The sequence below is a fragment of the Methylorubrum sp. B1-46 genome, from assembly GCF_021117295.1.
GTDB lineage: Bacteria > Pseudomonadota > Alphaproteobacteria > Rhizobiales > Beijerinckiaceae > Methylobacterium.
This window is the reverse complement of record NZ_CP088247.1, coordinates 2,240,101-2,353,783: the sequence shown is the minus strand read 5'-3', so window position 1 is coordinate 2,353,783 and position 113,683 is coordinate 2,240,101. Positions and strand designations below refer to the sequence as shown.

Genomic DNA, 113,683 nt, shown 5'->3' with positions numbered 1-113,683 from the left:
CCGCGTCAGCAGATCCTCGGTCATGAGGCGGCGCATTTCGGCCTCGGCGCGCAGCGACTGGTCGCGATAGCGGCGCAGTTCGTGGCCCGCCACCTCGTCGCGCTCGCGCACGGCCCAGGCATAGCCGTAGGAGGCCGGCTGCTCGCCAGAGCCCAGCGGGTTCTCGACCCGCCACGCGGCGCAGTACTCAGCGAGATCGCGCTCGGCGGCGCGGCCCTGGTTGCGCACGCTGTCGGCGGCCTCGCGGGCAGAGGCGCGCGCCTGCGAGGCCAGCGCGGCGAGCGCCTTGGTGTCGAGTGCGGCCCGTTCGGCCCGCGCCGCAGCGATGCCGGCGACCGTGCCCGGCATGTCGGCCGGCACCGTGCCGGTGAGGCGGATGCGCACCGTGTCGCCGGTGGTCCAACGCCGGAGCGCGGTGCGGTAGGCCAGGAAGGCGGCGCGCGCCGCCTCCTTGCCCTGCGCGACTCGCGCCTTCAGGCCGGCTTCCTCGGCGAGCAGAGCGTCACGCTTGGGCTCCAGAACCTGCACCAGTTCGGTGAGATAGGCGGAGCGCTCCTTCTGAAGCTCCTTCAGTTCCGCCTCGATCACGCCGGCATCGGCGCGGGCGACCGTTTCCTGCTCGGTGGCGAGGCTGCGGCGGCGGCCCTCGATGGCGTCGGCTTCGGCGCGCAGGGCCTCCAGATCGACCGGCGCCTCGGCGAGGCGGCTGCGCAGCAGGCTCGCGATGCGGGCAGCCTCTCGCATCACGGTTGCCTCGGCGCGCAAGGTCCTCGCTTCTTCCCGCGCCTCGTCGAGGCGGCGGCGGGTCTCGGCGGTGGGCCCGCGCTGGCCGCGGGTCATCATCAGCGGCACCGGGCGCACCACCGAATAGGCCATGCCCGAGGTCGAGCGTCCGCTCGGCGCCACCGCCCGGCTCATGTTGCGCAGCGCCGCGTCGTCGGGGGCGAGGTCGTAGCCGCCGAGCCGTGCGGCGAGGAAGGCCTCGGCGTGGTCGCTGTCGGTCTCGATCAGCCCCATAGGACCGTCATCGAAACGCCGCGCGGCGCGCCGGGCCGTGTCGGTGGTCTTCACCAACAGGCAGCGGAAAAATTGATTCTTTCGCGACTCGAGCAGGGCGAAGGCGCGGTCGAGGCGGTCGGGCTCGACCACCAGGGCCTCGCGGGCGCGCCCCAAGAGACCTTCCAGCGCCGGGCCCCATTTCGGATCGACGATCTCGGCGAGTTCGCAGATCGGCGCCGCCTCGATGCCGAGCCGGCCCAGTTCCTCGCGGAACGCCTCCGTATCGGAGGACAGGCGCGCGGCCGAGGAGCGCCCGGCATTCACCTGCGTGTCGAGGCCGCGAACCTCGTTCTCGCGCTCGCGGGCCTTGAGGGCGAGGTCTTCCGCTTCGTCTTCCAGGGCACTCGCGATGTCGGGCATCTGCGCGAGACCGTCCAGCAGCCCCTTCAACGGCCCGTCGACCCGTAGGATGTCCTCCGGCGGCGCCTCGCGCCTGAGCCCGGAGCGGGCGCAGGCCTCGACGATGCGCGCGGCCTGAAGATCGATCCGGCGCAAGGGTCCGCTGATCGCGCTGAGGCGCCCGGCATCCTGCACGAGGCCGACGATGGCGGCGAGCCGGTTGGTCAGGTCGCGCCGATCGCGGGCGGCCATGGCGAGGCCGGCATGCGAGGCGGCGAGCCGCGCCTCCGCCGCGCTGCCGACGATCAGCGCCTTGCGGGCGGCGATCTCGGTGTCGATCTCGCGCACGAAGCCCTGGCTCGTCGCCACGCTCTCGCGGGCGATGCGCAGGCGCTCCGACGTCTCGGCAAGGACGCGGCGGGCATCCGCGTGGTCGAGGATGCGGCGGCGCAGATCGGCGCTGCCGGCGCGCATCTCGTCGAGCGCGGCCGTGAGGCTCGCCCGCGCCCAGGATTCGTAGCGCTCGCAGATGCGCGAGAGGTGGGCGAGGCGCTTCTCCAACTCCTCGATCGTCTCCAGGAGCCGCCGCCAGGTCTCGATCGACTGGCGGATGCGGGCGACATCGAGCGGCTCGGCCTCCAGGACGAAGCTGCGCACGAAGGCGCTGGTGTCGAAGATCGGCTTGAAGGCCACCGCGTTGGAGAAGGTGCGCAGGAACTGTCGCGGATCGGGGGTTGCCGCTCCCTCGCGCAGAGTGGCGAGCACGGCCGCGGTGAAGCGCTCGCCGGAGGTGCGGAATTCTTCGAAACTGTCGGCCCGGCGGCGCAGGTCCGCGGCGACCTCGGCCCAGGGGGCGACGAAGCTGCCCTCGCTCGTCTCCCGCACGTAATCGGCGATCTCGAAGCGGTGGCCGATCGCAACGAAGCGGGAGAGCGTCTCTTCCTTCGGCTCCTCCGAGCGGGCCGCCAGCGCCAGCCCGACGGTGACGACGCGCCCGCTCTGCGGGTTTTCAAAGACGAGCGCGATGATCGTCTCGCAGGCCTCCCGCGTCGGGCGCCCGCCCTCGGCCGGATCGCTGATCCAGCCGAGGCAGTAGTCGCGCACCGTGCGGGCAGAGCGGCCCGAGGCGGAGGCGTTGAGCGCGAGCCGGCTCGCATTGTTGCCGGCCAGAACGGTTCCGACCGCGTCAAAGATCGTCGACTTACCCGCCCCCGTGGGACCGACGAGCGCCGCCGCGCCCCGGATCCGGATCTGCTCGCGCCGGATGAGGTACCAATTCGAGATCGCGATGTCGGTGAGACGGTACACCGGCCCTGCCGCCTGTCTCCGAGAGTGAATGATGGAGAGCGCAATGGACGCTGCGTCCGGCCCACGCAAGGGCCGGGTCGCCCGAGGCCGCGAGGCGCTCTCGATCGGCACAACCCAGGGCCGCTCGAACCGCCGGATACGCGCCGCCCGAACGGCCGACCGCGAAGAACCAACAATCACTGAGCCGTGATTTGACGAGTAGACACCAATGCGAGACCAGAGCCGGATATTCCCGAGCCGTACTCGACGCGCCGGACAACTGTCACGGATTCAATTCAACGACAGGTTTATGAAAGATGTTCGATTACTGTATTTTGACGGCCACCTACGTACTTTGACACGCAACGAGGCCGCTGAATTCGAGATAAACACCGCGCGATCCGTGCCATACGACAACACGCGCTCTACGTCCGCCCAGACCATCAATTGTTGACATGCCCGCCCGCCGTCCCCGCCCGAGTCACGGGATCCTGTTTGTCGTTGCGTCCCTTGTCCTATGGGGCACGGCATCGTGGCTGGCCGGCACCATCATTTGGGTATGACGTTGGTTCAGATGTCTTTTTTGTAGGCGATATAGCCTCCGAAAACGTAGCCTCCCTGCAATGCGAAGAGGGAAGCAGCGATCATCAGCAGATCCGCCACGGCAAAATGGTTGCTGTGAAAGTGGTAGACGACCCGTATGACGATAACAATGAAACTCGCGACCGCAAGCACTCCCCAGCGATAGAACAAGCCGATCAGCATACCGGCGATGATAAGCAATAAAATCGCTAGCACGGGATCATGATCCTATTCTGCCGGCGTGGCGCCAAGCAGCCTTTTCACAGAGATCTTTCCCAGGGGTACCGCCTCATTGACCTGCGCGCAAAGGCGCAGGTGGCGTAAAACTAGGCTGATTTTGCATGTTCCTATTTATCGGACGGCACCGTTAACGAAACGGTTAGCCTGTCAGCGAGGCCAACCGGCAGGCAGACAGCACCCGTCAGCACCATCGTCTTTGGCGAACGTCGAGCGCCCATGCGACGACATTCGTACGGCGGTCCCTGTCCCGCAGGCTGGCCCGGGATTGCTCCGCAACGCGGCGGCGGCCCTTGCTGCAATTTAGTTGACTCAGTCAACTTTTGAGACGACGCTGGTGTCCATGGATGACACCATCGCCGCGTTTCGCCGCTTCAACCAATTCTTTACCGAGCTGGTCGGCGCGCTTGACGATCAATTCCTCGGCTGCGACGTGACGCTGCCGGAAGCGCGCCTGCTGTTCGAGATCGCGATGCACGATCCGACGGAAGAGCCCGCGACCGCGCGCGCCATGCAGGCCAGGCTCGGGATGGATGCGGGCTTCGTCAGCCGGATCCTCGCCCGCTTCGAAGAGCGGGGCTGGATCACCCGTGCCCGCGGCACGGATGCGCGCGCGCGGCCGATCCATCTGACCGAGGCCGGACGCAGCGCGTTCGAACTCGTCGACGAACGGCAACGGACGGCCATCGTCGGTCTCGTTGGCGGGCTCGATCCGGTCCAGCGGGCAGATTTGGCGGAAGCCATGGCGCGGGTGCGCCTCTTGTTGCGGCCCGAGACGAGTCCGGGCTTCGTGATCCGCCCGTTCCGCACCGGCGATATGGGCCTGATCACGGCCCGCCAGTCGATGCTCTACGCCCAGAGCCACGGCTGGGGCCGCGGCCTGGAAATCGTCGAGGGCGAGGCCACCACCGCATTCCTGCGGAGCTTCAAGCCGGGGCGCGAGCAGTGCTGGGTGGCCGAGATCGACGGCGTGATGGCGGGCTCCGTCTTCCTTACTGACGAGGGCGAGGACGTCGCGCGGCTGCGCCTCCTCTACGTCGAGCCCTTCGCCCGATGCCGTGGCATCGGTGACACGCTGGTCCAGACCTGTATCGGCTTCGCTCGCGAGACGGGCTATGCCCGCCTGACGCTGTGGACCCATACCGTTCTGGAGGGCGCACGGCGCATCTATGCCCGTCACGGCTTCCACCGCATCGACACCGCGACTCACACCGCCTTCGGTACGCCGATCCAAGGCGAGACCTGGATGCTGGATCTGCATGATCCGGTGGAGGCACCGGCACAGCCGGCACAGGCGGTGTGACGGGGGTCCCCCCGCCACGGTGGGATCGCTTCATGGAATGCCGGCTCGGGGCGGCCTTCCGGCGAGCGCCGCTCAGCCGCTAAAGTTCCGCGCGAGCCATGTCCCGGCAGCGGCGAGATCGGCTTGGGACAAGCCGTGACCCGCCGGGTTGACGGTGTGGGTCACCGACGCGCCGGCCTGCCCGAGACTCGCGGCGAGCCGCTCGGCATTGTCGGCGGGCACGATCGGGTCAAGGGCACCCGATAGCAGCAGCACCGGACGACCGGCAAGGTCGACCGCCGGGCTCTCGGCGAGGGGTACCATCGCCCGCAGCAGAACCGCACCCGCCAGCACCTCCGGATGCAGCAGCAGGGTCGCGGCGGCGATATTCGCCCCGTTCGAGAAGCCGACCGCCACGGGCGCCGCGAGCCCGTAGGCGTCGCGCGCCTGCGCCACGAAGGCGGCGAGGTCGCCGGCCCGGCGACGGACATCCGCCTCGTCGAACACGCCCTCCGCGAGGCGGCGGAAGAAGCGCGGCATGCCGTTCTCCAGAACCGGCCCGCGCGGCGAGAGCAGCGCGGAGCCGGGCGAGAGCGCGCGGCCAAGAGGAAGCAGGTCGGTCTCGTCGCCGCCCGTGCCGTGCAGCAGCAGGAGCGGCGGGGCATTCGCGTCGGTGCCGGGCTCGAAGCGGTGGACGAAGTCGAAGGTGACGCCGTTCGTCATGGCTGTCTCCGTTCATTCCGGGGAGGGCGCGACCGCCCGGAACGATCCGGGCGGTCGCGGGGTGAGGTTCAGGCGACCTTCGGCAGCACCGCCTCGATCCGCCCGCGATGCGGCTCGAGGAAGGGCGGCAGCTTCAGCGCGGTCCCGAGTTCCGCCGCCGGCTCGTCGATGGCGAAGCCGGGGACGTCGGTCGCGATCTCGAACAGCACGCCGCCGGGCTCGCGGAAGTAGACCGAGCGAAAGTACTGCCGGTCGCGCTGCTCGGTGACGGACAGGCCGTGCCGCTCGCTCAGCCGCTCCGTCATCGCCGCCTGGGCCGCGTCATCGGCGGCGCGGAAGGCGATGTGGTGGACCGAGCCCGCCCCCTGCCGTCCGGGCAGAAAGTCGCCGACCGCCCGGAGCGTCACGAACCCGCCCAAGGCCGCCCCGCTCGTCAGCCGGATCTGGCTGCCCTCGCGGGCCGCCTCCTCGAATCCGAGCACGTCGGTGAGGATCGCGGCGGTCGCCTCCGCCTCGCGCAGCAGCAGGGTGGTGCCGTGGAAGCCGCGGATCGCCGCGTCCGGCGCGATGTCGTCCGCGATCCAGGCCGGCTCGGCCTCCGCCCCCTCGACGCCGACGAGGGCCAGCGGCATCCCGTCGGGATCGCGGAAGCGCAGCACCGTCTCGCCGAAGACGCTCACCGGCGCCTCGTGGGCGACGTTGAGCGCAACGAAGCGGTGCGCCCAGATGCCGATGGCGGCCCGCGGCACGCGGAAGGCCGTCTCCGAGACCTGCCCGATCCCGACCCGGCCGGGGGCGGCCTGGGCGATCGGGAAGAAGGTCAGGATCGTGCCGGGCGCGCCCGCTTCGTCGCCGAAATAGAGGTGGTAGGTGCCGGGATCGTCGAAGTTGACGGTCTTCTTCACCAGCCGCAGGCCGAGCACGCGGGTGTAGAAGTCGATGGTGCGGGCGGTGTCGCTCGCGAACGCCGTGACGTGATGGATGCCGTGTGCGCTCATGATGCAGGTCTCCTGTCGAGGGGATCGCCGCGGGAGCCACTCGGGCCAGGCTGCGATCGGTGTGAGACCAATCTGGCCCTTGCGCCGTCCGATGAAAACGGAAACGATTGAAACGTATCGTTTCCGGATTTGAACCATGGCAAAGCTCCCCGATTTCGAGGCCTGGGCCGTCTTCGCGGTGGTGGCTGATGCCCTCTCCTTCGCACGCGCGGCCGAGGAACTCGGGCTGTCGAAGGCCACGGTCTCGAAGGCGGTGGCACGGCTCGAGACCCGGCTCGGCGCACGGCTGTTCCACCGCACCTCCCGCCGCCTCGCCCTGACCGAGGCCGGGCGGCTCGCGCGGGAGGACGCGGCGGGGCTCCTCGCGGCCGGCGAGGCGGCGGAGGCCCGCGCGCTGGACGCCAACGGCGTGCCGCGGGGGCGGGTGCGGCTCGCCGCCCCGATGTCGTTCGGTGTCGCCCATCTCGCGCCGGTGCTGCCGGAATTTCTGGCCGCGCATGCGCAAGTCTCGGTCGATCTGCACCTGTCGGACGCGGTGGTCGATCTCGTCGGCGGCGGGTTCGATCTGGGCCTGCGCATCGCCGCACTGCCCGATTCCTCGCTCCGGGTGCGGCGGCTCTGCGGCGTGCGCCGCTCGCTCGTGGCGACGCCGGCCTATCTCGAACGGCACGGGGCCCCGCAGCATCCGGAGGATCTGCAGGGCCGCGCCTGCCTCGGCTACGCCTACCTGCCGACGCCGGACCGCTGGCCCTTCACCAACGCCGCCGGCGAGACGGCCACCATCGTCCCCGAGGGGCCGCTCCGGGCCAACAATGCCAACGCCCTGGCGCCGGCTCTGCGCGCCGGACTTGGGCTCGCGGTACAGCCGGACTTCACCATCTGGGAGGATCTGAAGTCGGGTCGCCTCGAGCGGGTGATGCCGGACTGGCAGCCGCCGCCCATCGCCCTCAACCTCGTGATGCCGCCCGGCCTGCCGCGGCCGGCGCGGGTTTCGGCGCTGATCACCTTTCTGGAGCGAGCGTTTTCGACCGCCCCCTGGGCGCAGCCCGAGGGTCAGCTCCCCCTCGCCTCCCCGGCCGAGGCCCAGGCGCGGACCTGATCCATCCAGGCATCCGGCGACAGCACGGTGATGCCCGGCATCACCATCAGCGGCGTCACGCGCTCGGCGCGGTCGCGCTCGCCCAGCCGCAGGGCCCCCTTGCGGGCGAACAGGCGCAGGATCTCGATCAGCCGCGCCTCGTCCGGCGGCTCGGTGCGAGCGGCAGAGCGGATCGCGTCGGCGATGTCGTCGGTGGTGCATTCCACCGTGCCGTCGGTGGAGACGCGGTGGTCGCGCAGGCCCTCCTCGTAGGCGAGCCGCAGCGCCAACAGCACCAGCGTCTCGTCCTTGCGCAGGCGCTCGCCCTGCGCGTCGTGGCGCACGCCATCGGGCGGCAGGGCCAAGAACACCATCTGGTCGCGGTGGGCGACCTCGAAGCGGTAGCCGAGGCAGGCGAAGTAGTCGCGGAAGAACGGCGCGTAGTGCCGGGCGAGCTCGTAGGAGCGGCCGATGCCGGTGGTCGCGGCGTAGATGCACTGGCTCTTCAGCATCACCTGAAGCGCGCGGATCAGCTCCTCCTCGCTCGGCGCGGAACTGCCGGGCGGCGGCATCTCCTCACCGTCGAGGATAGCGCGGAAGGGTTCGAGCATCGCTTCTGTCCGATCAGCCTGCTTTGCCGGCTCTACGTCGCACGGCCGGGGCCGGGACGCGCTCGATGAGGAAGTCCGGGCAATCGAGCCAGCCGTTGGAGACGCGGCCCTCGATCCGGGCGACGCGGTAGCGCTCACGCAGCACGCCGTCGAACAGCACGTCGATCTCGCGCAGGCGTTGGAACACGACGAAGGCATCGACGTCGTCGATCGGGATGTTCGAGCCGCGCAGGGACTTCACCTGAGAGAGCCGCGCGTCGAGATAGGCGACGATGCGCTCCGGTGTCACCGTGATGCGGCGGCGGAACGCGTCCTTGGCGGCGATGAAGGCCTCGATCGCCGGATCGATGTCGATCTCGGGCAGCGGTTCGTACTCGATGAGCCGGCGCGGCATGCGCGGATTGGTGAGCTGCGGCGGGCCGATCGGTGGGCGCAACAGCGAGACCTGCGGCAGGGGCAGGCCGGCCAAGGTGTCCACGACCAAGTCGTCCTCGCCCGCGCCGACCGCGCGAAGTGCCGCCGCCGCCCGCTCGATCCGGGCGGAATCGCGCGGATCGCGGTAGCGCAAAGCCGCCGAGATGCGCCGCTCCAGCCGCGTCACGACCTCGGCGACCGCATCGAGATGCGGGTCGAGCCCTTCGAAGATCGAGAGGATCTCGACGAGATCGGTGCGCACCATCCGCTCGGCGGCCGTGATGTCGGCGGCGCGGCCCTCGCGCAGGTTGCCGTCGGCGAGCGCCCTGAGCGTCAGCGGATCGCGCAAGGCGCGGCCCGCCTCCCGTACGATGCCGGAGCGGAAGCGGAACGGATTGAAGCGGGTGTGCAGCGTCCGGTAGTCGGAGACGAGGTGGCGCTCGACGAACTCCTCGAAATAGAGCCGGAACGCGGCGCTGAGGTCGGGCTCGCGCAGGATGCGCTCTTCGAGTTTGCGCATGGCGCCGGCCAGCCCGCGCAGATGGCCGAGGAAGGTGCGCGAGGCCTTGGCCGCGTTGCGCAGGGCCTCGGAGCGTTCGGCCGGGCTGGCGATGGCGCTTTCTAGCGCGCTCAGGACTTCGAGCACCGCGCCGCCGTAGGAGCGGGTCTCGCCGCGCTCGATCCGGGCCAGTTCCTCGATCAGCAAGCGCGCATCGGGATCGAAATCGACCACCGGCACGTAGCGCTCGCGCCGCTCCACCAGCCAGCCGGCTTCGATCAGCCGCCGGAACACCGCCGAGCGCCGCTCGATCGGATCGACGGGGGTGGCCTCGTCGTCGGCGATTTCGGCCTGGCTCCAGCCGACGGAGAAGTCGCCGATGGCGGCCAACAGCTCGCTCTTGCGCAGGGGCTCGGCGGCGTCGCCGAACACGCGGGCGTGCAGGTGCAGCAGCAGAGCCGCGTTGAAGGCGCGGCTCGGCGAGGCGAGCGGTCGAAAGAGGTCGTCGGCGAGATGGGTGAACAGCATGACGGGACGGGCGCGACCACAACCCGCTCGGGCGCCGACGGTCAATGCTCGCGCCGCACTATCCCAGGGCAATCGCTTGAAGCGATTTCCCTGGTTTGTTGGCATGCCTCAGTCGCCGGCGCCCGCCTCCGCGGGCTTAAGCTTTCGCTCCGCTCGATGCTTTTCAGGACGGAAGTCCTGGAAAAGCCCGCTCCGCACGGCGCTCTTCGCGCCGCGAAGCCGCCAAAACGACTTCGAGCGATTGCCCTGCCCTCTATCTCTGCATGCATCGACCGGGGCAAGCGGCCGTTGTCTCGATGGCCTTCACCCATGGGAATCGCCGGATGCGCATCGAAACCGTCTTCCTGTTCGACCTCGACGGCACCCTGGTCGACAGCGTCTACCAACACGTGCTCGCCTGGAAAGAGGCGCTCGACGCGAAGGGGATCCCGCTCTCGGTCTGGCGCATCCACCGCAAGATCGGGATGAGCGGTGGGCTGTTCACCAACCAGCTCCTGCGCGAGACCGGACTCGAGATCGATCCTGAGCGGATCGACCGGCTGCGACGGCTGCACGCGGAAGCCTATGGCCGGCTCTCGAAGGGTGTGGTGCCGCTGCCGGGCGCCAAGGACCTGCTCGCAACGCTCAGCGAGAACCGCATCCCCTGGGCCATCGCCACGAGCGGCCGGATGGAGACGGCGGGCCACAACCTCGTCGCGCTCGGTGTCGATCCGGCCCAGGTGCCGGTGGTCACCCGCGACCTCGTGAAATACGCCAAGCCCGATCCCGACCTATTCCTCGCCGCCGCCGAGCGGCTGAACGCGCCGATCGAGCACGCGGTGATTGTCGGGGATTCGATTTGGGACATGCTGGCGGCCCGACGCTGCCGTGGACTCGGGGTCGGCCTGCTCTCGGGCGGATACGGGACGGAGGAGCTGGAACGCTCGGGGGCCGTCAGGGTCTACGACGACCCGGCCATGCTTCTGCAGCACCTCGATGAGGTCGGCGGCCGCCGCTGAGCGCGCCCGGCGCGATACGGCCAAGCTCAGACGGAAGCCCGGCTCCGCGAAACCCGAGGCGAGAACCAGTGGACCGATCCTGACAATTGGATGAACGGTCGCGTGCAACTTCATTCATGCGACAAAACGTAATGTGAGCTTCGTCACATCGAGAGTGAACCGAATCCAGACCGCGCTCGTTAGGGTGCCAATGGATCGGCGATCCACCTCTTCCGGAGAGACTTGATGAAGAAGCTTGCGATTCTGTCGGCCGTGGCTGTTCTCGGCGTCGGCGCCCTGTCCTCGACCGATGCCGAGGCCCGGTGGCGCGGTCGCGGCGGCGGTGGCGCGATCGCGGCCGGCGTGATCGGTGGCCTTGCGGCTGGCGCGCTCGTGGGTGCGGCCGCCTCGAACAGCTACGGCTACGGCGGTTACGGCTATGCCCGTCCGGCCTACGGTTACGGCGGCTACGGATATGGCCGGCCTGCCTACAGCTACGATTACGGCTATGCCCGTCCGGCCTACGGCTATCGCAGCGTCGGCTACTATGACGGCGGCTACTATGCCCCGCGTCGTGCCTATGGCGGCTATTCCTGGGGCGGCCCGGCCTATGATTACGGCTACGGCTGGTAAGTCGACCCGCCGTCACTTCCAAGCGTGACGGCCACGGCCGCGCCCCACCGGGCGCGGCCGTTTCGCGTTCAGGAGGCGGAGGCGGCGTCGCGGGCGGCGATGGTCTCGGACCAGACAACGGCGCGGCGGGCCATGCCGATATGCTGGCGCTCGTACATCCGGCCCTCGACCTTGATCGCCGCGCGCTTGGCGTTCTCCGGCAGGTTGAAAGCCTCGATCACGAGACGCGCGCGGCGCACCTCCTCCTCCGTGGGGGCGAAGGAGGTGTTGGCGGGCTCGAGTTGGTTCGGGTGAATCAGCGTCTTGCCGTCGAAGCCGAGGTCGCGCGCCTGCCGGCACTCCTCGCGGCAGCCTTCGGGATCGGCGATGTCGTTCCACACGCCGTCGAGGATGATCAGCCCCTCGGCGCGCGCCGCGGCAAGAGTTAGCATCATCCACGGCAGCATCGGCACGCGCCCGCGCACAAGCTGCGCCCAGGTGTCCTTGGCCAGATCGTTGGTGCCGAGCACGAAGCCGGTCAGCCGGTTGCGGCGGTCGCGGCGCGCCTTGGCGATCTCGTGGATGTTGAGGATCGCCGCCGGGGTTTCGATCATCGCCCACACCGCGATGGATTCGGGCGCGTCGAGCGCTTCCAGCGCGTCGGCCACGCTCTCCAGCACCGCCGGCGACGAGACCTTGGGCATCAGGATCACGTCGGGCTTGGCCTGGATCGCCGCACGCAGATCCCCGTCGCCCCAGGGTGTCTGCGGCGCGTTCACCCGGATCACGAGTTCGCGATGGCCGTAGCCACCGCTCTTCACCGCGGCGCAGACCTGATCGCGCGCCAGCTCCTTCTCTTCCATCGAGACGGCATCCTCCAGATCGAGGATCAGCGAATCGGCGGGCAGCGTCTTCGCCTTCTCGAGGGCGCGCTGGTTCGATCCCGGCATGTAGAGAACGCTGCGGCGCAACCGCAAATCGGACATGTCTCGTCTCCTCCTGGGGGCGGGTCAGGAACGCCGCGCGCCACTTCCACCCTCGTTTGCACCCTTATTTGAATGCATAATACGAAGGATCCCGATCGGTTGGAAGCGGCCGGAAGCGGGGCTACTTAACCGCGAGTGCCCGGTGACCGCCAGAGGGCACACCCCATCCCGACTTTTGGAGAGTTTCAGATGCCCTTGATGCGTTTCGACCTGATCGAGGGCCGCAGCGACGCCGAGTTGAAGGCCCTGCTCGACGCCGCGCACGAGGCGATGCTCGAAGCCTTCCAAGTGCCGCCCGGCGACCGCTACCAGATCGTGACCGAGCACAAACCCTCGCGGATGATCGTGGAGGATACCGGCCTCGACATCCCCCGCACGCGCAACGTGGTGGTGGTTCAGATGATCACCCGGCCGCGCGGGCGCGAGAAGAAGGAGCTGTTCTACCGGCTGCTGACGGAGAAGCTGCAGGCCGCCTGCGGCATCGCGCCGGCCGACGTGATGGTCTCGACGGTGGAGAACACCGACGAGGATTGGTCGTTCGGACACGGCCGGGCGCAGTTCCTCACCGGGGAATTGTAAGACTCGGCCGTCCGCCCTCTGCCACCAGCCAGTCGATGAAGGCGGTGAGCGCGGGAGACTTGTCGGCGTCGAAGGGCGTCAGGGCGAAGTAGGCGGCCCGCTCGACCCGGATCTCCGGAAACGGCACCGCGAGCCGGTTTGCGGCGACCATCCGGTCGAGGATCGGGAACGGCCCGATGCCGAGGCCGGTGCCGTCCTCCACGGCTTGGAGGGTCACGAAGAAATGGTCGAACACCCGGCGGCGCACGCCGCCGGGCAAGGCGACGCCGGCCGCAGCGAGCCAGTCGCTCCAGTCCCCTGGCCGTGTCTCGGTGCCGAGGAGCACGTGGCCCCCGAGATCGCGCAGAGTCGCCAGCGGCTTGTTCCGCGTCGCCAGCGGCTTGTTCCACAACAGGGCGGGGCTCGCCACCAGGGTATCCGCTTCCGTCAGGAACGGCACCGCGCGGTGCTGCGGCCACGGATCGGGGCCGCGCCGGACCGCAAGGTCGAACCCGCCGCGCAGCGCGTCCTGCAGGGTCGTCGTGGTGGTGACCCGGACCTCCGTGTCGGGTCGAGCTGCGTGGAAGTCGTCGAGGCGCGGGATCAGCCAGCGCATGGCGAAGGTCGCAGGTGCGCTGACCCGCAGGACGCGTGGCGCTTGGGGCCGCCCGCAGGCCTCGGCCGCCGCGGTCAGCCGGTCAAACGACAGGCTGACCTCTTCCGCGAAGACGCGGGCAGCCGGGGTTGCTACCATCCGCCGCCCGACCCGCACGAACAGCCGCTGCCCGAGCCACGCCTCCAGCGCAGCGACCTGACGGCTGACCGCCCCATGCGTCAGCCCGAGTTCGAGACCGGCCTGGGCGTAGCTGCCGGCTCGAGCCGCGACCTCGAACACCTGCAACGCGTGGAGCGGCGGCAGCCGACGCATCCCCTCCTCCGTCCGTGAGGAAACCGCACAAAACCCGTGCGACAAGCAGCTCTGATCCCGCAAAAATCACGGGTTTAAGGTCTACGCGCAAGCGTCCGAAGGGGCGTCAGAGGGGATTGTCCGTGTGAACCAGGCCGTTCGACTCGACCGATCGATGGAGGGCGCCGGCCGCGACCTCAAGCGGCGAAGCCTCGGCGGAGCGTGCCTCGCCCACGCGCTGCACGACGGCTACACCGATCTGCTCTACGTGATGCTGCCGGTCTGGCAGGCGGAGTTCGGCCTCGGCTATGCCGGGCTCGCCGTCCTGCGCAGCCTCTACTACGCCACGATGGGCGGCCTGCAGGTGCCCGCCGACCGGTTGTCGGCACGGTGGCCGATCCGCGTCAGCCTCACCGTCTCGACCCTGGTCGCCGCTGCCGGCTTCTGCGTGATGGGTTTGAGCGGCGGTCTCACAGGGCTCTGCGCCGGGCTGGTGCTTGCCGGGATCGGGGCCAGCATTCAGCATCCCCGCGCCTCGCTCCTCGTCGCCCAGGCCTATGGCAGCGCGGCACGCGGGCCGCTGGGGATCTATAATTTCGCCGGCGATCTCGGGAAGGCGCTCTTTCCGGTCGCGGTGGCGCTGCTGCTCGGCGTGCTGGCCTGGCGGTCGGTCACCGGACTGATGGCAGCGGTCGGTCTCGCCGCGTCCTTGGCGCTCGTCCTCGTCCTGCCGCGGGGCGCGCTCGCCGCGCCCCCGGCGCGCGCCGGCCGGACCCGTGGCAGGGGGCGAGGCTTTACCCTCCTGATGACGGTCGGCGCCCTCGATACCGCCACGCGGATGGGCACCCTGCTGTTCCTGCCCTTTCTCTTGGAAGCCAAGGGCGGCACGGGCGCGACGACCGGGCTCGCGCTGGCCCTGGTCTTTTCCGGCGGCGCCTTCGGCAAGGCCGTGTGCGGCTGGCTCGGCGAGCGCCTGGGCGTCGTGCCCTGCGTCGTCGCGACCGAGACAGCCACCGCCGGGCTGGTCGCCGCGCTCCTCGTCCTGCCGCTCGGGCCGGCCCTGGTCGTGCTGCCGCTCGTCGGCCTGGTCCTCAACGGCACCTCCTCGGTGCTCTACGGGACGGTGCCGGATCTTGCGCCGCGCGGCGATGTCGGCCGGGCGTTTGCCCTGTTCTACACCGCGGTGATCGGCTCGGGCGGGCTGGCGCCGATCGCCTACGGGGCGCTGGGCGATCGGGCCGGCTCGGGCTTCGGCCTGCTGGCCGCCGCCGCCACGGCGCTGACCATCGTGCCGCTGGTACTCGGCTTGCGCCGGCCGCTCGCCCGGATCGAGCGGGAGAATGCGCAAGAACAAGCGCGACTTTGAGCGCCGATTTTCTTTGTAAGGCCAAGGTCCAACCAAATCACACGACCGATTCAGGTCAACCTTTCGTCATGATCGAAGGCCAAGGGCGTCCCCGAACTGCTTTTCGAAGGGACGAACCGGATGCGAAAGACCTGTCTCGGCGCCTGTGCCGGCCTCGCGTTGCTCGCCGGTCTCTCCGGACCGGCGCAGGCTGAGAACCGGACCGCGATGAGTGTCGGCGCCGGGGCTGTCGCCGGCGCGCTCGTGGCCGGGCCGGTCGGTGCGGTGGTGGGTGCGGTGGCCGGCGGCGTCATCGGCTCGAACAGCGCCACGCGTCCCCGCTCCGCCCGCAAGCGCCGCGCCGCCTTGCGCCGGTCGGCCCGTGCCCCCCGCCGCGCCGCCATGGCCGAGCCGGCACCCGCCCGCGCCGAAGCGCCCCGCGTCATGAATACGGGCGGCACCGGCCGCGCCGCGCCGGTCCGCTCGGGATGGCAGGATCCGCGCTGAGCCGAAACCGGATCAACGAGGCTATGGCTTGAGCGACTGTCGCTTCCAAGCCACAGCCACGGAAATGCGCAAGCGTGACCGGTCCGGTGCCATTTTCATGACGCGATGCGGCGCGCAGGATCAACCTCGTGCAATCGTCCGAGAGCGAGGAAGCGATGGCTGATCCGAGCGCCGACCCGAACCGAACGGACCGACTGCAGACGGTGTCCCGCCTCGAGCGGCCCACCGTCAGTCGGGTGACCAAGGGGGTCGCCTCTGCCATCGGCAAGCGCCTCTCCGTCGACAAGGACGGCGCCCTGCCCGATCGCCTCGCCTTTCTCGTGGATCGTCTCCAGGCCGGACCTCTCGGCCGCACCTCCCTCAAGCATCGTCGAGTTGCCTGAATGTCCAAGTTCGAACGCGCCCTCAACGACGCCACCGTGGTTCCCTTCCCCGCGGCTGCCACCGAGGCGGTTGCCGACGAGAACGTCGCCTCGATCATCGAGGTGCTCCAAGATCAGCTCAAGCTCGCCCGCGAGGGCAAGCTGCGCTCGGTCGCGGTGGTCTCCGTGTCGAACGACGGCAGCGCCATCGGCACACAATGGTCCTGCGCCCACGGCGACGTGGCCAGCCTGATCGGCAAGCTCACCGTGCTGTCCCACGACATGATGGCCGCGCGGAACTGAGTCTTTCCGGAGCGATCCCGAAAAACAAAGGGCGGCGCTCGCAGCGCCGCCCTTTGTTTGAGCCGATTGCTCGTTGGTGTTCGTCCGAACCCTCGTGCCGCGAGCGTCTTCGGACGATCCATCTGACGTTAGCCCAACAAGAGGGCCCGCAGGTCGCCGCCTGCGGGCCCTCAGTCGTATCCTGGCGGTGCGGTTGCAGAGAAAGCAGCCCCGCACCGAAAGCAGGAGCGATCCGGCGATCGTAGGGATGGCCGGACCGCGAAAAACCTCAGGCCAGCCCGAGCTTCTGCGCCAGACCGATGCGCTGGAGCTTGCCGGTCGCGCCCTTGGGGATCTCGTCGAGGATCAGGATCTTGGCCGGCACCTTGAAGGCGGCCAGACGCTCGGAGGCGAAGGCGCGAATCTCCTTCTCCACCGCCTCGGCATCCTCGCGCAGCACGATCGCGGCGGCGACATCCTCGCCGAGCTTGTCGTGCGGCACCGCGAAGGTGACGCATTGCGACACCGCCGGGTGGTCCATCAGGACCTCGTCCACCTCGCGCGGCGAGATCTTCTCGCCGCCGCGGTTGATGATCTCCTTCAGCCGCCCGGTGATCGAGAGGTAGCCCTCGGGCGACAGGACGCCCTGGTCGCCGGTGCGGAACCAACCCTGCCGGGTGAAGGCCTCGGCATTGGCCTTCTCGTTGTTCTCGTAGCCCTTCATCACGTTGTCGCCACGGATGACGATCTCGCCGGTCTCGCCCGCGGGCAGCGGCTCGCCGTCGATATCGACCACCGCGATTTCGGGGCCGGCCGCGAGGCCGACCGAGCCCGCATAGTGGGGCTTGGGCGGCAGCGGGTTCGAGGCCATCTGGTGCGCGGCCTCCGTCATGCCGTAGGCCTCGATGACGGGAGCGCCGAAGGTCTCTTCCAGCTCCTTCATCACCTGCGGCGGCAGGGAGGAGGACGAGGAGCGGATGAAGCGCAGCGGGTTGCGCGCGATGATCTCTTTGTTGCGCGCGGCCCGGCCCAGGATCGCCTGATGCATGGTCGGCACGCCGGTGTACCAAGTGGGGTTCACCTCATCCATCCAGCCGAAGAACTTCAGCGCATTGAAGCCCGGCGTGCAGGAGACCTGCCCGCCCACCGAGAGCGGGGCGAGGATGCCGGCGATCAGGCCGTGGATGTGGAACAGCGGCATGATGTTGAGGCCGCGATCCTCCGCCGTGAAGGCGAGCGCGGTGCGGATGTTGCGGGCCGAGGCACAGACATTGCCCTGGGTCAGCGGCACGATCTTCGGCCGCGAGGTGGTGCCGGAGGTGTGCAGCACCAGCGCGATCTCGTCCGAGCTCGCCGGTCCGCCCTTCTCGGCCGGTGCAGCGCTGTCATCGGCGAAGTGCAGCGTGAAGCTGCCCGCGCCCTCCTCCGGGGTCGGCCGCAGGCGGGCCACCGCCACGCCGAGCTTCTCCGCGACGGCGACCGCGGGCGAGTCCGAGCCTTCGGCCACCAGCAGCAGCTTGGCGCCGAGGTCGCTCATGTAGAACTCGAATTCGTCGGCCTTGTAGCTCGGGTTGAGCGGGGCCGAGGTGGTGCCGGCAGCCACCGCGATGAAGGCGGCGGCCATCTCCGGGCCGTTCGGCAGCACGATCGCCACCCGATCGCCGCGGCCGATGCCGCGGGCGTTGAGGTCAGCGACCGTCCGCTCGGTCAGCGCGCGCAGCGCCTGGAACGTCAGCGGCACGCCGCCGGGGCTCGACAGGGCGGGGGCCGCATCGGCGCCGGCCTGGATCAGCTCGTGAAGAGTCGTCGCGGCCACGCTGGCCTCCTTGGAGTCGGTGGGGGGAAGGGCGGAAGTCTCGGGCAGGAGCATCGTCACGCTCCCTGGATCGCGAGGCGGCCGTTCGCGCGCTCCAGGCTCTGAGCCAGGAGCCGCATCAGGGCGAAGACGGTGTCGATATGCGGGGTCGGCGTGCCGGTGAGGCGGCCGAGCTCGATCACCGAGCCGACGAGCGCCTCCAGCTCGATCGGGCGGCCAGCCTCGACGTCCTGCAGCATCGAGGTCTTGTGCGGGCCGACCTTCTCGGCGCCGGCGATGCGCTTGTCGATGCCGAGGCGGAAGGTGACGCCGAGCTTGTTCGCGATCACTTCCGCCTCGCGCATCATCTCGGCGGCGATCGCCCGCGTGTCGGGGAAGCGGCAGATGTCCTCCAGCGTCGCGTGCGTCAGCGCGGAGATCGGGTTGAAGCTGAGATTGCCCCACAGCTTGAGCCAGATCTCGGCGCGGATGTCGCTGGTGACCGGCGCGCGGAAGCCCGCCTTGGCCAGCCGCTGGGAGAGGGCTAGCACCCGCTCCGACTTCGAGCCGTCGAGTTCGCCCAAACCGAAGCGGTTGCCCTCGATCACCTTCACGGTGCCGGGATCGGTGAGCACGGTCGCCGGATACACCACCGAGCCGATGACGTGCTTCGGATCGAGATGGTCGGCGATCAGCCCGCCGGGATCGGCGCTTTCCAGCCGCGTGCCGGCATATTCGCCGCCATGGCCGCCCATGAAGTACCACCACGGGATGCCGTTCTGCATCGTCACCACGACGGTGTCGGGGCCGATCAGGTGCTTGAGATCGGCGGCGATGGGGCCGACCTGATGCGCCTTCACGGTCAGCAGCACGACCTCGTGCACGCCCGCCTCCTGCATGGAGCGGGTCGCCTTGACGGACTTCGAGTGGATCTCGGTGCCGTCCTCCTCGATCAGGCGCATGCCGTCCGACTTGATCGCGTCCGCGTTCGAGCGGGCGATGAAGGTCACGTCCTCGCCGGCCTCCGCCAGCCTGACTCCGAGATATCCGCCGATGGCGCCGGCGCCGACGATCGCGATGCTCATGTCTCTCACCCGTGCTGCCGTTACCGCTCCGCCGGCCAAGCCTTGAATCTTCGTTTCCTAGAACGCCGATCCGGCCGTTTTCGTCCGTTTGCGGAGACCACTTTTGCTGAAGCTTCGCCTACTCGAAACGATTGCTGAGCGTTCCGATACCCTCGATCACAACCTCGACCGTGGCGCCCTTGGGGATCGGCCCCGACCCGACCGAGGTACCGCAGGCGATCACGTCGCCCGGCTCCAGTGTCAGCCCCTGCGAGAGCTGCGCCACGAGCCGGGCGACCGGGATCAGCATATCGCTGATCGGGAAATTCTGCCGCTCGCGCCCATTGACCAGGGTCCGCACGGTCAGCGCCTCCGGATCGAGCCCGGTGGCGATGACGGGCCCGAACGGGCCGAAACCGTCGAGGCCCTTGGCGCGGGTCCACTGCGTGAAGCTCGCATCCGCCTTGAGGATCGCGGCAGAGGTGACGTCGTTCACGCAGGTGAAGCCGAACACATGGTCGGCGGCCTCGTCCTCGGTGACATCGCGAGCGGTCTTGCCGATCACGATGCCGAGTTCGCCCTCGTAGAGCCCCCGTCCCGCCGCCTCCGGCACCGCCACCACCGCACCCGAGGGCCGGAACGTGTTGGCGGGCTTGATCAGGAACAGCGGCGCCTCGGGCCGGGACAGGCCCTGCTTCTCCATCAGTGCCCCGAAATTGTTCCACAGGGCGATCATCTTCGAGGGACGGCAGGGCAGGCCGACGCTCACCTCGGCGAGCGCCAGCACCTGCCCCGTCGGTCCGTTCTCGCCGAACAGGTCGCCCTCGCAAACCTCGATCCGTTCGCCGTCGAGCCGGCCGAAGCCGGACTCGTTGTTGTGGGTGAAGCCGATCCAGCGGGTCACGGGCTCGCTCCTCACTGGTTGCGGGCGACGAAGCGGGCACGCATCGGCTTCAGCACGAAGAGCGCGAGGAAGCCGGCGACGAAGGCCATCCCGGAGGCGAGGTAGAACACGTTCTGCCAGGAGCCGGTCGCGGTCTGGATCGCCAGGAAGGCGGGCAGCATCAGCGAGGCCGTGCCCTTGGCGGTGTAGAGCAGGCCGGCATTGGCGGTGGCGTTCTTGTCGCCGTAGGTGTCGGCGCAGGTCGAGGGGAACAGCGAGTAGATCTCGCCCCAGGCGAAGAACACGAGGCCGGTGAGCAGCACGAAGGCCATCGGCGAATGGGCGAACATGCCGAGCGCCAGGATACCCGCGCCCTCGACCATGAAGGCAAGGAACATGGTGTTCTCACGCCCGATCCGGTCGGAGATCCAGCCGAAGACCGGCCGGGTCACGCCATTGAGCACCCGGTCGATGGTGAGCGCGAAGGTGAGCGCCGGCAGGGTCAGGCCCATCAGCGAGACGGGAATCGAGTCGACCTGGAAGTCCTTGGCGATGGGGGCGAGCGAGGCGGTCGCCATCAGGCCGCCCGCGGCCATCATCACGAACATCGCGTACATCAGCCAGAAGACCGGGGTGCGCACCATCTCGGCGGAGGAATACTGGCGGCGGCTCGTGGCGTTGGGGGAGACGCGGCCGGCGAGCATCCGCTCCTTGTAGGCGGCACTCGGCGAGGAGAGCAGCAGGGCGGCAACCATGACCACGATGCCCTGGCCGAGGCCGAAGGCGAGGAAGGTCTGCTCGTAGCCGCTGTCGCGGATCATCGCGGCGATCGGGATGACGGTGAGGGCCGAGCCCGCACCGAAGCCCGCGGCGGTGAGGCCGGCGGCGAGGCCACGGCGATCGGGGAACCACTTAAGGGCGTTGCCGACGCAGGTGCCGTAGACCGCGCCCGCACCGATGCCGCTGATGGCGGCGGCCAGATACAGGAACCACAGCGAGTCCGCGACCGAGTTCATCGCCCAGCCGACGGCGCAGAGCACGCCGCCGAACAGGGTGACGACCTTCGGGCCGTACTTGTCGACGAACCAGCCCTCGATCGGAACGAGCCAGGTCTCGGTCAGCACGAAGATCGTGAAAGCGACCTGGATCGCCGGCTTGCCCCACCCGTACTTGTCGTTGATCGGATTGACGAACAGCGTCCAGCCATACTGCAAGTTGGCGATCATCGACATGCACAGCACACCGAGGATGAGCTGTCCCCAGCGCCCACCGAAGGGCGTGTCGGCACGTGATGTCGAATAGGCACCGGTAGAGGGCAATGGATCGGCGGCTTGAACGGCCATGGAGCGTCCCTGATCTCGACTTTTCTTTTGGCGGACCGGGACGGCTGCCCGGCTTACCCGTAGTGGAATTTTGGATACCGCATACGTAACCCCTCGTGACCCGAGCGCTGACAGGAAAATATTTGGCCGTTGCGCAGATATTTTTTGAACGTTCCCGCAGAATGAATGCATTTTGTGGGGCGTGTGCGGGGCGGCACGCCTTATCATAGGAGTGGAACCAAGCGCCGGGGGGATCCGTTCAGCTTGCCGAGAGCGCCGCGAGACGGCGCTAAACCAACGAACGGAGAGACGCGATGAGCAGCACGACCGACAAGATCAAGGGCGCCGCCAACGAGGTCGCCGGCAACGTGAAGCAGGGCGTCGGCAACCTGACCGGCAACGAGAAGCTGCAGGCCGAGGGCAAGGCGCAGGAAGTCGAGGGCAAGACCCAGCGCACCGTTGGCGAGGCCAAGGAAGGCGTGAAGAACGCCGCCGATGCGGTGAAGAGCAAGCTCTAAGAGCCGCCTGCGCCGGCCTTTCCCAGCAGGATCCGACGGCCGGAGCCGCACCCGACCGGGTGCGGCTTCTTCATTTCGGTCGACGGCCGCGAGCGGCTTGGCACAACCCATTTGATCAGAGGAAATTCATCATGAACAGGGACCAGTTCGAGGGCGGACTGCGCAACCTCAAGGGTCGTGGCCGCACCGCGCTCGGCGCCGTGGCGGGCCGCGCCCGCCCGCAGGTCGAAGGCGCCTACGAGCAGGTCGCGGGTGTGGCGCAGGCGGCCTATGGCCGGACCCGCGACCGGGCCGAGGATCTCTACGAGGATGGCTACCGCCTCGCCGACGAGGCCGTCTCCCGCGGTCGGCATCTTCGCGATGAGACCCTGGAGCGCGGGCGCCAACTGCACGAGGAGGCCCGCGGCCGAGGGCGCCACCTCCGGCACGAGGCGCGTCAGCGCGGCCGCGAACTCGCCATGCGGGCCGACGCGAATCGTGGCACGACGCTGGCCCTGGTCGCTGCGGCGGCCTTCGGTCTCGGCTGGCTCCTCAGCCGCCGCTGAGGCCGGCGCGCCGCGCGGCCTCCTTCGCCGCTTCCTTGGCCTCGTAGAGGGCACGGTCGGCCCTTGCCAGCAGGGCTTCGACCGTGTCGTTCGGACCATCCGCGTGGGCGAGGCCGAGGCTGGCGCTCACCCGCACCGTTCCGGCGTCGAGGACAATGGGGGCGGCAATGGCCTGCCCGAGGATCTCACGAAGGGTCCCACGAGGCGGCCCGGATGAAGCGGTCGCGCCGTCCGGGACGATCACGACGAATTCATCGCCTCCGGGGCGTGCCGCGAACAGGCCGTGCGCGGCCGCCATCTCGCCGAGCCGGCGGCCGATCTCCGTCAGGACCCGGTCGCCCGCGGCATGGCCGAGGCGATCGTTGACCGGTTTGAAGCCGTCGAGATCGAGGCTGATCACGCCCGGTCGCTGCCCGGCGGCCAGCCGCCCGGCGAGATGCTCGCGCAAATACATCCGGTTCGGCAGGCCCGTAAGGTCGTCGTGCCGGGCGATGTGGCGCAGCCGCTCGTTCGCCGCCTCTCGCTCGGTGACGTCCCGATCGATGCCGCGGTAGCCGCGCAACGCACCGTCAGGGCCGAGCAGCGGCACGCCGCTCGTCTCCAGCACCACGAGGCTGCCGTCCTTGCGCAGGTTGCGGTTGAGAAGCTGGGCGAAAGGCCGGCGCTCGGCGGCAATGGCGGCGAAGATTCGCCCGACCCGCTCGGCTTCGTCGGGGGGCATGAAGTCGAAGGGTGTGCGTCCCACCACTTCCTCCGGCTCGCGACCGAGCAGGGCGACGCATTGGCGCGAGGCGTAGGTGTAGCGCCCCTGCGCATCCACCTCCCAGATCCAATCCGAGTTCTGCTCCAGCATCTCTCGCAGATGAGTCAGTTCCCGGCGGATCGCCTCGGCCGAGTCGTCCTCCGTCGCGCCCAGCATGGACGACATCGCAGCGGACCGGTTCGGAGGAAGAGTATTCACGGGCTTCGGCAATGCAATCAGGACAATCCGGCAACCCTTGAGCCATCTTGACTAACGAGCGGTTGATACGGTTTCCGCTCCATCAAAGCCGGAACGGTCTCAGAATGCCTGCGGACGGCGTCCGCGATCCGGCATGTCCACTCGCAACAACGGAGATGCCAGCATGCCGGCGCGATCCTGGCTCGATCTTACGACGGCGGAGATCCGCGCCCGCGACATGGGCCGATCCATCGCCGTGCTTCCGGTCGCCGCGGTGGAGCAGCATGGGCCGCACCTGCCGCTCGGCACCGACACGATGATCGCGGAAGGGTATCTGCAGCGGGTGGCGCGGCTGGTACCGGAGGCGCTCGACGTGCTGCTCCTGCCGGTGCAGGCGATCGGCAAGTCGGACGAGCACGATTCCTTTCCCGGCACCCTGTCCCTGACCGCCGCGACCGCGCTTGCCGCCTGGACCGAGATCGGCGCCAGCCTGCACCGGTCGGGCTGCGGGAAGCTCGTGATCGTCTCCTCGCATGGCGGCAACAGCGCACTCATCGACCTCGTAGCGGGCGCGCTGCGCGGGCGCTTCGGCATGGTCGCGGTGACGACCTCGTGGAGCCGCCTCGGCCTGCCTGAGGGGCTGTTTCCGGAAGACGAGATCCGCCACGGCATCCATGCCGGCGGCCTCGAAACCGCGCTGATGTTCGCGCTGCGGCCCGACCTCGTGCGGCGGGACCGCATCGCGCATTTCGAGCCCCGCACGGTGGCGATGGCCCGTGATTTCTCGCTCCTGCGCGCGGGGCGCCCGGCGGCATTCGCCTGGAAGACGGAAGACCTTCACCCCGCCGGCGCCCTGGGCGACGCCCGACTCGGCACGGCCGAGGCCGGCGAGGCCGCGCTCGACCACGGGGCGCGCACCTTCGTCCGGCTGCTGGAGGAGGTGGACCGATTCTCGCTGTAGCGAACCGTCGGGGGGGATGGACGCGGGCGCCGCTAGGGTAACAACCTGGAGCATCGGCCCCGCAAGGTGCCGCCGGCTTTCGGAAGCTCACGATGCTCTCACCCCGCCGCAGCTCGGTCGCGACGGCGAGGAGCGGAAGGACCTCGCCGCGGCTGCCGACGGTGACGATGAAGACGCGCGCCCGCCTCACACTTGGCCCGCGCGTCACCGGCGGCGGGGCGCGTCCGGATCAGAGAGGAAGGGCAGCCTCACATTCGCGGCCCGTGGCGGGGGCGAGCACCTGCTCGCGCAGCCGCCGCGGGCCCAGGGTCATCGCGAAGAAATCGTAGGCGCCGGGCCGCTCGTTCGCGAGGAGGAACTGGAAATGCATCCGGAACGGGCGGAAGCGCACCCGCCGGTAGGTCTCCGGACACAGAAGGTCGCGGAAGCGCGCCGAGCGCACGAGAGGATTGGCGACCGGCTGCCCGCACAGGCGGAGCTTGAGATCGTTCAGCGGGTTGAAACCTGGGAAGTTCATCCAGTCCTGCGGCGCGTGAAAATCGCACCAGACGATGCGCCGATCCGTGACGAGGCGCGCGATCTCTCCCCGCAGGCGGGCGGCTGCCGGCTGCATCGCCACAAGCGGCAGCCCGGATCCCAGCGTCGCCAGCGACAGGCTGGCGCCCGACGAGCCGATCGAGGCGTCGCGGGCGAGCACCCGGGCGGCGACCTCCGCCGCGGTCAGCCCGCCGGAGGAATGGCCGACGATCATCACCTCGTCGGTCGGCTGGCCGGCCTCGTCCCGCGCCGCGACGGAGGACAGGACGTGCTCGGCAAAGGCATCGAGGCGACGCTCGTAATCCGGCCGCCGGCCCTGGCCGTGCTGCCAGTTGAACACCCAATCGTTCAGGAGCTGCCAGAAGAAGACGCGGTTTAGGAAGGCCTCGATGGTCTTGATCCAGACGAGGCCCGCGATCACGCCCAGCGGCAGCGAGACCCAGAGCGGCAGACCGAGGCTGTGGCCGAACCAATCGCCCAGATGCGCGTGCACCGTCACCGCGATGGCGACGGACAGCGCGGCGAGGAGGATCACCATCACGAACGGGTAGAGGATGACGTTCCCATACTTCCAGCTCAACCGGTAGAAGCGGAAGAGCAGGCCGCTCAGGATGGTCTGCAGCGTGCCCGCGACGAGAAGCGCGACGCTGAGGAAGCGGGAGCGGGCGAAGTCGCGCGCGACGATATCGTCCCATAGGAGCACGTCGTAGCGGGTCTCGGCCCCGTCGCCCTGCTCCGGCGCGCTCACGGTCCAGCTCTGAACAAGCCCGTCCTGGCTCAGCTCGGCGCGGGAGATCTCCCGCCGGCCGCCGCCGAAGCGCTTGGTGTAGCGGGTCCACTCCCGCACGAACAGCAATCGATAGCGCGTCCGCGCCTCGGGATCGTAACCGGGAATATAGAAGACGATGCGGCGGCGCACCGGTTCGAGCCGCGCCTCCTGCAGATCCGGCGGCGTGAAACTCAAGGAGTTGCGCATACGCCCGAATGCCCCCATCCGGATGACTGCTCTCGCGCCGGTGCGGCGCAGGTCCGTTACTCGCGCAGAGAGACTTAAACTTATCTCAAATGCACTATCATTCGTTACAGTTTCATGAGCTGTGAAAGGCAACAGAGATTTTGCGCACAAGCCCGCTTCGCGCCGCTGCGCAACGAGTGAAGAGTTCGAGGGAATCTCGGGCAGGCGGGTCATCGCCGATCGCGATGGGATGAACCCTTCTGGTCGATTGCGGTGTTCGAACAGGAGCCCGATGGTGCCGGTTGCGGGACTCGAACTCGCGACCTACCGCTTACAAGGCGGTTGCTCTACCAACTGAGCTAAACCGGCAGCGTACAACCCGCTATCAGCCTGCCTCGGACGACGCAAGCGCATCCAAGTCCATGCTCGTCGCGCCGACAAACCATAAGCCGTATATTGTGCACAACTGATCTTCGCCTCAACGGCCGATTTCAAGCATTCGGGCTTGGCCGGCACGCGGTCATTCGAACCTAATCCGGTTAACCGCCCGGCGCGCGCAGCAATAGGCCGGACGTCGGCGGCTGCCCCTTCGTGCACAAAGGGATTGGAAACGGATTTTGTCAGGCCGCCTCCGGATGCTTCTGGACCTTCCCTCGTCCCTCTTTCGGCAGCGCAAGCCGCCGTGCGGACCGATGCCGCGTGAGATGAGGATCGAGATGTGCCGCGGGCTCCGGGTGGCCGAACAGGTAGCCCTGCATGTCGAGCCCGCGTTCCTTGGCGAGCAGCCGGCGCTGGTCCTCCGTCTCGACGCCCTCCGCCGTCACCGCGAGGCCGAGGCTGCGCGAAAGGCCGATGATCGCGCGCACGATCGCCGCCGATTGCGGATCATGCCCAAGCCCTCGGACAAAGCTCCGATCGATCTTGAGGCGCGTGAGCGGGAAAGTGTGGACGAAGCTCAGCGACGAGTAGCCGGTGCCGAAATCGTCGAGCGCGATCATCACACCGAGCACCCGCAATCGCCGGAGCAGGCTGAGGGCCAGTTCGCGGTTCTGAAGCACCGCCGTCTCTGTGATCTCGATCTCCAGCCGATGCGGCGGCAGACCGCTCTCGGCCAGCGCCCGCTCGACCGCGTCGATGAACTGAGCGCTGCGCAGTTGGGTCGCCGAGACGTTGACGGCCACGGTGAGATGGGCGGGCCAAGCCATCGCCTCACGGCACGCCTCGGCCAGGATCCAGGCGCCGATCTCTGGCATCAGGCCCGCCTCCTCGGCCGCCGGCACGAAGTCCGCAGGCGACGTCGCCACCCCGTCCGGCCGTCGCCAGCGCAGCAGGGCCTCGAAGCCGATGGTGGCACCGGTGCGGGCGCGCACGATCGGCTGATAATGCAGGACGAATTCGCGCCGCTCCAGGGCGCGGTTCAGGTCGGCCTCGAGCATCGAGCGCGCCGCAGCTTTGTCCCCCATCGCCGGGTCGTAGAAGCTGTAACGGTTCCGACCCTCCTTCTTGGCCTCGTAGAGGGCGAGGTCGGCGTTGCGCAGGAGGATGTCGGGATCGCGCCCGGCCAGCGGCGCGACGGCGATGCCGATGCTGGCGCCGATCCGAATCGGCAGCCGTTTGACCCCGTAGGGCTGATTGAGGGCGTCGAGGATCGTCCGCGCCATCTCCGCCACCCGCTGAGGGTCGGCCGGACTGAGGACCAGCGCGAACTCGTCGCCTCCGAGGCGCGCGATCACGTCTTGCGGACGCACCGTCAGCCGCAGGCGCCGGGCGGCCTCCTGAAGAATCTGATCGCCGACGGCGTGGCCGAACGTGTCGTTGATCGGCTTGAAGCGATCGAGATCGATGTAGAGGACGGCGCAATCCTCCCAGCGCGCCGAGGCGAGGGTTTCGGTGAGGGCCTGACGGAGCGCCGCACGGTTGGCGAGATCCGTCAGGGGATCGTGCTGGGCCAGATGCTGGATCTGTGTCTCGAACCGGCGCCGCTCGGTCACGTCGACGAAGGTCGAGACCCACCCGCCGGAGGCCGGTCGCCGCGTCGTCACCGACAAGACCTGTTCCCCATGCACGATCTCGGAGATTTCGGGCCTGTTGAGGTCCAGGTCGCGACGCAGATGATCCTGCAGGAAGCGGAGAGAGGCCGCCTCGCTGAGCGTTTCGGCCAGGACGCCTCCGATCGACGCGCCGACCAGCGGCTCGCCGCTCGGCACCGCGAGGATCTCGTGCATTCGCTCGTTGGCGAGCACCACGCGCCCGTCGTCATCGATGAGGCACAGGCCCTGAGCCATGTTGGACATGGCGAGGTCGAGGTTGCCGAGGGCCGAGTCGAGCTTGAGGGCGTTCACCTGCCGCTCGGTGCAATCGCGGGTGATCTTGGCAAAGCCAATGAATCGGCCCTCGTCGTCGTGGATCGCATCGATGACGACATGCGCCCAGAAGCGGGAGTCGTCCTTGCGCCGGCGCCAGCCCTCCGCCTCGAACCGGCCTTCCTGCCGCGCCGTCCTGAGGCCGTGCTCGGGCAATCCTGCGGCCCGATCTTCCGGACTATAGAAGCAGGCAAAATTGAGCCCCACGATCTCCTCGGCCGTGTAGCCCTTTGTGCGTTGCGCCCCCGCATTCCAATTCGCGATCGTGCCGTCCGGAGTCAGCATATAGATCGCGTAATCCGTCACCCCCCGAACCAGCAGGCGGTACATGAGGTCGGCATCGTCGCGGCAGCTCGGCATTATCGAATTCTTGCGGTGCGCTTCGCGGCCAAGGAAAAGCTACAAAGGTTAAATGTTGTTGCGCTGCGCGCCTGATCCTCATGCGACAGCCACCGACACGGCGCAGGATCATCCGCTATGAAGTTGCAATTTTCGAACGGCGACAACTCTGTCATCGCGTGAATTGCCCTGCCCAAGGCATCCTTTCCAGCGATCCATCACGATAGTGTGAAGTTCGCCGCACGCGAGGATCAAGCAATCCGCTCGGACGACGTGACCAATACGCTTCGACCGGGCCGCTCTCGCCCCTCCGTCGCGAATTGAGTTCTTCTCAGTTCCGTGGCGGTTGCCGTTTGGGTGAAGCAGACGCCGGGCACAGCCCACGGCCAACACGATCCCCGACTCGCTTCGTTGACTTGCGTGTGACACCGGTCAGACGCGAACCGTTTCCCGTGTTCGCCAAAGCGATCCAAGCGGGCGAGAGCCTCTCACATCCTCTCCGGGGGTGATCACCGGCTCTCAGACGACGACGATGCCCAAGCAAAAGGATAGAGCCTCATCTTGGATCCGATAGCGAGGACGATGCTCCGGCGATGCAAAGCCCCTTCACCCTTGATGCGGACGGCCTCGTTCTCGCCGTGCGGCTGACGCCGCGGGCGGGCCGCACTGGACTCGACGGCGTGCGGATGGAGGCGGATGGACGTCCCATCCTGTCCCTGCGCGTGGCGGCACCGCCCGTGGAGGGCGCTGCCAACGCCGCCCTCACCACCTTCGTCGCCAAGAGCCTCGGGCTGCGCAAGGCCGAGGTGACACTCGTCTCCGGCGAGACGTCCCGCACCAAGCGGCTGCATCTCTCGGGCGATCCGCAGGCTCTCGCCGCGCGAGTAGGGGCTTGGCTCGCCGGAGAACCGAAGACGCGGTGAGGATGCCGAGTTCGGCGCAGAGGGGGGTGTCTCAGGCGGCCTTGAGCCGCTCGACGATGGCGACCGCCTCGGCAAAGGCCGCTTCGGCATCGAGTTCGGTGGTGTCGAGCACCACCGCATCCTCGGCGGCTTTCAGGGGGGCGGCGGCGCGGCTCGAATCACGGGCGTCGCGTGCGCGGATATCGGCAAGGATCGCGGCGAGCGTCGTCTCCTCGCCGCGTCCGAGCAGCTCGCGATGGCGGCGTCGGGCCCGCTCTTCGGGGGCGGCGATGATGAACAGCTTCACCCGCGCCTCCGGACAGACCACGGTACCGATGTCACGCCCGTCGAGCACGGCGCCTTCCCCGCCCTCGGCGAAGCGCCGCTGCCAGGACAGCAGGGCGGCGCGCACCTCCGGCACCGAGGAAACCCGCGAGGCCGCCTCGCCCATGGCCCGCTCTCGCAGGCGCGGGTCGGAGAGGCGCTCGGCCGACAGGGCCGAAGCCGCTCGCGCCGCCGCCGCGGTGTCGTCGAGATCGGCGCCTTCGTCGATCAGGGTCAGCGCCACCGCGCGGTAGAGCAGGCCGGTATCGAGATGCGGCAGCCCGTAATGCAGGGCGAGCCGCTTGGCGAGCGTGCCCTTGCCCGAGGCGGCCGGGCCGTCGATGGCGATGACGAGGGGCGCTTCGTCCCGCTGCACGGCGATGTCGTCCGGGATCATGCGGCGGCCCCGTCCTCGATCCGGGCGCCGAGCGCCAGCATGGTCGGGCGGAAGCTCGGGAAGCTCGTGGCGATCATCGCGCCGTCGTCCACGGTGACGGGGCTCTCGGCGGCAAGCCCCATGACGAGGAAGGCCATGGCGATGCGGTGATCGAGATGCGTCGCCACCGTGCCGCCGCCCGCGGGCGGCGCGCCGTTGCCGGTGACGATCAGGTCGTCCCCCTCGATCGCGTGGGTGACGCTGTTGGCGGCAAGCCCCGCGGCGACCGCCGCGAGCCGGTCGGATTCCTTGACCCGCAATTCGTGCAATCCGTTCATCCGGGTCGTGCCCTCGGCGAAGGCCGCGGCGACGGCGAGGATCGGGTACTCATCGATCATCGAGGGCGCCCGCTCGGCCGGCACGTCGACGCCGCGCAGGCGGCTCGCGCGCACCCGAAGGTCGGCCACCGTCTCGCCGCCCTCCTCGCGCTCGGCGAGACGCTCGATGTCGGCGCCCATCTCGATCAGCGTGGTGATGAGGCCGGTGCGCAGCGGGTTCATCATCACGCCGCGCAAGGTCACCTCGGAGCCCGGCACGATCAGCGCCGCCACCAGAGGGAAGGCGGCCGAGGACGGATCGGCCGGCACCACCACGTCGGTGCCGCGCAGGGTCGGCTGGCCGGTCAGCGTCACGGTGCGGCCGTGACCGCCCTCGCCGTAAGGCGCCACGGACACCTCGGCGCCGAACAGACGCAGCATCCGCTCGGTATGGTCGCGGGAGGCGGCCCGCTCGACGACGGTGGTGGTGCCCGGCGCGTTGAGGGCGGCGAGCAGCACCGCCGACTTGATCTGCGCCGAGGCGACCGGCAGCTCGTAGCGGATCGGGATCGCCTCGCGCGGTCCCCTGAGCGTCAGCGGCACGCGCCCGCCCTCGGCCTCGGACACGACCTGCGCACCCATCTTCAGGATCGGATCGAGGATGCGCCGCATTGGCCGCTTGCGGAGGCTGGCATCGCCGTCGAAGGTCGCGGTAACGGGCTGTCCGCCGACCACGCCCATCATCAGCCGCGACCCGGTGCCGGCATTGCCGAAATCGAGCACGCCGGCCGGATCCTGCATCCCGCCGATGCCGACGCCGACGATCCGCCAACGCCCCTCGCCCTCGCGGGTGATCTGAGCGCCCAACGCCCTCGCGGCGGCGGTGGTGCGCAGCACGTCGTCGCCCTCCAAGAGCCCCTCGACCCGCGTCTCGCCGATGGCGAGCAGGCCCAGGATCATCGCCCGGTGGGAGATCGACTTGTCGCCCGGCGGCTTCAGCGCCCCGTTGAGGGGGCCTCCGGGATGCGCGGTGACGGGCTGCGGTTCGGAATCGTGCGACACGGGGATCTTACGTCTGACTCGATCGCTGCGCTGAGGCGTATCGGCTCCCACCGGGTGCCGAGGCCGCCCGCCGGACAGGCCCGGCGCGACGGGCGCCCGTTAGCATGAGGACCGGTCCACGTCATCCGAAAGCCGGTCGCGGACGTGGGTGCCCCCCTTGAGAGACATGCGGAATGGCTCGCCCGTTCGTCTCAGCACCCGACCGCGATCGACGTTGCATGATGATGCAAGATCAGACGAAACCCGGCGGTAACCCGCATATCTGTAAGCAACCGAGCCTGTCGCGCGGTTGTCTCAACCGCATGACTTGCTTCCGTTGATCCGATCCTGTGTGGATCGGAGCGCCAGATCGGCTCGGATCCGTCATCCAGCTCTCGACAAACCACAACATAGGTTTATGTTGGCGGCCATGCAGCCCGTGATCCAGTGCCTTCGCAAGGTCGATCATGCATTCGCCGTCGCCGATTCGACGGCCGGGGAACGCGTCCTTGATGCGTTGAACGAGCTGGAAAGCGCCTATCGGCGGCCCAGCGAGCGCATCGTCGCTCTCGAAGCTGTGCTGCACGAGTTCGACCGCCCTGGCCGGGTAGACGGAACGCCCTTCAGCCGCCTCCTGCGCCTCGCCGTCGAGCGGCGGCAGAACAAGTGGTCACGCCACGCCTGACGCGGGCTCTCACGCCGTTCACGCGCCATCTGCAGGAGCACCCTGGCGGAGCGGCGCGCGCGGGATGCGCCGCGGTGAGCGACATGCCGTTTGACATGGGCGGAGGCTGCGACTAACGGGGCCGCTCTCCCGGACCCTTTCCCCCTATTCGTCCCCAGAGGTTTGCAGCCGTGGCTAGACCGGAACTCGGCGTCAAACGCCAGTGCATGAATTGCGGTGCCAAGTTCTACGATCTCGACCGTGATCCGGCGACCTGCCCGAAATGCGGAACGATCTACCAAGTCGCGACTTCCCGCGTCGCCCCGCCCGTCGCCAGCCGCTCGACGGATGACGACGAGGACGAGGAGGAGAAGGGCGGCCCGGAGATCGTCTCCCTCGATGAGGCCGAGGCCAGCGAGGACGATACCGATATCAACGTCGACGACGACGAGGGCGGCGACGACTCCAGCGGGGGTGCGGACGACGACACCTTCCTGGAGGAAGAGGACGGCGACGACGACGTCTCCGACCTGATCGACAACGACTCGGACGGCGACGAAGAGGGCTGACGCCTCCCCCCTGGCGGCTGAGCGAACCCGTTCAGCCGCCGAAGCGCTCGGTGCGGACCACGCCCGGCTTCACCCCGGCCTCCACCAGCAGGTCGGCCACGGTGCCGACGAAGCCGTTGCCGCCGCAGACGAAGGCGTGGCGCGGCATGCCGAGGCACTCGATCGCCGTACCGATCATGACGCGGTCGACGCGCCGCCCCGCGGTCGCCCCCTCGCGGGTGAGAAGCAGAGTCAGATCGAAGCCGGTCTCGTCGCGGGAGCGGGCGGCGAGCTCCACCCGCGCAATGGCTTCGGCGGCCTTGCGGGCCGAGTAGATCAGCAGCATCGGCACGTCGGGGGCGCGCAGAGCCCGCTCGCGCACCATGGCCAGCAACGGCACGACGCCGGAGCCGCCGCCGATCAGCAGAACCGGGCCGCCATCCTCCGCCCCCCAGGTGAAGGCGCCGAGCGGCCCGCGCAGCTCGATCGCGTCGCCGACCTCGGCCACCGCGTCGAAGAAGCCCGAGACCTCGCCCGCCTCCAGCCCCTCGATCATCAGTTCGAGGCCGGCGGGATCGCCCGGTGCCGAGGCGATGGAGTAGCTGCGCTGCGCTTGGTAGCCGTCGGGTGCGGTGAGGCGCACATCGACATGCTGACCGGCCCGGTGCGGCCGGTCGAGGGGATCGAAGCGGAAGCTCTTCACCCGCGGCGTCACGGGCGTGATCGCCCGGATCGTCGCGGCCCGCCAGGATGACGGTGCGGGCGAAGGTGGGGACGCAACGCCGTTCACGTTGGCCATCCTCTCAATCGCCGCTGAAACGCTGCTCACGCCAGGGATCGCCGTACATGTGGTAGCCCCGCAGCTCCCAGAATCCGGCCTCGTCCTTCTCGGTGAAGCGCAAGCCCTTCACCCACTTGGCGCTTTTCCAGAAGTAGAGATGCGGCACGAGCAGGCGCGCCGGGCCGCCATGATCGGGCGGAATCGGCTTGCCGTCGTAGAGCGTCGCCACCATCGCCTTGCCGCCGGTGAGATCCGCAACCGGCACATTCGTCGTGTAGTCGTCGTGGCTCTCCGCCAGGAGAAAGCCCGTCGGTGCCGCAAGGCCGGCCGCCGCGAGGATGTCGTCGAAGCTCACGCCCTCCCAGGCGGTGTCGAACTTGGACCACTTGGTCACGCAGTGGATGTCGCCGCTCCAGCGGGTGCGGGGCAGTTGCGCGAACTCGTCCCAGCTCCAGCTCGCCAGCGGCCGCGAGCCCTGGCGCAGGGTGAAGCGCCAGCCCTCTGTCGCAACACGCGGCGTCGGCCCGAGCTGGAGCACGGGAAAGTCGTCGGTGAGGTACTGGCCCGGCGGGAGCCGCTCGCGGATCGCCGCGGCAGGGGGCCGCCCGGTAAAGCCTCGCGTCGCCATCACGCTCCTCCGCCGTCTCGCCTTCGTCTCGCCTGCCGGAGGCCGTGCGCCCCCTCGCATCCGGCAGAAGTCCCAGGGGCGGCAACGAGGCTTGGCCCGAAAGCGTTCCGCCAAGCCTCGCTCGTCCGCGAGGTCGTCGCGTGAGTTGTCAGGCGGGCCGGGACAGGTCGGAACGGGGAAGCCGCAGGATGCGCGGCCGCCAGATGCCGAGCACGACGTTGAGGATTGCAACGGCGAGGATCACCCACAACGTGTTGCGCTCGGCCGCGAGCGCACCCGTAAGGGTGGCCGGATCGATCTCGCCTCGGAGCGCGGCGGCGCTGCGGCGTGCCTCCTCCTGTATCGGCCCCTGGATGCCGACGAAGCCGCCCTCGAACACCAGCACGCCGGTGGCGAGCTTGACCCAGGCCCAGCCGGCCTCGCGGAAGCCCGGATGCAGCGCGACCGCCAACAGCCCGGCCACCAGTGTCAGGGCGAGGGAGGGCAGGAAGATCCACGTCGCGACCGCTTCCATCGCCCCGCGCATCAGGGCGTAACCGGCCAGTGAATCCGGCGGCGGGGTGTGGCTCAGGAGGACGACGAGGCAGGCCATCGCGCCCATCAGCCCGACCGCCCCCATCGTGTGGAGGAACTTCAGTAGGCGTCGCATGTCGGTGCGCCCCGCCGTGGCAACCCTCGGTGGAGTGTAAACGCAACAGAGCCGGCAAAGCGAGGCCGGTCCGATCGCCCCGTCCGTCCTGGCGCCTCATGTTTCGGTGATGAAGGCTGGAGAGCCGCTCTGAGCGAGCGCTGCGCGAGCCTGCTCAACCGACATCGCTCTGAACGCGAGAAAAAATCGGCCCAGTCCGCCACTCGCTTGGTGCCCCTCGACGGTACAGAGGAAGCGAGCCAGCGCCGCGGTTCCGAGACCGGCACAGCGGACGAACAATGTCATGCGCCGGAGATCGGCGGACTCGTGGGCCGCGATGACATGAGCGGCGGGCAGACCGGCCAAATGGGCGAGGGCGAGGAGGGCTTCCGGGATGCGGCCGTTGCTCAACCAGTGCTGAATGTCGCTCTCGTCGAGGCCGATTTTGATGCGCAGGGCAACGGCCGCTTCGGCCCTCGCGTAGTTCCGAACCTGTTGCTGACCTTTGTTCATGCGCGACCGCGCCTGTTCGTAACGTCGCTCGCGCAGTACCGCCGCCCGGCGCCGCGGATCGAGATCCGTACGGCGCTCCAATCCCTCTGCCAAAACCTCTTCAACCTCGATGCGCGTGGCCAGCAGCAGCAGGGTCCTGTCCGAAAGCTGCGCCCCCGTATTGGCAAGCAGCAGGCCGAGAACGGTCTCGTCCCCTCGGGCCGCGACGGCGTCGCAGACCGACGCGCTCAGCTGTGCCCGTCCCGCGATGGCGGCCAGATGTTCCTGGCCGCGGCTTTGCGCAAGATGAAGCAGGGCCGCATCGGGAATTGCGATTCGACTGCGCAAGATCGGTCCGGCGACCGGACCGGCCTGATCGGCCGCGAGCTGCCGCACGAGGCCGGGCGGCGCTTCTGTCAGGGCGCCGACATGTTCCGCCACCGCCTGCCGCGCCTCGGGTCCCGCACCGCCGATGAGGCGTCCGAACACCTCATCGAAGGTTTCGAGATGGGTGTTCGAGAGCACCGAGGACATGCCGACGAGCAGCTCGGTCACCCCCAAGAGCATCCGCTGATGGTGGGATGTGTCGGCCGTCTCCAGGATTTGGTCGATCGTATCGACGAGGTCGGCAAGGCTGCTCAAGGGAGAACCGTTCTTCGATAGGCGATGCCTAGAGCCGTATCCGACCTGACTGCATCAGGCCGGCGGCTCCAAGCTTCTGTCTTGGCGCGCTTTCTTCCGACGAGCCGGCATCCACTTCGTCGGAAGACGCTCTGGAACTCGCGCAGGGTTCAACCTCACGCTGCGCGTTGCGCCGGACGTGATGCCGTTGCGTCGTGCACAGGTTGATGGACGGCATTCACCGGTTCGCGCCCGGGATGTTGAGGCCAAGGCCGGACAGGAGGGGCGGGCGCCCTCGACGCGGTATCCCAGGCACGGTGCGACCCGTCTCAGCGGAGACGGGCCGCCCACGCGCGTTCAGGCGGATGGCAATCGGGAGCGTGATCTCGGGGGACATGCTGAATGCTGATCGCGCGAGGCGCCGGTCGTGCCGACAGTGCGATCATCAAAGGGCAGCGGGCTTTCCCGCCACCTAAATCCCAAAGTGCAGAACGATCATCCAGGTCACAAAAGGTCTCAAATAATGTAATATTTATCTCAAAGAACGAAAACAGGCATTTATATCTCAATTAACACGCTCAATGCCTCATCGGGGCGCGTGTCGCCACGATAACAACCTCTCGCAATCGAGCTGGCCATTCGCTCCGTCCATCACCTTCGCACGGATCTCCCGCCGCACGATCGCGTCCTGATCGACACATCTCCGACTCCTCGACCATTGGGATCTACCAGTCGGACGACGCCAGAACGGGTCTTTCGGCCAGCCCCATCCGACTTCGAACCATTGACGAGACAGCGCCAGCTGAAGCGGTCTCAGCTCCAACTTAGACTTGGAATAAATTGTTGTTTCTCAGCAACGACTGATCTTATCGCGATACCTTAACACAAAATATGCGCGCGTATGCTTGCCGCCCTCGCATTGTCATACGTAAACGCGCCGAACCGGCTCCGTGGAGCCCGCTCTCGAATCGGAACGGTCATGAGCAGCGTAGCGCAAGGGAGACAGCATCCCGTCACACCGGGATCGGCTGCGCTCATCGCAGGCTCACGTGCCCTGCTTGGCCTTGCTCTATCCTGGCCCGTCGCAGTTCATGCGCAGACCGTCCCCCCGGAGGGTGCCGAGGCCGTGCTGTCCGAACTTTCTGTCACGGGCAGCGGCGAGCGGGCGGGCGGGCCCGTCGTCGGCTATCGCGCCACGCGCTCGGCGACCGCGACGCGCACCGACACGGCGCTTCGCGACACGCCGCAATCGATCCAGGTCGTGCCGCGCGAGGTTCTGGTCGATCAACAGAGCGTCCGCCTCACCGACGCGCTCACCAATGTCAGCAACGTCCAGCCCGGCGGCACCATCCAGGGGCGCTCCGACACCTACATCCTGCGCGGCTTCCGCACCCAGACCTACGCCATCGACGGCCTCGTGCTGAACCCGGCCAACGCCTTCCAGCCGACGCAGCGTGATCTCGCCAACGTCGAGCGGGTGGAGGTGCTGAAAGGTCCGGCCTCCGTGCTCTACGGCCAGGGCGATCCCGGCGGCCTGATCAACATCGTCACGCGCCAGCCGACCCTCGTCCCGTCCGCCGACCTCACCGTCCAGGGCGGCTCCTTCGCCTTCCGGCGGGTCCAAGGGTCGGTCTCGGGCGCGATTCCGAGCGTCGAGGGTCTCGCCGCCCGCTTCAGCTTCGGCACACAGAACGAAGCCACGTTCCGCAATTTCGGCGGTCCGGAAAACTCCCGGCACTTCTTCGCGCCGGCCTTCGTCTGGACCCCCGATCCATCGACCCGCGTCTATCTCAACGCCGAATTCACCCGTCAGCACAGCCAGTACGACGAGGGCCTGATCGCCTTCCGCGGCCGGGTGCCGCTCGACAACGTCCGCCGCTTCTACGGCGAGCCGTGGTCGCGCTATTATGGCGAAGCGAACTCGATCACCTTGATCGCCGAGCACGACGTCAACGAGAACCTGACCCTGCGGCAGGCGGTCAACGGCCAGTGGGGCGCGTTCAATCTCCTCGCGACCCGGGCGACGGGCGTGAACGCCGCCGGCACCACGGTGACGCGGCGCCTCACCGAGGGCGATTCGATCTACCACTCCATCGACAGCCGGACCGAGGCGGTCGGCCGCTTCATCGATCCATTCGGCTTCCGCCACACGGCACTGGCCGGTTTCGAAATCGTCGACGGCTACCGCCACCCCTACACGACGCAAGGAGCCGCGACCTCGGTCTCCTTCCTCAACCCGATCCGGGGCTCGGTGCCGCAGGTCGGTACGCTGACGCTGCAGAACGACCTACGGCAGAAGCTCAGCCTGTTCGGCGCCTACCTGCAGGACCAGATCGAGTTCTTTCCCGGCCTGCAGCTCGTGCTCGGCGTGCGGTTCGACACCGCCGACCAGCTCTACTACCAGCGCACACCGGCCAATCCGAACCGGCCGCCGGAGCAGAACCTCACCGGCACATCACCGCGGGTCGGCCTCGTCTGGCGCCCGGTGGAGCCGCTCACGCTCTACGGGAGCTACACCACCTCCTTCGTGCCGCAGACCGCCAACATCCTCAACGTGGCAAGCCCGCCCCCGGAGACCGGCGAGCAGGTGGAGGTCGGCGCCCGCTTCGACCTGATCCCCGACCAGCTCACGGTGAGTGCGGCCGCCTTCCGCATCCTGCGGGCGAACGTGGCCGCCTCCGATCCGGTCAATACCGGCTTCTCGATCATCACCGGCGAGCAACGCGCGCAGGGGTTCGAGGGCGACATCGCCGGCGAGATCCTGCCGGGCTGGAAGATCATCGGCGGCATCGGCTACCTCGATGCGGAGGTCACCCGCGACCGCTTCATCCCGGTCGGCAACCGCCTGCCCGCGGCGCCGGTCTTCAGCACCAGCGTGTGGTCGACCTACCAGTTCCAGGGCGGTCCCCTGCGAGGCTTCGGCTTCGGCGGCGGGCTCACCTATGTCGGCGAGCGCTTCGGCGACATCACCAACACCTACAAGGTCGGCGCCTATGCCCGCCTCGACGCGACCGTGTTCTACGAGATCGACCCGACCTGGCGCTTCGCCGTGAACGGCCGCAACCTCACCGACCGGCGCTACATCGAGCAGCCCTTCAACCAGTTCAACAACCTGCCCGGCGCGCCCCTCACGGTGCTCGCCAGCCTGGCGGCGCGCTACTAGAGCATCGTGCCGGACACCGGATCCGGCACGATGCTCTATCCTCTTGTTTCCACATCGTCTTTTTCCAAAATTCGGCGACCACCCTTCGGGACGATGTTCTAAGGGGCGCCGCTCGAGAGCCGAACGATCCTTCTTCGGAGCGCCATGCCGTCAGCCTTCTCCCCCGTCCGCACCGTTCTGTTTCGCATGCATTGGGCGCTCGGCCTCACCGCCGGGCTCGTGCTCGCGCTGGTCGGAGCCACAGGTGCGCTGATGAGCTACGAGGAGGCGATCACCGCTCTCGCCAACCGCGATCGCGTACAGATCGCGGCACAGGAGCGGGCGCCGCTGGCGCCTTCGGTCCTGGCGGCTCGGATCGAAGCGCAGCATCCGGGGCAGCGGGTCGCCGCGCTGACCCTCTCGGGCGAGACCGGCCGGAGCACCGTTCCCAGCGCCGTGGCGCGCTTTGCCCGCGCACGGGCCGGCGGCGAGCGACCGCCTTCCGTCTACGTTGACCCCACCGACGGGACCGTGCTCGGACCGGTGCGGTTGGAGGGGTTCTTCGGCACGGTGCGGGCGCTGCACCGCTGGCTGCTGCTCCCCGGCGAGGGCAAGGGCTGGGGCCGCACGCTCACCGGCGCCAGCGCCCTCGCGCTGCTCGCCTTCCTCGGTAGCGGGCTGTACCTGCGCTGGCCCGGACGGCACGGCTGGCGGGGCTGGCTCCGGCCGAACCTCGCACGGCCCGGCCGCGCCCGCTGGTGGTCGCTGCACGCGGTGGCCGGGACGTGGCTGCTGCCGATCTACGCGGTGACCGCCCTGTCGGGCCTGTGGTGGTCCTACGATGGGTATCGCGCGGGCGCAACGTGGCTGCTCACGGGACAAGCGCCCAAGGAGCGGCCCGAGACGCGCCCCGCCGGCCGCGTGTCCGAGGGCCGCAACCCCGACGGCGTCCCGGCGGTCGATGCGGCCTGGGCCGACTTCGCGGCGACGCGAACGGCCGCCCTCGCGACCCTTACCCTGCCGGGACCGGAGGCGGCGGCGATCCGCATCCGCTGGCACGCCCCAGATGCGATCCTTCGCAACGAGGCCACCTACGACGCTCGCACCGGCGTCCCGCTCGGCGACCAGCGCGCCGCTGATACGAGCTTCGGCCAGCGCGTCGCCGACAACATGCTCGAAGTCCATCGCGGCCGCTTCTTCGGCGCGCCCGCCGCTCTGCTGTTCTGCCTCGCGGCGCTCGCGCTCCCCGGCTTTTTCGCAACCGGGCTGACGCTCTACGCCCTGCGCCGCCGGGCCGGGCGGCGGGCACCCGGCCGCGCGCCCCGGCCGGCCGAGGCGTCGGCGGGCGGATAACGCCTGGGCGCCCGCCGCGATCATCGAACTCGGGTTCCGAGTCCGGGTTCTCGCAGGAAGGCGAGAGAGATCGGGTCCGGAAATGGGTGTGTCATCAACGGGAAACCGCCTGCTCCGGGCGCTGCCGCCGGAAGAGCTGGCGTTGCTCCTGCCGCAGTTCGAGCGCGTTCAGGTCCAGAAGGGCGACATCCTCTGGTCCGTCGGACATCCGCTGGATTTCGTCTATTTCCCGGAAGCCGGGCTGTCCTCGAACGTCGCCGTCATGAGCGAAGGGCGGCGCATCGAGGTCGGCTGCTTCGGCCAGGAGGGCATGGTCAGCACCGCCAGCGTGCTGAACGCCGACCGCGCCCCGCACGAGCTTATGGTCCAGGTCGGCGGCCCCTGGCTGCGGATCGGGGTCGGCGCATTCCGCGAGGCGCTGCGGAGAAGCCCGGCCCTGCACGACCTGCTGCTGCGCTACACCCACACGGTGATGATGACTGTGAGCCAGACGGCGATGTCGAACGGCGCCTACACCGTCGAGGAGCGTCTGGCCCGCTGGATCCTCATGGCACATGACCGGCTGGAGGGCGACGAACTCTCGCTGACCCACGATTTCCTGTCGATCATGCTGGCGACCCAGCGTTCCACCGTGACGCTGGCGATCCAGGCGCTCGAAGGCTACGGCGCGATCCAGGCCCGGCGCGCCCTGATTGTCGTGCGCGACCGCGGAATGCTCTGCGATCTCGCGGGAAACAGCTACGGTCCGGCGGAGGCCGCGTACGAGCGCCTGATCGGCCCCTTCCGGAAGACGGCCGCCGCATCCCTCGACTGAGGAGGCCCGCCGGCCCTGTCTACACCAAACCCACCGTTTCCTTCGGGAACCGCATCGAGAAGACGGCACCCTGCCCCGGTCCGTCGGAGCTCGCCTCGGCGCGGCCGCCGTGGAGCTCGGCGATACGCTTGACGATGGAAAGGCCGAGCCCGGTCGAGCCCTCGCCGCCGGTGGGCTTGGCCGACAGGCGCTGGTAGCGGCCGAACAGGCGGCCGGCATCCTCCGGGGACAGGCCGGGGCCCTGGTCGGCCACCGCGCAGACGTAGTCGCCGCCCTCCTCCCGCACGCTCACCGTGATCGCGCCGCCGGGATAGGAATACTTGATCGCGTTCGAGACGAGGTTGTCGAACGCCTCGCGCAGCCGCTCGGCGTCGCCGCAGAGATGGAGCGGCGCGGCGAGATCCAGGGTCAGGCTCTGGCCCTTCGAATCGGCCAGCGGCCGGTTGGCCTCGCAGACCTCGCGGGCGAGACCGGCCAGATCGACGGGTTCGCGTCGCAGGGTGATGTCGAGGGCGTCGTTCATGGCGTCGGCCATGAGGCTGTCGATCATGTCGATCAGGCGTGTGGCCGAGGTGCGGATGTGATCGACTTGGGTCCGCATCGCGGTGCGTGCCTGCTCCAAGCCGGACGGCTCATCCGGGTCGAGACCGATCAGGTCGGTCAGCATCTCGGAGCGGCCGAGGATCACCGAGAGCGGATTCTTCAGGTCATGGGCGATGGTGCCCAGGATCTCGGTCTTGAGGCTGTTGGCCCGGCGCAGGTCCGAGCGCTGCATGTCGAGGCGGCGGTTGGCGCGGATCAGCTCGGCGGTGCGCTCGACCACCCGCTGTTCCAGGGTGACGTTGGCGCGCTGCAGCCGCTCGTAGAGAATCACGTTGTCAAAGGCGACCGAGAGGCGTCCCGCCAGCAGGGTGATCAGCGCCCGGTCGGTGTCGGAGAGCGGTCGGTCGGTGTCGATCAGCGCGACGATCTCGCTGCCGCTCGCGGTCTGCACGTAGAGCGTGGAGAGGCCGTCGCCGAAGCTGTGGCGGCGTGCGGCGAAGGCCTGCTCGACCAGGGGCTGGATGCCGGGATCGAGCGGCCAGCCGGGATCGCGGCCGACATAGCCGCCGTAGAGCCCCGAGCCGGCGAGCACGCTGAAGCCGCCCTCGCGCTTGTGGTCCCGCTCGTCCTCGCGCAGCACGAGGATGCCGGCGCAATCGACGTTGAGGAGCGATGCAACCTGGGTCAGCACGCCTTCGGCCAGTCGCTGCATCGACTTGTGGTCGAGCAGCATCGGCGCGGCGTCGATGATGATCTCCAGGCCGCGCCGGGTCTCGTCGAGCCGCCGGAGTTGCTGATAGGCCCGGAGCGCCGCGGTGAGGCTGGTGAAGAGCTTGTCGGCGGTGAGTTCGGTCTTCGCCTTGTAGTCGTTGATGTCGTAATCGACGATGACGCGCCGCTCCGGCGCCTGCCCCGGCTGACCGGTGCGCAGGATGATGCGGACGGTCTCCTCCCGCAATTCACGGCGGATGTAGTCGACGAGCCGCAAGCCGGCATCGTCGGTCTCCATCACCACGTCGAGGAGCACGATGGCGACGTCGCGCCGCTCGGCGAGAAGCGCCCGCGCCTCCTGGGCCGAATGGGCGGAGAGGATGTCGAGGCCGCGCCCGTCGAGGCTGTATCCGGCGAGCGCGTAGCGGGTGCCCTCGTGCACGGCCGGGTCGTCGTCGATCACCGCGATCGTCCAGGCGCCGGCGCGGGCCGGTGCCTCCGCCGCCTCGTCGGGAATGAGTTCGAGCCAGTCGTCGTCGGGTGCGTCGTTCATCGCGTGAAGGCCTTTCGCGCTCTTCGAGGCCACCCGCATGCAAGTGCTGATCGCATCAGCGTCACGAGCGCTCTCTCGTCGCTCTTGGTGCAGCGGCGCGTGCGATGTTGCCGTTCGAAAGCACACACGTCGATGTTTATCCGGAATTTGCGAAGAAATCTTAGCGAAAGGTGGATGGCCTCAACACATCTCTCACCGGCCTGCGTCGAGCGGCTTCAATGATCGCGCCCGAGGCCGCTGTCATCCGCTCGGCAAGAGCCGTTGATGGTCGCCCCGGCGGCGTCGCCAAGTCCGATTCGATCGGGCATGGTGCGAGCGAAAGCTGTCGAGTCCGGCCGGGCGCACGCTTTTCGATTCGAGGGATCATCGAGGTGACGGGACGTTTCTCTTCATTCACGCGCATGTCTTCAGGCACGTGCATGGACGGCCGCCCATGACGCCGACCGGCCCCCACATCGCCGTCGTCGACGACGAGGCGGATGCCCGCGCCATGGTCGGCGAATACCTGCGCCTGCACGGGTTCGACGTGGCCCTGTGCGAGGGCGGCCGGGCGCTGCGGGCACATCTGCAGATCCGCACGCCGGACCTGATCGTGCTCGACCTCAACATGCCCGAAGAGGACGGCCTCTCCATCGTGCGGGACCTCAAGGCGCGAAGCCCGATCCCGATCATCATGCTGACGGCGACCGCGAGCCCGATCGACCGGGTGGTGGGGCTCGAACTCGGTGCGGACGACTACCTGCCCAAGCCCTGCGAGCTGCGCGAACTCGTTGCCCGCGTGCGCTCGGTGCTGCGGCGGGCGCAGGGCACGCCGGCGGCCCCTGCCCCAGCCTCTGCGCCGGCCGCCTCACCGGAAGCCCCATCGCGGACGATTCGGTTCGGAACGAAGTGGCTCGAACTCGACGCCCTGCGCCTGCGCGACGATGCCGGCATGGAGCAGCCGCTGACCCGCTCGGAATTCGATCTGCTCAAGGCCTTCGCCGACCATCCGAAGCGGGCGCTGTCCCGCGAGCGGCTGCTCGACCTGGCCGATGCCCGCGATCCGGACGCGTTCGACCGGGCGATCGACGTGCGAATCAACCGCATCCGCAAGAAGGTGGAGCCGGACCCGGCCAATCCGCGCTACATCCGCACCGTGCGCGGCCTGGGCTACATCTTCCGGCCCGAAGGCGACTGACCGCACGGCAGCCGCCGAATATTTCGTCGGCGCCGCGCTCGACGCAACAAACGCCCCTTGATCCGGTGATCCTGTGACCGGCGACGCAAAACGCCGGACACGCCCCCTCCCTAAACCTTCTCCATCGACGACGGCGAAGCCGCGAGGGGGATGTCATGCAGGGATTGGTTTCAATGATTGCCGTGAGCGCGGTGCTGTCCGCCGGCCTCGTCGCCGGTCTGGCCGCAACGGACGCCGCCGCCCGCCCGAAGCCGGCGGCGACCGCAGCACCGATGGAGGCACCAGCCTTCAAGGCTCCCGAAAGCCGCCCGTCGACGACGGTCTCGCCCTGTGCGGCCGCCTGGCCCTACCAGTCGACCGCCTGCGCCGCGGCCGGGCGCAAGGTGCGCGTCATCGCGCTGACCGGGCGCTGAGGAAGGCCGCCATGCCGCATTTCTCGAAGGAAGGCCTGGAGGCCTCGCCGGAAGCGCTGGCCAAGCTGCGGGAGATCCTGCACGGGCGCCAGCAGGGTGGCCGCGACGGCCGGGCGGTGCCGTCGACGCCGACCAAGGAGGGCCGTTTCGGCACCTCCGGCGGCCGAGGGGCGCCGGTGCGCCGCCGGCGCCGGACGGATCTGGCGGGGGTGTGAGAGCGTCTTCGGTCGCTGTCCCCACCGGGACGGGGGCGAGGCCCTTGTCGGGAGACGCGTTTCCGGCGACGATCCCGCTCCGAGGAAGGACGCTCCCGAGGGAGCCCGCGACGGGGCGAGGATGCGGGTCGGCCGGAAGATTGCCCTGGTCGGCGGTGTCCCGATCCTCGTCGCCGCGGCCATCGCGGCGGCAGGCTGGTTCCTGCTCGCCCAGGGCGAGCGCGCCCGCGCCGGCGCTCTTCTCGCCGCCCGCGTCTACCACGACCTGATCCAGGCGCGATCCGTGCGCGACGACTTCGTCACCGCCCGCGCCGACGCGCGCGACGCGATCGCGTCGCGCTTCTTCGACTTGGCCGGCAGGGCCGGTAGCGGTCTGGAGACCCTTCAAGGGCAGGCCCGCACCCGGCGACAGGCCGAGCGGGCCGCCGCGGCGCGCCAATCCCTCGACCGCTACGTGGCGCAAATGCGCGAGTTCTCGGCAGTCGCCCGCGAGAACGACGGCCTCATCGCCGAGATGGGCCGGCGCGCGAGCCGGCTGACCGACCTCGCCGAACAGGCCCGCCAGCGCCAGCAGGCCTCGAACGTCGATCTCGCCTGGACGCTGACGGGGAAGGTGAACCGGCTGCGCGCCACGCGGGACGCGGTGACGGGGCTCAACGCCGTGCTGGCCGCCGCATGGCAGCTCGCCCTCGGCCGGGAACGCGGCGCGTCGCCGGAGACGGGGCGCGCCGAGCGTACCCGCCTCGTCCATGCCGGCCGCGACCTCGCCGCGGCGCTGCGCGCCACCTCCCGCGAGATCGAGGCCGCGGAGGCCGAGCGGCTGACCGCCGTCGACAGCGCGCTCGATTCGGCCGCGGGCGACCGGCTGACCGAGTGGGGCGAGCGCCTGCTCAAGATCGTGACTTCCGAGCAGCGCACGCTCGACGACGAGGTGGCGCAGCTCCTCGCCTATGCGGGCGAGGCCAACGCAACGGGCCAAGCGACGCAGAACATCGGCATCACGACGCTCAAGCTCGGCCAGCGCACCGCCGAGGCGCTGGCGCGACGGGACGCGGAGGCCGTCTCCGCCATGCTCGGCGAGGGCGAGCAGCTCTCGGCGAGCGCCTCGGCCCTGCCGATCTCGCCGCTGATCCAGTCCGAGATGATCGAGGCCATCGACGGCTGGCGGGCGCGGCTTGCCACCACCGTCGACGGGCTCAAGCGGCAGAACGCGATGATCGCCGAGATGGACGGCCTCGCCGCCGGCCTGAGCGAGGCCGCCCGCGCGCTGAACGACGACGCGCTCGAGGATGCCGACCGGTTCGGCACCTTCCTGGGCCAGCTCCTCCTCGCCGGGGCGGCCGTCGGCCTGCTGCTCGGCGCGCTCGTCGCGCTGGCGGTGGCCCGCTCGATCCTCGTACCCCTGCGCCAGCTCCAGGGCGACATGATCGCGCTGGCCGCCGATCCGAAGGCGGAGGGACTCTCCGGAACGCAGCGCACCGACGAACTCGGCGACATCGCCCGCGCCACGAATTTCTTCGTGACCGAGATCGGCCGGCGCGAGCGGGCGCTGCGGCGGGCCAAAGACCAGGCCGACCACGCCCTGCACGATCTGCATCAGGCCCAGGACGACCTGATCCGCGCGGAGAAGCTCGCCTCGCTGGGGCAGCTCGTGGCCGGCGTCGCGCACGAGATCAACACGCCGCTCGGCATCGCGCTCACCACCGCGACGCTGGTGCGCGACGAGACGCGGACCTTCCAGGGCTTGGTTGCCGCGGGCACGCTCTCGCGCTCGCGCCTCACCCATTTCGTCGATCGGGTCGGGGAAGGGACGCAACTGCTCTGCGCCAACCTGACCCGCGCCGCCGACCTCGTCCACGGCTTCAAGCAGGTCGCGGTGGACCGGGCCAGCGACGAGCGCCGCCGCTTCGATCTCGATGTCTGGCTCGGCGAGTTGCTGGCGAGCCTCCAGCCGATGCTGCGCAAGGGCGGCCACAGGATCGAGCGCGACGTCCCGTCGGGCATCGTCGTGGACACCTATCCCGGCGTGCTGGCGCAGATCGTCACCAACCTCGTCGCCAACGCCGTGGTGCACGGTTTCGCCGCGGCCCGGCGGCCCGGCACCATCACGGTGCGGGTCTCGCAGGCCGGATTGCTGGTACGGCTGGAGGTGGGGGACGACGGAAGCGGCATCGCGCCGGAGCATCTCGGGCGGATCTTCGACCCGTTCTTCACTACCGCCCGCTCCCGCGGCAGCACCGGACTCGGCATGCATATCGTGCACAACCTCGTGACGGCCAAGCTCCAGGGCCGCATCGCCGTCGAGAGCGAGCCGGGCCGGGGCACGCGCGTGCGGCTCGAATTCCCGCGGACGCCTGGCGACGCCGAGCGGCCGGGCGCCGCCCGCCGGCCCGCCGGGGTGCCGGCACCGTGAGACGCCGCGCTCGCCCCGCGGCCCTCTTGGCCGCCCTAACGGCCGCCCTTGTTGCCGCTGCCGCCCTCCTGGCCAGCGCGTCGGCGGGACAGGCGCGCACCCTGGTCTACTGCTCCGAGGGCAACCCGGAATCCCTCGATCCCGGCCTCGTCACCACGACGACGGCGATGAGCGCGACGTGGCAGATGTTCAACAGCCTCGTCGAGTTCGCCCCCGGCACCACCGACCTGCGGCCGTCGCTCGCCGAATCGTGGCAGATCTCAGACGAGGGGCGGACCTACGACTTCACCCTGCGGGCGGGCGTGCGCTTCCACGCCCAGCCCGGCTTCACGCCGAGCCGCCCGCTCAACGCCGACGACGTGCTGTTCAGCTTTCTCCGCCAGTGGAAGCCGGACCACCCCTATCACCGGCTCGGCGGCGATTTCGCCTATTTCCGCGATCTCGGCCTCGCCGGCCTGATCGAGGGGATCGAGCGCCTCGACGAGCGTCGGGTCCGCTTCCGGCTGAAAGAGCCGGACGCGACCTTCCTGCCCAACCTCGCCCAGGCCTTCGGCGCCATCCTGTCGGCGGAATATGCCGAGCATCTCGCGCGCCGGGGAACGCCGGAGGCGCTCGCCCGCGCGCCGGTCGGCACCGGCCCGTTCCGCTTCGTCGATTACCGCCCCGACGTGGCCCTGCGCTATCGCCGTTTCCCGGATTACTGGCGCCGGCCGACCGAAGCCGAGGCGGGCGCGGTCGATGCGCTCGTGTTCTCGATCACGCCGAACACCGCCGTGCGGCTGACCAAGCTCAAGGCGGGCGAGTGCCACGTGATGGCCTTTCCCGGCACCGCGGATCTCGACGCGGTGCGGGCCGATCCCGATCTCACGCTGGTCTCGGGCGACGAACTGAACGTCGCCTATCTCGCCCTCAACACCGCGCGCCCGCCAATGAGCGATTCGCGGGTGCGCCGCGCCGTCAGCCTCGCCATCGACCGCCGCGCCATCGTCGAGGCCGTCTACGGGCCGGCCGGCACGGTGGCGCACAACCCGCTGCCGCCGGCGAGCTGGGCCTTCCACCGCGACCTGCCCGAGCCCGCCTTCGACCGCGAGGCCGCCCGGCGCCTGCTCGCCGAGGCCGGCTTTGCCGACGGGTTCGAGACCGACCTGTGGTTCCTGCCAGTGAGCCGGCCCTACAACCCCAACGGACGGCGCGTGGCGGATATGATCCGCGCCGACCTCGCCCGCATCGGCATCCGCGCCCGGCTGACCACCCGCGACTGGACCGCCTACCGGGCCGCGCTCTACGGCGGCGAGCCGACGATGATGCTCTACGGCTGGACCAGCGACAACGGCGACCCGGACAACTTCATGAACGTGCTGCTCGGCTGCCGGGCAGCGGCGCCGGGCGGCGCCAACCTCGCCCGCTGGTGCGATCCCGCCTACGACGCGGCGGTCCAGGCCGCCCGGCGCACCGACGACCGCGGAATCCGCACCCGGCTCTACCGGGACGCGCAGGCCCGCTTCCGCGAGGCCGCCCCCTGGGTGCCGCTCGCCCACACCGTCGTTCACATGGCGACCCGGCGCATGGTCACCGGCTTCCAGGCAGATCCGCTCGGGCGCACCCTGTTCGAGGGCGTGGTGCTGGCGGAGTAATGTTTTGCAGTGCCATATCTCGCATTGCGGCATATCATATATTATCCACTGGCGAGCGTGCATGGATGCCACGCTTGCGAGGCGGGTTGCGCTGCGGCCTACCGATATCCAGATGTGCGCCTTCTCCGCCATGGCGTGCGCTCTGGCTCGCGCGTTGCAGCGGGCGCCGTCCGGACCGGATAACCGGACGAACGGGGTGTTCCGGACGACAGGTGGGGGCCTCGTCAGGGGGACCCGACAGGGATGCGGATCGAGGCGGGCGTCGGAAAGGACGATGAGGTGAGCGAGGTCATGACCGACCCGGCCGAACAAGAGGCGAGTTTCCTCAACGAGCTCGGCCGGCGGGTGCGCCATGCCCGGACGGTGCGGGGACTGTCGCGCAAGCTGCTCTCGCAGGCCTCCGGCCTGTCCGAGCGCTACATCGCCCAGCTCGAAAGCGGCCAGGGCAACGTCTCGATCATCCTGCTGCGGCGCGTCGCCAACGCGATGGGGATGCGTCTCGACGATCTCGTCTCGAGCCAGGAGGCCTCTCCCGATTGGCGCGTTATCCGCGACCTGCTCGAACAGGCGAACCCGGACCAGATCGCCCTGGCCAAGGCGGCGCTCGAGGGCACGAGCGGCGCGGATGCGCACACGGTCCGGCGGCGCGTGGCGCTGGTCGGCTTGCGCGGTGCCGGCAAATCGACGCTCGGCCGGATGGCGGCCGCCCATCTGGGCTGGCGCTTCGTGGAACTCAACACGGAGATCGAGCGCGAGAACGGCCTGTCGATCCGCGAGATCTTCGCGATCTACGGTCAGGAAGGTTACCGCCGCTTGGAGCAGAAGGCCCTTCGCGGCCTCGCCGAGCAGCCGGGCCCGATGGTGCTCGCCACCGGCGGCAGCATCGTCGCCGAGCCGCTGACCTACGACCTGCTCCTCTCCTCCTTCTACACTATCTGGCTTCAGGCCCGGCCCGAGGAGCATCTGCAGCGGGTGCGCGACCAGGGCCATGTCGAGGGCAAGGGTGACCCGACCTCTGTGCTCGAAGACCTGCGCGCCGTCCTGCTCAGCCGCGAGCCGCTCTATGCCCGCGCCTCGGCCACGGTGGACACCTCCGACGTCCCGGTCGAGACCATGGCCGCACGCCTGATCGAGGTGATCGAGGATCGCTTCAGCGGCCACGACAACGGCAGCAAGCGCCCGATCGCGTAAGCGACGGCGCGATCCGCCGCAGGGTCGGGCACGACCTCTTGATGCGGCGGCGGGCGACACCAAGCTGTAGAACCTGCCCCGGCTGGGCGAAGACTCTTCTCCCGCTTGCCGCCCGCGCGATACGGGTCGTATCCACTTGCTCGGCGCAGCCGGGACAATCGGTTCCGCCCGGGTGTCGAGTCGCAAACGCTCTGCCGGCCGCGACCCGCATCGCGGCCCAGAGACCGAATGGACAGCCCGCGCTGTCGAGGAGGAATGCATGTCCGCCAGTCCATCGCTCAGCCCGGCCTCCGGGCGCGAAGGGATCGCCGGAATCGTCGATCCGCTCTGGACGCGCGTGCGCACCGAGGCGGAGACGGTGGTGCGCGACGAGCCGCAACTCGCCTCGTTCTTCGTGGCGACCATCCTCAACCATCCGAGCCTCGAAGCGGCGGTGGCTCACCGCGTCGCCACGCGGCTCGGCCACGCCTCGCTCTCGACCGAACTCGTCGCCCACGGCTTCCACGAGGCGCTCCAGGACGATGCGCATATCGGCCAGAGCATGCGTGCCGACATCCTCGCCGTCATGGACCGCGACCCGGCGACGACGCGGGCGATCGAGCCGCTGCTCTACTTCAAGGGTTTCCACGCGATTCAGGCGCACCGGCTCGCCCACTGGTACTGGGGCCAGGGCCGGCGCGACCTCGCACTCTACCTCCAGAGCCGGTCCTCGGAGGTGTTCCAGACCGACATCCACCCGGCCGCCCGGATCGGGCGCGGGGTGTTCTTCGATCACGCCACCGGCCTCGTCGTCGGTTCCACCGCGGTGATCGAGGACGACGTCTCGATCCTGCACGCCGTGACGCTGGGCGGCACGGGCAAGCATGGCGGCGACCGCCACCCAAAGATCCGCCGCGGCGTGATGATCGGCGCGGGCGCCAAGATCCTCGGCAACATCGAGGTCGGGGCCTGCGCCCGCGTCGCGGCGGGCTCGGTCGTGCTTCGCTCGGTGCCGCCGCATACCACCGTCGTCGGCGTGCCGGCGCGCGTCGTGGGCGCGGCCGGCTGCGCCGAGCCGGCCCGCTCGATGGATCAGCTCGTGGCGATGAGCGAGTTCGTCGACATCGCCGGCGGGATCTGAAGGCGGTTCACACCTCCGGCGGGTTGCCTGCCCTCCCCCGACATGGCAAGCCGCCGACCACCATCTGAATATCCCCCTCAGCGCTGCCGCCGGAACCCTGCGTCCCGGCACGCACCGCCTCGCAAAAAGGTTGACCGTGTGACCAAGACCGAAGTCGCCAAGCTGCAGGACTACCTGCGCCGCAAGTTCGCCAACGCCAGCATCCGCGTCGTCGCGATGAAGACCGGCGATTCCGCCGAGGTGTTCATCGGCGACGAGTCGATCGGCGTGCTCGCCGACGACAAGGAGGACGGCGACGATTCCTTCACCTTCCGCATGGCGATCCTCGACATCGACCTCGAAGAGGACGCCTGAGGCTCGCCTCGTCCGGGTCACGGATTTCGAACCTGGCGCCGCCCTTGGCCTTCCTGGCTGTGGGCGGCGTTAGCGTTAACGAAACGTCTTTCTTAACAAGACGTAAACCTTCGGTCAGACTGCGCGTCACATCCTGAGAAGGAGCGTCGCGTCATGACCCTGAGCCCGTCTTCCCTCGAAGCCATCCAGGCGCTCATTGTCGGCCTCGCGCTGGCGGGGCTGCTCGCGAGCGCCTTCGAATATGCCACGAACCGGCGCGCGAGCTTCCGCCTGCTGGAAGCCGGCGGCGTCACCGCCCTGGCCGCCCTGCCGATGATCGCGGTGGTCGCGCCCTTCATCATCCTGCGCAACACCGTGCGGGGCCGCCGCTTCGAGCACCGGCCGATCCCCTTCGTGATGATCGCGACGATGATCGCCTGCGGCTGGAGCCTGCTCTCGGGCCAGATCGCCCTCGGCATGGCCCACCGGCTGGCCGGGCTGTAACCGCGCGCGTGCATCGACTTTTTCGCGAAAGCCGGCGGCCGCCTTTCGGGACGATGCTCTATCCTCTTGTTTGTGCATCATCTTTTTCCGAAAGCCGGTGGCCACCTTTCGGGACGATGCTCTCGGTTACTGACGCACCCACATCACCCGCGCCATCCAGGCGACGTCGGCGAGCGGCACCATGCGATCCTCGTGGTCGGGGTTGAGCGAGGCCAGCTCGATGGTCCGCGCGGTGCGGCGGCGCAGCTCCTTGGCCAGCACCTCGCCGTTGGTGAGCCGGGCGACGATCCGGTCGCCCTTGCGGATGCCGGCATTGGGGGCAACGATCAGCACGTCGCCGTCGCGGTAGAGCGGCAGCATCGAATCGCCCTGCACCTCCAGGGCGAAGGCGTGGTCATCGCCGAGATCGGGAAACTCGATCTCGTCCCAGCCGGGGCCGCCCGTCGGAATCCCCTCCTCGGTGAACAGGCGGCCGGAACCGGCCTGGGTCAGGCCGACCAGCGGCACCATCGTGCGGGTCGGCGCCTGCCCGGAATCGACGAGATGCAGGAAGTCGTCGAGGCTGGCGCCCGTGGCCGCGAGCACCTTCGCGATCGATTCGGTGGAGGGCCAGCGCTTGCGCCCGTCGGGCCCGACCCGTTTCGAGCGGTTGAAGCTCGTGGCGTCGAGGCCCGCACGCCGGGCAAGGCCCGAGGCGGAGAAGCCGTGGCGCTCGGCCAACCGGTCGATCGCAGTCCAGATCTGCTCGTGCGACAGCATAGCGGCCTCAAACCGGCGCGTGTGCCGTTGAGACATACGGCCTAAAGTTAGGAAACTAGAACCCGCCGAACCCGGACGCAATCGGAGCATCCGGAGAGGCGAGTGTCGCATCTGAACGGCAAGCGGTGAAGACGTGGCACCCCGTATCCGGCATCGGTTGCCGCGGGGAAGCGCGCGTTCTATCGCTCCGGAAGATCGACCCTCGGAGACCGGATGGCCCTCGTCTACAAGATCTGTCCGCGCGACCTCTGGCGGGAGGCCGAGGCGCTCGGCCGCTTCACCGGTGCGCCCGTCGATCTCGCCGACGGGTTCATCCACTTCTCGACCGCCGACCAAGTCGCCGAGACCGCCGCCCGCCATTTCGCCGGACAGGATGACCTGCTCCTCGTGGCGGTCGAGGGCGACGACCTCGGACCGGCGTTGCGGTTCGAGCCGTCGCGGGGCGGCGCGCTGTTCCCGCACCTCTACGGCGACCTTCCCTTGCGCGCCGTGCGCTCCGTGACCGACCTCCCCCTCGGGCCGGAGGGACGGCACGTCTTCCCGGCGGAGATCGTTCCGGCATGATCGACGCGTTGTTTCCCCTCGCCCGGCCGCTGCTGCACGGGCTCGACGCCGAGACGGCGCACGACCTGACGATTCGCGGCCTCTCGCTGCTGCCGCCGCGCCGGCCGCCGGCCGACGACGCCGCGCTCGCCGTCGAGGTGTTCGGGCGGCGCTTCCCCAACCCGGTCGGCCTTGCCGCCGGGTTCGACAAGGGCGCGCGGGTGGCCGACGCGCTTCTGGGCCTCGGCTTCGGCTTCGTCGAGGTCGGCGGCGTGGTGCCCCGGCCGCAGCCCGGCAATCCGCGCCCCCGGGTGTTCCGGCTCCCCGGCGACCGGGCGGTGATCAACCGCTTCGGCCTCAACAGCGAGGGGCTCGACGCGGTGGCTGACCGGCTCAAGGCCCGCGAAGGCCGGGAGGGCATCGTCGGCGTCAATATCGGGGCCAACAAGGAATCGGCGGACCGGCTCGCCGACTACGTCGCCTGCACCGCGCGGCTCGCCCCGCACGTCGCCTTCATCACCGTCAACGTTTCCTCGCCCAACACGCCGGGCCTGCGCGATCTTCAGGGCGAGGCGTTCCTCGACGACCTGCTCGCCCGCGTGGTCGCCGCCCGCGACGAAAGCGGATCGAGCGCGGCGGTGCTGCTCAAGATCGCGCCCGACATCGCCCTCGAGGGACTCGACGCCATGACGGCGACGGCGCTCCGGCGCGGCATCCAGGGCCTCGTCGTCTCGAACACCACGATCGCCCGGCCCGCCACCCTCACGGAGTCCGCTCTCGCGAAGGAGACCGGCGGCCTGTCCGGCCGGCCCCTCTTCGGCCCGGCGACGCGGCTTCTCGCGCAGACCTATCTGCGCGTCGGCGAGCGGATCCCCCTGGTCGGTGTCGGCGGGATCGATTCCGCCGAGGCCGCCTGGACCAAGATCCGGGCCGGCGCGCGCCTGCTCCAGCTCTACTCCGCCCTCGTCTACGAGGGGCCGGGACTGGTCGGTACGATCAAGCGCGGCCTGAGCCAGCGGCTGCGGGCGGAAGGGCTCACGAGCCTCGCCCCGGTTGTCGGGCGGGACGCGACCGAACTCGCGCGGGGCGCGTGAACCGCCCCGTGCCCCGCCGTCGGAGTGCGGACACAATGCAGTTTTCTGCCCGCTGCACTTTGTTGCAACGCATCAAATTTCCAGGTCGCCCGCCTCCGCCCTTGACGAGATGAACCCTCGAGCCATTCCAGAAATAGGCACCTTCTGGAATTGCGCTAAATTGCTCTGCGCACCGCGAATACCTCCCCCATCAACGGCCACGCATCCACTCGCATCTGCGAGATGTTACGTCTCGATCCAGACATCCGAAACCGCTCACCCGCCAGGGGGCGAGACGGCGGGCGCGGATCGTCCGAAACATCTCCCACATCGCGAAGACCGGGCTCTCGGATGGACCGTTCGCAAGGCTTACCGAAGCGCTCTTCCGCCGCGGGCGGATGGGGCGCGCTGAAGAGTTGCGGCAAGTTCCTACTGGGCAGCCGCGCTCCGCTCTCCGGGGCGCGGGCCCTGCTCAGTGCCAACCAGCCCGACGGCTTCGACTGCCCCGGCTGCGCCTGGGGCGACCCGGCTCACGGCTCGTCGTTCGAGTTCTGCGAGAACGGCGTGAAGGCGGTCTCGTGGGAGGCCACCGACAAGCGCGTGACGCCGCGCTTCTTCGCCAAGCATCCGGTCACGGAGCTGCGCAGCTGGACCGACTACGCTCTGGAGAGCGAGGGCCGCCTCACCCACCCGATGCGCTACGACGCGCAGAGCGACACCTACCGCCCCGTGGAATGGGAGGAGGCGTTTGCCGAAATCGGCGCGACCCTGCGCGGCCTCGACCATCCCGACCGCGTCGAATTCTACACCTCCGGCCGCGCTTCCAACGAGGCGGCCTACCTCTACCAGCTCTTCGCCCGCGCCTACGGCACCAACAACTTCCCCGATTGCTCGAATATGTGCCACGAGGCGAGCGGCATCGCGCTGACGCAGGCCATCGGCATCGGCAAGGGCACGGTGCTGCTCGAAGACTTTGAGCGGGCGGACGCCATCTTCGTCGTCGGGCAGAATCCCGGCACCAACCATCCGCGCATGCTGGGCGACCTGCGTCGCGCCGCCGAGCGCGGCGCGCGCGTCGTGGTGCTCAATCCCGTGCGCGAGCGCGGGCTGGAGCGCTTCGCGGACCCGCAGAACAGCGTCGAGATGCTGCGCGGGGCAAGCCGCCCCATCGCCAGCCACTACTACCAGCCCAAGCCCGGCGGCGACATGGCCGCCTTCCGCGGCATCGCAAAGGTCGTCTTCGCCCGCGACGCGGCGGCGCTCGCGGCGGGCAAGCCCTCGCTTCTCGACCACGCCTTCATCGCCGCGCATACCAGCGACTTCGACGAGTACCGCGCGGCGGTCGAGGCGACGGCCTGGGACGCGATCCTCGACCAGTCCGGCCTGACCCGCGAGGACATCGAGACCGCGGCCGACGTCTATCTCGGTGCCGAGAAGGTGATCGCGACCTGGGCGATGGGCGTGACCCAGCACCGCCACTCGGTGGCGACGATCCGCGAGATCGCCAACCTGCTGTTCCTGCGCGGCCATATCGGCCGGCCCGGCGCGGGCCTGTGCCCGGTGCGCGGCCATTCCAACGTGCAGGGCGACCGCACCGTCGGCATCAACGAGAAGCCGCCGGCCGCGCTCCTCGAAGCGCTCGACCGCGCGTTCGGCCTCACCATGCCGCGAAAGCACGGCCACAACGTGCTCGGCGCCATCGGCGCCATGCTCGACGGCTCGGCCAAAGCCTTCATCGGCCTAGGCGGCAATTTCGTGCGCGCGACGCCCGATACGCGGCTGGTCGAGAAGGCGCTGGCGGGCTGCGAAATCACCGTCCACATCGCGACGAAGCTCAACCACTCGCATCTCGTGCCGGGCCGGGTCGCCTATCTGCTGCCCTGCCTCGGCCGCACCGAGATCGACCGCAACAGCCGGGGCAAGGTGCAGATCGTGACCGTCGAGGATTCGATGAGCATGGTCCACGGCTCGGGCGGCATCAACAAGCCGGCCTCCCCGCATCTGCGCTCGGAGATCGGCATCATCGCCGGCATGGCCGCGGCGACGGTGGGCTCGGAGCGGATCGACTGGGCCGCGCTCGCCGACGATTACGACCGCATCCGCGACCTCATCGAGCGCACGATTCCGGGATTCGCCGGCTTCAACACGCGGGTGCGCCGTCCCCGCGGCTTCATGCTGCGCAACCTCGCCGCCGAGCGGGTATTCGAGACGGAGACCGGCCGGGCGGGCTTCTCCAGCGGCCCGCTGCCGGTGGCAACCGAGCACCAGCGCGCGCGCCGGCAGGGCGACACCTTCGTGCTCCAGACCTTCCGCAGCCACGATCAGTACAACACCACGATCTACGGCCTCGATGACCGCTATCGCGGCGTCTACGGCGAGCGCCGCGTCGTATTCGCCCATCCCGACGACCTCGCCGAGCTGAAGGCGCGGGCGGGCGAGCGGGTCGATCTCGTCTGCGTCCACGCCGAGGACGGCATCGAGCGGGTGGCGGAGGATTTCCGCCTCGTGCCCTTCGACATGCCGCGCGGTTCGCTCGCCGGCTACTATCCGGAACTCAACGTGCTGGTGCCGCTCTCGGCCTTCGGCGAGTTCTCGGACACGCCGACCTCGAAATCGGTGCTGGTTCAGGTGCGCGCCCGCGCCGCGAATGACGTGGGCCAAGCCGCGTGAGCGAGCCCGCCGCCGACGCCGAGACCTTCCTGGCCGCGACCGACACAATCGCGGCCCTGCGCCCGGAACTGAGCCTGCTGGAAGCCGGCATCCTCGCTGGCTTGCATCTCGGGCTTGCTGCCGACAGCCGTAGCTTCGCCCGCATTTTCGGTGTCGAGCACGCCCTGGTTCTGCGCGCGGTGGAGGGCCTTTCCGGCGAAGCCCTCCTCACCGTGACCGCCCGCGATGGGCGCACCCAGCGCACCCGCTACGCGGCGAGTGCGACGGGCAGCGCAATGCTGACGGCGCTCGCCGCCTGAACGCCGGCGAGAGCGGGCCTCACGCCGTGCTCATCTCGCCGAACCGCTCGCCCAGCGGCAGTTCGATCGCGCAGAGCAGCCGCGTCTCGCCGAGTTCGTAGCGGGTCTTGGCATTGAGCGCGTAGGGCATCGCCCGCTCGATCAGTTCGCGGCCGTAGCCGCGCCGCATCGGGCCGTATGTCTCGCGCGGCCGGCGGATGCCCTCCTCGATCCACTCGATCAGCAGGTTGCCGCCGCCCTGCTCGTTCCGGTCCGCCCGCCACGTCACCGAGAGGCGGCCGTGCTCGGTCGTCAGTGCACCGTACTTCCGGGCATTGGTGGCCAGTTCGTGCATGGCGAGAGCGAGCGTCTGCACCGATGCCTTGCGCAGGCGCACCGGCGGGCCGGCGACATGGATGCGGTCGGAGAAGTCGCCGGCTCCGAGCGCCTCCAGCTCGGTCCGGATCAGGGTGCGCAGGGTGATCGGCTCCTGCTCGGAGCGCGACAGCAAGCCCTGAACCCGCGACAGGGCGGCCAGCCGGTCATTGAACTGCTCGCGGAAGCGTTCGGTGGGGCCGGTCTGCACCATGGTCTGGTGGGCGATGGAGCGCACGACGCCGAGCAGGTTGCGGGTGCGGTGCTGCAATTCGGCGACGAGGACGGATTGGCGCTCCTGCAGATCGTGCAGGTCGTGGATGTCCATGGCCGCGCCGATCCACTGCGTGACCTGCCCCTCCGCATCGATGATCGGCGCCTGCCGCACCAGGAACCAGCGGTATTCCCCGTCATGCCGGCGGATACGCGGCTGCACCTCGATCAGACGCTGCTGTTCGCGCCCGACGCGGAAGGCCTCCTGCGACGCGTCACGATCGTCCGGATGGATTGCTTCGAGCCAGCCGCCGTCCTGTGACTGCGGCAGAGTCTGGCCGGTATAGGCGAGCCAAGCCTCGTTGAGCGAATTGTGCTGCCCGCTCTCGTCGGAGCGCCAGAGCAGGACGGGGATGAGGCTGGCCAGGGCGCGAAAGCGCTCCTCGCTCTCATACAGGGCCGCCTGGGCAATCTCGTCGCGGAGCCGGAGCACCTCCTCCTGCGCCGCCTTCCAGGCGGAAATCTCCTTGGTGGTGGTGGCGACTCCGTCGCCGAGCTTGACCGCGCACTGGAAGAACCAGCCGTCGAACTGCTCGTGGACGTAGCGGCGCTCCGCGGTCGCGGGTTGGCCGGTCTCGGTCACGCGCTTGAAGGTGTCGAAGATGCCCTCCTGAACGACGCCCGGATTGCGCTCCAGAAGGCTCTGCCCGCTCACCTCGCCGTAGCGGCTCTCGGAGGTGTGGTTGTTGAGCAGCCACTGGAAATCGACGATTTCGCCCGAGGCGTCGCGCACGGCCTTGAAGACCTGAATCATGTCCATGGAGCTGTCCATGGTCGCCTTGAGCAGGTCGCGGCTGGCCTGGAGCTCCGCCGTGCGCTCCTGAACCTGCCGTTCCAGCTCGGCCCGGAAACGCGCCTCGCTCTCACGGAGCGCCCGGTCCGCCAGCACGCGGGACGTGGTCTCGACCAGGGTGACCAGGATGCCCGCAATCGCGCCGGAATCGTCGCGCAGCGGGCTGTAGGTCAGCGTGAACCACGCGTCCTCAAGGCGGCCCGATCGCGTCAGGGGGTAGCGCGCGTCCTCGAAGGTCAGGGTCTCGCCGGCCCAGACCCGCTCGTAGATCGGCGCGTTGATGTGCCAGACCTCGGGCCAGCAGGCGCGGGTCGGCTGGCCCAGCCCGGCCGGGTGCTTCAACCCCATCAAGTCGCGATAGCCGTCGTTGTAGACCTGGATCAGGTTCGGCCCCCACAGCGCGATCATGGGGAAGCCGCAGCCGAGGAGCAGGCTGATCGTGGCCTTCAGGCTGGGCGGCCACGTCTCAGCGGCACCCAGCGCCGTTGACGTCCAGTCATACGCCCGGATCCGCTCGGCCATCTCACCGCGGACCGGCTGCACCGGTGGAGAGCCGCTCCGATCCATCCCGTACCTTCGCACAGCCTTCCGAACCGTATTCCGCAGTCGGAACGAGCGGCACGGCCCGCAGTCCCAGCGAGATCGTTACGGCAATTCCTCAGGCTGGCAATAGATGGAATCGATTCGAACGGTCTCTCCCGTTCGATGATTTCGCATGGAGTCAAAAGGTACACCATTCACCGCTGCAATGCGAACATACGCCTCGTGACTTCTGGATCGCCACAGCTTCCGTTGGCATCCTTCCGGACTCAAAACGCTCAATGCCGGCAATCGCGGGCGGCTTCCCTCATCGGTCCACGATGTGTGGCACGGCCGAACCGGCCGCCCCGACGCCGGTGCGACGGCTGCGATCAGGGTCCGAGCACCGGCGGCTCCCCCGTCGTCAGAACCGTGCCGTGAGGAAGAGCCGCACGTTGCGGCCCGGCAGGATCACCTCGTCCTTGCGGAAGGAGGCGGCGTTGCGGATCACGTCATCGAGCAGGTTCGTGCCGCGCAGGCCCAGCGTCACCTCGCTCAGGCCGTGGACCGTTGGATCGAGCGGACGGCTATAGGCGATCTCCGCCTTCAGGTCGTTGTAGCCGGGCGTCGGCGTCTCCAGCACGCCCGTCTGCGTCTGTGCGAAGGCGTGCAGCAGGCTCACCTGAGCGAACCAACCGTCCGCCCGCAGGAAAACGCCGCCGCCGACGCGGTGGGGCGGGATGCGCGGCACGAAGCTCCCGTCATCGAACTGCGCCCGCACGAAGTCGTACTGGGCACTGATGCCGGCAAAGCCGTCGCCGACTGGCACGAGGTCGATCTGGCTGGCGATCTCGGCGCCGGCGAAGGTGGCGCCGGCCTGCGAATAGGCGACCTGGCGCAGATCCCCGCCGCCGATCCCGCACGAATCGAAGGTGTCGCCGCAGGTGAAGCCGGTCAGGCGCTTGTAGACGAAGCCGGTATAGCGGGTGACGTAACCGGTGGCATCGAGGCGGAACGGCCCCTCCGCCCGGCGGATCGCCACCTCGACGGTGCGGGCGCGCTCCAGCTTGAGATTCGGGTCGCCGATCTCGAAGGTCGCGGAGGCCTCGTGCGGCCCGCGGGAGAACAGTTCCGGCGAGGTCGGGGCGCGTTCGACATAGGAGCCGGTCAGACTCGCGACGAAGCCGTAGGGCAGATCTTGGAGCGCGCCGAAGCTCGCGCTCTTCGGGGCGAAGCGGCGGATGCGGCGCGATTCCAGCGGCTCGTCGCCGGGGCCGTCGGGCAGGAAGTCCGAGGGAAACAGCGCCTGGGTGCCGGCCACGCGATTGCCCTCGATCCGGCCCGCCGCCTGGAACCGCAGGCCGCCACCGAGCGCCAATTCCTCGAACAGGTAGGCGGCCTGCACCCGCGTGTCGGTGGGGCGCAGGAGCCCGCCTTCCGCCCCCGAGATACGGAGCTTGCGCCGATCGGCCTGGACACCGAACTGACCGGTCAGGGTGCCGAACGGCACATCGACCGGCACGTGATCGACCTCGATCCGCCCTTCCGCCGCGCGGTTCTTGAACACCGCCTCAATCCCCTCGACGCCGCTGGCGTCGATGCCGAACTCGTTGTGGCGGTAGTTCGAGCCGCCGGCCCAGAACCGGATCGCCGCGAACGGCCCGTCGAGCGGCCGGTACTCGCCGCGCGCCTGGAGCTTGTCCTGCACCGGATCGAGACGAGTGCGCTGCGCCGCCGAACTAAGACCGGGAATGCCGTAGACCGAATCGAAGTGGCTGAAGGACAGGCCGACGAAGCCGCGGTCGAACAGGTAGGAGGTGCCGAAGGCTCCGCCCTGCGACCGGTTGAAGGAATTGCGCTGGATGCCGAGCGGCGTGTTGTAGTCGTCCGCCGCGCTCTTGAAGGCATCGGCGTGGACCGCGACGTTGCCGCTGCCGGCGTCAACGGTCGCGGCGGCGTTGCGGCCGTTATCGACGGCCGAATAGCCCGTCGTCACCCGACCCGCGATACCGCCGGAGGGGATGCTCGTCGGGATGCGGTTGTTCTCGACCGAGACCACACCGCCGACGGCTTGCGAGCCGTAGCGCAGGCCGGCGGGCCCGCGGATCACCTCGATCCGGTCGTTGATCAGCGGGTTGATCGGCACGGAATGGTCCTCGCCGAGATCGGACATGTCCTGCACGCCGGTGCCGTTCTCGAGGATGCGGACGCGGTGGTTGTCGAGGCCGCGAATGATCGGCCGCGAGGCCGAGCCCGGTGCGAAAGTGGTCGCCGACAGGCCCGGCTTGTCGAACAGAGCCTCACCCAGCGAGGTCGGCTGCGAGCGGGCGAGATCGGCGCCGGAGACGACGCTCACCGTCGCGAAGCGGTCGGCCACCACCGGCAGGACACCGACCGGGTTCGGCGTCGGACCCGATGCGGCGCCCTCGCGCCGGGCCTTTCGGTCGGAGGTCACGCTGATCTCATCGAGAGACACTTCCTCGGCCTGGAGCGGCGACACGACGAGACCGGCGATGCCGATTCCGGCCCAGCGACCAAGTCCATAGCGTTTCCTCGACATAAGACCTCTCACTCGAACTTATAGCTGATGCTATATTTCCAAGCGTAGCCGTTGTCGAGAGGGAAGCGCCGCTGAAACGCGAAGCGCGCCGCCCTCCTGCGAGAGCGGCGCGCCAGCCGGTCGTTCGATGTGAGTGGAGGCGCGAGTCAGTAATCCTGCGGCTCGGCCTCCACCAGGATCTCACGCTTGCCGGCATGGTTGGCCGGGCCGACGAGGCCTTCAGTTTCCATCCGCTCCATCAGCGAGGCGGCGCGGTTGTAGCCGATCTGCAGGCGACGCTGGATGTAGGAGGTCGAGGCCTTCTTGTCCCGCAGCACCACGGCCACCGCCTGCTCGTAGAGGTCGCCCCCCTCCCCGCCGCCGAACTGGCCGCCATCGAAGACCGGGCCGTCCTCGGACGCGGGGGCGCCCGACGGGATCTCGCCCTCCTCCGCCGTGACGGCCTCCAGATAGGAGGGCCGGCCCTGGCGCTTGAGGTGGGCGACCACGCTCTCGACTTCCGAATCCGAGCAGAACGGCCCGTGCACGCGCGTCGTGCGCCCGCCGCCGGCCATGAACAGCATGTCGCCCTGGCCCAGCAACTGCTCGGCCCCCATCTCGCCCAGGATCGTGCGGCTATCGATCTTGCTCGTCACCTGGAAGGAGATCCGGGTCGGGAAGTTCGCCTTGATCGTGCCGGTGATGACGTCGACCGAGGGACGCTGCGTCGCCATGATCAGGTGGATGCCGGCCGCCCGCGCCATCTGGGCGAGACGCTGGATCGCGCCTTCGATGTCCTTGCCCGCCACCATCATCAGGTCGGCCATCTCGTCGACCACGATCACGATGTAGGGCAGCGGGTTGAGGTCCATGACCTCGTCCTCGTAGACCGCCTCGCCGGTGGTGCGGTCGAAGCCGGTCTGGACCGTGCGGGTCAGGGTCTCGCCGCGGGCGCGGGCCTCTTCGAGGCGGGCGTTGAAGCCGTCGATGTTGCGCACACCGACCTTCGACATCTTCTTATAGCGCTCCTCCATCTCGCGCACGGCCCATTTGAGGGCGATGACCGCCTTCTTCGGGTCGATGACGACGGGGGAGAGCAGGTGCGGGATGCCGTCATAGACCGACAGTTCCAGCATCTTGGGATCGACCATGATCAGGCGGCACTCTTCCGGCTTCAGGCGGTAGAGCAGCGACAGGATCATGGTGTTGATGGCCACCGACTTGCCCGAGCCGGTGGTGCCGGCGACGAGCAGGTGCGGCATGCGGGCGAGGTCGGCGATGATCGGCTCGCCGCCGATGTTCTTGCCGAGACACAGCGCCAGCTTGTGCTTGGACTCGACGAAGTCCTCGGAGGCGAGCAGCTCGCGCAGAAACACCGTTTCGCGCTTGGCGTTCGGCAGCTCGATGCCGATGGCGTTGCGGCCCGGCACCACGGCGACGCGGGCTGAGACGGCGGACATCGAGCGGGCGATGTCGTCGGCAAGTGCGATGACGCGGCTGGACTTGGTGCCGGGCGCCGGCTCCAGCTCGTAGAGGGTGACGACGGGGCCGGGGCGCACTGCGAGGATGTCGCCGCGCACGCCGAAATCCTGAAGCGTGGCTTCCAGCATGGTGGCGTTCTGCTCCAGCGCCTCCGCCGAAACCTCGGAGCCCGGCGCCGCCTCACGCGGGCGGGCGAGAAGCTCCAGGGCGGGTAGCCGGTACTCACCGACTTCCGGGCGGGACTCGGCCGGGCGCGGGCGCGCCGCCGGAGCCTGCGGCAGCGGGCGCGAGACGCGGGTGGACGGTTCGAGGGCGGCCGCCTCCGCCTCACGGGCGATAGGCGCAGGGCGCGGCGGGACGGCGCGGACGGGCCCGTCGTCCGCTTCGTCGTCCTGCGGTTCGAATTGCGGCTCGCGGCGGCCCGAGACATCGGCATGCTCGCGGGCGTGCGGCGCCCAGGGTGCCTCCTCCGGGTCGGCGAAGGCGCGGCGTGCGGCGAGCGCGGGCGAGGCGCCGGCATAGGCGAGCCCCTCCCCCTCCTCGGCCGGAGCCTGCCAGGATTCGAGCCGGGTGCGCAGCGAGGCGCGGCCGCGCATGACCGCTTGGGCGAGTGCCCCCAGCGACAGGATGCCCAGGCTCGGCTCGTCGGAATCGTGACGCTCTTCGTGGGCCGTAGCGCGGCCGGGCCGGGGCGCGGGACGCGGGGCACCGTAGGGTCCCTCCTCCTCCTCCTCGAAATCCGGCTTGGTGACGCGGCAGGCGGCGGTGAGGCTGAGGATAGCGATCGCCGCGAACAGGAAGCCGGCAAAATGCGCCAGCGGCCCGACCAGCATCCGTGTGCCGGCGAGCAGTGCGTCGCCCGCCACACCGCCCATGCCGGTGGGCAGCGGCCAGCGGGCGGTCGCCGGCACGGCGCTCGCGACCGCGCTCGCGGAGAGCACGCCGACGAACCACAGGGCCATGCGCACGCCCCCGTGCGGCAAGTCGCGCTCGCGCATCAGCCGCATGCCCCAGAGGACGGGCGGCAGCGCGAGCATGATCGAGCCGAGCCCGAGGAGCTGCATGGCGAGGTCGGCGACGACGGCGCCGGGGCGCCCGAGCACGTTGTGCGCCCGCTGGTCGGTGGCGTGGTTGAGGCTCGGGTCGTCGATCGACCACGTCGCCAGGGCGACGGTCAGGGCGACCGCGCCGGTGAAGAGGATCAGGCCGCCGCACTCCGTCAGCCGCTTGGCCAGGAAGGGCCGCAGGCTGTCGACGAAGGTGTCGTAGGGCGACGCGGAACGGCGAAGGGAACGCATGCGCAGACCGGTCCGGTGTCAACGATCCGGTAAGGCTAATGCGGGTCGGTTAACGGCGGGCTAAGTGCGCTCCCCAAAGCGGTCGCGTCTCCGCAACACGTGAATCGCGACCCCAGTAGCGGGCGAAGAATACGAGATGTCTCCGGTTCCGCCCCCGAAAAGCAGGAAGCCCCGGATTTCTCCGGGGCTTCCCACATCATGTCCCTGTCTCGCCGGCGGACCGGCGCAGCCCTCAGAAGGTGAAGCCGGTCTCCACCAGGTAGCGCTCCTGCGAGCGCTTGGTGCCGTCGCGGCCGAAGCCGAAGCCGGGGGTGACGTCGTAGGCCTGCACCGTCGCGAACTCGCCGCGGACGAAGTAGCGGTCCCAGGTGAAGGTCGGCGTGATGGTGAACGAGAAGGCCGAGCTGCCCGGACCGTACAGGAGGCTGGTCGCGCTCAAGGTGTCGAAGCGGGTCCCCGACTGGGCGATGTACTCGACACGGCCGGCCAGACCGAAATTCTCGTTGAAGGCATAGCCGGCGAGCAGCGCGCCGCCCCAGGTCTCGCCGCCGATGATCGGGGAGAAGTAGTTATCCTTGCGATCGACGGTGGTGTACTGGAAGTACGGCGCGATGATCCACGGACCGTTGGCGTAGGTGTAGTTCACGCTGATGATGCTGCTGTTTTGCAGCGAGTTGATTGTCGCGAACTGGAAGCGCGGGCTGCGGGTCGAGGAATCGAAGTCGCTGAAATGCGTGCCGCCGTTGATGCCGATCGTGTTCGAATCGTCGAGCTTGTAGGTGGCGAAGCCCGTCACCCAGTTCAGCTCGCCCGAGTAGAAGCCGTCGTTCACCGAGACCGCCGCCGCGAACGGGCCGCTGGCGTAGTTCACCTGAACGCCCTGGTTGATGAAGTTCTCCTGGTTGAACACCAGACCGCGGGAGATGTTGAGGTTCTGGTAGGAGAACAACAGCTCGGAGCCGATGTTGGTGAACATCCGGCCGGCCTGGATCGACCACTCGTCGTTGATCTGCCACTTGCCGAAGGCGACCGGCACCGGGCCGAACAACGACTGGGTCTGCTCGAACGAGGAGTAGAGCGGCAGGCCGAGCGCCGGGATCGAGTAGAGGCCGGCATGCACGTAGAACTGCAGCGGGCCATCCGCCTTCTGGATCCAGCCCTGGAGGTTCGTGAAGTCGACCCGGCCGTAGCGATCCTGCTCGACGCTCGGCGAGAGGATGCCGAAGGCGTTGGTCTGGGAATAGGCAAAGCCGGTGATCGCGCCGCCGACATAGATGTCGCCCAATCCCGTGACGAAGCAGGCTGGGTTCGGGTTCGCCTTGATGAGACCGCCGAAGGTCGGGGTCGAGATCGCGGCCTTGCAATGCTCCTCGACGACAACCGGGGCCGACGCGGCGGCGGGCATGTCTGCGGCGAGAACTGGCAGCGCGGTCGCGCTCAGCGTCGTCAGCGCCGCGCCTGCGGCCAGAAACATTGTTTTGATTGTCATTGCGGTCAGCCCCAAGTTCGGTACGGCCAAGGTGCCGAAGTCGCCGCCGCGTCGCAAAATGAAGTTTTGCGCAAGTGCCCAATTTTTAGCCAGTTTTGACCTGCATCAATCTGCGGCCGAAAAATGTTGCGCGAAGGCAACAATCCCTGAAACGACGATCGTTTAACTTTCTTGCGAAAATCTCCCGTTTTCCTCACGATTGATTCACGATTGGGAAGACCTAAGCCGCAGCGGCAATCGACGAAGGCTCGGCGCGACTCAGCCATCGACCCATGAAAAAGGCCCCGGCGCGGTGCGCCGAGGCCTTTTTCGGATGCCCGCCGGGATGGCGGGCCGCCACTCAGTAGTTGTAGGCGCGCTCGCCGTGATCGGCGATGTCGAGGCCCTCGCGCTCCTCCTCCTGCGTCACGCGCAGGCCGATCGTCAGATCGACGAGCTTGTAGAGGATCGCCGAGCCGATGCCCGACCACAGGATGGTGAAGCCGACCGCCTTCGCCTGGGTGATCACCTGGGCGACCATGTCGTAGGCGCCAACGGTGAGTTCACCGGGCTTGGTGGTGTAGTCGGGGATGCCGGCGCCGCCGAGATCGGGCGAGACCAGGATACCGGTGGCGATGGCGCCGAGGATGCCGCCGACGCAGTGCACGCCGAACACGTCGAGGGAGTCGTCGTAGCCGAGCGCGTTCTTCACGGTGGAGCACATCACGAAGCAGACGGCACCCGCGGCGAGACCGAGCACGATCGAGCCCATCGGGCCGGCAAAGCCCGCGGCCGGCGTCACGGCGACGAGGCCGGCAATGGCACCCGAGAGCATGCCGAGGAGCGACGGCCGACCCTTGGCGGCCCACTCGACGAAGAGCCAGGAGACGGCGGCGGCGGCGGTGGCGACGAAGGTGTTGATCATCGCCAGGCCCGCGGCACCGTTGGCCTCGAGGTTCGAGCCGGCATTGAAGCCGAACCAGCCCACCCACAGGAGCGAGGCGCCGATCGTGGTCATGGTCAGCGAGTGCGGGGCCAGCAGGTCGCGGCCGTAGCCGATGCGCTTGCCGAGCATCAGGCAGCCGACGAGGCCGGCGATGCCCGCGTTGATGTGCACGACGGTTCCGCCGGCGAAGTCGAGGGCGCCCCACTTGAACAGCATGCCGGCATCACCCAGCACCGCGTCGTACTCGGCCTTGGCCGCAGCATTGGCCTCGCCACCGGCGGCGGCGAGCTTGCGGGCCGCGTCGGCGAAGACATCGGGACCGCCCCAGTACCAGACCATGTGGGCCATCGGGAAATAGATCAGCGTGACCCAGAGGATCGTGAACACGACCAGCGCCGAGAACTTCATCCGCTCGGCAAACGCGCCGACGATGAGGCCGGGGGTGATCATCGCGAACGTCATCTGGAAGCAGATGTAGACGTATTCGGGGATCACGACGCCGTTGGAGAAGGTGGCCGCGACCGAGTTGGGATCGACGCCTTTGAGGAAGGCCTTGGAAAACCCGCCGACGAAGTCGTTGAGACCGCCGCCATTGGTGAAGGCGAGGCTGTAGCCGTAGGTGACCCACAGGAGGCAGACGATCGAGGCGATCGCGAAGACCTGGGTCAGCACCGAGAGCATGTTCTTGGTGCGCACGAGGCCGCCGTAGAACAGGGCGAGGCCGGGCACCGTCATCAGCAGGACGAGGACCGCCGACAGCAGCATCCAGGCGGTGTCGCCCTTGTTGGGCACCGGGGCAGCGGCGGTGACGGCGGGCTCGACCGTCGGCGCCTGCGCGAGCGACGGCTCGACGAGGAGAAGGCCGAGGGCGGCTCCTCCCAGCCCGAGCGCGAGAAGGTTACGAGGTTTCATGGACAGGAAGCTCCTGATCGCAGTGCGTCACGCATTGAGGAGGGAGAGGCGGCGGCGCGGCCGGGCGCGTTCCGCCGGAACGGTTGATGAGCCATCGGGATATCGGGGAGGAAACCGAGGCGGGGCGGGCTCCTCAGAGCGCGTCGACGTCGGTCTCGCCGGTGCGGATGCGGACCGCTTTCTCCAGCGGCATCACGAAGATCTTGCCGTCACCGATCTGTCCGGTGCGGGCGGCCCCGGCGATCGTGTCGATCACGTTGGTCACGAGGTCGGCCGCGACCGCCACCTCGATCTTGAGCTTGGGGAGGAAGCTTACGGCGTACTCGGCCCCGCGATAGATTTCGGTATGGCCCTTCTGCCGGCCGTAGCCCTTGACCTCCGTCACGGTCAGGCCGTGGACACCGATCCCGGTCAGGGCGTCACGGACCTCTTCCAACTTGAACGGCTTGATGATCGCCATCACGATTTTCATGGGCGACGCCCCCTTTGTTCTGCCTTCTCACCGCCGGTCGCGCACCGGCCGAGACCCAGCGGTTCCGCAGGGATCGGGATGACCCTGCGACCGCGCGCCTCCATTCAAGGACCGTGCCAAGCGGAACCATTTTCGGTTTCGCCCTTCTGCCCAGAACGTGAGCGAGCCGTGGCACCGCGTCGAGCAGCCCAGCCACGAAAACTGCCTTCTTGGTGGGCAGACAGCCTAACGGGCCGGCAGATTCGCTCTCATTGCCCTCTTCAGGGGCGATGCCGACGGATCAGGCCCTCCTGGGCGACGGAGGCGATGAGGTGCCCTTCCTCGTCGTGGAAGGTGCCGCGGGCGAAACCGAGAGCGCCCGAGGCACTCGGACTGTCCTGCGAATAGAGCAGCCAGGAATCGGCTCGGAACGGCCGGTGGAACCAGAGGGCGTGGTCGAGGCTCGCCGACTGGATCTCCGGGTCGAACACGGTGCGGCCGTGGGGGATCAGGGTTGCATCGAGCAGCGTCATGTCCGAGGCGTAGGCGAGCACCGCCCGATGCACCGCCGGATCGTCCGGCAGAGGCTTCGTCGTGCGCATCCAGACATGGTAGCGGGCGGGCTTCGGCACGCGGTCGCGATAGCGCCCGGTCTCGACCGGCCGCAATTCGATCGGCCAGGCCTGCGTGAAATAGGCGAGCATCGGCTCGGGCACGATGCTGCCGCCCTCGCGCACGAGGGTCCGCGCATCCGCCAGATCGTCCGGCCCCGGCACGTCGGGGCGCTCGGCGGCGTGCTCGTGTCCCGCTTCCGTGACGTGGAACGACACCGACATGGCGAAGATCGCCCGCCCCTTCTGGATCGCCTTGACCCGACGGGTGGTGAAGCTGCCGCCGTCACGGATGCGCTCGACCTCGTAGACGATCGGCACCGCGGGGTCGCCGCCGAGGAGGAAGTAGGCGTGCAGCGAGTGGGGCGGACGGGACGCCTCGACCGTGCGGGAGGCCGCGACCAGCGCCTGGGCGACGACCTGCCCCCCGAACACCCGCGGCCAGCCGATCCGGGGGCTGATGCCGCGGAACAGGTCGGTCTCCAGGCGTTCCAGATCGAGGATTGCCAGAAGCGCGTCAACGGGATCGGGCCTGAGGGTTTCGGACATAGCGGCTTCTGCGACTCCGGGACGACGACGAGGGACGAGCGGCCCCGGCGCGGGGCGTGCCCGACGCACATAGCGGCCGCGCCCGGCGATGCCACGCGGGGCGTCCGCGTCCTGAGCGACATCTGCGGCTGTCTGCACGGGATCGCGTGCGCGCGCCGCGCGGTCTATGGGGTAGGCTCGGAAACGCCTCGTCGGAGCCGGAGCCGAGGAAGAGGAAGGCCGATGAACACAACGGATCGCCGTCCCGGACATCGTCCCGGAAGCCGTCACCTGCTCGTCGCCGGAGCGGGCATCGCCAGCCTCACCCTGGCGGTCGCCCTGAAGCGGACGCATGGCCCCGCCCTCGACGTCACGGTCTGCGATCCCGGCTTGGAGGCGGGCGCCGCGCGCCATCGCGGGCGCGCCTACGCCGTCGCGGCGGGGCCGCGGCGAATGTTCGAGCAACTCGACCTGTGGCCGCGCATCGAACCGGCGGCGGAACCGATGCGCCGGCTCGTCATCAGCGACAGCCGCGTCGGCGATCCGGTGCGGCCGGTCTTCCTCACCTTCGGCGACGGGACCGAGAAGGAGAGCGCGGGCGAGCCCTTCGCGCACATGGTCGAGGCCGAGCCGATGGTGAGCGTGCTGCTCGACGCCGCCCACGCGGCGGGAGTCCGGCTCGTCACCGCCGGAATCCGCGGTGCGGTGCCGGGGCCGCGCGCGAACCGAGTCAGCTTGAGCGACGGCAGCACGGAGGAGGTGGCGCTGGTGGTTGCCGCCGACGGCGCGCGCTCGGCCCTGCGCGAGGCGGCCGGGATCGGCTGGGTCGGCTGGTCCTACCCGCAATCGGGCATCGTCGCGACGATCGGGCATGCCCGCGACCACGAGGGCCGGGCCTTCGAGCACTTCCTGCCGAGCGGCCCCTTCGCGATCCTACCGCTCAAGCCGGGGGGCGATCTCGGCCACCGCTCCTCCATCGTCTGGACCGAGCGCAGCGCCGACGTGCCGGCCCTGCTCGGCGGGGACGTCACCGAGACGCTGGCCGAGATCGAGCGCCGGTTCGGGCCCGAACTCGGCCGCATCGCCCTGGAGCACGGCCCGAGCGCCCATCCGCTGCATCTGGGCATCGCCCGCAGCTTCCGGGCCCCACGCCTCGCGCTCCTCGGGGACGCCGCCCACGTCATCCACCCGCTCGCGGGCCAGGGGCTCAATCTCGGCCTCGCCGGGGCGGCGGCGCTCGCCGAAGCCGTGACCGGCGCCCTGCGGCTCGGCCTCGACCCCGGCGCCGACGCGGTGCTGCGCGATTACGAGCAGGCCCGCCGCTTCGACAGCGTGGCGATGGCGGCGGCGACCGACGGGCTCAACCGCCTGTTCTCCAACGACAGCCTGGCGCTGCGCCTCACCCGCGATTTCGGGCTCGGCCTCGTCGATCGGATGCCGGGCCTGAAGCGCTTCTTCATCGGCCAAGCCTCCGCCCTGCGGGGCGAGACCCCGCGCCTGTTGCGGGGCGAAGCCCTGTGAGAGGAGGCCGCGCGGTCGTCAGGCCGCGCGGACGGAGGCCAGGAACCGCGCGACCTCGGCCGAGAGATGCTCGGACTGGCGCGAGAGTTCGGAGGCCGACGACAGCACCTGGGAGGCGGCCGCTCCCGTATCCTCCGACGCGCGGGCGAGGCCGACCATGTTGCTCGTCACCTCGGTCGTGCCGGCCGAGGCTTGGCCCACGCTCGACACGATCTCCTGGGTGGCCGCCCCTTGTTGCTCGACCGCCGCCGCGATGACCGTGGTGACGGCGTTGATCTCGCGAACCCGCTCCGTGACCGAGCCGATCGCGCCGACGGCTTGGCGCGTTGCGCCCTGGATCTGGCCGATCTGGCCCGAGATCTCCTCGGTCGCCCGCGCCGTCTGGCTCGCAAGCTCCTTCACCTCCGCGGCCACGACGGCGAAACCCCGGCCGGCCTCGCCGGCGCGGGCCGCCTCGATGGTGGCGTTCAGCGCCAGCAGGTTGGTCTGGCTGGCGATATTCGAGATCAAGCTCACCACGTCACCGATCTGCGAGACGGCGCCGCTGAGTTCCTGCACGAGCGCGACCGTCCGATCCGCCTCGCTGGCGGCGCGCTGCGCCAGATCCGCCGACCCCGAGACCTGCCGTCCGATCTCCTGCACGGAAGCGCCGAGTTCCTCGGAGGCGGCCGCCACCGTGTTGACGTTGACCGAGGCTTCCTCGGCCGCGGCGGCCACCGCGCCGGACTGGTTGGCGGTCTGGAACGCCGTGGTCGTCATGCTCTCGGCGGTGGCGTGCAACTCGGTGGCCGAGGCCGAGACCATGCCGACGATGCCGCCGACCGCCTGCTCGAAACGCTCGGCCATCTGCCGCATGCCGGCCTTGCGCTGCTCCTCGGCCGAGGCGCGGGCGAGTGCGCTCTCTTCCTCCAGCGCACGTGCGCGGATCAGACTGTCCTTGAAGACCTGAACGGCATCGGCAATGCGGCCGATCTCGGTCGCCTCGCCCTGATGCGCGACGCCGACGCTGAGGTCGCCGCCCGCGAGGGCCTGCATCGGCCGCACCACGGAGTCGATGCCGCGCGAGACGCCGCGGACGATGACGAGGGCGAGGCCGACCGAGAGCAGGATGGCGGCCGCGATCGCGCCGAGAACCTGAACCTTGGTCGAAGCGTAGGCATCGGTGGAAGCGATCTCGGCCGCCGCAGCGCCGTCGTTGTTGAGCTTGATCAAGGCTTCGAGTGCCAACGACGCGCGCCGCCGCGGCGGCACGGCCTCGGTTTCATACAGGGCCAGAGCCTGCGTCTTCTCGCCCTGCCGCGACAATCCCATGATCCGCTCGCTGACGCCGGTAAAAGCGCGCCATTCCTGCCGGAACGTCTCGTAGAGCTTACGCTCCTCGGGCGAGTTGATGAGCGGCTCGTAGGCGTCGGCGGCGGTATCGAGCCGCTTGCCGCGCTGATTGACGTCGTTCTCGACGGCGGCCAGGCTCTTCGCCTCCGTAGTCAGGACATGTCGCAGCAGGCTGGTGTTGTAGCGGCCGGTCAGCGCATCGACCTCTCCCACGGTGCGGACGCTGGGAAGCCAGTTTCGCTCGATGGTCTGAAGATGTCCATTGATGTGGGACAGGCCGCCGAGGCTCAGGACTCCCAATCCGAGCACCACAAGGGTGAGGATGGTGAAGCTCCCGATCAGCTTCGAGCGAATTGACGAGTTCCGGACAGGCACGACACAGCTCCCGACGCGACCTGAATTACATATGTTAGGTGGCCACGCGGAGCTTTTACCGTGAAATTGCTAACCCATGGTCACCCGCCGCAGCACCGGGATTAAAACGCGAACTGCCTTTGTTTGGATGAGAGTGTCCGGAGCCGCATCCAAAGTCACATCGTCTGCCGAGGAACGCCGCGTTGGAGGCCGGAACCATGGGGTCTTCCGCAGAAGACCGGGACAGGCCCTTCAAGACAGGCCTGCCCTTTCGACCGCGTGGGACGGAGGTGTCGGCCGCGGAGCAGATGGCCGGGAAGACGGGCCGAAGCGGGAGGGGGCCGCCGGCCTGCGGCCGGTCCCCGTTGCGGAAGCGGCCCACGGGCATTTGCGGCCACCCGGTTTTTCGTTCATGTAGCGGCACCGCGTGCCGGGCGCGTCCCGAGCGCGCCGATCTGCCACCCGAACGCATCGGGACTTTGAACTCATGGCCACACCGGAATTCGACCTCGGCGACATCAAGCGCCGCATGCAGGGCGCCGTCTCGTCCCTGAGCAAGGATCTGGGATCGCTGCGCACCGGCCGCGCGACCCCGAGCCTGCTCGATCCGATCCAGGTCGAGGCCTACGGCGCGTCGATGCCGATGGCCCAGGTCGCCACCGTCAGCGTGCCGGAGCCGCGCCTGCTCTCGATCTCGGTCTGGGACCGCTCGATGGTCACCAATGTGGAGAAGGCGATCCGCGAATCCGATCTCGGCCTCAACCCGATGACGGAGGGCCAGACCATCCGCCTGCGCATCCCTGAGATGAACGAGCAGCGCCGCAAGGAAATGGTCAAGGTCGCCCACAAATACACCGAGGAGGCCCGCGTCGCCGTGCGCCACGTCCGCCGCGACGGGCTCGACATCCTCAAGAAGCTCGAGAAGGACGGCGCCATCAGCCAGGACGACGAGAAGCGTCAGGCGGCGGACGTGCAGAAGGCCACCGACGACGCGATCGCTGAGATCGACGGCGTGCTGGCCTCGAAGGAGAAGGAAATCATGCAGGTCTGACGCCTCCGGCCTGTGTCTCCGGCCTGTATCGAACGGGACGAACGGTCGGGCCGCGACGGCTAGGGGGTGGCCAAGGGGGCCGCTGAGAAGGCGGCACAGGGTGCGCCAAAAGTGCGCTAAGGGTGCGCCAAGAGGGGGAGGCTGCGTTGGTTCGCTCGGAAGGCGCGCGGCAGATCGGGGGTACGGCGGGTGCCGCCCCCGAGGGAGCGGCGCAGCCTGCGCCGCGGCACGTCGCCATCATCATGGACGGCAACGGCCGCTGGGCCGCGAGCCGGGGCCTGCCCCGCTTCGAGGGGCACCGCCGCGGCGTCGAGGCCGTCCGCCGGGCCGTGCGCTCCGCCATAACCCTCGGCATCGACTATCTCACCGTCTACAGCTTCTCCTCCGAGAACTGGCGCCGGCCGCCCTCGGAGATCTCCGAACTGATGGGCCTGCTCAAGCTGTTCGTGCGCAGCGACCTCGCCGACCTGCACGCCAACAATGTCCGCGTCCGGGTGATCGGTGATCGGGCCGACCTGTCGGCGGACATCGCCGGACTGCTCGACGAGGCGGAGGGGCGCACCCGTGCCAATACCGGCCTGACGCTCGTCGTGGCCTTCAATTACGGCGGCCGCCAGGAGATCCTGCGCGCGGTGCGGCGCATCGCGGCAGCCGTCGCGGAGGGGCGGCTTCGGCCCGACGAGATCGAGCTCCCGACGGTTGCGGCGGCCCTCGACACCGCCGGCATCCCGGACCCGGATCTCGTCATTCGCACGTCCGGTGAGCAGCGGCTGTCGAACTTCCTGACATGGCAGACGGCCTATGCCGAGTACGTGATCGAGCCCGGCTTCTGGCCGGATTTTGACCACGACGCCTTCCTCGCCGCGCTCAGCGAGTATCACCGCCGCGACCGCCGCTTCGGCGGCCTCAGCAGCGGGGCCGGCTGATGGCGCGGGACGAAGCTCCCCCCGCGCCCGCCGGGCGCCCGCCCTTCGCCAACCGCGAATTCGGCCTGCGCGTGGCCTCGGCCCTTGTGCTCGGCGCGGCGGTGCTCGGCAGCCTGGTGATCGGCGGCTGGGCCTTCGCCGCCATCTGGCTGATCGCCGGGATCGTCGGCGCGGCCGAGTGGCTCGCCATGACCCGCTCCGAGCCGCTCCTGCCGCTTCTCGGCCTCACCGGCGCGACGTTGGTCGGCGTTCTCGCGACCGTGCTGGTCGGCACACCGCTCTGGGTGCCGCTCCTCATCCTGCTCGTCGGCGGCCTCGGCCTGTTCGCCCTCGGCCACGGTCCGGGCCGGCGCAAGCCGATCTGGGGTCTCCTCGGCGGCGCCGTGGTCGCCCTGGTGCCGACGCTGCTGCGGATCGATCCGGCGATCGGCATCGTCGGGCCGGCCTGGATGTTCGCGGTGGTCTGGTCGACCGACAGCGTCGCCTACTTCACCGGCCGCCTGATCGGCGGGCCCAAGCTGATGCCGCGCGTGAGCCCGAAGAAGACGTGGTCCGGCGCACTCGGCGGGCTTGCCGCCGGCGTGATCGGCGGGACCGCGACCCTGCTGGTTGCCCGCGCGCAGGGCTGGGACGCCCTGCCCGGCCTCTCGCCCGCCGTGGTCGCGGCGCTCAGCGGCCTCGCCTCGATCCTGTCGATGGGCGGCGACCTCGTTGAATCCGCCCTCAAGCGCCGCTACGGCGTCAAGGATTCCGGCCGCTCGATCCCCGGCCATGGCGGCGTCATGGACCGGCTCGACGGCTTCTTCGCCGTGGCACTCCTCGCCGGCCTGTGCCTCGCCGCCCTGCGGCTCCTGAATGCCTAGTGTCTCTCACAAAACTCCCGCCGCACCATCGTGCCAGGAAGAGCAACGGTCAGCGACCGGAAGTTTTGTGAGGCACTCTTGAACGGAATTGATCCCGTGAGCCTCACCGTCACCGTCCTCGGCGCCACCGGCTCGATCGGCCGCTCGACCACGGACCTCCTGTCCCAACATGCGGGCCGCTTCCGGGCCGGGGCGCTGGTCGGCGGGCGGGACGCCGCGGCGCTCGCCAAGCTCGCCCGCGAACTGAGGCCGGATTTCGCCGCTCTCGCCGACGAGAGCGCCGGCCCGGCCCTGGCCGAGGCGCTGGCCGGCTCCGGTATTCCGAACGGTGCCGGCGAGAGCGCGGTGCTGGAGGCGGTCGCCCGCAAGGCCGACATCGTGGTGGCGGCGGTGAGCGGGGCGGCGGGCCTCAAGCCCACCCACGCCGCGCTCCGGCTCGGGCGCACCATCGCGCTGGCCAACAAGGAGAGCCTCGTCTGCGCGGGCAATGCCTTCATGCGCGATGCGACCCGCTACGGCGCCCGCATCCTGCCGGTGGATTCCGAGCACAACGCGCTGGCCCAGGCCATGGGCGACGGCCGCGTGTCCGACATCGCCAAGATGACGCTGACCGCCTCGGGCGGCCCATTCCGCACCTGGACCCGCGAGCGCATCGCCGCCGCGACCCCGGCCGAGGCCGCCGCCCACCCGACCTGGTCGATGGGCATGAAGATCAACATCGATTCCGCCTCGCTGATGAACAAGGGGCTGGAGCTGATCGAGGCCCACCACCTCTTCGCCATCGAGGCCGAGCGGCTCGACGTGATCGTCCACCCGCAATCGATCGTGCACGGGCTGATCGCGTGGCGCGACGGCGCGGTGACCGCCGGACTCGCCATGCCCGACATGCGCGTGCCGATCGCCCACTGCCTCGGCCTCGGCGACCGCCTGGAGATCGCCCGCGGCCGTCCGCTCGATCTCGCCGCCACCGGCAGCCTCACCTTCGAGCCGGCGGACGAGGCGCGCTTTCCCTGCCTGCGCGTCGCCCGCGCGGCGCTGGCCGAAGGCGGCGCGGCACCCACCGTGATGAACGCCGCCAACGAAATCGCGGTCGCCGCCTTCATCCGCGGCGCGATCCCGTTCTACGGCATCGCCGAGTTGGTGGAGCGGGCGGTCGAGCACTTCGCCGCCGAGTTCCGCCGCGCCCCGGAGGACGTCGAGGAGGCGCTGGCCATCGACGCGCGGGTGCGCGCCTGGAGCCTGGAGACGGTGCCCGCCACCCGCGCCGCTGGCTGAGACCGAAATTAACCTTTACGAAGTGTTGTCGGGGATGGACGGCCCGGCTGCACCGGTCGCGGGCGCGATTACATCTCGCACTCGAACGTGAGGCGTGCGACGATCCGCAACTTGCCGGCTGGGGGCCCGCTCTGCCAGGGCGGACGGTCAAGACCGGATTCGCGCTCCACGTGCACGGATCTCCCAACGCGTATCGCGGCCTGAAGGATGATGGCCATGGAATTTTTGAGCGGAATGGGCGGAAACGCCGCCGGCTTCTTCGGCGCGGTGATCCCGTTCCTGATCGTGCTGACGATCGTCGTGTTCGTGCACGAGATGGGCCATTTCCTGGTCGGGCGCTGGTGCGGGGTCGGCGTCACCGCCTTCTCCATCGGCTTCGGCCCTGAGGTCGTCGGCTTCACCGACCGGCGGGGGACCCGCTGGAAGCTCTCCGCGATCCCGCTCGGCGGCTACGTGAAATTCGTCGGCGATGCCAACGGCGCCAGCGTGCCCGATCCCGAGGCGGTCGCCCGCATGGACCCGCACGAGCGGGCGATCAGCTTCCCGACCCAGCCGGTCGCCAAGCGCGCGGCCATCGTCGCCGCCGGCCCCATCGCCAACTTCATCCTGGCGATCGCCGTCTTCGCCGGCGCGATCTATTTCAGCGGCCGCTATGAGACGCCGGCCCGCGTTGAGGCGGTGCAGCCCAACAGCGCCGCCGCGCGGGCGGGCTTCCAACCCGGCGACGTGATCCGCTCGATCGACGGCCAGCCGGTCAAGACCTTCAACCAGATGCAGCGCGTCGTCTCGGCCGCCGCCGGCTCCTCCCTGTCGATCACCGTCGATCGCGGGAGCGAGGTGCAGACGCTGACCGCCGTGCCGGACATGATCGAGGAGCGCACGCCCTTCGGCCGCCACCGCTTCGGCCGCCTGGGCATCAACGGGCCGAAGGCCGACGCGGCCAAACTGGTGCATTACGGCCCGTTCGAATCCCTGAAACTGGGCGTCCACGAGACGGCCTTCGTCGTGGAGCGCACCTTCGACTACATCGGCAAGCTCGTTACCGGCCGCGAATCCGCCGACCAACTCTCCGGCCCGATTGGCATCGCCCGGGTCTCCGGCGAGGTCGCGCGCGTCGGCGGCGTCGGCGGGCTGATCGGGCTGGTCGCGCTGCTCTCGGTCTCGATCGGCCTCCTCAACCTGTTCCCGATCCCGCTCCTCGATGGCGGACACCTGATGTTCTACGCCTTCGAAGCGGTGCGCGGCCGCCCCTTGAGCGAGCGGGCGCAGGAGATCGGCTTCCGCATCGGGTTGGCCTTCGTGCTGATGCTGATGCTGTTCGCGGCCTGGAACGACATCCTCAACCTGGGCGCCTCGCTGAGCCAGCGCGGCACCTGATGCCGGGGGCCTCCCCACCGCGATCGGCTGCCCGAATCGACGGCCCGGCGAACCCGCTGGGCCGTTCGCGTTCAGGGTTAACGCCGGCTTCCCGCAATTGGAACACGAACCGGAAAGTCGTGTTCGGCATCATATTTACGCCCTATTCACGCTAATCTGAGATCGCTCGTAAAGGCGCTTCGCCGTTAAGTGGCGCGAAGGCCACGACCCCCCAAAATCCCGGTATGTCGGACGGCCCTCGCGTTTGCTTCGTGGGGGAATCCCGATACAAGCGTGGCCGGGACCAGAGGGCGGCGAGCCTTAAGGGCGGCCGCCCGCGGGTGCGAACCCGTGCTGAGATAAAAAGAGACGGGCGATTACATGATGTCGATGACGGGAAAGCGCCGGCGAAAGTCGGCGGAGCGTGCCATCGTTCTGGTCGCCACCGCCGCCAGCGTGATCCTCGGCGGCGCGGCCGCACAGGCGCAGCAGATCGTCGTCGAAGGCAACCGCCGTGTCGACGCCGACACCATCCGCTCCTACGTCACCGGCACCGCCTCCGGATCGCCCGAGGAGGCGCGGCGCAATCTTCTCGCCACCGGCCTCTTCTCCGACGTGCAGGTCTCCGGCCGCGGCGGCACCACCGTGGTGCGCGTGCGTGAGAACAACGTGGTCGGCCGCGTCTTCTTCGAGGGCAACAAGAAGGTCGAGAAGGCCACGCTCGAGAGCGTCGTCGAGACCAAGGACCGCGGCGCCCTGAGCCCGGCGGTGATCGCCGCCGACGTCGAGCGCATCCGCGATGTCTACAAGCGCTCGGGCCGCGGCACCGCCAAGGTCAGCTACCGCACCGTCGACCTGCCCACCGGCCGCGCGGACGTCGTCTTCACCATCGACGAGGGCGACAAGACCGGTATCCGCGCCATCAACTTCGTCGGCAACAGCGTCTACTCGGAGCGGACCCTCAAAGGTCTGATGTCCTCCTCCGAGATGAACTTCCTCTCGTTCATCAAGACCTCCGACGTCTACGATCCCGACCGTATCTCGGCCGATCTCGACGTCGTGCGCCGCTACTACCTCAAGAACGGCTACGCCGACTTCCGCGTCGTGAATGCCGATGCCCGCTACGTCGAGGCCGGCGAGGAGACCGGCTGGGTCATCACCGTTACCGTCGAGGAAGGCGCGCAGTACACCGTCGGCGCCGTGGCCGTCGATCCGCGCATCGCCGGCATCGATCGCGAGGCGCTCGACGGGCAGATCCGCGCCCAGGTCGGCGACGTCTACAACGCCGAGGATGTCGAGAAGACGCTCGTCGGCGTCACCAACGAGGTCAACCGCCAGGGCTATCCCTTCGCCCAGGTGCGCCCCACCGGCCAGCGCGACCGCGCCACCCATCAGGTGGCCCTCGGCTTCGTGGTCGAGGACGGCCCGCGCGTCTACGTCGAGCGCATCAACATCCGCGGCAACACCCGCACCCGCGACTACGTCATCCGCCGCGAACTCGATCTCACCGAGGGCGATGCCTATAACCGCGTGCTGGTCGACCGGGCCGAGCGCCGCCTCAACGGCCTGGGCTTCTTCAAGAAGGTCCGCTTCTCCAACGAGCCCGGCACGGCGCCGGACCGGGTGATCGTCAACATCGACGTCGAGGATCAGCCCACGGGTTCGTTCTCGGTGGCGGGCGGCTACTCCACCCAGGACGGCATCATCGGCGAGGTCTCGGTCTCCGAGTCGAACTTCCTCGGCCGCGGCCAGTACGTGCGCCTCGCGGTGCAGGGCGGCCAGTACGCCCGCGGTATCGACTTCTCCTTCACCGAGCCGTACTTCCTCGGCTACCGCCTCGCGGCCGGCTTCGACGCCTTCTACAAATATTCCGACCTGACCCGCTGGTCGCGCTACGAGACGACCGTCTACGGCGGTCAGCTCCGCCTCGGCCTGCCGATCACCGAGGAGTTCGGCGTCACCTTCCGCTACTCGCTCTACAACACCGAGCTGCGGGTTCCGAACACCATCAAGCGTCCGTATAACGACTGCTCGGTGGCGATCCCCGGCTACACCGCCATCAACCCGGCCGGAACGATCGATCCGTCGAGCGGGCGTGACGTCGGCGGCCTTCCGGCTTACCCGACTTGCGCCTATGACGGCGAGGCCTCGATCGCGCTCAAGGGCCAGCAGGGCAACGTGCTGACCTCGCTGGCCGGTGTCACCCTGGCCTACTCGACCCTCGACAACCTGCAGCGGCCCACCAACGGCTTCTACGGCGAGTTGAAGCCCGACATCGCCGGCATCGGCGGCGACTCCAAGTTCTTCCGCGTGACGGGCGACGCCCGCTACTACAAGGAACTGTGGGAGGACGTGGTCGGCTTCGTGCGCCTCCAGGGCGGTCACATCTCGGCGCTGGACAACCAGCCGCTGCGCATCACCGACCAGTTCTTCCTCGGCCCGTCGCTGGTCCGCGGCTTCGCACCGAACGGCCTCGGCCCGCGCGACGTCGGTATCGCCGATGCCCGCTCCAACGCCATCGGCGGCACGACCTACTTCGGTGCCACGGTCGAAGTTCAGTTCCCGATCTGGGGCCTGCCCAAGGACCTCGGCCTGAAGGGCGCGGTCTTCGCCGATGCCGGTACGCTGTTCGGCTATGACGGCCGCCGCAACTTCGACGTGAACCGCGACGGCTTCATCAACGGCTTCGCGCCGGGATCGGGCTGCAACTACACGAACTTCGGCGCCAGCGCGATCAAGGTCGAGCCCGAGTGCGTGAACGTCCGCGACAAGGCGACGATCCGCTCCTCGGTCGGTGCCTCGATCCTGTGGAACTCGCCGCTCGGCCCGATCCGCTTCGACTACGCCTACGCGCTGTCCAAGGACGAGGGTGTCCAGACGGCTCTGGGCAAGGTCGGCAAGGACCAAACCCAGGCGTTCCGCTTCTCCGGCGGCTCGCGCTTCTGATCCACGACACGCTCGCTTGAGGGAGCCGCGTCCGACCGTCACCGGTCGGGCGCGGCTCTTTCGTTTTGTCGCATGCCCTCCGCTCCGCTCCGGGCGGGTGCCCCTTCCAGCGAAGAGCGCTATAGCGGCGCTCGGACCCCTACCCTGCCAGCCTCGTCGAACCGCATGTCAGAACCCGTCTTCATCGCGCCGAAAGGCGGCCTGACCCTCGGCGCCGTGGCCGAAGCCTGCGGCGTGCCGCTCCCCGAGGGCACCGACCCGGCGCAGGCGGTGACCGGGGCCGCGCCGCTCGAAACCGCGGGGCCGAGCGAACTCGCCTACATGGACAACGCCCGCTACGGCGACGCCCTGGCCGCGACGCGGGCGCTGGTCTGCCTCGTCTCGCCGCGCTTCGCCCCGCGCGTTCCGTCCGGCACGATCGCCCTCGTCACTCGCGATCCCTACCGGGCCTATGCCGGGCTGCTGGCCCATCTCTACGAGGAGGCGATGCGGCCGGGCTCGCTGTTTGCCGCGAGCGGAATCTCCCCCGGTGCCCATGTCCATCCGCAGGCGCGGCTGGAGGACGGCGTGCGCGTCGATCCCGGTGCCGTCGTCGGCCCCGGCGCCGAGATCGGCTCCGGTACGGTGCTCGGCCCCAACGCCGTGATCGGGCCGAACGTGCGGGTCGGCCGCGACTGTTCCATCGGTGCAGGCGCGACCCTGACCCACGCGCTCGTCGGCAACCGCGTCATCGTCCATCCCGGCGCCCGGATCGGCCAGGACGGGTTCGGCTTCGCCATGGGCGCGGGTGGCCACCTCAAGGTGCCGCAGGTCGGTCGCGTCATCATCCAGGACGATGTCGAGATCGGCGCCAACACCACCATCGATCGGGGCGCCTCGCGCGACACGGTGGTCGGCGAGGGCACCAAGATCGATAACCTCGTGCAGATCGCCCACAACGTGGTGATCGGCCGCCACTGCGTGATCGTCTCCGGCGTCGGCATCTCCGGCTCGACCACGCTGGAGGACTATGTGGTGCTCGGCGGCCAGGTCGGCGTCGTCGGCCACCTGCGCATCGGCATGGGCTCGCAGATCGCCGGCTCTTCCAACGTCAACCGTGACGTTCCGCCGGGCTCGCGCTGGGGCGGCACGCCGGCCAAGCCGGTGCGGACGTGGTTTCGCGAGATGACGACGCTGGCCCGCCTCGCCGAGCGCTCGGGCAAGGACGAGGCGGAGGGGTAGCTTCAGGGCCTTGCCCTGAGCCCCGCCAAAGGGCTTGCCCTTGGGGAACCCGTGACCGGCGGTCAGGCGGTTTCGAACAGGGTCCGGATCTCCGGCGAGGCCGCCCAGTGCTCGATCCGGTGGCAGGTCAGGGTCTCGCGCGGCTGCGCCCGATAGATCGCGAGGCTTTCCGCGACGAAGGCGTCGAGGCCGAACGTCTCAGGGGCAGCGCCCCGGCGCTGGCGCCGCTTGAACACCGTCGAGCCGGCCACGCCGTAGAGCATCGCCACCGGCGGGTAGACCGGCCAGATCGCGTCATCGAGCAGCGCGTCCGGGGCGTAGGCCTCGACCGCGACCGAACGCGGCGCGATGCCGGCCTCGCGGAGCAGCCGCGCGGCGATATCGCCGAGCACGCTCAGGCGCGGATGGTTGATGTTGTGCATGAACTGGCCGCCGCGCGACCAGCGCAGCAGGTCGTCTGAGAGATCGAAATTGATCGCCCGGCTCGATGCGATCAGGTCCGCCGCGGCGAGATCCCAGGCGTCGAGATAGCCGAGCTGCGAAAAGACGGCTTCGCGGAACAGTCCGACGATCCGCTCCTGCGGCAAGCCCTTGAGGAAGCCGAACAGGGTGATCGCCGAATGGTAGCTGCCGAGCGGTGACGGCACCAGCTTCACCCGCGCCACCGAGGCGAGATCGCCGACATAGACCGCGTCCGGATGGAAGGCGGTGAAGACGATCGAGGGGAAGAGCCGCATCCGCGGCAGCCGTTCGCGCAGGGCGTCCGACCCGCCCTCAGGGAAGAAGCCCGCCGGGAAGGGCTGGGAAAAGACGTGATCGCACGCCTTGAGCGTCGCCGCGAAGGCGTCGAGGCTTTGCCGCCCCCGGCCCAGGGTGCTCATCGGAATCAGCCGCACCCGCGCTCCCGGCGCGAGGATGCGCACGGCCTCGGCCACGCCCTTGGCCTGGCAATTGCCGATCACCGCGATCCGGGGACCGTTCAGGCCGCGCTCGTCCGGCCCAAGCCGCCCGGTCCAGGATCGAGGGACGGCGGCGAGCAGCCGCGGAAGCCGGAGGGCCAAGGCGGCGCGCCTATTCGCGCCGCAGCAGGCGGTCGACGACGAAGTCGGACCAGAAGCCGGCGCGGAAGTTCCGCGTCACGGCCTGCGGATCGTAAGCATGCTCGACCCACTCCAGGAAACTCTGCCCGCGCGCCTCGCCCTCGCGGAGATAGGTGGCGAAGAACGCGTCGAGGATGCCGGTCTTGGCGAAGCGGAAATGGCCGTAGCGCGGCGAGAGCTGGCGCAGGGCCTCGCGCACCGGCCGGCCCTCGTGCAGGATCAGGAACAGGGTGGCGGCCAGCCCGGCCCGGTCCGCCCCCGACTTGCAGTGCATCACCGCCGGGTATTCGAGGCCGGCGAAGAAATCGCGGGCGGTGAGCAGGGTCTCACGGGAAGGCGCCTCGCGGGAGCGCAGCACGAACTCGACGAGCGTCAGCCCCTGCCGCTCGCAGGCCTCGCGCTGGAGCGGCCAGGAGCCGTGCTCGCGCCCGCCGCGCAGCGACACGATCGTGCGCACGCCCTGGCGCTTGAACCAGGCGAGTTGGTGCGGCGTCGGCTGGGCCGAGCGCCAGACCAGCCCGGTGCCGATCCGGTGCCGGTTGGGATAGGCGAGGCGGAAGATCCCATGATCGACGAGCAGCATGTTCGCCCAGGCCTTCGCCCGGGAGACGGAGCCGTCGATCGGCCGCTCGAACTTCGCGATGCGGGCCATGCGCCGCGCATATCGGGTCTCGGGAGGAAGGAAGCGGTTGAACACGGATCGCTGCGAGAGGCCTATCGGAGCGTTCCTCTAACAGTCTGCGATTCGGGCGACAACGCGCACCGTCTCGGCCCGTTGCCGAACCCAACCCTTTGCCAGCATCATGCGCGGCCCGTTGGCAATCGGAGCCCGCAATGACGACGAACACGGTGAGCCTGCGCTGTGCCCGCCCTGCGGATGCCGCCGGCCTCTCGGCGGTGTTCGATGCCGCGTGGCGCGAGGCCTATCAGGGGATCATCCCAGGGATCGCCCTGGAGCGCTTCCTCGCCCGCCGCGGGCCCGAGACGTGGCGCGGCATGATCGGCGGCCGGGGTCTCGTCGTCGCCGCCTTCGGCGAGCAGATCGCGGGGTACGCCGCCTACGGTCGGGCGCGCGATCGCAGCCTGCGGGCCGACGGCGAGATCACCGAACTCTACATCGCCCCGGAATTCCAGGGCCTGGGGCTCGGCACCCGCCTGTTCCGGGCGGTGCGCAACGACCTGATCGACCGCGGCCTCACCCGCATCGGCGTCTGGGCGTTGGCCGACAATCCCCGCGCCTGCCGCTTCTACGCATCCCTGGGCGGCGTCGCCGGCCCGGAGGCGGTCGAGCACCTCTCCGGCATCGGCCTACCGAAAATCGGCTACCTGTTCGCCTGATCGCCGACCCGAGCCCGTCCCGCCGCGAGGGCTTACCCCCGCACCCCGCAGCGCGAAAGAGGGAGATCGGGACGCCGCTTCATCGGACAGACCGGCAATTTATAGCACGGGACAGCGGAGGACGCGCCAACTTGGCCGGAGGACCGATTTCATTTCCCCCCTGCGCAATCTAAGACATCGGACGATGGGTGCGGCACCGTGAGCCGCCCCCGCACGATGCTTCCGCCGGACGGGGCGACGCGTCCGACGGCCGGATTTCAGAGAGCACAGGCCCATGGATATCAACGCCATCTCGATCGGCAAGAATCCGCCGGAAGACGTCAACGTCATCATCGAGGTTCCGCTCGGCGGCGAGCCGATCAAGTACGAGATGGACAAGGATGCCGGCACGCTCGTCGTCGACCGGTTCCTCTACACGCCGATGTTCTATCCGGGGAATTACGGCTTCATTCCCCACACCCGCTCGGGCGACGGCGATCCCTGCGACGTGCTGGTGGCCAACACCCGCGCGATCATTCCGGGCGCGATCATCTCGGTGCGCCCGGTGGGCGTGCTGGTGATGGAGGATGACGGCGGCGAGGACGAGAAGATCATCGCCGTGCCCTCGCGCAAGCTGACCCAGCGCTACAACCGGATCGACAACTACACCGATCTGCCCGAAATCACGGTCAGCCAGATCCAGCACTTCTTCGAGCACTACAAGGATCTCGAGCCCGGCAAATGGGTGAAGGTCGTACGCTGGGGCGACAAGGCGGAGGCCCAGCGCCTCATCCTCGAAGGCATCGAGCGCGAGAAGGCCCAGAAGACCAAGGCCGGCTGATTTTTTCATGCCGTCGTGAGCGACAACGGTCATTCGACCCGGCCGATGTCGCTCACGCTCCCTCTCCCCGCACGCGGGGCGAGGGGCTTCCAGGCAGGAACCCGCCGGCTACGGCACCACGCGGGTCGAGACCGAGGCACCCGTCAGGATCGCGTTGATCGAACTGGGCGCATGCACCGAGCCCACCACGATGGTGAGCCGGCTCTCGCGGGCGAGCGCGAAGGCCGCGGTGTCCATCACCTTGAGATCGCGGGCGATGGCCTCGTCGTGGGTGATGCGATCGTAGCGGACGGCGTCCGGATCGCGCTTCGGGTCCGCCGAGTAGACGCCGTCCACCTGGGTCGCCTTCAGTACGGCGTCGCAGCGCAGCTCCGCCGCGCGCAGCACCGCCGCCGTATCGGTGGTGAAGTAGGGATTGCCGGTGCCGCCCGCGAGCACGACCACTTGGCCCTTGTCGAGGTGGTGCAGCGCCGGCTGGCGGGCATAGGTCTCGCAGATCGTCGGCATCGACACCGCCGACATGGTCCGCGCCTGCACGCCCGCGGCGTTGAGCGCGGTCTCGATCGCCAGCGAGTTCATCACGGTCGCCATCATGCCGAGCGAGTCGCCGGTCGCCCGGTCGATCCAGCCGGCTTGAGAGATGCGCGCGCCGCGGATCAGGTTGCCGCCGCCGACCACCACCGCGATCTGGACCCCGCGCGCGACCGTGGCGGCGATGTCCTCGGCCAGACCCGCGAGCATCGGCGGATGGAGCCAGTAGCCGTCGGGGGCGGCGAGCGCCTCGCCGGACAGCTTCACGAGGACTCGGCGGTAGGGCGTCGTCTCCGGCATCGGATCCTCGTCGGCTCGGGCTGGTCGCGCCGCGGCTTCTAGCAACACGGGAGCCCGAACGTCGAGGGGCGGCGGCATTCCTGCCGCCGCCCCTCGAGACGACCTGTGAGGATCGGTGATGATGCGCGCCGTGTACCGGCTCTCACACCTTGCCGGACCGCGCCCTCTCAGGCCGATCCGGCTTCCCTTCGGCGAGAGTGTTTAGCGCGACATGCTCGCGACTTCGGCGGCGAAGTCCGGGCCCTCTTCCTTCTCGATGCCCTCGCCGAGCGCGTAGCGGACGAAGCCCTTGATCGCGACCTCGCCGCCGGCCTTGCCCGCGGCTTCCTTGAGCACCTGGGTGATGGTCTTGGAGCTGTCGTGGACGAAGGGCTGCTCCAGGAGGGTGACCTCCTTGTAGTAGCTCTTCAGGCCGCTCTCGACGATCTTGGCCATCACGTGGTCCGGCTTGCCAGCGTTCTTCTCGCGCAGGATGTTCGACTCGCGCTCGACCACGGCCTGATCGACGCCGGAGGCGTCGAGCGCCACCGGGCTGGTGGCGGCGATGTGCATGGCGATCTGGCGGCCGAGCGACGAGAGGACCTCGACGTCACCCTCGGATTCGAGCGCGACGAGCACACCGATCTTGCCGAGGCCCTCGCTGATCTGGCCGTGGACGTAGGAGGCGATCACGCCCTTGCTCACTTCGAGCTTCTCGACGCGGCGCAGGGTCATGTTCTCGCCGATGGTGGCGATCAGGTTCGAGAGCTTCTCCTGCACCGTCTCGGACGAGCCGGGGAAAGTCGCGGCCTGGAGGCCCTCAAGGGTGCCGTCGGTGTTGAGCGCGAGCTTGGCGGCCTCGCGGGCGAAGGCCTGGAAGCCGTCGTTGCGGGCGACGAAGTCGGTCTCGGAGTTCACCTCGACGATGGCGGCGTGACGGCCGGCGGACTCGACGGCGACGAGGCCCTCGGCGGCGACGCGGCCGGCCTTCTTGGCGGCCTTGGCGAGACCCTTCTTGCGCAGCCAGTCCACCGCCGCTTCGAGGTCGCCGTTGGTCTCGTTGAGCGCGCCCTTGCAATCCATCATGCCGGCGCCGGTCTTTTCGCGAAGCTCCTTCACGAGTGCGGCGGTGATGTTGGCCATGGCGATCCTCTCGGGGTCTGGAATTGCGGGTCTTGAAGCGAATGAGCCCGGCGCTCGTTGAAAGCACCGGGCTTTGCAGAAAGATGACGATCGGGCCGCCGGGCGAGAACCCGGCGGCGAGCGTTGCAACTTACGCGGCGGCAGCCTCGACGAAGCCGCGGGACTGCGCGATCCAGCCGTCACGGTCGATCCGGCCGTTGAGCTTCAGGTCGGCATCGAGCTTGGCCACGTCCTCGGGCTGCATGGCGGCGATCTGCCAGTAGTGCCACACGCCGGCATCGTTGAGCTTCTGCACGAGCTGCGGGCCGACGCCGGTGAGCTTGGTCAGGTCGTCGGGCGCGCCGCGGGGCGCGGCGAGTTGCTCGAAATGCTCGGTCGACTCGGCGAGCGCGGCGACATCGGCCGGGGCGATCGCGTCGGAGGCCACGGAGGCCACCGAGTCCGAACCCACCACGTCGTCGTTGGCCGGCAGCTCCTCAGCGGTCGGCTCCTCGGAGGCGCCGACATCGATGCCGAGCGCGCCCTGGCCGCGGCCGATGCCCTCGATCGCCGCGCGGGCGATCAGGTCGCAGTACAGCGCGATGGCGCGGCCGGCGTCGTCGTTGGCCGGGACGATGTAGGAAATACCGTCCGGGTTGCAGTTCGTGTCGACGATGGCGGCCACCGGGATGCCGAGGCGCTGGGCCTCCTTGATCGCGAGCTGCTCCTTGTTGGTGTCGATCACGAACAGCAGGTCGGGCACGCCGCCCATGTCCTTGATGCCGCCGAGCGCCTTCTCGAGCTTGTCCTTCTCGCGGGTCAGCATGAGGCGCTCTTTCTTGGTGAGGCCGACGGCCCCGCCTTCGAGCGTCTCGTCGACCTTGCGCAGGCGCTGGATCGAGCCGGAGATGGTCTTCCAGTTGGTCAGCATGCCGCCGAGCCAGCGGGAGTTGACGTAGTACTGGGCCGAGCGCTTGGCGGCCTCGGCGATGGCATCCGCGGCCTGACGCTTGGTGCCGACGAACAGCACGCGACCGCCGCGGGCGACGGTATCGCTCACCGCCTGGAGGGCGGCGTGCAGCGCCGGCACCGTCTGGGCGAGGTCGATGATGTGGATGTTGTTACGGGTGCCGAAGATGTAGGGCTGCATCTTCGGGTTCCAGCGGTGCGACTGGTGCCCGAAATGGGCGCCGGCCTCGAGGAGCTGGCGCATAGAGAAATCGACGGCCATGACTTTTGTTCTCTCCGGTTGATACCGCCGCGGAGGAGTAGCTGGCCAATCGGCCGGCCACCGGAAACGCCCCATTCAGGCATGGGGCCGGCTCCGCGTGTGGAATGGGCGGGGCGTTAGCAGAGACGGGACGGGATGGCAAGGCGGCGTGCCTGCCGACGCTCGCCATCGTCCGTATGACGGCCTCGTCGCAGCTTGGTCGATCAAGCAGGCACGCCATGCCCGACATTTCCGCTCTCCGGACGCTCGCCTCGCCGGGACAACAGGCCTCCCGTCGAAAAGACAGCACAAAGCGTCTCATCTGACGTCCGGATTCACATTTGTTGCGATCCCGCTACAGCACAGCCCGATCTTTCACCCTATGACCCGAGCCGCACTGGAGATCCATTTGATAATAGAAATATATCTCACAGAAAAATCTGACGATTTTCGCAAATAAAACCGTTTATCTGCACAAATATTCCAACGTAAAGTTCGTATCGACACCTTTGTACAGAGCTGAAGCGAGGAGCAACATGCGGGGCCATGTATCGACGGGGCGTCTGTGGCGCTGGACCCGGTCGGGCGCGACCGGAATGCTGGCGGCTGCACTGACAACGCCTGTCCAGGCCGCTCCGACGAATGAAGAACTTTACCAGATGCTGCGCTCGGTTCAGGCCGAGCAGGAGCGGCTGAGACGTGAGAACCAGGAAGCCAAAGCCGAGCTTGTCGAGGCGCGGCGGCGGCTTCGCGATCTCCAGGCCGTCTCGCGCCCGTCGCCTTCGCGCAAGGCGTCCATCGCCGAGCCGGTGCCCATATCAGAACCGCTTCCCCCTTTGCCGCCCCTGCGCGCCGTCTCGGGCGTCGTCGGTGCGATCGAAGGCGGCGCCGGCGGCTTCCGGGCCGGAAACGGTGCCTATGCCGCGGGCTCTCTGGCCTTTCCCATCGGGCGGTCCTTCGGCTTCCAGGCGGATCTCGCGGCGATCGCGAACGGGGGCGACCTCGGCCTGGGAGCGGCCGGGCATGCCTTCCTGCGCGACCCGACCAAGGGCCTGATCGGCCTCTACGGCTCCGTCGATTACGCCACGTCCATCCGGAGCTACGGCCTTCAGGATGTCGGCACGACGATGGGGCGCATCGCCGGCGAGGGCGCCCTGTTCCTCGATCGCTTCACCGTGGACGGCATCGCCGGCTGGCAGATGGGGGATCGCGCGCAGCATTTCTTCGACCAGATCGACCTGTCCTGGTACGCGACCGACGACCTCCGCTTCAGCGTCGGCCACCGCTACGAGAACCGGATCCATGCCGTCGCCGCCGGGGCGGAGTATCTGCTCCCGCTGCTGAGCCCCGTCGGCATCTCGGTCTTTGCCGAGGGGCGGATCGGCGAACGCGATTACCGTGCCGGCCTCGGCGGGCTTCGCGTCTATTTCGGCCAGGAAGACAAGTCGCTGCTGCGGCGGCAGCGCGAGGATACCCTCAAGGTTCGCTTGGTCGATCCTTTCGCCGCGCGGCCGAACGGGTTTCGCGTCGTTCCGGCGGTCGGCCCGCAAGGTCCGGCCGGGCCGCAGGGAGCGGCAGGGGCTCAGGGAGCCACAGGAGCACAGGGTCCGGCGGGGGCGCCGGGATTGGCAGGGGTTCAGGGACCGGCGGGGCCACAGGGAGTGGCCGGCGCGCAGGGGCCGACCGGCGCACCAGGATTGACAGGGCCGCAGGGGCCGACCGGTGCGACCGGCGCACAAGGATTGGCCGGACCGCAGGGACCAGCCGGGGCACAGGGAGCGACGGGCGCCACTGGAGCACAAGGACCGACCGGGTCCCAGGGCGTTGCCGGGGTACCGGGAGCGGCCGGCGCGCAGGGTCCCGCAGGTCCGCAGGGGCCGGTCGGCGCAACCGGAGCCCAGGGAGCGACGGGTGCCACCGGCGCACAGGGACCGGCAGGTCCACAGGGGCCGGCCGGGGCTCAAGGACCCGCCGGACCACAGGGGCCGACAGGTCAGATCTTTCTCTGAAGCAATCAAGCGCCGGCTGTCGCCGGCACGGCGACAGAGAGGACATCGGAGGCCTCTGGGCCGGCCTGTACGGCCACCAGGGGCCGCCGTCCTCAAGCCGCCGACGCCACCGCCGGCGAGATCATCTTGCGCGCCTTCTTGTCCTCGGTGCTGCCGAGGAAGGCCTGGGCCTCCTCCTTGCGCTCGAAGACGTGGGGCGCGACGCCGCGCTTGGTCAGGGCCTCCTCCATCTTCAGGCGGAGGAAGGCGCTGGTCGCATAGCGGGTCGTCGTCGCGTAGTAGTTGGCCTGGAGATATTGGATCATCCCGGCATAGTCGTCGTAGAGGTTCTCGTTGAGCCGGAATCCGTCGTGGTTGATCACGGCGTTGACCCGCTGGCCGGCCTTGCGGCAGGCCTCGACGATGGTCATGCGCAATTCGTCCATGTCGCTCTTCACCCGGCAGTACCAGCCTTCCAGGTTGATGAAGAGGATATTGCGCTCGGCATCCAGGCTGACCCGCGACTTCAGGTCGAGGTTGAGCAGGTCCGAGATCAGATCCATCGGCTCGTCGCGGAAGATGCGCGCGTCCATCGTCACCGGATTGCGCACCACGGGGGCGAAATCCATGTGGGCGAGGATGTCGCGCTCGATGTCGATGCCGGGCGCCACCTCGATCAGTTCGAGCCCCTCCTTGGTGAGTTGGAAGACGCAGCGCTCGGTCACGTAGATCACCGGCTGCGAGCGCTCGACCGCGTAGGGGCCGGAGAAGGTGTTCTGCTGCACCTGGGTGACGAACTTCCGGGCCCGGCCCTCTTGGACGATCTTCACCTGACCGTCCTGCACCGCGATCTCCAGGCCGCCCGCGGTGAAGGTGCCGGCGAAGACGACCGAGCGGGCGTTCTGCGAGATGTTGATGAAGCCGCCGCAGCCGTTGAGCTTGCCCCCGAACTTCGAGGTGTTGACGTTGCCGGCGCTGTCGCACTCGGCCATGCCGAGGCAGGTCATGTCGAGGCCGCCGCCGTCGTAGAAATCGAACATCTGGTTCTGGTCGATGATGCAGTCGGCATTCGTGGCCGCGCCGAAGCTCGAGCCCGAGGCCAGCACCCCGCCGACCGCGCCCGCTTCCGTGGTGAGCGTGATGTAGGGGGTGATCTTCTCCTCGTTGGCGACCGAGGAGATACCCTCGGGCGCGCCGACTCCGAGATTGACCACGCCGTTGGGCGGCAGTTCGAAGGCGGCGCGGCGGGCGATGATCTTGCGCTCGTTGAGCGGCATCCGCTTGATGCCGGTGACGGGTACGCGGATCTCGCCCGCGAGCGCGGCGTCGTACATCACGCCGTAATTCATGCGGTGCATCTCGGGCTCGGCCACGACGACGCCGTCGACGAGGATGCCCGGTACGCGCACGTCCTTGGGCAGCAAGTAGCCGTCATCGACGATGCGCTCGACCTGGGCGATGACAATGCCTCCGTTGTTGCGGGCGGCCATGGCCTGGGCGAGGCAGTCGAGAGTCAGCGCCTCCTTCTCGAAGGAGAGGTTGCCCGACGGGTCGGCAGAGGTGGCGCGGATGAAGGCCACGTCGATCTTGGTGGCGGTGTAGAACAGCCACTCCTCGCCATCGACCTCGACGAGCTTGACGATGTCTTCCGTCGTCAGATCGTTGACCTTGGCGCCTCCGTGGCGCGGATCGACGTAGGTCTTCAGTCCCACCTTCGAGAACAGCCCCGGCTGGCCGGCAGCGCAGGCGCGGTAGAGCTGCGAGATCACCCCTTGCGGCAGGTTGTAGCCGCGGATCAGATTGGCCTGCGCCGCCTGCGCCACCTTGGGCATGCGCCCGAAATTGGCGGCGATGACCCGCGAGAGCAGCCCGTCATGGTGCAGGCGGCCGGTGCCCAGCCCCTTCGAGTCGCCCGCCCCCGCGGTCATGATCAGGGTGAGACCGCGTGGGCTCCCGGTCTCGACGAAGCGCTTCTCCAGGGCAGCGTGCAGCGCCTCCGGGATGCAGCTCTGGACGAAACCCGTGGTCGTCAGAACGTCGTTCTCGCGGATGAGGGCGATCGCCTCCTCGGCCGTGATGACCTTGTTCTTCTTCATAGGCGCCGCCGTCCTCCGCTTGCCTGACCCGGCCGGGCGGTACCGCCCGCCTCTTGCCGCGTCCGCCTGTAGTATTGTCGCCCGGCCCAAGAGAAGCGGATCAGCTCCGCCCCCATCGGCCCGTTTGAATTCTGCATGCAATGCTCATTGCAGCGCATCGATATGCTGACGCACTGCAATAAACTTCACATCTTGTCTGTCACAATAACCGAAGACCGCAGTAGCTTACGCCTGAAAAACTCTTCGTTCCAGCTTGAGAAAAATTGCAGACCGCCCGGCCACCGGCCAAGGGTCGATGCAGCGGACGGTTCAGAGCCGGAGCCGGGAGGCAGACTCCCGCTCGCTGCGCCTGCCTGAGCCGCGGCGCTTGCCTGAGCCGCGGCGCTTGCTTGAGCCGCGGCGCTTGCCCGTGCCGCAGCGCATGATTACGAGGACCCCGATGCCCGGAAACGTCTTTCGGGCCCACCGACACTCGAAGACCTTTCGGAGATCTGCCATGGGCTTTCTCGCCGACGCCCTCTCGCGGGTGAAGCCGTCCGCGACCATCGCGATGACCCAGAAGGCGCGTGAGCTGAAAGCCTCCGGCGTCGACGTCATCAGCCTCTCGGTCGGCGAGCCGGATTTCGATACGCCCGACCACATCAAGGAGGCGGCGATCGATGCGATCCGGCGCGGCGAGACCAAGTACCCGCCGGTTTCCGGCATCAACCCGCTGCGCGAGGCGATCGTCAAGAAGTTCAAGCGCGAGAACGGGCTCGACTACAAGGTCTCGCAGACCATCGTCGGCACCGGCGGCAAGCACGTCATCTACAACGCGCTGCTGGCGACCCTGAACCCCGGCGACGAGGTGGTGATCCCCCGCCCCTACTGGGTCTCCTACCCGGAGATGGTGATCCTGTGCGGTGGCACGCCGGTCTTCGCCGACACCGACATGGCGCACGACTTCAAGCTTCAGCCGGAGGAGCTGGAGCGGGTCATCACGTCCAAGACCAAGTGGATCATCCTCAACTCGCCGTCGAACCCCTCGGGCGCCGCCTACACGCGCGACGAGATGAAGAAGATCACCGACGTGCTGATGCGCCATCCGCAGGTCTGGGTGCTCACCGACGACATGTACGAGCACCTGACCTACGGCGATTTCGAGTTCGTCACCCCGGCTCAGGTCGAGCCCGGCCTCTACGAGCGCACGCTCACCATGAACGGCGTCTCGAAGGCCTACGCCATGACCGGCTGGCGCATCGGCTACGCCGCGGGTCCCGAGCCGCTCATCAAGGCGATGGACTTCGTCCAGGGCCAACAGACTTCGGGCGCCTCCTCGATCTCGCAATGGGCGGCGGTGGCCGCGCTCGACGGCACGCAGGAGCACCTCGCCCGCTTCAAGGCGGCGTTCCAGGAGCGGCGCGACCTCGTGGTCTCGATGCTGAACCAGTCGAACGGCCTCAAATGCCCGGTGCCGGAGGGCGCGTTCTACGTCTATCCGTCCTGCGCCGATCTGATCGGCAAGACCACCGAGACCGGCAAGACCATCGCCACGGACGAGGATTTCGTCACCGAACTGCTCCAGGCCGAGGGCGTGGCGGCGGTCCACGGCTCGGCCTTCGGCCTCGGCCCGAACCTGCGCATCTCCTACGCGACCTCCAACACGACGCTTGAGGAGGCCTGCCGGCGTATCCAGCGTTTCTGCGGCTCGCTGCGGTAAGCGACACGTCGGCCTTGCGGCCTTGCATCGCCGGAAGGGCAGCGGCGTCAGGGCGCGGTTGCCCGCGGCGACGCGGACCTCTACATCGGCCCTCCCCGCGGCCGATGCGCCTGATGGTTTCGCGAGCCCTCTCGGGCCTGCGTGGCGGCGGGGCCGGCAGTGACGGGGCGGTGCGGACCAGTTCTCTGTGCCGTTCCTGTGACGCTCAGTGGGCCGAGCGGCTGCAGGTGTGTCGGAAGCGCGGGGAACAGGAACCGCGATTTCGGCGCATGGCCCACCCGATTCCCCGCCTCTCCGATCCGGGCTCCAGCCCGGATCGGGAACGGTATTCCCAAGGATGGCGCAAGCGCCGTTAACGGTCTTTCGCAAGGGAAAACCAACCAGACCCATGCAACCATTCTGCGCGTTGTCTCAGAAAGGTTGCACCATGTCTCAATCCGGTAGAGCCCGCGTTTCCGCTCGCCAGTACCTGCCGGAATCCAAGCTGGAAGACCTCGCCAACAGCCTGCGGCGGCTGGCCAACCACCGCGGCCTCGTTCGCAGCGAGATCGCCAGCCCGATGCTGCTGCGCCTGCTGCCGCCGCCGCGTCGCGCCGAGGAGAAGAAGTACGAGGCCGACCTGCGCCAGCGCCTCGCGGACGCCAATCTCGACGGGGCACGCCTCGCTTATCTGACGGCCGATGCCGAGCGCGAGATCGCGATCGCCCACACCCGCCTGTCGGGCTGAAAAGGCTTCGATTGCGTCCGGCGTCCTCCGGCGTCGCGCGATCCCACCGATGAAGCTCAGGGTGCAGCCCGGTCGGAGGCAACCGAAATCGGAGCGAGACGCCTGAACGGATATACGAGGTCGACAGCGAACACGTTGCTGGAACGCGGCGCGCTGGCCGACCTCGTCGATCCTCTCCCGAGGACGCCCCTGAGGACGAGGCGAAGGCTGGGAAACCGTTTGGAGCCGGTCTCTTCGCCGGGATCTCACAAGAACTCAGGCGACCTCGACCCGTCCGTCGAGGCTGACGACGCGGCCCAGCCCGCGCACGCGGCTCAGCAGCCGCTCGCCGTTGAGGTCGGCCCAGTCGGCGGGCAGGCGCAGCACCACCTTGCCGTCTTCCACCGTCACCGGCATCCGCTTGAGCGGCCCGGCCATGCCGGCCGAGACCGGGAAAGCAACGCGCATCAGTGCGCCGACGAGGCGGGCGCGGTCGAACAGACGCGGGCCGGCGAGCATGCGCAGGGTCGGGCTCGCCTTTTCCGGCGCGATGCCCTCGTGGCGGAAATAGCCCGACAGCGCGAGGTAGGCGCGGCCGGGATGGTCGATGCCGGCGAAGGCGGCGTTGGCGAGCACGTTGAGGCTCTGCTCCCCGCGGTAATCGGGGTGGGCTCGCCAGCCGATGTCCGAGAGCAGGCAGGCGGCGTGGCGCAGGCGGCGCTCGCCCGCGGTCTCCGGACCGTCGAGGGTGGTAATGAAATGGTCGGTCCAGTCGCGCAATTCCTCACCGTGGCCGGGGGAGCGGGCGCGCTGCAGGTTCAACTCCTGAGCCGACGCGATCAGCGGGTCGGTGAGGCGCGTCTCGCGGTCGAGCTGTTCGAACAGCAGCCCCTCGCGCACGCCAAAGGCGGAGATTGCGATCTCGCGGGGCCGGCCCAGCCGGATGATCTCTTCGAGCACCACGGCACCGAAGGCGAGCAGCGGCCGGCGCGCCTCGGAGATCGTCTCGACCTCCTGCAGGATGGCGGCGTCGCTCGCCTCGACCATTTCGAGGAAGCTCAACTCGTCCGAAGGCTCGACCGCGTAGCCGTGCATAACGTGAAGCGGATAGTCGCGGGCCGCTTGATGCAGACGGGCGAGCGCCCGCCATGTGCCGCCGACCGCGTAGAAGGTGCGGCCGCGCAGGGTATCGAGTTGCGGCTCGGCCTTCTTCAGATGGTCCCGGGCGAGCTTGCGCGCTTTCTTGAGTGAGCCTTCCGAGAGATCCTGAAGCGCCAGCCCGCCAAGCGGCATGGTCACGCCCTGGCCCACCGTAGTGCCCCGGACATCGACCAGTTCCAGCGATCCGCCGCCGAGATCGCCGACCACACCGTCGGGGGCGTAGAAGCCGGAGACGACGCCGAGCGCCGACAGTTCCGCCTCGCGCCGGCCGGACAGGAGCTGGATCTCCTGGCCGAGCGCCTCGCGCGCCGCCTCCAGGAAGGCCGGGCCGTTGGCGGCATCCCGCGCGGCGGCAGTGGCCAGGACGAAGATGCGTGAGACCCGCATCGTGTCGCACAGGACGCGGAAGCGGCGGAGCGCGGTGAGCGCCCGTTGCACCGAATCCTCGTTGAGGCGGCCGGTGGAGAAGACGCTGCGGCCGAGACCGCACAGAACCTTCTCGTTGTAGAGCGGCGTCGAGGCGCGCTGGAGCCCGTCATAGGCGACGAGCCGCACCGAGTTCGAGCCGATATCGATGATCGCGACAGGTTCGAACGTCATGCCAGTCATCATCGGAGCCGGCGATTCGGCAGAGTGGGCGAGCGTCAGGTGAGGACGAGTCGGACCCATGCAGCCCCTCTCAGGGAGGTGCTCCCGGATGAGAGCACGATGGTGCCGGGCCGGAAACCGGCCGAACACTCACGATAGGACCGGGCCGGATACCGGCCCGGCGCAAGCCGTGGTCAGGACCGCTGGGCGCGGCGGCTGAGCGCCCGCGGACTCGATTTCTTCGACGACTTGCCGCGCCCGGACAGGCTCGGATTCGTCATGAAATACTTGTGCGCGTTGAACGGTTCCTCCCCCTCCGCGGGGCTGATCCGCTCACTGGCACCTGACGCCAGTACACGCCAGCTCTGCCGGTTGTCGAGAAGGTTGGCCAGCATGATCTGGTCGAGCACCTGCTGATGCACAGTCGCGTTGGTGATCGGAAGCAGTGCCTCGACGCGCCGATCGAGGTTGCGCTGCATCAGGTCGGCCGAGGAGATGTAGACGGTGGCCTTCGGGTGCGGCAGCCCAGCGCCGTTGCCGAAGGCGTAGACGCGCTCGTGTTCGAGGAAGCGTCCGACGATCGATTTGACCCGGATCGTGTCGGACAGGCCCGGAATGCCCGGCCGCAGGCAGCAGATGCCGCGCACGATGCAGTCGATCTGCACGCCCTCCTGGCTCGCGTCGTAGAGCGCATCGATGATCTGGGGATCGACCAGCGAGTTGCACTTGATCCAGATCGCCGCCGGGCGCCCGGACCGGGCGTGGGCGATCTCCTCCTCGATATGCTGCAAGAGGCGCGGCTTCAGGGTCAGCGGGGAGACCGCCATGCGCTCCAATTCCGCCGGCTCGGCATAGCCGGTGATGAAGTTGAAGATGCGCGAGACGTCCCGGGCGATGGCCGGGTCGGCGGTGAAGAAGGACAGGTCCGTGTAGATGCGCGCGGTGATCGGGTGATAGTTGCCGGTGCCGACATGGCAGTAGGTGACGAGTCGGTCGCCCTCGCGGCGCACCACCATCGACAGCTTGGCGTGGGTCTTCAGCTCGACGAAGCCGAACACCACCTGCGCGCCCGCCTTCTCGAGGTTGCGCGCCCAGCGGATGTTGGCCTCCTCGTCGAAGCGGGCCTTCAGCTCGACCAGCGCGGTGACCGACTTGCCGGCCTCCGCGGCCTCGGCCAGCGCGGCGACGATCGGCGAGTTGGAGGAGGTGCGGTAGAGCGTCTGCTTGATCGCCACCACGTTCGGGTCGCGGGCGGCCTGCGCCAGAAACTGCACCACCGAGTCGAACGACTCGTAGGGGTGGTGGACGATGAAGTCCTTCTGCCGGATCGCGGCGAAGACGTCGCCGCCCGACTCGCGGATGCGCTCGGGGAAGCGCGGATTGTAGGGCTTGAACTTGAGGTCGGGCCGGTCGATCCCGACGATCTGCGACAGCTCGTTGAGCGCCAGCATGCCCTCGACCACGAAGATCGAATCGGGCGCGATCTCCAGCTCGTCGGCGACGAAGGCGCGCAGCTCCTCCGTCATGCCCGCCTCGATCTCGAGGCGGATGACGACGCCGCGGCGGCGGCGCTTGATCGCCGATTCGAAGTGCAGGACGAGGTCTTCCGCCTCTTCCTCGATCTCCAGATCGGAATCGCGCACGACGCGGAAGGCGCCCTGACCTTTGAGCGAGTAGCCGGGGAAGAGCCGGCTCGCGTATTTCGCGATCACCTGCTCGATGGCGATGAAGCGGGCGGTGCCGTCGCCGGCCACGTCGGGCAGGCGCACGAAGCGGTCGAGCAGGGAGGGCAGGCGGATCAGCGCGCGCAGGGTGCGCCCGTCGCGGGGCCGCACCATCATCAGCGCGACGGTGAAGCCGAGATTGGGGATGAACGGGAAGGGGTGCGCCGGGTCGATGGCGAGGGGCGTCAGCACCGGGAAGATGTAGGACAGGAAGTAATCGTCGAGCCAGGCGAGATGCTCGTCCGAGAGTTCGGACGGCTCGGCGAGGTGGATGCCGTTGGCGTTCAGCTCCTCCCGCAGCGCCCGCCAGCGCTCCTGCTGGTCGAGGGCCAGCCGAGAGACCTCGTTGCCGATGCGCGACAATTGCTCCGAGGGGGTCAGGCCGTCCTGCGAGGGTACGACGAGGCCGGCGCGGACCTGATCGTGCAGGCCGGCCACGCGCACCATGAAGAATTCGTCGAGGTTGTTGGCCGAGATCGAGAGGAAGCGGAGCTGCTCCAGCAGCGGGTGGTTCGGGTTGGCGGATTCCTCCAGCACCCGGCGGTTGAACTGGAGCCAGGACAATTCACGGTTCACGAAGCGCTCGGGCGAGTGGCGCAGCGAGCGGCCGGCCTCCAGCACAGGCTCGCGGGCGGCCTCGGCCGCGGCGCCCTCCCGCTCCGCATCGGGCTCGGCCGGCTTCTCCGCGGCCTTCTCCGCGGCGAGGATGCGGGCGGCGCGGGCGGTGCGGGCGCGGGCGGATTCGCTGCGCACGCCCCGTTCGGTGGCGAGACTCGTCTCTTCGGCCTCCGTCGTCTCCGCATCCCGGGCGACGACATCCGACTCCACTTCCGACAACGCGCTGGCTCCCTTCGGCTTCGATCCGGCCCGGCTCAAGGTTCTCGTGGTGACGCGCATTCTTTCAATGAACCGGCATCCGCTTCATCGGCAAGCGCTCTAGCACGGGGCAACCGGACCTGGTTTGACGGTTTCATGACAACGGCCGGCGGTTCACGACGCTCCCGTATCGGTGCCGGCCTCGCCCGCCTCGTCTCTGTCCTCCTCCGCCTCCTCGTCGGACGCCCCACCGCCCCCGGCGGCCTCCATCCGGTCGAGGACGGCGAGCGCCAACGGACGGGTGATGCGGCGGCGGCGGCCGAGCGCATCGCGGTCGAGCTCGGCCACGACTTCGCGGACGCGGGCCAGCGAGCGGTCGATGCGCAGGGCCAGGGCATCGACCACGGAGGTGTCGATCCCGAGTTGCCGGTCGGCGAACAGCTTGACGATCACCGCCTTCAGCAGCGCGTCGTCGGGCGGGCCGATCTCGGCGCCGGGCGCGAGCCGCAGCCGCGAGCGCAGGTCGGCAACCCGCAGGCCGAAGCCGTCCACCGAGCCGCAGGCCGTGAGCAGCACCGGAAAGCGCCGTTCGCGCGCGAGGTTGAGCAGGTGGAACAGGGCCGCCTCGTCGCGGCCGGTCTCACGGTCTACATCCTCGATCACGAGGGCGCCGTTGGAGATGAGATGAGAGACTCGCTCCATCGAGACATCCGCAGCGGTGACGGTCCAGGCCTGTGCCCGCGTCGCCCAGATCGAGGCGAGATGGCTCTTGCCGCTGCCGGGCGGGCCGCGCAGCAGGAACACGGTGTCCGGCCAGTCCGGCCATGCCTCGATCAGGCCATAGGCCTCCTCATTCGAGGGGCTGACCAGAAAATCCTCGGCGCCGTAGCGCGGGTCGAGCGGTAGGTCGAAGGCGAGCTGCTTCGGGGGGGCGTTGTCGCGCATGGGGGCCAGCATACACGGGGAGGCACGGCCGCGTCCTTGCGGATCGATGGGGAACCGCGCCTCAGCCGCGCGGGGGCGGGAGCGCGATGACGGCTGCTCCCGCCTCTCGGATCGCCTGGGTGACGATCACGGCCGCGCCGGCCGATTCGCCTGCCCGAGAGAAGATGAGCGCGGCGATGTCGGGATTGCCGCTGCTGCGGGCGACGCAGGCGATCCAGTATTCCAGCTCGAACTCCCCACCCTCCGCCGTCATGATCCGCTCGACGAGTTCCACCATTTCGTCCCGGTCGAGGTCGCCGCAAACGCGGTCGGGCGAAAGCATGGGCCGCTTGGCGAAGGTGTCCGGATCGACCGATCCGAAGGCCCCGTCGAGATCGGCGGCGTCGACTGTCACGCCCACGATCCGGGAGAAGGCCTCCAACGCCTCGCGAGTCGGCTGCCCCGCCTCGTGCCGGGCGTAGAGATCGCCTGCGGCACGGATCGCGCGCCTCAGGCGCAGCGCGTCGGGAAACGGATCTGCCAATTCAGGGCGCATGGTTGGCTCCCGCCTTGAAAACGGTTCGGGTCGGAGCGGGACAGGGCTTACTTGTCCCGGTCCATGATCAGCACAGGCTCCTCGCCGCGATAGAGCCGGCTCTCGAGATACCGCTCGATGCCGAAGCGCACGACGACGCCGATGGAGGCGGCGACCGGAACGGCGAGCAGCAGCCCGAGGAAGCCGAACAGCGAGCCGAAGGCCAGCAGCGCGAACATCAGCCAGACCGGGTGGAGGCCGACCGAATCGCCCACGAGCTTGGGCGAGATCACGTTGCCTTCGAGGAATTGCCCGACGAGGAACACGCCGACGGTGAGGCCGATATGCAGCCAGTCGCCCGAGGGCCACCACTGCACCAGGGCGACGCCGACGGAGAGCATGAAGCCGGTGAGCGTGCCGACATAGGGGATGAAGGTGAGAAACCCTGAGATCATCCCGATCAGCACGCCGAAGTTCAGCCCGACGAAGAACAGGCCGACCGCGTAGAACGAGCCGAGGATCAGGCAGACGAGGCTCTGCCCGCGCACGAAGCCGGTCACCGCCCCGTCGATCTCGCCTGCGAGCCGGCGCGCCGTCGGGCGGTGGCGCGGGGGCACCCAGCCGTCGAGGGTGGCGATCATCCGGTCCCAGTCGTGCAGCACGTAGAAGGCGACGACCGGCGTGACGACGAGCAGCGAGGCGATGGAGACGAGCGCCTGACTGCCGGTCCAGAGCGACTTGAGGAAGGCCAGGAACCACGCCCCGCCCTGCCCCACCAGCGTCCCGACGGAGGATTGCAGCTCGTTGACGACCTCCGTGCCGCCGACGCGCTGGAGCAGCGGCCCTGCCCGCTCCACGAGGATGCTCTGCAGGCGCCCGACCATGTTCGGCAGAGAATTGACGAGCGAAGCGATCTGCCCGGCGGCCAGCGGCACCACGATGATGAGCAGCACCACGAACCCGACCACGAAGCCCGACAGGATCAGCAGCGTCGCGGCGAGCCGACCGAGGCCGAGCCGCTCCAGCCGGTCGGCGAGCGGATCGAGCAGGTAGGCGAGCGCCAGCCCCGCCACGAAGGGCAGCATCACCTCGCGTAGCTCGTAGAGCAGGAAGATGAGAACCGCGAAGATCGACAGCCCGATGATTGCCCGCCCACGCATCGAGATGTCGTCCCCTGTGACTTCGTTCGGCGCGGACAGTGGGAAGCGGGGCACGTCCGGTCAAGGCGGGCCTTGCCGCGCGCGGCGCGCGGGCGTTCGATAGCCGACCGACCTCGATGGAGACTTGATGCCATGGACACCGAGGATACCGACCGGATCGACGCCGCGGTTCTGGCCCTGCTTCGGCTCACGCTGCATGACGGCGGCCGGGCCTGGAAGGAGCATTCCTGGGACGCGCTCGGCCGCCTCCACGCCAAGGGCCTGATCTTCGATCCCGTCAACACGGCGCGGTCGGTCCAGCTCACGTCGGAGGGGCTGGACCGTTCTGCAAGCCTGTTCGAGGCGCTTTTCGCCCGCGGTGGAGAATGATGCTGTGCCCGAACATGCCACTCCGCGCCGGTGACGGTGGCCAATCGCGCCGCGATGTGGCAGCGGGTTTTGGCATGACCAGCGATTACCGGACGACGGGGCGGCGATGACGGCGCAGAACGGAAACGGGCTCACCTACGCGCAGGCCGGCGTCGACATTGACGCGGGCAACGCGCTCGTCGAGACGATCAAGCCGCTGGTGCGCGCCACGCGCCGGCCGGGCGCGGATGCCGAGATCGGCGGATTCGGCGGGCTGTTCGACCTCAAGGCGGCGGGCTTCAAGGACGCGATCCTGGTCGCCGCCAACGATGGCGTCGGCACCAAGGTGAAGATCGCCATCGAGACAGGCCGCCACCACACGATCGGCATCGACCTCGTGGCGATGTGCGTCAACGACATCATCGTCCAGGGCGCCGAGCCGCTGTTCTTCCTCGACTACTACGCCACCGGCAAGCTCGTGCCGGGGGTCGGCGCCGACATCGTGCGCGGCATCGCCGAGGGCTGCCGGCAGGCGGGCTGCGCCCTGATCGGCGGCGAGACCGCCGAGATGCCGGGCCTCTACGACGGGTCCGACTACGATCTCGCCGGCTTCTCGGTGGGCGCGGCCGAGCGCGGCACACTGCTGCCGCGCCCCGGCATCCTACCCGGCGACGTCGTGCTCGGCCTGCCCTCCTCGGGCGTCCACTCGAACGGCTTCTCGCTGGTGCGGCGGATCGTGGCCAAGACCGGGCTCGGCTACGACGCCGACGCGCCGTTCGCGCCGGGCCGGACCTTGGGCGAGGCGCTGCTGGAGCCGACCCGGATCTACGTGAAGCCGCTGCTCGCCGCCCTGAAGCGGGCCGGCGGCATCAAGGCGCTCGCCCACATCACCGGCGGCGGCTTCCCCGATAACCTGCCCCGCGTCCTGCCCGACGGCGTCGGCATCGACATCGACCTATCGGCGGTTCCCGTGCCGCCGGTCTTCGGCTGGCTGGCGCGCGAGGGCGGCGTCGCGGAAGCGGAGATGCTGCGCACCTTCAACTGCGGCATCGGCATGGTGGTGGTCGCCGCCGCCGACGCGGCCGACGCCGTGGCCGACGCGCTGACCGAAGCCGGCGAGGCGCCGGTGCGGCTCGGTCACATCACCGAGCGGGGAGCGGAGCCGGTGACGTTCACGGGGCAGTTGGCCCTGTGAGCGCTTCGACCCGAAAAAAGCGCGTCGCGATCCTGATCTCGGGCCGCGGCTCGAACATGGTTTCGCTGATCGAGGCAGCGCGCGCGCCGGACTATCCGGCCGAAATCGTGCTCGTGCTCTCGAACCGTCCCGACGCCGCCGGCCTCAACCGCGCGCGGGCGGCGGGCATCCCAGCCCGCGCCATCGACCACAAGGCATTTTCCGATCGCGCCGGCTTCGACGCCGCGCTTCAGGCGGAGCTGGAGGGAGCGGGCATCGAGCTGATCGTGCTCGCCGGCTTCATGCGCATCCTCACCGACGCTTTCGTCGAGGCCTGGGCGGGCCGGATGATCAACATCCACCCCTCGCTGCTGCCGCTGTTCAAGGGTACCCACACCCACGAACGCGCCCTGGAAGCGGGGGTCCGCCTGCACGGTTGCACCGTGCACTACGTCGTGCCGGAACTCGATGCCGGGCCGATCGTGGCGCAGGCCGCCGTGCCGGTGCTGCCGGACGATGACGCTGACACCCTGGCTGCCCGGGTGATCGTGCAGGAGCACCGGCTCTACCCGGCCGCCCTCGCCCTGATCGCGGGCGGCGGCGCCGTGCTGGAGGGGGGCCGCGTGCGCTTCATCGAACGAGAGCGCGACGCGGGGGCCGCGATCCTGTCGCTCTGACGGCTTCCGGTCGCTTCGGTTCTTTTCCTCCGTCATCGCGAGCGCAAGCGAAGCGATTCAGGGCGCCGACATCTCCGGAACTGTCGCGCCCTGGATTGCCACGGCTTCGCCTCGCAAGGACGGCGGAACCCGCGAAAAAGTCAGAAAAAGATCGGCCGGGCGCTCGCGGAGTGCTCGACCAGCACCGCGCCTGTGGCCGGATCGACCTCCTTGAGCACCGCATCGTAGCCCCACAGGTCGGCGAGGTGCTGGAGCACCCGCCGGGCGTCCTCCCGCTGCAGGGTGATGCGGTTGAGCGCCTTGTGGTGGAGGATGAGACGGCGGTCGCCTTCAAGGTCGACGTCCACTACCTCGATATCGGGATCGAGCCACGCCACGTCGTATTGCCGGGCGAAGGAGCGGCGCATCTTGCGGTAGCCGCGCTCGTCGTGGATCGCTTCGACCCGCATCTCCGGCTCGTCGGGATCGTCCACCACGTGGAACAGGCGCATGTCGCGCATCAGCTTGGGCGAGAGGAACTGGGCGATGAAGCTCTCATCGCGGTAATTTTCCCAGCAATCGCGCAGCACGCCCATGGCGTCACCGCGGCCGGCGATGTCGGGGAACCACTCGCGATCCTCTTGGCTCGGCTGCTCCACGATGCGGGCGATGTCCTGCATCATGGCAAAGCCGAGCGCGTAGGGGTTGTGGCCGCCAAACGAGCGGTCGTCGAAATTCGGCTGGCGGATGACATTGGTGTGCGAGGTCAGGAACTCGAGATAGGCCGCCTCGCTGAGCTGCCCCTTCTGCGAGAGCGCGTTCATGATCCGGTAGTGGCAATAGGTGGCGCAGCCCTCGTTCATCACCTTGGTCTGGCGCTGCGGGTAGAAGTACTGCGCCACGAGCCGGACGATCCGCAGGATCTCGCGCTGCCAGGGCCGCAGGCGCGGGGCCACCTTCTCCAGGAAGTAGAGGATGTTCTCCTGCGGCAGTTCGAGCAGCGCCCGGCGCCGCTCCAGCGCCGGATCGCCCTTCTGACCGCCGGCCTTGGTCGGAAGCGTCCGCCAGAGGTCGTTGTAGATCTGCTCGCCGTGCTCCTCGCGCTCACGCTCGCGCCGCTGCTCGCTCGCCAGATCCGGCCGCTTCTTGCGCGGGTAGCGGTGGACACCCTGGCTCATCAGGGCGTGGGCGGCGTCGAGGACGTGCTCGACCGCCTGATGCCCGTAGCGCTCCTCGCAGCGGGCGATGTAGCTCTTGGCGAAGTCGAGATAGTCGAGGATGCCCTCCGCGTCCGTCCACTGCCGGAACAAATAGTTGTTCTTGAAGAAGTGGTTATGCCCAAAGGCGGCGTGAGCGATCACCAGCGTCTGCATCGTCGCCGTGTTCTCCTCCATGACGTAGGAGATGCACGGATCGGAGTTGATGACGATCTCGTAGGCCAGTCCCATCAGGCCGCGGCGGTAGCTCGCCTCCTGCTGCGCGAAGTGCTTGCCGAAGGACCAGTGCTTGTAGAACAGCGGCATGCCGATCGAGGCATAGGCGTCGAGCATCTGCTCGGCGGTGATGATCTCGATCTGGTTCGGGTACCAGGACAGGCCGAGTTCCGGCCCGGCCACGGCTTCGCAGGCGTCGTGGATGCGCCGGATCGTCTCGAAGTCCCAATCATTGCCGGAGAACAGCAACTCGCCGGGCTTCGGGGCGGTGGACTTCGTGCGGCTCAGGCTCGCGACCATGTCGGCCCTTCTCTTCGACGCTATCTCTCCTCCCATCCCGGGGAGGCCATTCGCTACGCCTCCGCCCGCGCGTCCTTGCGGCCGAACAGCTCGCGGAACACGGGGTAGATGTCGCGGCGGTGGTTCACCTTGCGCATGGCCAGCGGTTCGCCGGCCTTGGCCAGCGCCTCGTAGGTCCGCCACAGGGTGGTGCGGTGCTCGACGAAACCGGCGCGCGGGCCGTTCTCGTCGCCGACTTCGAGATAGGCGAAGTGCTGGCAGGCCGGCAGGATGTGCGCGCGCAGCAACTCGGTCGACGTCGGCCCGTCGGAGGAGACGTTGTCACCGTCCGAGGCCTGCGCCGCGTAGATGTTCCAGTCGTCCGGCGAGTAGCGTTCGGTGACGATGCGCTTCATCTCGATCAGCGCCGAGGACACCAGCGTGCCGCCGGTCTCGCGGGAGCCGAAGAAGGTCTCCTCGTCCACCTCCGTCGCCTTGTCGGTGTGGCGGATGAAGACGATCTCGACGTGCTTGTAGCGGCGCGTCAGGAAGATGTGCAGCAGGATGTAGAAGCGCTTGGCCAGATCCTTCATGTGCTCGGTCATCGAGCCCGAGACGTCCATCAGGCAGAACATCACGGCCTGGGCAATCGGCTTCGGATAGGGCTCGAAGCGGCGGAAGCGCAGGTCGATCGGATCGACGTAGGGAATGCGCTTGGCGCGCTCGCGCAAGCCGAGCAGCTTGAGCTGCAGGTCGGGCAGGCGCGGATCGTTCGCGGCCTCGGCCGCGGCGATCTCGGCTTCGAGTGCGGCCACCTCCTCGAGCTTCGGCCGCTTGAGGGCGATACGCCGGGACATCGAGTTGCGCAGCGTGCGCGACAAGGCGAGGTTGGCCGGCGAGCCCGACACGGTGTAGCCGGCCCGGCGCAGCCCTTCCGTCTCGACGATGGCAAGACGGCGTTTGGCGAGGTCGGGCAGTTCGAGGTCTTCGAGGAAGAGGTCGAGGAATTCCTCCCGCGTCAGGACGAAGTGGAAGGCGTCCTCGCTGTTCTCGCCGCCCTCGCCGCCTTCCCCGGAGCCGCCTCCGCCCCCACCGCCCGGCGGGCGCTCGATGCGGTCGCCCTCCACGTAGGTCTTGTTGCCGGGCAGGATGTAGTCCTGGTGCCCCGTGCCCGGCTGGCGGGAGAAGCGCGGCTCGCGCACCCCGTCGCCCGGTACGGAGATGCGCCCGTCCTTGCCAAGGTTCTTGATGTCCTTCTCGCGGGCGGATTCGCGCACCGCCCGCTGGGCGACGTCCTTGACCCGGCGCAGGAAGCGCTGGCGGTTCGGGAGGCTCTTTCCGCCTGGATTGAGCCGTCGATCGACGATGTGCATCCGGGGTCGCTCAGCGCCTAGTCTCACGTCCCTGGTCGAGGGACAAAGGTGCGGGAGTTGCGGCGGATGCCGGCGGGCCGAAAGCCCGCCTCAGCCCGCCTGCTTCACACGCATGTACCATTCCACGAGCCGCCGAACCTGCCGCTCGGTGTAGCCCCGGTCGGTCATCCGGTCGACGAACTCGCCGTGCTTCTTCTCGGTCTCGCTGTCCTTCTTGGAACCAAAGGAGATGACGGGAAGCAGTTCCTCGACCTGGGAGAACATGCGCCGCTCGATCACCTCGCGCAGCTTCTCGTAGGAGGTCCAGGACGGGTTGCGCCCGCCGTGCTGCGCCCGCGAACGGAGCGCAAACTTTACCACCTCGTTGCGGAAATCCTTCGGGTTGGCGATGCCCGCCGGCTTCTCGATCTTGGTCAGCTCCTGGTTCAGGAGTTCGCGGTTGAGGAGCTGGCCGGTCTCGGCATCCTTGAAGTCCTGATCCTCGATCCAGGCATCGGCGTAATCGATGTAGCGATCGAACAGGTTCTGCCCGTAATCGTGGTAGGATTCGAGATAGGCCTTCTGGATCTCGTGGCCGATGAACTCGGCGTAGCGCGGCGCGAGTTCGGTCTTGATGAACTCGATGTAGCGCTTCTCGGTCTCCGGCGGCAGCTGCTCGCGCCGGATCGCCTGTTCCAGCACGTACATCAGGTGAACGGGATCGGCCGAGACCTCCGTCGTGTCGTGGTTGAAGGTCGCGGCCAGCACCTTGAAGGCGAAGCGGGTCGAGATCCCGTCCATGCCCTCGTCGACGCCGGCGGTGTCCTTGTATTCCTGCATCGAGCGGGCGCGGGGATCGACTTCGCGCAGCGACTCGCCGTCGTAGACCCGCATCTTCGAGAACAGGTTCGAGTTGGCGTGCTCGCGAAGCCGCGAGAGCACCGAGAACCGAGCCAGCATCTCCAGCGTGCCCGGCGCGCAGGCGGCTTGCGACAGTTCGGAGCCCGAGATCAGCTTGTCGTAGATCCGCTGCTCCTCCGTGACCCGGAGGCAGTAGGGCACCTTGATGACGTAGATGCGGTCGATGAAGGCTTCGTTGTTCTTGTTGGTCTTGAACGACTGCCACTCGGCCTCGTTCGAGTGCGCCAGGATCACGCCGGTAAACGGGATCGCGCCGATATTCTCGGTGCCGACGTAATTGCCCTCCTGCGTCGCGGTGAGCAGGGGATGCAGCATCTTGATCGGCGCCTTGAACATCTCGACGAATTCGAGAACGCCCTGGTTCGCCCGGTTGAGACCGCCCGAGTAGGAGTAGGCGTCGGGATCGGCCTGGGACAGCGTCTCGAGGCGGCGGATATCGACCTTGCCGACGAGCGAGGAGATGTCCTGGTTGTTCTCGTCGCCCGGCTCGGTCTTGGCGATGGCGATCTGGCGCAGGCGCGAGGGCCGCACCTTGATCACCTTGAAGCGGGAGATATCGCCGTCGAACTCGTCGAGGCGCTTCAGGGCCCAGGGGCTCATCAGGCCGGTCAGCCGTCGGCGCGGGATGCCGAAGCGCTCCTCGATCTCCCGGCCCATGGCTTCGGGGTCGAACAGGCCGAGCGGGCTCTCGAAGACCGGGGACACCTCGTCGCCGGCCTTGAGCACGTAGATCGGATGGACCTCCATCAGCGCCTTCAGGCGCTCGGCGAGCGACGACTTGCCGCCGCCGACGGGGCCGAGCAGGTAGAGGATCTGCTTGCGCTCCTCCAACCCCTGCGCGGCGTGGCGGAAGAACGAGACGATCCGCTCGATCGTCTCCTCCATGCCGTAGAACTCAGCGAACGCCGGGTAGACCCGGATCGTGCGGTTCATGAACACGCGGCCGAGGCGGGAATCGCGTGCCGTATCGACCATCTCCGGCTGGCCGATGGCATTGAGGATGCGCTCGGCGGCGGAGGCGTACATCAGCGGATTGTCGCGGCAGGCCTCGAGATATTCGGAGAGCGTCATCTCCGTGTCGCGGCGCGCTTCATAGCCGCGAGCGAAGCTCTGGAACAGGTCGTTCGTCGAGTGCAGCGGCATTCGAACACCCCCTATCAGGCTGATGACAGCTTCATCCTGTCTCGGGTCGAACGCAACCGACATTGCGGGTTTTGTCGCACCGCCCACAGGAGGGCCGGTTTGCGTGGGAAACGGGACACACTCAAAGTTGGCCGGGATTTAGCGCAAGCTTAACCGGCTTCCGATAAGAAGCGTCCGCCCCCGGCCAGCGGCCGGAGGCTCTCGAAACCGGTCGAAATTGCTGCGGTGCAGCGTAGTGGCGCGCGGAGCCGCCCTTCCGGATCAGAGATCAGTGCCGCTCTTCTTGTCGTCCTTGGGCTTGTCGGCCTTGTCGACGGTGATGCGGATGTCGCGCTTCTCGATCTCGCCGTCTGAATTCTTGATCTCGACCACGACGCCGTCGGAGCCGGTGTAGCCGCTGTTGGACTGGTAGAAGATCGCCTGAACCTCGGCATCCTTGTTCGGGCAGCGGTACTTGGCCGGGGTCTTGAGCTTGCCGGCCTTGGTGATGAGCGAGCCGGAGGTCGGCGGCGTCACCACCTTGATCTCGGGCATCGGACCGAGGGAGCAATCCTTCTTCAGGTTCGGCACGATGACGAGGCGGGCCTGCTTGCCAGCGGGCACGGTCTCGCTCTTGGTCACGGTGGTCTGCGCGAGAGCCGGCCCGGCAAGACCGAGCCAGGAGGCTGCAAGGGCGGTGGCGAGGGCAGCGGGCAGGGCCGCAAACGGCTTCGCGGCAGAGGTCGGCAGATCCATCGTCGGTTCCTTGAGCGTCGTCTCACACCCCGCCGGAGAGCAGCCGGACGATCCGGCCTCGACGCCGCAGGGCGCAACCGAGGATGTGGGGAGGTCGGCGGTCCGCGTCGAGGCTTGTCCGCCCGAATCTTGTCGGACACGATGTGCGGATCAGTGCTGCAACGCAGCGGCGACCGTGCCGGCCACGCGGGCGATTTGAGCCTCGTCGAGCTGGCCCGCCAGCGCCTCGGTCAGTGCCTTCTCGACGCGCTCGCGCTCGCCGAGATCGGCGAAGGGCACCGACGGGATGTCCCCGTCGGCAAGGTCGCAGGCCCGGCGGATGGTGTCGGCGGCTTTCAGCAGAGTTTCCCGATCCGTCGGACCCATGTCCCAGAGCGGCGCCCGCAGCCGGCTGATGACCCGCCGCGCGTCGCGGTACTCGCGGTCCACCGTGGTCGAGGCTTCGATCTGGCTGACGAGGAACATCAACTCCAGAACCTCGTTGGCGGCTTCCGGGCAAGCGCGCACGATCCGCATCACGCGGGCGATGAGTTCCTGGGTCGGCGACATCCGGGAGCGAGGGGGAGCCATGGCGCCTCAACGCCGATCCGCCGGTAAAGTTCAGCTCATATCTGCGCGCGACGGAGCGGGAGCGGACGGAAATCCGTGAGGCGGGCCAATGCCTTGCGCACAAGCAAGTTGCAACAGGCTCAGGCGGCCTCGTGATCCGCCTCGTCGAGGCCCGCGAGCAGGGCCCGGCAGGCCCGCAGTTCGGCGAGCGCTCCTTCCAGGGCGCGGCGATCCGCGGCGGCAGCCTCGACGCTGTCCTCGTCCCGGTCGGGACCGGTCGGCGCGCCGACCTCGACCTCGCCGCGGCCGAGCGCCTGGACGAAGCGCACGCCGTTCTCCTTGAGGACGCGCTGCGCCCCGCGGATGGTGTAGCCCTGCCCATGCAGCAGCCGGCGCACGCCCTTGAGAAGATCGACGTCATCGGGCCGGTAATAGCGCCGCCCGCCGGCCCGCTTCATCGGCTTGATCTGGTTGAACCGGCTCTCCCAGAAGCGCAGGACGTGCTGGGGGACGCCGAGTTCCTCGGATACCTCGGTGATGGTGCGGAAGGCGCCGGGGCTCTTCTCGCCGCGCTCCTCGTCGGCGGACGATTCGAGCGACGGCGATTCCAGCGACAGTTCCATCGGCAGTCCCATGGCAGCGCCTCAAACCGATCTGTGCAGGAGCGGGCCGGCCCGGCCGGATCAATCGTCCTCGTCCGCGTCGAGCCCGTTGACGTGGCCGCCGTTGATGCGCGCCTTGAGCACGTTCGACGGCTTGAACACCATCACCTGCCGCGGCTCGATCTCGACCTCGACGCCGGTTTTCGGATTACGGCCGATGCGCTTGCCCTTGGAGCGCACGACGAAGGAGCCGAACGAGGACAGCTTCACCGTCTCGCCCTGGGACAGGCAGTTGCAGATCTCGCCGAGGACCGTTTCGACCAGGGCAGCCGATTCGGCCCGCGACAGGCCGACCTGCTGGTAAACGGCCTCGCTCAAATCCGCGCGTGTGACCGTCTTGCCTGCCATGCGCTCCCCCTCCGGCCGAGTTTTTTGCCGCCGCACCGTCCGTTTCGGGACGTGCGGAGGCTTTCTCCGCTCACCTGCCGGGCGAGCCCCCGAAACGGGATCTCGCCATGTATCTCTATGATCGGACACGCTAATCGGCAGAGGGACGACGGTCAACAGAACCTTGCGGTTGACACAAAAGCCCAAGGCCCGATCCGGGACGCTTCGCCTACCAGCGGATGAGCGCGGCGCCCCAGGTGAAGCCGCCGCCGATCGCCTCGATCATCACGAGGTCGCCCTCGCGGATGCGCCCGTCGCGGCGGGCGGCGTCCAGCGCCAGGGGGATCGAGGCGGCCGAGGTGTTGCCGTGGCGATCGACGGTGAGCACCACCTTCTCGCGGGCGATGCCGAGCTTGTCCGCCGACGCCTCGATGATCCGCCGGTTGGCCTGATGCGGCACGAACCACGACAGCTCCTCCGCCGTGGTGCCGGAGGTGCGGAAGGCCTCCTCGATCACATCCGTGACGGAGCCGACGGCGAAGCGGAACACCTCGCGGCCCTCCATGCGCAGCTTGCCGGTGGTACCGGTCGAGCCGGGGCCGCCATCGACGTAGAGCTTGGCCCGGTGGCGCCCGTCCGAGCGCAGGCAGCTCGAGAGCACACCGCGGTCGGCGTTGGTGCCCTCCCCATCGCGGGCTTCCAGCACGATGGCGCCCGCGCCGTCGCCGAACAGGACACAGGTGGTGCGGTCCTCCCAGTCGAGCAGTCGCGAGAAGGTCTCGGCGCCGACCACCAGGGCGCGCTTGGCCCCGCCCGTCGCCAGGTACCGGTCGGCGGTGGCCACCGCGTAGACGAAGCCGGCGCAGACGGCCTGGAGGTCGAAGGCGAAACCGCCCTCGATTCCGAGGGCCGCCTGGATCTGCGTGGCGGTCGAGGGGAAGGTGTGGTCGGGCGTCGAGGTCGCGCAGATCACGAGGTCGATGTCGGCGGGCGAGAGCCCGGCCTCGTCGAGCGCCGCGCGCGCCGCGCGGGTGCCGAGCACCGAGGTCGTCTCATCGGGCCGCGCGATGTGGCGCTGGCGGATACCGGTGCGCTGGATGATCCACTCGTCGGAGGTCTCGATCCCGCGCTCGGCGAGGTCTGTGTTCGTGACGACGGTTTCGGGCAGATACGCCCCGCAGCCGACCACGACGGAGCGCCGATGCGCCATCAGATCCGTCCCTTTCTCACTTCTCTGCCAAGCTCACTTGCAAGCTCCCTTGCAAGCTCACTTGTCGACCAACCCGGCATCGAGCCCGGCGCTCACCCCGGCGGCGACCGACGGCGTCTGTTCCAGCATGTCGCGAATCGTCCGCATCAGGTCGTAGCGCGCCATGTCGTGGGCAAGGTCGACCGCTGCCGCGAAGCCTTGCGCGTTCTCCGAACCGTGGCTCTTGATGACGATGCCCTCCAGCCCGAGGAAGACGCCGCCATTGGCCCGGCTCGGATTCATTTTCTCGCGAAGCGCTGCGAAGGCTTGCCGGGCGAAGAGATAGCCGATCTTGGCCGACAGCGTCCGCCCCATCGCCGCCTTGAGGTAGGAGGCGATCTGCTTGGCGGTGCCTTCGGCCGTCTTCAGGGCGATGTTGCCGGTGAACCCCTCCGTCACCACCACGTCAGTGGTGCCGCGGCCGAGATCCGTGCCCTCGACGAAGCCGTGATAGGTGAAGTTCGCCGGCTCCGATTCGCGCAGGAGCCGGGCGGCCTCCTTGACGGCCTCGTTGCCCTTCATCTCCTCGGTGCCGACATTGAGGAGCCCCACGGTCGGCCGCTCGACGTCGAGAACGATGCGGGCCATGGCCGAACCCATCACTGCCATCTCGACCAGATGCTCGGCATCCGTGCCGATGGTGGCACCGACATCGAGCACCACGCTCTCGCCACGCACCGTCGGCCACAGGCAGGCGATGGCCGGGCGCTCGATGCCGGCCATGGTCTTGAGGCAGATCTTCGACATCGCCATCAGCGCGCCGGTGTTACCGGCCGAGACCGCGGCCTGGGCCTCGCCATCGCGCACGGCCTGGATCGCCCGCCACATCGAGGACTTGCCCCGGCCCTGGCGCACCGCCTGG

98 protein-coding genes and 1 tRNA gene (2 of these 99 running past the window's edge) are annotated in these 113,683 nt (G+C 68.8%); 47 read left to right on the top strand and 52 right to left on the bottom strand.

Features of this window, described 5'->3' with window-relative positions; genetic code table 11:
- On the bottom strand, window positions 1-2,706 hold the 5' portion of the coding sequence (locus LPC10_RS10935; protein WP_231346701.1) for an SbcC/MukB-like Walker B domain-containing protein. 762 nt of this gene lie to the left of the window's left edge; the window shows 2,706 of its 3,468 coding nt (coding positions 1-2,706); the start codon lies at window positions 2,704-2,706; its stop codon lies off the left edge, out of view.
- A 549-nt stretch (window positions 2,707-3,255) separates the two neighbouring features.
- Entirely contained in the window at window positions 3,256-3,483 is a 228-nt protein-coding gene (locus LPC10_RS10930; RefSeq protein ID WP_231346700.1) for a hypothetical protein, read from the bottom strand.
- Between the two features lie 364 nt (window positions 3,484-3,847).
- Between LPC10_RS10930 and LPC10_RS10925 the strand changes: the two genes are divergently transcribed.
- A complete protein-coding gene (locus LPC10_RS10925) occupies window positions 3,848-4,807 on the top strand; it encodes a bifunctional helix-turn-helix transcriptional regulator/GNAT family N-acetyltransferase (protein WP_231346699.1) in 960 nt (319 codons plus the stop codon).
- Window positions 4,808-4,879: 72 nt separating this feature from the next.
- Here the strand turns inward: LPC10_RS10925 and LPC10_RS10920 are convergent, their stop codons facing one another.
- Window positions 4,880-5,509 (bottom strand): alpha/beta hydrolase, encoded by a 630-nt coding sequence (locus LPC10_RS10920; protein WP_231346698.1) that lies wholly within the window; start codon window positions 5,507-5,509, stop codon window positions 4,880-4,882.
- A gap of 68 nt (window positions 5,510-5,577) precedes the next feature.
- Complete coding sequence (locus tag LPC10_RS10915) at window positions 5,578-6,507, bottom strand: ring-cleaving dioxygenase (RefSeq protein ID WP_231346697.1); 930 nt, start codon at window positions 6,505-6,507, stop codon at window positions 5,578-5,580.
- A gap of 136 nt (window positions 6,508-6,643) precedes the next feature.
- On the opposite strand from LPC10_RS10915, the gene LPC10_RS10910 reads away from it, so the two are divergent.
- Window positions 6,644-7,606, top strand: a complete 963-nt coding sequence (locus LPC10_RS10910) for a LysR family transcriptional regulator (RefSeq protein WP_231346696.1) — start codon at window positions 6,644-6,646, stop codon at window positions 7,604-7,606.
- Here the strand turns inward: LPC10_RS10910 and LPC10_RS10905 are convergent.
- Window positions 7,561-8,196: a DUF4194 domain-containing protein gene (locus tag LPC10_RS10905; RefSeq protein ID WP_231346695.1), complete on the bottom strand. Its 636-nt coding sequence runs from the start codon at window positions 8,194-8,196 to the stop codon at window positions 7,561-7,563. The genes LPC10_RS10910 and LPC10_RS10905 overlap by 46 nt on opposite strands.
- Window positions 8,197-8,209: 13 nt before the next feature.
- On the bottom strand, window positions 8,210-9,637 hold the full coding sequence (locus tag LPC10_RS10900) for a Wadjet anti-phage system protein JetA family protein (RefSeq protein WP_231346694.1): 1,428 nt from the start codon (window positions 9,635-9,637) through the stop codon (window positions 8,210-8,212).
- Between the two features lie 323 nt (window positions 9,638-9,960).
- Between LPC10_RS10900 and LPC10_RS10895 the strand changes: the two genes are divergently transcribed.
- Entirely contained in the window at window positions 9,961-10,635 is a 675-nt protein-coding gene (locus tag LPC10_RS10895; protein WP_231346693.1) for an HAD family hydrolase, read from the top strand.
- A gap of 225 nt (window positions 10,636-10,860) precedes the next feature.
- Window positions 10,861-11,247 (top strand): hypothetical protein, encoded by a 387-nt coding sequence (locus LPC10_RS10890; protein ID WP_231346692.1) that lies wholly within the window; start codon window positions 10,861-10,863, stop codon window positions 11,245-11,247.
- Between the two features lie 68 nt (window positions 11,248-11,315).
- Here LPC10_RS10890 and LPC10_RS10885 read toward each other — a convergent pair whose 3' ends face one another.
- Window positions 11,316-12,212: a CoA ester lyase gene (locus LPC10_RS10885; protein WP_231346691.1), complete on the bottom strand. Its 897-nt coding sequence runs from the start codon at window positions 12,210-12,212 to the stop codon at window positions 11,316-11,318.
- A 189-nt stretch (window positions 12,213-12,401) separates the two neighbouring features.
- Between LPC10_RS10885 and LPC10_RS10880 the strand changes: the two genes are divergently transcribed.
- Window positions 12,402-12,791, top strand: coding sequence for a tautomerase family protein (locus LPC10_RS10880; RefSeq protein ID WP_003605197.1), 390 nt, complete (start codon window positions 12,402-12,404; stop codon window positions 12,789-12,791).
- Here the strand turns inward: LPC10_RS10880 and LPC10_RS10875 are convergent.
- Window positions 12,775-13,698, bottom strand: coding sequence for a LysR substrate-binding domain-containing protein (locus LPC10_RS10875; protein WP_231346690.1), 924 nt, complete (start codon window positions 13,696-13,698; stop codon window positions 12,775-12,777). The two genes, LPC10_RS10880 and LPC10_RS10875, sit on opposite strands and share 17 nt — an antisense overlap.
- 124 nt (window positions 13,699-13,822) lie before the next feature.
- On the opposite strand from LPC10_RS10875, the gene LPC10_RS10870 reads away from it, so the two are divergent.
- The 4 genes from LPC10_RS10870 to LPC10_RS10855 all read left to right on the top strand — a co-directional run bounded on the left by LPC10_RS10870 (window position 13,823) and on the right by LPC10_RS10855 (window position 16,194).
- A complete protein-coding gene (locus LPC10_RS10870; protein WP_231346689.1) occupies window positions 13,823-15,043 on the top strand; it encodes an MFS transporter in 1,221 nt (406 codons plus the stop codon).
- Between the two features lie 120 nt (window positions 15,044-15,163).
- The gene (locus tag LPC10_RS10865) at window positions 15,164-15,529 is read left to right on the top strand and encodes a hypothetical protein (protein ID WP_231346688.1); all 366 of its coding nucleotides are present in this window, start codon (window positions 15,164-15,166) and stop codon (window positions 15,527-15,529) included.
- 155 nt (window positions 15,530-15,684) lie between these two features.
- A complete protein-coding gene (locus LPC10_RS10860) occupies window positions 15,685-15,912 on the top strand; it encodes a hypothetical protein (RefSeq protein ID WP_231346687.1) in 228 nt (75 codons plus the stop codon).
- Window positions 15,913-16,194: a hypothetical protein gene (locus LPC10_RS10855; protein WP_108940067.1), complete on the top strand. Its 282-nt coding sequence runs from the start codon at window positions 15,913-15,915 to the stop codon at window positions 16,192-16,194.
- 268 nt (window positions 16,195-16,462) lie between these two features.
- Here the strand turns inward: LPC10_RS10855 and LPC10_RS10850 are convergent, their stop codons facing one another.
- The 4 genes from LPC10_RS10850 to oxlT form a co-directional block, all read right to left on the bottom strand.
- The gene (locus LPC10_RS10850) at window positions 16,463-18,043 is read right to left on the bottom strand and encodes an acyl--CoA ligase (RefSeq protein WP_231346686.1); all 1,581 of its coding nucleotides are present in this window, start codon (window positions 18,041-18,043) and stop codon (window positions 16,463-16,465) included.
- Window positions 18,044-18,045: 2 nt separating this feature from the next.
- Window positions 18,046-19,053 (bottom strand): 2-dehydropantoate 2-reductase, encoded by a 1,008-nt coding sequence (locus LPC10_RS10845; RefSeq protein WP_231346685.1) that lies wholly within the window; start codon window positions 19,051-19,053, stop codon window positions 18,046-18,048.
- A gap of 118 nt (window positions 19,054-19,171) precedes the next feature.
- Window positions 19,172-19,936: a fumarylacetoacetate hydrolase family protein gene (locus tag LPC10_RS10840; protein ID WP_231346684.1), complete on the bottom strand. Its 765-nt coding sequence runs from the start codon at window positions 19,934-19,936 to the stop codon at window positions 19,172-19,174.
- A gap of 11 nt (window positions 19,937-19,947) precedes the next feature.
- Window positions 19,948-21,258 (bottom strand): oxalate/formate MFS antiporter, encoded by a 1,311-nt coding sequence (gene oxlT / locus LPC10_RS10835; RefSeq protein WP_231346683.1) that lies wholly within the window; start codon window positions 21,256-21,258, stop codon window positions 19,948-19,950.
- Window positions 21,259-21,551: 293 nt separating this feature from the next.
- Here oxlT and LPC10_RS10830 point away from each other — a divergent pair, with 293 nt between their 5' ends.
- Both LPC10_RS10830 and LPC10_RS10825 read left to right on the top strand, forming a co-directional pair.
- Entirely contained in the window at window positions 21,552-21,755 is a 204-nt protein-coding gene (locus tag LPC10_RS10830; RefSeq protein WP_108940063.1) for a CsbD family protein, read from the top strand.
- Between the two features lie 131 nt (window positions 21,756-21,886).
- A complete protein-coding gene (locus LPC10_RS10825) occupies window positions 21,887-22,300 on the top strand; it encodes a CsbD family protein (protein ID WP_231346682.1) in 414 nt (137 codons plus the stop codon).
- Here LPC10_RS10825 and LPC10_RS10820 read toward each other — a convergent pair.
- A complete protein-coding gene (locus LPC10_RS10820; RefSeq protein WP_370644697.1) occupies window positions 22,287-23,228 on the bottom strand; it encodes a diguanylate cyclase domain-containing protein in 942 nt (313 codons plus the stop codon). The two genes, LPC10_RS10825 and LPC10_RS10820, sit on opposite strands and share 14 nt — an antisense overlap.
- A gap of 196 nt (window positions 23,229-23,424) precedes the next feature.
- Here LPC10_RS10820 and LPC10_RS10815 point away from each other — a divergent pair, with 196 nt between their 5' ends.
- Entirely contained in the window at window positions 23,425-24,201 is a 777-nt protein-coding gene (locus tag LPC10_RS10815) for a creatininase family protein (protein ID WP_231346680.1), read from the top strand.
- A 229-nt stretch (window positions 24,202-24,430) separates the two neighbouring features.
- On the opposite strand, the gene LPC10_RS10810 is transcribed toward LPC10_RS10815, so the two are convergent.
- From LPC10_RS10810 to LPC10_RS10800, 3 genes are all read right to left on the bottom strand, one after another.
- Window positions 24,431-25,732, bottom strand: coding sequence for an alpha/beta fold hydrolase (locus tag LPC10_RS10810; RefSeq protein WP_231346679.1), 1,302 nt, complete (start codon window positions 25,730-25,732; stop codon window positions 24,431-24,433).
- A 254-nt stretch (window positions 25,733-25,986) separates the two neighbouring features.
- Window positions 25,987-26,062: transfer RNA gene (locus LPC10_RS10805), tRNA-Thr, on the bottom strand.
- Window positions 26,063-26,313: 251 nt separating this feature from the next.
- The gene (locus tag LPC10_RS10800; RefSeq protein WP_231346678.1) at window positions 26,314-28,416 is read right to left on the bottom strand and encodes an EAL domain-containing protein; all 2,103 of its coding nucleotides are present in this window, start codon (window positions 28,414-28,416) and stop codon (window positions 26,314-26,316) included.
- 572 nt (window positions 28,417-28,988) lie between these two features.
- Between LPC10_RS10800 and LPC10_RS10795 the strand changes: the two genes are divergently transcribed.
- Entirely contained in the window at window positions 28,989-29,318 is a 330-nt protein-coding gene (locus tag LPC10_RS10795; protein ID WP_231346677.1) for a DUF167 family protein, read from the top strand.
- Window positions 29,319-29,349: 31 nt separating this feature from the next.
- Here LPC10_RS10795 and cmk read toward each other — a convergent pair whose 3' ends face one another.
- Window positions 29,350-30,018, bottom strand: a complete 669-nt coding sequence (gene cmk, locus LPC10_RS10790; RefSeq protein WP_231346676.1) for a (d)CMP kinase — start codon at window positions 30,016-30,018, stop codon at window positions 29,350-29,352.
- Window positions 30,015-31,376 (bottom strand): 3-phosphoshikimate 1-carboxyvinyltransferase, encoded by a 1,362-nt coding sequence (gene aroA / locus LPC10_RS10785; RefSeq protein ID WP_231346675.1) that lies wholly within the window; start codon window positions 31,374-31,376, stop codon window positions 30,015-30,017. The genes cmk and aroA overlap by 4 nt, the downstream gene beginning before the upstream one ends.
- A 397-nt stretch (window positions 31,377-31,773) precedes the next feature.
- Between aroA and LPC10_RS10780 the strand changes: the two genes are divergently transcribed.
- Window positions 31,774-32,040 carry a hypothetical protein gene (locus LPC10_RS10780; RefSeq protein WP_231346674.1) on the top strand — a complete coding sequence of 89 codons (267 nt, stop codon included), beginning with the start codon at window positions 31,774-31,776 and terminating at the stop codon, window positions 32,038-32,040.
- 170 nt (window positions 32,041-32,210) lie between these two features.
- Window positions 32,211-32,588, top strand: coding sequence for a TIGR02300 family protein (locus LPC10_RS10775; RefSeq protein WP_231346673.1), 378 nt, complete (start codon window positions 32,211-32,213; stop codon window positions 32,586-32,588).
- A gap of 31 nt (window positions 32,589-32,619) precedes the next feature.
- Here the strand turns inward: LPC10_RS10775 and LPC10_RS10770 are convergent, their stop codons facing one another.
- The 4 genes from LPC10_RS10770 to LPC10_RS10755 form a co-directional block, all read right to left on the bottom strand.
- Window positions 32,620-33,366, bottom strand: coding sequence for a ferredoxin reductase (locus tag LPC10_RS10770; protein WP_231346672.1), 747 nt, complete (start codon window positions 33,364-33,366; stop codon window positions 32,620-32,622).
- Between the two features lie 4 nt (window positions 33,367-33,370).
- On the bottom strand, window positions 33,371-33,976 hold the full coding sequence (locus LPC10_RS10765) for a sulfite oxidase-like oxidoreductase (RefSeq protein WP_166059244.1): 606 nt from the start codon (window positions 33,974-33,976) through the stop codon (window positions 33,371-33,373).
- 148 nt (window positions 33,977-34,124) lie between these two features.
- A complete protein-coding gene (locus LPC10_RS10760) occupies window positions 34,125-34,625 on the bottom strand; it encodes a hypothetical protein (RefSeq protein ID WP_231346671.1) in 501 nt (166 codons plus the stop codon).
- Window positions 34,626-34,721: 96 nt separating this feature from the next.
- Window positions 34,722-35,738 carry a DUF2336 domain-containing protein gene (locus LPC10_RS10755; protein WP_231346670.1) on the bottom strand — a complete coding sequence of 339 codons (1,017 nt, stop codon included), beginning with the start codon at window positions 35,736-35,738 and terminating at the stop codon, window positions 34,722-34,724.
- Between the two features lie 958 nt (window positions 35,739-36,696).
- On the opposite strand from LPC10_RS10755, the gene LPC10_RS10750 reads away from it, so the two are divergent.
- The 3 genes from LPC10_RS10750 (at window position 36,697) to LPC10_RS10740 (ending at window position 41,026) form a co-directional block, all read left to right on the top strand.
- The gene (locus tag LPC10_RS10750) at window positions 36,697-38,880 is read left to right on the top strand and encodes a TonB-dependent siderophore receptor (protein WP_231346669.1); all 2,184 of its coding nucleotides are present in this window, start codon (window positions 36,697-36,699) and stop codon (window positions 38,878-38,880) included.
- 144 nt (window positions 38,881-39,024) lie between these two features.
- Window positions 39,025-40,212 (top strand): PepSY domain-containing protein, encoded by a 1,188-nt coding sequence (locus tag LPC10_RS10745; protein ID WP_231346668.1) that lies wholly within the window; start codon window positions 39,025-39,027, stop codon window positions 40,210-40,212.
- Between the two features lie 82 nt (window positions 40,213-40,294).
- A complete protein-coding gene (locus tag LPC10_RS10740; RefSeq protein WP_231346667.1) occupies window positions 40,295-41,026 on the top strand; it encodes a Crp/Fnr family transcriptional regulator in 732 nt (243 codons plus the stop codon).
- Window positions 41,027-41,045: 19 nt separating this feature from the next.
- Here the strand turns inward: LPC10_RS10740 and LPC10_RS10735 are convergent, their stop codons facing one another.
- On the bottom strand, window positions 41,046-42,872 hold the full coding sequence (locus tag LPC10_RS10735) for a DUF3369 domain-containing protein (protein WP_231346666.1): 1,827 nt from the start codon (window positions 42,870-42,872) through the stop codon (window positions 41,046-41,048).
- A 394-nt stretch (window positions 42,873-43,266) separates the two neighbouring features.
- Here LPC10_RS10735 and LPC10_RS10730 point away from each other — a divergent pair, with 394 nt between their 5' ends.
- The 9 genes from LPC10_RS10730 to LPC10_RS10690 all read left to right on the top strand — a co-directional run bounded on the left by LPC10_RS10730 (window position 43,267) and on the right by LPC10_RS10690 (window position 51,833).
- Entirely contained in the window at window positions 43,267-44,010 is a 744-nt protein-coding gene (locus LPC10_RS10730; RefSeq protein ID WP_231346665.1) for a response regulator, read from the top strand.
- Between the two features lie 173 nt (window positions 44,011-44,183).
- Window positions 44,184-44,423 (top strand): hypothetical protein, encoded by a 240-nt coding sequence (locus LPC10_RS10725; RefSeq protein ID WP_231346664.1) that lies wholly within the window; start codon window positions 44,184-44,186, stop codon window positions 44,421-44,423.
- A gap of 11 nt (window positions 44,424-44,434) precedes the next feature.
- A complete protein-coding gene (locus LPC10_RS10720; protein WP_231346663.1) occupies window positions 44,435-44,638 on the top strand; it encodes a hypothetical protein in 204 nt (67 codons plus the stop codon).
- A gap of 121 nt (window positions 44,639-44,759) precedes the next feature.
- On the top strand, window positions 44,760-47,051 hold the full coding sequence (locus LPC10_RS10715) for a sensor histidine kinase (protein ID WP_231346662.1): 2,292 nt from the start codon (window positions 44,760-44,762) through the stop codon (window positions 47,049-47,051).
- Window positions 47,048-48,685, top strand: a complete 1,638-nt coding sequence (locus tag LPC10_RS10710; RefSeq protein WP_231346661.1) for an ABC transporter substrate-binding protein — start codon at window positions 47,048-47,050, stop codon at window positions 48,683-48,685. Before LPC10_RS10715 ends, LPC10_RS10710 begins: the two co-directional genes overlap by 4 nt.
- A gap of 291 nt (window positions 48,686-48,976) precedes the next feature.
- Window positions 48,977-49,876 (top strand): helix-turn-helix transcriptional regulator, encoded by a 900-nt coding sequence (locus tag LPC10_RS10705; protein WP_231347016.1) that lies wholly within the window; start codon window positions 48,977-48,979, stop codon window positions 49,874-49,876.
- Between the two features lie 259 nt (window positions 49,877-50,135).
- Window positions 50,136-50,996 (top strand): serine O-acetyltransferase, encoded by an 861-nt coding sequence (gene cysE, locus LPC10_RS10700; protein ID WP_231346660.1) that lies wholly within the window; start codon window positions 50,136-50,138, stop codon window positions 50,994-50,996.
- Window positions 50,997-51,134: 138 nt separating this feature from the next.
- A complete protein-coding gene (locus LPC10_RS10695) occupies window positions 51,135-51,350 on the top strand; it encodes a DUF3126 family protein (protein ID WP_003604163.1) in 216 nt (71 codons plus the stop codon).
- Window positions 51,351-51,503: 153 nt separating this feature from the next.
- A complete protein-coding gene (locus LPC10_RS10690) occupies window positions 51,504-51,833 on the top strand; it encodes a hypothetical protein (RefSeq protein ID WP_231346659.1) in 330 nt (109 codons plus the stop codon).
- 126 nt (window positions 51,834-51,959) lie between these two features.
- Here the strand turns inward: LPC10_RS10690 and LPC10_RS10685 are convergent, their stop codons facing one another.
- Window positions 51,960-52,592, bottom strand: coding sequence for a helix-turn-helix transcriptional regulator (locus LPC10_RS10685; protein WP_231346658.1), 633 nt, complete (start codon window positions 52,590-52,592; stop codon window positions 51,960-51,962).
- A 213-nt stretch (window positions 52,593-52,805) separates the two neighbouring features.
- Here LPC10_RS10685 and LPC10_RS10680 point away from each other — a divergent pair, with 213 nt between their 5' ends.
- From LPC10_RS10680 to LPC10_RS10665, 4 genes are all read left to right on the top strand, one after another.
- Window positions 52,806-53,156: a DUF952 domain-containing protein gene (locus LPC10_RS10680; RefSeq protein WP_231346657.1), complete on the top strand. Its 351-nt coding sequence runs from the start codon at window positions 52,806-52,808 to the stop codon at window positions 53,154-53,156.
- Window positions 53,153-54,229, top strand: a complete 1,077-nt coding sequence (locus tag LPC10_RS10675) for a quinone-dependent dihydroorotate dehydrogenase (protein ID WP_231346656.1) — start codon at window positions 53,153-53,155, stop codon at window positions 54,227-54,229. Before LPC10_RS10680 ends, LPC10_RS10675 begins: the two co-directional genes overlap by 4 nt.
- A gap of 330 nt (window positions 54,230-54,559) precedes the next feature.
- The gene (locus LPC10_RS10670; protein WP_231346655.1) at window positions 54,560-56,878 is read left to right on the top strand and encodes an FdhF/YdeP family oxidoreductase; all 2,319 of its coding nucleotides are present in this window, start codon (window positions 54,560-54,562) and stop codon (window positions 56,876-56,878) included.
- The gene (locus LPC10_RS10665) at window positions 56,875-57,177 is read left to right on the top strand and encodes a hypothetical protein (RefSeq protein WP_231346654.1); all 303 of its coding nucleotides are present in this window, start codon (window positions 56,875-56,877) and stop codon (window positions 57,175-57,177) included. Before LPC10_RS10670 ends, LPC10_RS10665 begins: the two co-directional genes overlap by 4 nt.
- 19 nt (window positions 57,178-57,196) lie before the next feature.
- Here the strand turns inward: LPC10_RS10665 and LPC10_RS10660 are convergent, their stop codons facing one another.
- The 7 genes from LPC10_RS10660 to LPC10_RS10630 form a co-directional block, all read right to left on the bottom strand.
- A complete protein-coding gene (locus LPC10_RS10660; RefSeq protein ID WP_231346653.1) occupies window positions 57,197-59,164 on the bottom strand; it encodes a PAS domain-containing sensor histidine kinase in 1,968 nt (655 codons plus the stop codon).
- 376 nt (window positions 59,165-59,540) lie between these two features.
- Window positions 59,541-61,676, bottom strand: a complete 2,136-nt coding sequence (locus LPC10_RS10655; protein WP_231346652.1) for a TonB-dependent receptor — start codon at window positions 61,674-61,676, stop codon at window positions 59,541-59,543.
- Window positions 61,677-61,822: 146 nt separating this feature from the next.
- Window positions 61,823-64,435: a DNA translocase FtsK gene (locus LPC10_RS10650; RefSeq protein WP_231346651.1), complete on the bottom strand. Its 2,613-nt coding sequence runs from the start codon at window positions 64,433-64,435 to the stop codon at window positions 61,823-61,825.
- 232 nt (window positions 64,436-64,667) lie between these two features.
- On the bottom strand, window positions 64,668-65,924 hold the full coding sequence (locus LPC10_RS10645) for an outer membrane beta-barrel protein (RefSeq protein WP_231346650.1): 1,257 nt from the start codon (window positions 65,922-65,924) through the stop codon (window positions 64,668-64,670).
- Window positions 65,925-66,264: 340 nt separating this feature from the next.
- Window positions 66,265-67,761 (bottom strand): ammonium transporter, encoded by a 1,497-nt coding sequence (locus LPC10_RS10640; protein ID WP_231346649.1) that lies wholly within the window; start codon window positions 67,759-67,761, stop codon window positions 66,265-66,267.
- Between the two features lie 133 nt (window positions 67,762-67,894).
- A complete protein-coding gene (locus LPC10_RS10635) occupies window positions 67,895-68,233 on the bottom strand; it encodes a P-II family nitrogen regulator (RefSeq protein ID WP_108940026.1) in 339 nt (112 codons plus the stop codon).
- Between the two features lie 260 nt (window positions 68,234-68,493).
- On the bottom strand, window positions 68,494-69,372 hold the full coding sequence (locus tag LPC10_RS10630) for an acyl-CoA thioesterase II (RefSeq protein WP_231346648.1): 879 nt from the start codon (window positions 69,370-69,372) through the stop codon (window positions 68,494-68,496).
- 222 nt (window positions 69,373-69,594) lie between these two features.
- Here LPC10_RS10630 and LPC10_RS10625 point away from each other — a divergent pair, with 222 nt between their 5' ends.
- Complete coding sequence (locus LPC10_RS10625) at window positions 69,595-70,872, top strand: FAD-dependent monooxygenase (RefSeq protein ID WP_231346647.1); 1,278 nt, start codon at window positions 69,595-69,597, stop codon at window positions 70,870-70,872.
- An 18-nt stretch (window positions 70,873-70,890) separates the two neighbouring features.
- Here the strand turns inward: LPC10_RS10625 and LPC10_RS10620 are convergent, their stop codons facing one another.
- Window positions 70,891-72,579 carry a methyl-accepting chemotaxis protein gene (locus LPC10_RS10620; RefSeq protein WP_231346646.1) on the bottom strand — a complete coding sequence of 563 codons (1,689 nt, stop codon included), beginning with the start codon at window positions 72,577-72,579 and terminating at the stop codon, window positions 70,891-70,893.
- A 466-nt stretch (window positions 72,580-73,045) separates the two neighbouring features.
- Here LPC10_RS10620 and frr point away from each other — a divergent pair, with 466 nt between their 5' ends.
- The 7 genes from frr (at window position 73,046) to lpxD (ending at window position 82,196) form a co-directional block, all read left to right on the top strand.
- On the top strand, window positions 73,046-73,609 hold the full coding sequence (gene frr, locus LPC10_RS10615) for a ribosome recycling factor (RefSeq protein ID WP_017485443.1): 564 nt from the start codon (window positions 73,046-73,048) through the stop codon (window positions 73,607-73,609).
- Between the two features lie 146 nt (window positions 73,610-73,755).
- Window positions 73,756-74,535, top strand: a complete 780-nt coding sequence (locus LPC10_RS10610; RefSeq protein ID WP_231346645.1) for an isoprenyl transferase — start codon at window positions 73,756-73,758, stop codon at window positions 74,533-74,535.
- On the top strand, window positions 74,535-75,398 hold the full coding sequence (locus LPC10_RS10605) for a phosphatidate cytidylyltransferase (protein ID WP_231346644.1): 864 nt from the start codon (window positions 74,535-74,537) through the stop codon (window positions 75,396-75,398). Before LPC10_RS10610 ends, LPC10_RS10605 begins: the two co-directional genes overlap by 1 nt.
- Before the next feature lie 96 nt (window positions 75,399-75,494).
- Window positions 75,495-76,673 (top strand): 1-deoxy-D-xylulose-5-phosphate reductoisomerase, encoded by a 1,179-nt coding sequence (gene dxr, locus LPC10_RS10600; protein WP_231346643.1) that lies wholly within the window; start codon window positions 75,495-75,497, stop codon window positions 76,671-76,673.
- Between the two features lie 216 nt (window positions 76,674-76,889).
- A complete protein-coding gene (rseP, locus tag LPC10_RS10595; protein ID WP_231346642.1) occupies window positions 76,890-78,050 on the top strand; it encodes an RIP metalloprotease RseP in 1,161 nt (386 codons plus the stop codon).
- Between the two features lie 360 nt (window positions 78,051-78,410).
- Window positions 78,411-80,975, top strand: a complete 2,565-nt coding sequence (gene bamA / locus LPC10_RS10590) for an outer membrane protein assembly factor BamA (protein ID WP_231346641.1) — start codon at window positions 78,411-78,413, stop codon at window positions 80,973-80,975.
- 165 nt (window positions 80,976-81,140) lie between these two features.
- Window positions 81,141-82,196 (top strand): UDP-3-O-(3-hydroxymyristoyl)glucosamine N-acyltransferase, encoded by a 1,056-nt coding sequence (gene lpxD / locus LPC10_RS10585; RefSeq protein ID WP_231346640.1) that lies wholly within the window; start codon window positions 81,141-81,143, stop codon window positions 82,194-82,196.
- 62 nt (window positions 82,197-82,258) lie between these two features.
- Here the strand turns inward: lpxD and LPC10_RS10580 are convergent, their stop codons facing one another.
- Both LPC10_RS10580 and LPC10_RS10575 read right to left on the bottom strand, forming a co-directional pair.
- Window positions 82,259-83,257 (bottom strand): WcbI family polysaccharide biosynthesis putative acetyltransferase, encoded by a 999-nt coding sequence (locus LPC10_RS10580; protein WP_231346639.1) that lies wholly within the window; start codon window positions 83,255-83,257, stop codon window positions 82,259-82,261.
- Window positions 83,258-83,267: 10 nt separating this feature from the next.
- A complete protein-coding gene (locus LPC10_RS10575; protein ID WP_231346638.1) occupies window positions 83,268-83,993 on the bottom strand; it encodes a tyrosine-protein phosphatase in 726 nt (241 codons plus the stop codon).
- A gap of 137 nt (window positions 83,994-84,130) precedes the next feature.
- Here LPC10_RS10575 and LPC10_RS10570 point away from each other — a divergent pair, with 137 nt between their 5' ends.
- Window positions 84,131-84,634: a GNAT family N-acetyltransferase gene (locus LPC10_RS10570; protein WP_231346637.1), complete on the top strand. Its 504-nt coding sequence runs from the start codon at window positions 84,131-84,133 to the stop codon at window positions 84,632-84,634.
- A gap of 274 nt (window positions 84,635-84,908) precedes the next feature.
- Window positions 84,909-85,454, top strand: a complete 546-nt coding sequence (gene ppa, locus LPC10_RS10565; RefSeq protein WP_231346636.1) for an inorganic diphosphatase — start codon at window positions 84,909-84,911, stop codon at window positions 85,452-85,454.
- Between the two features lie 108 nt (window positions 85,455-85,562).
- On the opposite strand, the gene pyrH is transcribed toward ppa, so the two are convergent.
- From pyrH to LPC10_RS10550, 3 genes are all read right to left on the bottom strand, one after another.
- Entirely contained in the window at window positions 85,563-86,285 is a 723-nt protein-coding gene (gene pyrH, locus LPC10_RS10560) for a UMP kinase (protein WP_166059212.1), read from the bottom strand.
- A gap of 201 nt (window positions 86,286-86,486) precedes the next feature.
- Window positions 86,487-87,407 carry a translation elongation factor Ts gene (gene tsf / locus LPC10_RS10555; RefSeq protein ID WP_231346635.1) on the bottom strand — a complete coding sequence of 307 codons (921 nt, stop codon included), beginning with the start codon at window positions 87,405-87,407 and terminating at the stop codon, window positions 86,487-86,489.
- 130 nt (window positions 87,408-87,537) lie between these two features.
- Window positions 87,538-88,617, bottom strand: coding sequence for a 30S ribosomal protein S2 (locus tag LPC10_RS10550; RefSeq protein WP_231346634.1), 1,080 nt, complete (start codon window positions 88,615-88,617; stop codon window positions 87,538-87,540).
- A 638-nt stretch (window positions 88,618-89,255) separates the two neighbouring features.
- On the opposite strand from LPC10_RS10550, the gene LPC10_RS25580 reads away from it, so the two are divergent.
- Complete coding sequence (locus tag LPC10_RS25580; protein ID WP_305080635.1) at window positions 89,256-90,605, top strand: hypothetical protein; 1,350 nt, start codon at window positions 89,256-89,258, stop codon at window positions 90,603-90,605.
- 92 nt (window positions 90,606-90,697) lie between these two features.
- On the opposite strand, the gene LPC10_RS10540 is transcribed toward LPC10_RS25580, so the two are convergent.
- Window positions 90,698-92,680, bottom strand: a complete 1,983-nt coding sequence (locus LPC10_RS10540; protein ID WP_231346633.1) for an acyl CoA:acetate/3-ketoacid CoA transferase — start codon at window positions 92,678-92,680, stop codon at window positions 90,698-90,700.
- 496 nt (window positions 92,681-93,176) lie between these two features.
- On the opposite strand from LPC10_RS10540, the gene LPC10_RS10535 reads away from it, so the two are divergent.
- A complete protein-coding gene (locus tag LPC10_RS10535) occupies window positions 93,177-94,379 on the top strand; it encodes a pyridoxal phosphate-dependent aminotransferase (protein WP_231346632.1) in 1,203 nt (400 codons plus the stop codon).
- A gap of 427 nt (window positions 94,380-94,806) precedes the next feature.
- Window positions 94,807-95,106 carry a hypothetical protein gene (locus tag LPC10_RS10530; protein ID WP_231346631.1) on the top strand — a complete coding sequence of 100 codons (300 nt, stop codon included), beginning with the start codon at window positions 94,807-94,809 and terminating at the stop codon, window positions 95,104-95,106.
- A gap of 255 nt (window positions 95,107-95,361) precedes the next feature.
- On the opposite strand, the gene ppx is transcribed toward LPC10_RS10530, so the two are convergent.
- The 5 genes from ppx to LPC10_RS10505 form a co-directional block, all read right to left on the bottom strand.
- Window positions 95,362-96,915 carry an exopolyphosphatase gene (ppx, locus tag LPC10_RS10525; protein WP_231346630.1) on the bottom strand — a complete coding sequence of 518 codons (1,554 nt, stop codon included), beginning with the start codon at window positions 96,913-96,915 and terminating at the stop codon, window positions 95,362-95,364.
- 113 nt (window positions 96,916-97,028) lie between these two features.
- Window positions 97,029-99,395 carry an RNA degradosome polyphosphate kinase gene (locus LPC10_RS10520; protein ID WP_231346629.1) on the bottom strand — a complete coding sequence of 789 codons (2,367 nt, stop codon included), beginning with the start codon at window positions 99,393-99,395 and terminating at the stop codon, window positions 97,029-97,031.
- Window positions 99,396-99,548: 153 nt separating this feature from the next.
- Window positions 99,549-100,319, bottom strand: coding sequence for a hypothetical protein (locus LPC10_RS10515; protein ID WP_231346628.1), 771 nt, complete (start codon window positions 100,317-100,319; stop codon window positions 99,549-99,551).
- Window positions 100,320-100,380: 61 nt separating this feature from the next.
- Window positions 100,381-100,854 carry a hypothetical protein gene (locus tag LPC10_RS10510; RefSeq protein WP_231346627.1) on the bottom strand — a complete coding sequence of 158 codons (474 nt, stop codon included), beginning with the start codon at window positions 100,852-100,854 and terminating at the stop codon, window positions 100,381-100,383.
- 47 nt (window positions 100,855-100,901) lie between these two features.
- Window positions 100,902-101,993 carry an AI-2E family transporter gene (locus LPC10_RS10505; protein ID WP_231346626.1) on the bottom strand — a complete coding sequence of 364 codons (1,092 nt, stop codon included), beginning with the start codon at window positions 101,991-101,993 and terminating at the stop codon, window positions 100,902-100,904.
- A gap of 132 nt (window positions 101,994-102,125) precedes the next feature.
- Here LPC10_RS10505 and LPC10_RS10500 point away from each other — a divergent pair, with 132 nt between their 5' ends.
- The 3 genes from LPC10_RS10500 (at window position 102,126) to purN (ending at window position 104,192) form a co-directional block, all read left to right on the top strand.
- Window positions 102,126-102,362, top strand: a complete 237-nt coding sequence (locus tag LPC10_RS10500) for a DUF6429 family protein (RefSeq protein ID WP_231346625.1) — start codon at window positions 102,126-102,128, stop codon at window positions 102,360-102,362.
- Window positions 102,363-102,468: 106 nt separating this feature from the next.
- Window positions 102,469-103,536: a phosphoribosylformylglycinamidine cyclo-ligase gene (purM, locus tag LPC10_RS10495; protein ID WP_231346624.1), complete on the top strand. Its 1,068-nt coding sequence runs from the start codon at window positions 102,469-102,471 to the stop codon at window positions 103,534-103,536.
- The gene (purN, locus tag LPC10_RS10490) at window positions 103,533-104,192 is read left to right on the top strand and encodes a phosphoribosylglycinamide formyltransferase (protein WP_231346623.1); all 660 of its coding nucleotides are present in this window, start codon (window positions 103,533-103,535) and stop codon (window positions 104,190-104,192) included. The genes purM and purN overlap by 4 nt, the downstream gene beginning before the upstream one ends.
- Window positions 104,193-104,332: 140 nt before the next feature.
- On the opposite strand, the gene LPC10_RS10485 is transcribed toward purN, so the two are convergent.
- The 9 genes from LPC10_RS10485 to plsX form a co-directional block, all read right to left on the bottom strand.
- Complete coding sequence (locus tag LPC10_RS10485) at window positions 104,333-105,904, bottom strand: SpoVR family protein (RefSeq protein ID WP_231346622.1); 1,572 nt, start codon at window positions 105,902-105,904, stop codon at window positions 104,333-104,335.
- Between the two features lie 53 nt (window positions 105,905-105,957).
- On the bottom strand, window positions 105,958-107,256 hold the full coding sequence (locus LPC10_RS10480; protein WP_231346621.1) for a YeaH/YhbH family protein: 1,299 nt from the start codon (window positions 107,254-107,256) through the stop codon (window positions 105,958-105,960).
- Between the two features lie 90 nt (window positions 107,257-107,346).
- Window positions 107,347-109,299, bottom strand: a complete 1,953-nt coding sequence (locus LPC10_RS10475) for a PrkA family serine protein kinase (RefSeq protein WP_231346620.1) — start codon at window positions 109,297-109,299, stop codon at window positions 107,347-107,349.
- Between the two features lie 261 nt (window positions 109,300-109,560).
- A complete protein-coding gene (locus tag LPC10_RS10470) occupies window positions 109,561-110,034 on the bottom strand; it encodes a 4-aminobutyrate aminotransferase (protein ID WP_133089448.1) in 474 nt (157 codons plus the stop codon).
- Between the two features lie 150 nt (window positions 110,035-110,184).
- On the bottom strand, window positions 110,185-110,604 hold the full coding sequence (locus LPC10_RS10465; RefSeq protein WP_231346619.1) for a hypothetical protein: 420 nt from the start codon (window positions 110,602-110,604) through the stop codon (window positions 110,185-110,187).
- Between the two features lie 119 nt (window positions 110,605-110,723).
- Window positions 110,724-111,218 (bottom strand): MerR family transcriptional regulator, encoded by a 495-nt coding sequence (locus tag LPC10_RS10460; protein WP_231346618.1) that lies wholly within the window; start codon window positions 111,216-111,218, stop codon window positions 110,724-110,726.
- Between the two features lie 48 nt (window positions 111,219-111,266).
- Window positions 111,267-111,593 (bottom strand): integration host factor subunit alpha, encoded by a 327-nt coding sequence (locus LPC10_RS10455; protein ID WP_231346617.1) that lies wholly within the window; start codon window positions 111,591-111,593, stop codon window positions 111,267-111,269.
- A 208-nt stretch (window positions 111,594-111,801) separates the two neighbouring features.
- Complete coding sequence (locus tag LPC10_RS10450) at window positions 111,802-112,782, bottom strand: beta-ketoacyl-ACP synthase III (RefSeq protein ID WP_231346616.1); 981 nt, start codon at window positions 112,780-112,782, stop codon at window positions 111,802-111,804.
- A gap of 57 nt (window positions 112,783-112,839) precedes the next feature.
- A protein-coding gene (gene plsX / locus LPC10_RS10445; protein WP_231346615.1) for a phosphate acyltransferase PlsX crosses the window boundary here: on the bottom strand, window positions 112,840-113,683 show its 3' portion. It continues 227 nt past the right edge of the window; only the last 844 of its 1,071 coding nucleotides appear in the window; its start codon lies beyond the right edge, outside the window; its stop codon occupies window positions 112,840-112,842.

What these genes read in the sequence shown, in the direction of transcription:
- lpxD (WP_231346640.1), top strand. Translation starts at nt 81,141, where the DNA reads ATGTCAGAACCCGTCTTCATCGCGCCGAAAGGCGGCCTGACCCTCGGC.
- LPC10_RS10660 (WP_231346653.1), bottom strand. Translation starts at nt 59,164, where the DNA reads ATGGATCGGAGCGGCTCTCCACCGGTGCAGCCGGTCCGCGGTGAGATG.
- LPC10_RS10850 (WP_231346686.1), bottom strand. Translation starts at nt 18,043, where the DNA reads ATGCTCCTGCCCGAGACTTCCGCCCTTCCCCCCACCGACTCCAAGGAG.
- LPC10_RS10510 (WP_231346627.1), bottom strand. Translation starts at nt 100,854, where the DNA reads ATGCGCCCTGAATTGGCAGATCCGTTTCCCGACGCGCTGCGCCTGAGG.
- LPC10_RS10765 (WP_166059244.1), bottom strand. Translation starts at nt 33,976, where the DNA reads ATGGCGACGCGAGGCTTTACCGGGCGGCCCCCTGCCGCGGCGATCCGC.
- LPC10_RS10910 (WP_231346696.1), top strand. Translation starts at nt 6,644, where the DNA reads ATGGCAAAGCTCCCCGATTTCGAGGCCTGGGCCGTCTTCGCGGTGGTG.
- LPC10_RS10625 (WP_231346647.1), top strand. Translation starts at nt 69,595, where the DNA reads ATGAACACAACGGATCGCCGTCCCGGACATCGTCCCGGAAGCCGTCAC.
- LPC10_RS10745 (WP_231346668.1), top strand. Translation starts at nt 39,025, where the DNA reads ATGCCGTCAGCCTTCTCCCCCGTCCGCACCGTTCTGTTTCGCATGCAT.
- LPC10_RS10735 (WP_231346666.1), bottom strand. Translation starts at nt 42,872, where the DNA reads ATGCGGGTGGCCTCGAAGAGCGCGAAAGGCCTTCACGCGATGAACGAC.
- LPC10_RS10895 (WP_231346693.1), top strand. Translation starts at nt 9,961, where the DNA reads ATGCGCATCGAAACCGTCTTCCTGTTCGACCTCGACGGCACCCTGGTC.
- LPC10_RS10505 (WP_231346626.1), bottom strand. Translation starts at nt 101,993, where the DNA reads ATGCGTGGGCGGGCAATCATCGGGCTGTCGATCTTCGCGGTTCTCATC.
- LPC10_RS10890 (WP_231346692.1), top strand. Translation starts at nt 10,861, where the DNA reads ATGAAGAAGCTTGCGATTCTGTCGGCCGTGGCTGTTCTCGGCGTCGGC.
- LPC10_RS10485 (WP_231346622.1), bottom strand. Translation starts at nt 105,904, where the DNA reads ATGGTCGCGAGCCTGAGCCGCACGAAGTCCACCGCCCCGAAGCCCGGC.
- LPC10_RS10690 (WP_231346659.1), top strand. Translation starts at nt 51,504, where the DNA reads ATGACCCTGAGCCCGTCTTCCCTCGAAGCCATCCAGGCGCTCATTGTC.
- LPC10_RS10905 (WP_231346695.1), bottom strand. Translation starts at nt 8,196, where the DNA reads ATGCTCGAACCCTTCCGCGCTATCCTCGACGGTGAGGAGATGCCGCCG.
- LPC10_RS10880 (WP_003605197.1), top strand. Translation starts at nt 12,402, where the DNA reads ATGCCCTTGATGCGTTTCGACCTGATCGAGGGCCGCAGCGACGCCGAG.
- bamA (WP_231346641.1), top strand. Translation starts at nt 78,411, where the DNA reads ATGATGTCGATGACGGGAAAGCGCCGGCGAAAGTCGGCGGAGCGTGCC.
- LPC10_RS10860 (WP_231346687.1), top strand. Translation starts at nt 15,685, where the DNA reads ATGGCTGATCCGAGCGCCGACCCGAACCGAACGGACCGACTGCAGACG.
- oxlT (WP_231346683.1), bottom strand. Translation starts at nt 21,258, where the DNA reads ATGGCCGTTCAAGCCGCCGATCCATTGCCCTCTACCGGTGCCTATTCG.
- LPC10_RS10810 (WP_231346679.1), bottom strand. Translation starts at nt 25,732, where the DNA reads ATGGGGGCATTCGGGCGTATGCGCAACTCCTTGAGTTTCACGCCGCCG.
- ppx (WP_231346630.1), bottom strand. Translation starts at nt 96,915, where the DNA reads ATGGGTCCGACTCGTCCTCACCTGACGCTCGCCCACTCTGCCGAATCG.
- rseP (WP_231346642.1), top strand. Translation starts at nt 76,890, where the DNA reads ATGGAATTTTTGAGCGGAATGGGCGGAAACGCCGCCGGCTTCTTCGGC.
- LPC10_RS10550 (WP_231346634.1), bottom strand. Translation starts at nt 88,617, where the DNA reads ATGGCCGTCGATTTCTCTATGCGCCAGCTCCTCGAGGCCGGCGCCCAT.
- LPC10_RS10535 (WP_231346632.1), top strand. Translation starts at nt 93,177, where the DNA reads ATGGGCTTTCTCGCCGACGCCCTCTCGCGGGTGAAGCCGTCCGCGACC.
- LPC10_RS10740 (WP_231346667.1), top strand. Translation starts at nt 40,295, where the DNA reads ATGGGTGTGTCATCAACGGGAAACCGCCTGCTCCGGGCGCTGCCGCCG.
- LPC10_RS10515 (WP_231346628.1), bottom strand. Translation starts at nt 100,319, where the DNA reads ATGCGCGACAACGCCCCCCCGAAGCAGCTCGCCTTCGACCTACCGCTC.
- LPC10_RS10900 (WP_231346694.1), bottom strand. Translation starts at nt 9,637, where the DNA reads ATGCTGTTCACCCATCTCGCCGACGACCTCTTTCGACCGCTCGCCTCG.
- LPC10_RS10705 (WP_231347016.1), top strand. Translation starts at nt 48,977, where the DNA reads ATGACCGACCCGGCCGAACAAGAGGCGAGTTTCCTCAACGAGCTCGGC.
- LPC10_RS10675 (WP_231346656.1), top strand. Translation starts at nt 53,153, where the DNA reads ATGATCGACGCGTTGTTTCCCCTCGCCCGGCCGCTGCTGCACGGGCTC.
- LPC10_RS10830 (WP_108940063.1), top strand. Translation starts at nt 21,552, where the DNA reads ATGAGCAGCACGACCGACAAGATCAAGGGCGCCGCCAACGAGGTCGCC.
- LPC10_RS10650 (WP_231346651.1), bottom strand. Translation starts at nt 64,435, where the DNA reads ATGCGTTCCCTTCGCCGTTCCGCGTCGCCCTACGACACCTTCGTCGAC.
- LPC10_RS10450 (WP_231346616.1), bottom strand. Translation starts at nt 112,782, where the DNA reads ATGGCGCATCGGCGCTCCGTCGTGGTCGGCTGCGGGGCGTATCTGCCC.
- cmk (WP_231346676.1), bottom strand. Translation starts at nt 30,018, where the DNA reads ATGATCCCGGACGACATCGCCGTGCAGCGGGACGAAGCGCCCCTCGTC.
- cysE (WP_231346660.1), top strand. Translation starts at nt 50,136, where the DNA reads ATGTCCGCCAGTCCATCGCTCAGCCCGGCCTCCGGGCGCGAAGGGATC.
- LPC10_RS10455 (WP_231346617.1), bottom strand. Translation starts at nt 111,593, where the DNA reads ATGGCAGGCAAGACGGTCACACGCGCGGATTTGAGCGAGGCCGTTTAC.
- LPC10_RS25580 (WP_305080635.1), top strand. Translation starts at nt 89,256, where the DNA reads ATGCTGCGCTCGGTTCAGGCCGAGCAGGAGCGGCTGAGACGTGAGAAC.
- LPC10_RS10750 (WP_231346669.1), top strand. Translation starts at nt 36,697, where the DNA reads ATGAGCAGCGTAGCGCAAGGGAGACAGCATCCCGTCACACCGGGATCG.
- LPC10_RS10540 (WP_231346633.1), bottom strand. Translation starts at nt 92,680, where the DNA reads ATGAAGAAGAACAAGGTCATCACGGCCGAGGAGGCGATCGCCCTCATC.
- LPC10_RS10530 (WP_231346631.1), top strand. Translation starts at nt 94,807, where the DNA reads ATGTCTCAATCCGGTAGAGCCCGCGTTTCCGCTCGCCAGTACCTGCCG.
- LPC10_RS10730 (WP_231346665.1), top strand. Translation starts at nt 43,267, where the DNA reads ATGACGCCGACCGGCCCCCACATCGCCGTCGTCGACGACGAGGCGGAT.
- LPC10_RS10845 (WP_231346685.1), bottom strand. Translation starts at nt 19,053, where the DNA reads ATGAGCATCGCGATCGTCGGCGCCGGCGCCATCGGCGGATATCTCGGA.
- LPC10_RS10670 (WP_231346655.1), top strand. Translation starts at nt 54,560, where the DNA reads ATGGACCGTTCGCAAGGCTTACCGAAGCGCTCTTCCGCCGCGGGCGGA.
- LPC10_RS10855 (WP_108940067.1), top strand. Translation starts at nt 15,913, where the DNA reads ATGTCCAAGTTCGAACGCGCCCTCAACGACGCCACCGTGGTTCCCTTC.
- purM (WP_231346624.1), top strand. Translation starts at nt 102,469, where the DNA reads ATGACGGCGCAGAACGGAAACGGGCTCACCTACGCGCAGGCCGGCGTC.
- LPC10_RS10475 (WP_231346620.1), bottom strand. Translation starts at nt 109,299, where the DNA reads ATGCCGCTGCACTCGACGAACGACCTGTTCCAGAGCTTCGCTCGCGGC.
- LPC10_RS10465 (WP_231346619.1), bottom strand. Translation starts at nt 110,604, where the DNA reads ATGGCTCCCCCTCGCTCCCGGATGTCGCCGACCCAGGAACTCATCGCC.
- LPC10_RS10885 (WP_231346691.1), bottom strand. Translation starts at nt 12,212, where the DNA reads ATGTCCGATTTGCGGTTGCGCCGCAGCGTTCTCTACATGCCGGGATCG.
- tsf (WP_231346635.1), bottom strand. Translation starts at nt 87,407, where the DNA reads ATGGCCAACATCACCGCCGCACTCGTGAAGGAGCTTCGCGAAAAGACC.
- LPC10_RS10640 (WP_231346649.1), bottom strand. Translation starts at nt 67,761, where the DNA reads ATGAAACCTCGTAACCTTCTCGCGCTCGGGCTGGGAGGAGCCGCCCTC.
- LPC10_RS10645 (WP_231346650.1), bottom strand. Translation starts at nt 65,924, where the DNA reads ATGACAATCAAAACAATGTTTCTGGCCGCAGGCGCGGCGCTGACGACG.
- LPC10_RS10655 (WP_231346652.1), bottom strand. Translation starts at nt 61,676, where the DNA reads ATGTCGAGGAAACGCTATGGACTTGGTCGCTGGGCCGGAATCGGCATC.
- LPC10_RS10915 (WP_231346697.1), bottom strand. Translation starts at nt 6,507, where the DNA reads ATGAGCGCACACGGCATCCATCACGTCACGGCGTTCGCGAGCGACACC.
- LPC10_RS10635 (WP_108940026.1), bottom strand. Translation starts at nt 68,233, where the DNA reads ATGAAAATCGTGATGGCGATCATCAAGCCGTTCAAGTTGGAAGAGGTC.
- LPC10_RS10815 (WP_231346680.1), top strand. Translation starts at nt 23,425, where the DNA reads ATGCCGGCGCGATCCTGGCTCGATCTTACGACGGCGGAGATCCGCGCC.
- pyrH (WP_166059212.1), bottom strand. Translation starts at nt 86,285, where the DNA reads ATGCCGGAGACGACGCCCTACCGCCGAGTCCTCGTGAAGCTGTCCGGC.
- frr (WP_017485443.1), top strand. Translation starts at nt 73,046, where the DNA reads ATGGCCACACCGGAATTCGACCTCGGCGACATCAAGCGCCGCATGCAG.
- ppa (WP_231346636.1), top strand. Translation starts at nt 84,909, where the DNA reads ATGGATATCAACGCCATCTCGATCGGCAAGAATCCGCCGGAAGACGTC.
- LPC10_RS10715 (WP_231346662.1), top strand. Translation starts at nt 44,760, where the DNA reads ATGCGGGTCGGCCGGAAGATTGCCCTGGTCGGCGGTGTCCCGATCCTC.
- LPC10_RS10500 (WP_231346625.1), top strand. Translation starts at nt 102,126, where the DNA reads ATGGACACCGAGGATACCGACCGGATCGACGCCGCGGTTCTGGCCCTG.
- LPC10_RS10480 (WP_231346621.1), bottom strand. Translation starts at nt 107,256, where the DNA reads ATGCACATCGTCGATCGACGGCTCAATCCAGGCGGAAAGAGCCTCCCG.
- LPC10_RS10925 (WP_231346699.1), top strand. Translation starts at nt 3,848, where the DNA reads ATGGATGACACCATCGCCGCGTTTCGCCGCTTCAACCAATTCTTTACC.
- LPC10_RS10685 (WP_231346658.1), bottom strand. Translation starts at nt 52,592, where the DNA reads ATGCTGTCGCACGAGCAGATCTGGACTGCGATCGACCGGTTGGCCGAG.
- LPC10_RS10760 (WP_231346671.1), bottom strand. Translation starts at nt 34,625, where the DNA reads ATGCGACGCCTACTGAAGTTCCTCCACACGATGGGGGCGGTCGGGCTG.
- LPC10_RS10800 (WP_231346678.1), bottom strand. Translation starts at nt 28,416, where the DNA reads ATGCCGAGCTGCCGCGACGATGCCGACCTCATGTACCGCCTGCTGGTT.
- LPC10_RS10470 (WP_133089448.1), bottom strand. Translation starts at nt 110,034, where the DNA reads ATGGATCTGCCGACCTCTGCCGCGAAGCCGTTTGCGGCCCTGCCCGCT.
- LPC10_RS10820 (WP_370644697.1), bottom strand. Translation starts at nt 23,228, where the DNA reads ATGTCGTCCATGCTGGGCGCGACGGAGGACGACTCGGCCGAGGCGATC.
- LPC10_RS10770 (WP_231346672.1), bottom strand. Translation starts at nt 33,366, where the DNA reads ATGGCCAACGTGAACGGCGTTGCGTCCCCACCTTCGCCCGCACCGTCA.
- LPC10_RS10605 (WP_231346644.1), top strand. Translation starts at nt 74,535, where the DNA reads ATGGCGCGGGACGAAGCTCCCCCCGCGCCCGCCGGGCGCCCGCCCTTC.
- LPC10_RS10680 (WP_231346657.1), top strand. Translation starts at nt 52,806, where the DNA reads ATGGCCCTCGTCTACAAGATCTGTCCGCGCGACCTCTGGCGGGAGGCC.
- LPC10_RS10875 (WP_231346690.1), bottom strand. Translation starts at nt 13,698, where the DNA reads ATGCGTCGGCTGCCGCCGCTCCACGCGTTGCAGGTGTTCGAGGTCGCG.
- LPC10_RS10630 (WP_231346648.1), bottom strand. Translation starts at nt 69,372, where the DNA reads ATGTCCGAAACCCTCAGGCCCGATCCCGTTGACGCGCTTCTGGCAATC.
- LPC10_RS10865 (WP_231346688.1), top strand. Translation starts at nt 15,164, where the DNA reads ATGCGAAAGACCTGTCTCGGCGCCTGTGCCGGCCTCGCGTTGCTCGCC.
- LPC10_RS10780 (WP_231346674.1), top strand. Translation starts at nt 31,774, where the DNA reads ATGTTGGCGGCCATGCAGCCCGTGATCCAGTGCCTTCGCAAGGTCGAT.
- LPC10_RS10795 (WP_231346677.1), top strand. Translation starts at nt 28,989, where the DNA reads ATGCAAAGCCCCTTCACCCTTGATGCGGACGGCCTCGTTCTCGCCGTG.
- LPC10_RS10920 (WP_231346698.1), bottom strand. Translation starts at nt 5,509, where the DNA reads ATGACGAACGGCGTCACCTTCGACTTCGTCCACCGCTTCGAGCCCGGC.
- LPC10_RS10720 (WP_231346663.1), top strand. Translation starts at nt 44,435, where the DNA reads ATGCCGCATTTCTCGAAGGAAGGCCTGGAGGCCTCGCCGGAAGCGCTG.
- LPC10_RS10825 (WP_231346682.1), top strand. Translation starts at nt 21,887, where the DNA reads ATGAACAGGGACCAGTTCGAGGGCGGACTGCGCAACCTCAAGGGTCGT.
- LPC10_RS10725 (WP_231346664.1), top strand. Translation starts at nt 44,184, where the DNA reads ATGATTGCCGTGAGCGCGGTGCTGTCCGCCGGCCTCGTCGCCGGTCTG.
- LPC10_RS10460 (WP_231346618.1), bottom strand. Translation starts at nt 111,218, where the DNA reads ATGGGACTGCCGATGGAACTGTCGCTGGAATCGCCGTCGCTCGAATCG.
- LPC10_RS10570 (WP_231346637.1), top strand. Translation starts at nt 84,131, where the DNA reads ATGACGACGAACACGGTGAGCCTGCGCTGTGCCCGCCCTGCGGATGCC.